The sequence below is a fragment of the Salinicola sp. RZ23 genome (assembly GCF_003206675.1).
In the GTDB taxonomy this organism is placed as follows: domain Bacteria; phylum Pseudomonadota; class Gammaproteobacteria; order Pseudomonadales; family Halomonadaceae; genus Salinicola; species Salinicola endophyticus.
On sequence record NZ_PZJK01000006.1, the window covers coordinates 239 to 115,581 of the forward strand.

General features: G+C 67.8%; 99 protein-coding genes (1 of these 99 cut by a window edge). 50 read left to right on the forward strand and 49 right to left on the reverse strand.

Going from position 1 to position 115,343, the window contains the following annotated elements; all coding sequences use genetic code 11:
* On the reverse strand, positions 1-1,566 hold a 1,566-nt coding region (locus DOM67_RS04885; protein ID WP_198651732.1), incomplete at its 3' end, for a retention module-containing protein.
* Between the two features lie 268 nt (positions 1,567-1,834).
* Here DOM67_RS04885 and DOM67_RS04890 point away from each other — a divergent pair.
* Both DOM67_RS04890 and DOM67_RS04895 read left to right on the forward strand, forming a co-directional pair.
* Complete coding sequence (locus DOM67_RS04890) at positions 1,835-3,055, forward strand: pyridoxal phosphate-dependent aminotransferase (RefSeq protein WP_110674540.1); 1,221 nt, start codon at positions 1,835-1,837, stop codon at positions 3,053-3,055.
* A gap of 32 nt (positions 3,056-3,087) precedes the next feature.
* Positions 3,088-4,206 (forward strand): aminotransferase class V-fold PLP-dependent enzyme, encoded by a 1,119-nt coding sequence (locus DOM67_RS04895; protein ID WP_110674541.1) that lies wholly within the window; start codon positions 3,088-3,090, stop codon positions 4,204-4,206.
* 103 nt (positions 4,207-4,309) lie between these two features.
* On the opposite strand, the gene DOM67_RS04900 is transcribed toward DOM67_RS04895, so the two are convergent.
* Complete coding sequence (locus DOM67_RS04900; RefSeq protein ID WP_110674542.1) at positions 4,310-5,302, reverse strand: adenosine deaminase; 993 nt, start codon at positions 5,300-5,302, stop codon at positions 4,310-4,312.
* A gap of 146 nt (positions 5,303-5,448) precedes the next feature.
* A complete protein-coding gene (locus DOM67_RS04905) occupies positions 5,449-6,090 on the reverse strand; it encodes a LysE family transporter (protein WP_110674543.1) in 642 nt (213 codons plus the stop codon).
* Between the two features lie 46 nt (positions 6,091-6,136).
* On the opposite strand from DOM67_RS04905, the gene DOM67_RS04910 reads away from it, so the two are divergent.
* Positions 6,137-6,703, forward strand: a complete 567-nt coding sequence (locus tag DOM67_RS04910) for a DinB family protein (RefSeq protein ID WP_110674544.1) — start codon at positions 6,137-6,139, stop codon at positions 6,701-6,703.
* 210 nt (positions 6,704-6,913) lie between these two features.
* Here the strand turns inward: DOM67_RS04910 and DOM67_RS04915 are convergent, their stop codons facing one another.
* The 5 genes from DOM67_RS04915 to DOM67_RS04935 form a co-directional block, all read right to left on the reverse strand.
* A complete protein-coding gene (locus DOM67_RS04915; protein ID WP_110674545.1) occupies positions 6,914-7,636 on the reverse strand; it encodes a haloacid dehalogenase type II in 723 nt (240 codons plus the stop codon).
* Positions 7,637-7,689: 53 nt separating this feature from the next.
* Positions 7,690-9,270, reverse strand: coding sequence for a PucR family transcriptional regulator (locus DOM67_RS04920; protein ID WP_110674546.1), 1,581 nt, complete (start codon positions 9,268-9,270; stop codon positions 7,690-7,692).
* Positions 9,270-10,721, reverse strand: a complete 1,452-nt coding sequence (locus DOM67_RS04925) for an NAD-dependent succinate-semialdehyde dehydrogenase (RefSeq protein WP_110674547.1) — start codon at positions 10,719-10,721, stop codon at positions 9,270-9,272. The genes DOM67_RS04920 and DOM67_RS04925 overlap by 1 nt, the downstream gene beginning before the upstream one ends.
* 250 nt (positions 10,722-10,971) lie before the next feature.
* A complete protein-coding gene (locus tag DOM67_RS04930) occupies positions 10,972-11,748 on the reverse strand; it encodes a DeoR/GlpR family DNA-binding transcription regulator (RefSeq protein WP_110674548.1) in 777 nt (258 codons plus the stop codon).
* 230 nt (positions 11,749-11,978) lie between these two features.
* The gene (locus DOM67_RS04935; protein ID WP_232825140.1) at positions 11,979-12,941 is read right to left on the reverse strand and encodes a nucleoside-specific channel-forming protein Tsx; all 963 of its coding nucleotides are present in this window, start codon (positions 12,939-12,941) and stop codon (positions 11,979-11,981) included.
* Between the two features lie 480 nt (positions 12,942-13,421).
* Between DOM67_RS04935 and DOM67_RS04940 the strand changes: the two genes are divergently transcribed.
* From DOM67_RS04940 to DOM67_RS04975, 8 genes are all read left to right on the forward strand, one after another.
* Positions 13,422-14,693 (forward strand): NupC/NupG family nucleoside CNT transporter, encoded by a 1,272-nt coding sequence (locus DOM67_RS04940; protein ID WP_110674549.1) that lies wholly within the window; start codon positions 13,422-13,424, stop codon positions 14,691-14,693.
* Positions 14,694-14,793: 100 nt separating this feature from the next.
* The gene (deoC, locus tag DOM67_RS04945) at positions 14,794-15,567 is read left to right on the forward strand and encodes a deoxyribose-phosphate aldolase (protein ID WP_110674550.1); all 774 of its coding nucleotides are present in this window, start codon (positions 14,794-14,796) and stop codon (positions 15,565-15,567) included.
* Between the two features lie 60 nt (positions 15,568-15,627).
* Positions 15,628-16,959: a thymidine phosphorylase gene (gene deoA / locus DOM67_RS04950; RefSeq protein ID WP_110674551.1), complete on the forward strand. Its 1,332-nt coding sequence runs from the start codon at positions 15,628-15,630 to the stop codon at positions 16,957-16,959.
* Entirely contained in the window at positions 16,956-18,197 is a 1,242-nt protein-coding gene (locus tag DOM67_RS04955) for a phosphopentomutase (RefSeq protein ID WP_110674552.1), read from the forward strand. The genes deoA and DOM67_RS04955 overlap by 4 nt, the downstream gene beginning before the upstream one ends.
* A gap of 1 nt (position 18,198) precedes the next feature.
* Positions 18,199-18,930, forward strand: coding sequence for a purine-nucleoside phosphorylase (deoD, locus tag DOM67_RS04960; protein ID WP_110674553.1), 732 nt, complete (start codon positions 18,199-18,201; stop codon positions 18,928-18,930).
* Positions 18,923-19,357, forward strand: a complete 435-nt coding sequence (locus DOM67_RS04965) for a cytidine deaminase (RefSeq protein WP_110674554.1) — start codon at positions 18,923-18,925, stop codon at positions 19,355-19,357. Before deoD ends, DOM67_RS04965 begins: the two co-directional genes overlap by 8 nt.
* Before the next feature lie 116 nt (positions 19,358-19,473).
* Positions 19,474-20,649 (forward strand): J domain-containing protein, encoded by a 1,176-nt coding sequence (locus DOM67_RS04970; RefSeq protein ID WP_110674555.1) that lies wholly within the window; start codon positions 19,474-19,476, stop codon positions 20,647-20,649.
* On the forward strand, positions 20,642-21,046 hold the full coding sequence (locus DOM67_RS04975; RefSeq protein WP_110674556.1) for a hypothetical protein: 405 nt from the start codon (positions 20,642-20,644) through the stop codon (positions 21,044-21,046). The genes DOM67_RS04970 and DOM67_RS04975 overlap by 8 nt, the downstream gene beginning before the upstream one ends.
* Here the strand turns inward: DOM67_RS04975 and DOM67_RS04980 are convergent.
* Positions 21,035-21,262 carry a DUF3820 family protein gene (locus DOM67_RS04980; RefSeq protein WP_110674557.1) on the reverse strand — a complete coding sequence of 76 codons (228 nt, stop codon included), beginning with the start codon at positions 21,260-21,262 and terminating at the stop codon, positions 21,035-21,037. The genes DOM67_RS04975 and DOM67_RS04980 overlap by 12 nt on opposite strands.
* Before the next feature lie 224 nt (positions 21,263-21,486).
* Here DOM67_RS04980 and DOM67_RS04985 point away from each other — a divergent pair, with 224 nt between their 5' ends.
* The 4 genes from DOM67_RS04985 (at position 21,487) to DOM67_RS05000 (ending at position 26,872) form a co-directional block, all read left to right on the forward strand.
* Positions 21,487-23,061: a BCCT family transporter gene (locus DOM67_RS04985; protein ID WP_110674558.1), complete on the forward strand. Its 1,575-nt coding sequence runs from the start codon at positions 21,487-21,489 to the stop codon at positions 23,059-23,061.
* Entirely contained in the window at positions 23,058-25,106 is a 2,049-nt protein-coding gene (locus tag DOM67_RS04990; RefSeq protein ID WP_110674559.1) for a CocE/NonD family hydrolase, read from the forward strand. Before DOM67_RS04985 ends, DOM67_RS04990 begins: the two co-directional genes overlap by 4 nt.
* A gap of 89 nt (positions 25,107-25,195) precedes the next feature.
* On the forward strand, positions 25,196-26,119 hold the full coding sequence (locus tag DOM67_RS04995; RefSeq protein ID WP_110674560.1) for a LysR substrate-binding domain-containing protein: 924 nt from the start codon (positions 25,196-25,198) through the stop codon (positions 26,117-26,119).
* 90 nt (positions 26,120-26,209) lie between these two features.
* Positions 26,210-26,872, forward strand: a complete 663-nt coding sequence (locus DOM67_RS05000) for a class I SAM-dependent methyltransferase (protein ID WP_110674561.1) — start codon at positions 26,210-26,212, stop codon at positions 26,870-26,872.
* A 195-nt stretch (positions 26,873-27,067) separates the two neighbouring features.
* Here the strand turns inward: DOM67_RS05000 and DOM67_RS19755 are convergent, their stop codons facing one another.
* Together DOM67_RS19755 and DOM67_RS05005 are read right to left on the reverse strand one after the other, a co-directional pair.
* Positions 27,068-27,226 (reverse strand): hypothetical protein, encoded by a 159-nt coding sequence (locus DOM67_RS19755; RefSeq protein WP_157958795.1) that lies wholly within the window; start codon positions 27,224-27,226, stop codon positions 27,068-27,070.
* A 241-nt stretch (positions 27,227-27,467) separates the two neighbouring features.
* Positions 27,468-29,675, reverse strand: a complete 2,208-nt coding sequence (locus DOM67_RS05005) for a mechanosensitive ion channel domain-containing protein (protein WP_232825156.1) — start codon at positions 29,673-29,675, stop codon at positions 27,468-27,470.
* Between the two features lie 262 nt (positions 29,676-29,937).
* On the opposite strand from DOM67_RS05005, the gene DOM67_RS05010 reads away from it, so the two are divergent.
* Positions 29,938-30,702, forward strand: a complete 765-nt coding sequence (locus DOM67_RS05010; RefSeq protein WP_110674563.1) for a 3-oxoacyl-ACP reductase family protein — start codon at positions 29,938-29,940, stop codon at positions 30,700-30,702.
* 39 nt (positions 30,703-30,741) lie between these two features.
* On the forward strand, positions 30,742-32,301 hold the full coding sequence (gene treF, locus DOM67_RS05015; RefSeq protein WP_110674564.1) for an alpha,alpha-trehalase TreF: 1,560 nt from the start codon (positions 30,742-30,744) through the stop codon (positions 32,299-32,301).
* Between the two features lie 206 nt (positions 32,302-32,507).
* Here treF and glgB read toward each other — a convergent pair whose 3' ends face one another.
* The 10 genes from glgB to DOM67_RS05070 form a co-directional block, all read right to left on the reverse strand.
* The gene (gene glgB, locus DOM67_RS05025; protein ID WP_110674566.1) at positions 32,508-34,730 is read right to left on the reverse strand and encodes a 1,4-alpha-glucan branching protein GlgB; all 2,223 of its coding nucleotides are present in this window, start codon (positions 34,728-34,730) and stop codon (positions 32,508-32,510) included.
* 42 nt (positions 34,731-34,772) lie between these two features.
* Positions 34,773-36,995 (reverse strand): glycogen debranching protein GlgX, encoded by a 2,223-nt coding sequence (glgX, locus tag DOM67_RS05030; RefSeq protein ID WP_110674567.1) that lies wholly within the window; start codon positions 36,993-36,995, stop codon positions 34,773-34,775.
* 117 nt (positions 36,996-37,112) lie between these two features.
* Positions 37,113-37,550: a DUF2934 domain-containing protein gene (locus DOM67_RS05035; RefSeq protein ID WP_110674568.1), complete on the reverse strand. Its 438-nt coding sequence runs from the start codon at positions 37,548-37,550 to the stop codon at positions 37,113-37,115.
* Between the two features lie 178 nt (positions 37,551-37,728).
* On the reverse strand, positions 37,729-40,401 hold the full coding sequence (treY, locus tag DOM67_RS05040; protein ID WP_110674569.1) for a malto-oligosyltrehalose synthase: 2,673 nt from the start codon (positions 40,399-40,401) through the stop codon (positions 37,729-37,731).
* On the reverse strand, positions 40,398-42,500 hold the full coding sequence (gene malQ, locus DOM67_RS05045; protein WP_110674570.1) for a 4-alpha-glucanotransferase: 2,103 nt from the start codon (positions 42,498-42,500) through the stop codon (positions 40,398-40,400). Before malQ ends, treY begins: the two co-directional genes overlap by 4 nt.
* Positions 42,497-44,323, reverse strand: a complete 1,827-nt coding sequence (treZ, locus tag DOM67_RS05050) for a malto-oligosyltrehalose trehalohydrolase (RefSeq protein ID WP_110674571.1) — start codon at positions 44,321-44,323, stop codon at positions 42,497-42,499. The genes malQ and treZ overlap by 4 nt, the downstream gene beginning before the upstream one ends.
* The gene (locus tag DOM67_RS05055; RefSeq protein WP_110674572.1) at positions 44,320-45,609 is read right to left on the reverse strand and encodes an alpha amylase C-terminal domain-containing protein; all 1,290 of its coding nucleotides are present in this window, start codon (positions 45,607-45,609) and stop codon (positions 44,320-44,322) included. Before DOM67_RS05055 ends, treZ begins: the two co-directional genes overlap by 4 nt.
* Complete coding sequence (glgA, locus tag DOM67_RS05060; RefSeq protein WP_232825141.1) at positions 45,606-47,099, reverse strand: glycogen synthase GlgA; 1,494 nt, start codon at positions 47,097-47,099, stop codon at positions 45,606-45,608. Before glgA ends, DOM67_RS05055 begins: the two co-directional genes overlap by 4 nt.
* Before the next feature lie 484 nt (positions 47,100-47,583).
* Positions 47,584-50,763, reverse strand: a complete 3,180-nt coding sequence (locus DOM67_RS05065; protein ID WP_110674574.1) for a multidrug efflux RND transporter permease subunit — start codon at positions 50,761-50,763, stop codon at positions 47,584-47,586.
* Positions 50,763-52,046 carry an efflux RND transporter periplasmic adaptor subunit gene (locus DOM67_RS05070; RefSeq protein WP_232825142.1) on the reverse strand — a complete coding sequence of 428 codons (1,284 nt, stop codon included), beginning with the start codon at positions 52,044-52,046 and terminating at the stop codon, positions 50,763-50,765. Before DOM67_RS05070 ends, DOM67_RS05065 begins: the two co-directional genes overlap by 1 nt.
* Positions 52,047-52,214: 168 nt before the next feature.
* On the opposite strand from DOM67_RS05070, the gene DOM67_RS05075 reads away from it, so the two are divergent.
* Positions 52,215-52,841, forward strand: coding sequence for a TetR family transcriptional regulator (locus tag DOM67_RS05075; RefSeq protein WP_110674576.1), 627 nt, complete (start codon positions 52,215-52,217; stop codon positions 52,839-52,841).
* A 165-nt stretch (positions 52,842-53,006) separates the two neighbouring features.
* On the opposite strand, the gene DOM67_RS05080 is transcribed toward DOM67_RS05075, so the two are convergent.
* The 3 genes from DOM67_RS05080 to DOM67_RS05090 are packed head-to-tail and all read right to left on the reverse strand — an operon-like array spanning position 53,007 to position 56,901.
* Positions 53,007-53,846 (reverse strand): fructosamine kinase family protein, encoded by an 840-nt coding sequence (locus DOM67_RS05080; RefSeq protein WP_110674577.1) that lies wholly within the window; start codon positions 53,844-53,846, stop codon positions 53,007-53,009.
* On the reverse strand, positions 53,815-55,659 hold the full coding sequence (locus tag DOM67_RS05085; RefSeq protein WP_110674578.1) for a monovalent cation:proton antiporter-2 (CPA2) family protein: 1,845 nt from the start codon (positions 55,657-55,659) through the stop codon (positions 53,815-53,817). Before DOM67_RS05085 ends, DOM67_RS05080 begins: the two co-directional genes overlap by 32 nt.
* A 33-nt stretch (positions 55,660-55,692) precedes the next feature.
* A complete protein-coding gene (locus DOM67_RS05090; protein WP_110674579.1) occupies positions 55,693-56,901 on the reverse strand; it encodes a GNAT family N-acetyltransferase in 1,209 nt (402 codons plus the stop codon).
* Between the two features lie 179 nt (positions 56,902-57,080).
* Here DOM67_RS05090 and DOM67_RS05095 point away from each other — a divergent pair, with 179 nt between their 5' ends.
* The gene (locus DOM67_RS05095; protein WP_232825143.1) at positions 57,081-57,374 is read left to right on the forward strand and encodes a DUF4190 domain-containing protein; all 294 of its coding nucleotides are present in this window, start codon (positions 57,081-57,083) and stop codon (positions 57,372-57,374) included.
* A 63-nt stretch (positions 57,375-57,437) separates the two neighbouring features.
* A complete protein-coding gene (gene pncB / locus DOM67_RS05100; protein WP_110674580.1) occupies positions 57,438-58,610 on the forward strand; it encodes a nicotinate phosphoribosyltransferase in 1,173 nt (390 codons plus the stop codon).
* Between the two features lie 60 nt (positions 58,611-58,670).
* On the opposite strand, the gene DOM67_RS05105 is transcribed toward pncB, so the two are convergent.
* The 4 genes from DOM67_RS05105 to gap form a co-directional block, all read right to left on the reverse strand.
* Positions 58,671-59,474: a dienelactone hydrolase family protein gene (locus tag DOM67_RS05105; RefSeq protein WP_232825144.1), complete on the reverse strand. Its 804-nt coding sequence runs from the start codon at positions 59,472-59,474 to the stop codon at positions 58,671-58,673.
* Between the two features lie 221 nt (positions 59,475-59,695).
* Positions 59,696-60,976 (reverse strand): PAS domain-containing protein, encoded by a 1,281-nt coding sequence (locus tag DOM67_RS05110; protein WP_110674582.1) that lies wholly within the window; start codon positions 60,974-60,976, stop codon positions 59,696-59,698.
* 55 nt (positions 60,977-61,031) lie between these two features.
* Positions 61,032-61,340 carry a hypothetical protein gene (locus DOM67_RS05115; RefSeq protein WP_110674583.1) on the reverse strand — a complete coding sequence of 103 codons (309 nt, stop codon included), beginning with the start codon at positions 61,338-61,340 and terminating at the stop codon, positions 61,032-61,034.
* 499 nt (positions 61,341-61,839) lie between these two features.
* Positions 61,840-62,841, reverse strand: a complete 1,002-nt coding sequence (gap, locus tag DOM67_RS05120) for a type I glyceraldehyde-3-phosphate dehydrogenase (RefSeq protein ID WP_110674584.1) — start codon at positions 62,839-62,841, stop codon at positions 61,840-61,842.
* Between the two features lie 244 nt (positions 62,842-63,085).
* Here gap and edd point away from each other — a divergent pair, with 244 nt between their 5' ends.
* The 5 genes from edd (at position 63,086) to DOM67_RS05145 (ending at position 68,871) form a co-directional block, all read left to right on the forward strand.
* Positions 63,086-64,948, forward strand: coding sequence for a phosphogluconate dehydratase (gene edd / locus DOM67_RS05125; RefSeq protein WP_110674585.1), 1,863 nt, complete (start codon positions 63,086-63,088; stop codon positions 64,946-64,948).
* Complete coding sequence (glk, locus tag DOM67_RS05130; protein WP_110674586.1) at positions 64,945-65,904, forward strand: glucokinase; 960 nt, start codon at positions 64,945-64,947, stop codon at positions 65,902-65,904. The genes edd and glk overlap by 4 nt, the downstream gene beginning before the upstream one ends.
* Positions 65,901-66,809, forward strand: a complete 909-nt coding sequence (locus DOM67_RS05135; protein ID WP_110674587.1) for a D-hexose-6-phosphate mutarotase — start codon at positions 65,901-65,903, stop codon at positions 66,807-66,809. The genes glk and DOM67_RS05135 overlap by 4 nt, the downstream gene beginning before the upstream one ends.
* Positions 66,802-67,677 (forward strand): aldo/keto reductase, encoded by an 876-nt coding sequence (locus DOM67_RS05140; RefSeq protein ID WP_110674588.1) that lies wholly within the window; start codon positions 66,802-66,804, stop codon positions 67,675-67,677. The genes DOM67_RS05135 and DOM67_RS05140 overlap by 8 nt, the downstream gene beginning before the upstream one ends.
* Positions 67,678-67,902: 225 nt before the next feature.
* Positions 67,903-68,871: a carbohydrate kinase gene (locus DOM67_RS05145; protein ID WP_110674589.1), complete on the forward strand. Its 969-nt coding sequence runs from the start codon at positions 67,903-67,905 to the stop codon at positions 68,869-68,871.
* On the opposite strand, the gene DOM67_RS05150 is transcribed toward DOM67_RS05145, so the two are convergent.
* Entirely contained in the window at positions 68,845-69,741 is an 897-nt protein-coding gene (locus DOM67_RS05150; RefSeq protein ID WP_110674590.1) for a LysR family transcriptional regulator, read from the reverse strand. The genes DOM67_RS05145 and DOM67_RS05150 overlap by 27 nt on opposite strands.
* Before the next feature lie 143 nt (positions 69,742-69,884).
* Here DOM67_RS05150 and DOM67_RS05155 point away from each other — a divergent pair, with 143 nt between their 5' ends.
* Genes DOM67_RS05155 through DOM67_RS05165 form a run of 3 tightly spaced genes read left to right on the forward strand, consistent with a single transcriptional unit; the run spans position 69,885 to position 72,457 of the window.
* Positions 69,885-70,622, forward strand: a complete 738-nt coding sequence (locus DOM67_RS05155) for a CoA transferase subunit A (protein ID WP_110674591.1) — start codon at positions 69,885-69,887, stop codon at positions 70,620-70,622.
* 1 nt (position 70,623) lies between these two features.
* Complete coding sequence (locus DOM67_RS05160; RefSeq protein ID WP_110674592.1) at positions 70,624-71,271, forward strand: CoA transferase subunit B; 648 nt, start codon at positions 70,624-70,626, stop codon at positions 71,269-71,271.
* On the forward strand, positions 71,264-72,457 hold the full coding sequence (locus tag DOM67_RS05165) for an acetyl-CoA C-acetyltransferase (RefSeq protein WP_110674593.1): 1,194 nt from the start codon (positions 71,264-71,266) through the stop codon (positions 72,455-72,457). The genes DOM67_RS05160 and DOM67_RS05165 overlap by 8 nt, the downstream gene beginning before the upstream one ends.
* Positions 72,458-72,491: 34 nt before the next feature.
* Here DOM67_RS05165 and DOM67_RS05170 read toward each other — a convergent pair whose 3' ends face one another.
* The 4 genes from DOM67_RS05170 to zwf form a co-directional block, all read right to left on the reverse strand.
* The gene (locus DOM67_RS05170) at positions 72,492-73,268 is read right to left on the reverse strand and encodes a 3-hydroxybutyrate dehydrogenase (RefSeq protein ID WP_110674594.1); all 777 of its coding nucleotides are present in this window, start codon (positions 73,266-73,268) and stop codon (positions 72,492-72,494) included.
* A gap of 121 nt (positions 73,269-73,389) precedes the next feature.
* Entirely contained in the window at positions 73,390-74,055 is a 666-nt protein-coding gene (locus DOM67_RS05175; protein ID WP_110674595.1) for a bifunctional 4-hydroxy-2-oxoglutarate aldolase/2-dehydro-3-deoxy-phosphogluconate aldolase, read from the reverse strand.
* Positions 74,056-74,144: 89 nt separating this feature from the next.
* Complete coding sequence (pgl, locus tag DOM67_RS05180) at positions 74,145-74,819, reverse strand: 6-phosphogluconolactonase (protein WP_110674596.1); 675 nt, start codon at positions 74,817-74,819, stop codon at positions 74,145-74,147.
* 34 nt (positions 74,820-74,853) lie between these two features.
* Entirely contained in the window at positions 74,854-76,338 is a 1,485-nt protein-coding gene (gene zwf / locus DOM67_RS05185) for a glucose-6-phosphate dehydrogenase (protein ID WP_110674597.1), read from the reverse strand.
* A gap of 235 nt (positions 76,339-76,573) precedes the next feature.
* Between zwf and hexR the strand changes: the two genes are divergently transcribed.
* From hexR to DOM67_RS05275, 18 genes are all read left to right on the forward strand, one after another.
* Positions 76,574-77,434 (forward strand): transcriptional regulator HexR, encoded by an 861-nt coding sequence (gene hexR / locus DOM67_RS05190; protein ID WP_110674598.1) that lies wholly within the window; start codon positions 76,574-76,576, stop codon positions 77,432-77,434.
* Between the two features lie 126 nt (positions 77,435-77,560).
* The gene (locus DOM67_RS05195) at positions 77,561-78,412 is read left to right on the forward strand and encodes a putative selenate ABC transporter substrate-binding protein (RefSeq protein WP_110674599.1); all 852 of its coding nucleotides are present in this window, start codon (positions 77,561-77,563) and stop codon (positions 78,410-78,412) included.
* Between the two features lie 6 nt (positions 78,413-78,418).
* Positions 78,419-79,105 (forward strand): ATP-binding cassette domain-containing protein, encoded by a 687-nt coding sequence (locus DOM67_RS05200; protein ID WP_110674600.1) that lies wholly within the window; start codon positions 78,419-78,421, stop codon positions 79,103-79,105.
* Positions 79,102-80,598 (forward strand): ABC transporter permease, encoded by a 1,497-nt coding sequence (locus DOM67_RS05205; protein WP_110674601.1) that lies wholly within the window; start codon positions 79,102-79,104, stop codon positions 80,596-80,598. Before DOM67_RS05200 ends, DOM67_RS05205 begins: the two co-directional genes overlap by 4 nt.
* Positions 80,599-81,198: 600 nt before the next feature.
* On the forward strand, positions 81,199-81,888 hold the full coding sequence (locus DOM67_RS05210; protein ID WP_110674602.1) for a beta-ketoacyl synthase chain length factor: 690 nt from the start codon (positions 81,199-81,201) through the stop codon (positions 81,886-81,888).
* 163 nt (positions 81,889-82,051) lie between these two features.
* Positions 82,052-82,318, forward strand: coding sequence for a phosphopantetheine-binding protein (locus tag DOM67_RS05215; RefSeq protein WP_110674603.1), 267 nt, complete (start codon positions 82,052-82,054; stop codon positions 82,316-82,318).
* Positions 82,319-82,328: 10 nt separating this feature from the next.
* The gene (locus DOM67_RS05220; protein WP_232825145.1) at positions 82,329-82,916 is read left to right on the forward strand and encodes a hypothetical protein; all 588 of its coding nucleotides are present in this window, start codon (positions 82,329-82,331) and stop codon (positions 82,914-82,916) included.
* On the forward strand, positions 82,903-84,633 hold the full coding sequence (locus DOM67_RS05225; protein WP_232825146.1) for an AMP-binding protein: 1,731 nt from the start codon (positions 82,903-82,905) through the stop codon (positions 84,631-84,633). The genes DOM67_RS05220 and DOM67_RS05225 overlap by 14 nt, the downstream gene beginning before the upstream one ends.
* Positions 84,623-85,387, forward strand: coding sequence for a glycosyltransferase family 2 protein (locus tag DOM67_RS05230; RefSeq protein ID WP_110674604.1), 765 nt, complete (start codon positions 84,623-84,625; stop codon positions 85,385-85,387). Before DOM67_RS05225 ends, DOM67_RS05230 begins: the two co-directional genes overlap by 11 nt.
* Positions 85,384-86,391 (forward strand): glycosyl transferase, encoded by a 1,008-nt coding sequence (locus tag DOM67_RS05235; protein ID WP_110674605.1) that lies wholly within the window; start codon positions 85,384-85,386, stop codon positions 86,389-86,391. The genes DOM67_RS05230 and DOM67_RS05235 overlap by 4 nt, the downstream gene beginning before the upstream one ends.
* A gap of 66 nt (positions 86,392-86,457) precedes the next feature.
* Positions 86,458-87,048 (forward strand): outer membrane lipoprotein carrier protein LolA, encoded by a 591-nt coding sequence (locus tag DOM67_RS05240; protein ID WP_110674606.1) that lies wholly within the window; start codon positions 86,458-86,460, stop codon positions 87,046-87,048.
* Positions 87,045-89,393 carry a hypothetical protein gene (locus tag DOM67_RS05245; protein WP_110674607.1) on the forward strand — a complete coding sequence of 783 codons (2,349 nt, stop codon included), beginning with the start codon at positions 87,045-87,047 and terminating at the stop codon, positions 89,391-89,393. The genes DOM67_RS05240 and DOM67_RS05245 overlap by 4 nt, the downstream gene beginning before the upstream one ends.
* Complete coding sequence (locus tag DOM67_RS05250) at positions 89,386-90,642, forward strand: NAD(P)/FAD-dependent oxidoreductase (protein WP_110674608.1); 1,257 nt, start codon at positions 89,386-89,388, stop codon at positions 90,640-90,642. The genes DOM67_RS05245 and DOM67_RS05250 overlap by 8 nt, the downstream gene beginning before the upstream one ends.
* On the forward strand, positions 90,639-91,223 hold the full coding sequence (locus tag DOM67_RS05255) for a DUF3261 domain-containing protein (RefSeq protein ID WP_110674609.1): 585 nt from the start codon (positions 90,639-90,641) through the stop codon (positions 91,221-91,223). The genes DOM67_RS05250 and DOM67_RS05255 overlap by 4 nt, the downstream gene beginning before the upstream one ends.
* Entirely contained in the window at positions 91,220-92,404 is a 1,185-nt protein-coding gene (locus DOM67_RS05260) for a beta-ketoacyl-ACP synthase (RefSeq protein WP_110674610.1), read from the forward strand. Before DOM67_RS05255 ends, DOM67_RS05260 begins: the two co-directional genes overlap by 4 nt.
* A gap of 66 nt (positions 92,405-92,470) precedes the next feature.
* Positions 92,471-92,947, forward strand: a complete 477-nt coding sequence (locus DOM67_RS05265; protein ID WP_110674611.1) for a hypothetical protein — start codon at positions 92,471-92,473, stop codon at positions 92,945-92,947.
* A gap of 72 nt (positions 92,948-93,019) precedes the next feature.
* Positions 93,020-93,796, forward strand: a complete 777-nt coding sequence (gene fabG, locus DOM67_RS05270) for a 3-oxoacyl-ACP reductase FabG (RefSeq protein WP_110674612.1) — start codon at positions 93,020-93,022, stop codon at positions 93,794-93,796.
* A gap of 115 nt (positions 93,797-93,911) precedes the next feature.
* A complete protein-coding gene (locus DOM67_RS05275) occupies positions 93,912-94,517 on the forward strand; it encodes a hypothetical protein (RefSeq protein ID WP_110674613.1) in 606 nt (201 codons plus the stop codon).
* Between the two features lie 93 nt (positions 94,518-94,610).
* On the opposite strand, the gene DOM67_RS05280 is transcribed toward DOM67_RS05275, so the two are convergent.
* The 9 genes from DOM67_RS05280 to DOM67_RS05320 form a co-directional block, all read right to left on the reverse strand.
* Complete coding sequence (locus DOM67_RS05280; RefSeq protein ID WP_110674614.1) at positions 94,611-94,967, reverse strand: RidA family protein; 357 nt, start codon at positions 94,965-94,967, stop codon at positions 94,611-94,613.
* A gap of 70 nt (positions 94,968-95,037) precedes the next feature.
* Entirely contained in the window at positions 95,038-95,895 is an 858-nt protein-coding gene (locus DOM67_RS05285) for a universal stress protein (protein ID WP_110674615.1), read from the reverse strand.
* A 105-nt stretch (positions 95,896-96,000) separates the two neighbouring features.
* Complete coding sequence (locus tag DOM67_RS05290; RefSeq protein ID WP_110674616.1) at positions 96,001-97,488, reverse strand: SulP family inorganic anion transporter; 1,488 nt, start codon at positions 97,486-97,488, stop codon at positions 96,001-96,003.
* A gap of 482 nt (positions 97,489-97,970) precedes the next feature.
* Positions 97,971-98,399 (reverse strand): manganese-binding transcriptional regulator MntR, encoded by a 429-nt coding sequence (mntR, locus tag DOM67_RS05295; RefSeq protein WP_110674617.1) that lies wholly within the window; start codon positions 98,397-98,399, stop codon positions 97,971-97,973.
* 75 nt (positions 98,400-98,474) lie between these two features.
* On the reverse strand, positions 98,475-99,752 hold the full coding sequence (locus DOM67_RS05300) for an Nramp family divalent metal transporter (RefSeq protein WP_110674618.1): 1,278 nt from the start codon (positions 99,750-99,752) through the stop codon (positions 98,475-98,477).
* A gap of 210 nt (positions 99,753-99,962) precedes the next feature.
* Positions 99,963-100,667, reverse strand: coding sequence for an HAD family phosphatase (locus tag DOM67_RS05305; protein WP_110674619.1), 705 nt, complete (start codon positions 100,665-100,667; stop codon positions 99,963-99,965).
* Positions 100,668-100,796: 129 nt separating this feature from the next.
* The gene (locus tag DOM67_RS05310) at positions 100,797-101,582 is read right to left on the reverse strand and encodes a slipin family protein (RefSeq protein WP_110674620.1); all 786 of its coding nucleotides are present in this window, start codon (positions 101,580-101,582) and stop codon (positions 100,797-100,799) included.
* Between the two features lie 86 nt (positions 101,583-101,668).
* Complete coding sequence (locus DOM67_RS05315) at positions 101,669-103,033, reverse strand: nodulation protein NfeD (RefSeq protein ID WP_110674621.1); 1,365 nt, start codon at positions 103,031-103,033, stop codon at positions 101,669-101,671.
* A 192-nt stretch (positions 103,034-103,225) separates the two neighbouring features.
* Entirely contained in the window at positions 103,226-103,927 is a 702-nt protein-coding gene (locus DOM67_RS05320) for an HAD-IA family hydrolase (protein WP_110674622.1), read from the reverse strand.
* Positions 103,928-104,073: 146 nt separating this feature from the next.
* Between DOM67_RS05320 and DOM67_RS05325 the strand changes: the two genes are divergently transcribed.
* Positions 104,074-105,108 (forward strand): GlxA family transcriptional regulator, encoded by a 1,035-nt coding sequence (locus DOM67_RS05325; RefSeq protein WP_110674623.1) that lies wholly within the window; start codon positions 104,074-104,076, stop codon positions 105,106-105,108.
* Here DOM67_RS05325 and DOM67_RS05330 read toward each other — a convergent pair.
* From DOM67_RS05330 to DOM67_RS05340, 3 genes are all read right to left on the reverse strand, one after another.
* Positions 105,092-105,562 carry a thioesterase family protein gene (locus tag DOM67_RS05330; protein WP_110674624.1) on the reverse strand — a complete coding sequence of 157 codons (471 nt, stop codon included), beginning with the start codon at positions 105,560-105,562 and terminating at the stop codon, positions 105,092-105,094. The genes DOM67_RS05325 and DOM67_RS05330 overlap by 17 nt on opposite strands.
* Positions 105,562-106,533 (reverse strand): L-carnitine dehydrogenase, encoded by a 972-nt coding sequence (locus DOM67_RS05335; protein WP_110674625.1) that lies wholly within the window; start codon positions 106,531-106,533, stop codon positions 105,562-105,564. The genes DOM67_RS05330 and DOM67_RS05335 overlap by 1 nt, the downstream gene beginning before the upstream one ends.
* 104 nt (positions 106,534-106,637) lie before the next feature.
* Positions 106,638-107,519 (reverse strand): 3-keto-5-aminohexanoate cleavage protein, encoded by an 882-nt coding sequence (locus tag DOM67_RS05340; protein ID WP_110674626.1) that lies wholly within the window; start codon positions 107,517-107,519, stop codon positions 106,638-106,640.
* 305 nt (positions 107,520-107,824) lie between these two features.
* Between DOM67_RS05340 and argC the strand changes: the two genes are divergently transcribed.
* Positions 107,825-108,769, forward strand: a complete 945-nt coding sequence (gene argC, locus DOM67_RS05345) for an N-acetyl-gamma-glutamyl-phosphate reductase (protein ID WP_110674627.1) — start codon at positions 107,825-107,827, stop codon at positions 108,767-108,769.
* Positions 108,770-108,784: 15 nt separating this feature from the next.
* Here the strand turns inward: argC and DOM67_RS05350 are convergent, their stop codons facing one another.
* The 4 genes from DOM67_RS05350 to DOM67_RS05365 all read right to left on the reverse strand — a co-directional run bounded on the left by DOM67_RS05350 (position 108,785) and on the right by DOM67_RS05365 (position 112,384).
* Positions 108,785-109,279: a cupin domain-containing protein gene (locus tag DOM67_RS05350; protein WP_110674628.1), complete on the reverse strand. Its 495-nt coding sequence runs from the start codon at positions 109,277-109,279 to the stop codon at positions 108,785-108,787.
* 12 nt (positions 109,280-109,291) lie between these two features.
* A complete protein-coding gene (locus DOM67_RS05355; RefSeq protein ID WP_110674629.1) occupies positions 109,292-110,149 on the reverse strand; it encodes an oxidoreductase in 858 nt (285 codons plus the stop codon).
* A gap of 184 nt (positions 110,150-110,333) precedes the next feature.
* Positions 110,334-111,548: an MFS transporter gene (locus tag DOM67_RS05360; RefSeq protein ID WP_110674630.1), complete on the reverse strand. Its 1,215-nt coding sequence runs from the start codon at positions 111,546-111,548 to the stop codon at positions 110,334-110,336.
* Between the two features lie 101 nt (positions 111,549-111,649).
* On the reverse strand, positions 111,650-112,384 hold the full coding sequence (locus DOM67_RS05365; RefSeq protein ID WP_110674631.1) for a DUF4396 domain-containing protein: 735 nt from the start codon (positions 112,382-112,384) through the stop codon (positions 111,650-111,652).
* A gap of 285 nt (positions 112,385-112,669) precedes the next feature.
* On the opposite strand from DOM67_RS05365, the gene fucP reads away from it, so the two are divergent.
* Positions 112,670-113,956: an L-fucose:H+ symporter permease gene (gene fucP, locus DOM67_RS05375; protein WP_110674633.1), complete on the forward strand. Its 1,287-nt coding sequence runs from the start codon at positions 112,670-112,672 to the stop codon at positions 113,954-113,956.
* A gap of 299 nt (positions 113,957-114,255) precedes the next feature.
* On the forward strand, positions 114,256-115,343 hold the 5' portion of the coding sequence (locus DOM67_RS05380; RefSeq protein WP_110674634.1) for a DHA2 family efflux MFS transporter permease subunit. The gene runs 460 nt beyond the window's last position; the window shows 1,088 of its 1,548 coding nt (coding positions 1-1,088); its start codon is at positions 114,256-114,258; its stop codon lies off the right edge, out of view.

Sequence of the window (115,343 nt, forward strand, 5' to 3'; positions counted from 1 at the left end):
CTGACCCACGCCAGATGAGAGCTGATAGCCCTCCACCGTGCCATCGACATCGGTCGCCGCTGGCACTTGGGCGTTCAGCGTGGCGTTCTCACCCGTGGTCTGGGTATCGGCCTTGATCACCGGCAGATCGTTGGTGCCGGTAACCGTGATAGTGACCGTCTGCGGGGCACTGACACCGCCGTCGTTATCGGTGGCGGTGTAGCTGAAGCTGACGTCACGACTCTGGCCAGCGGCCAGGCTGTCGAAGTCAGTCCCCGGCGTGAAGGTGTAGCTGCCATCGCTGTTGAAACTCAGCGCGCCATTGCCCTGACCCACGCCAGATGCGAGCTGATAGCTCTCCACCGTGCCATCGACATCGGTGGCCGCTGGCACCTGGGCGTTCAGCGTGGTGTTCTCACCCGTGGTCTGGGTATCGGCCTTGATCACCGGCAGATCGTTGGTGCCGGTGACGGTAATGGTCACCGTCTGCGGGGCGCTGACACCACCGTCGTTATCGGTGGCGGTGTAGGTGAAGGTGACATTGCGGCTCTCACCCGCGGCCAGACCGTCGAAGTCGGTGCCCGGGTTAAAGGTATAGCTGCCATCGCTGTTGAAGCTCAGCGAGCCATTATTGTCACCAACACTATTAACCAGTTGGTAGCTCTCGACCGTACCGTCAACGTCGGTGGCCGCCGGCACCTGGGCGTTCAGCGTGGCGTTCTCACCCGTCGTTTCGGTATTGGCCTCGGCCACCGGCACGTCATTGGTGCCGGTGACGGTAATGGTCACCGTCTGCGGGGCGCTGACCCCACCGTTGTTATCGGTGGCGGTGTAGGTGAAAGTGACGTCACGACTCTGGCCGGCGGCCAGGCCGTCGAATTCGGCACCCGGATCGAAGGTGTAAGAGCCATCGCTATTGAAGCTGAGGCTGCCGTTGCCCTGGCCCACGCCGGTCGCGAGCTGGTAACTGGCGATAGTGCCATCGACATCGGTGGCCGCCGGCACCTGGCCATTCAACGTCGCGTTCTCGCCAGTGGTTTGGGTACCGGCGCTCGCTACCGGATTCTGATTGGTTGCCGCAGCATCAGTCCCGCCGGTGGCGTCGGCGGCAGGAGGCGAGAAGCTCGCCGGGGTGACGGTCGGTGACCCTAGCGCCGCAAAGGTGGCGTCATAGCGGTAGCTGCTGCTCTCTTCGCGACCCACTCGGGCGATGTCGAACGGTGTGGAAAAACCGCCCTCACCCGAGAGGCTGCCGCCGCCACCGCCAGCATTACCCGCGGCCGGCGCCTGTTGAACCGTTGTGGGGTCGACGCCCGCTGCAATGGCCGCCTGCAGCGCGGCGACGTCGCTGTCGGCGCTGCCAGAATCGGCCACCAGCAGTGTGGGAACGTCGTCGACGACCTCGAGCACCAGCGGCTGCCCAGCATTGAGCGGCAAGACAGTACCGTCCGCCAGAATCAGTCGGCCGCCATCCGGCGCCACCAAGGTCGCGCCCTCGGGAATCGCCATGCCCGGGATCAGCAGCTTGCGCGGATCCAGCACAAAGACATCGCCATCAACCCGGACCACGGTGAGCAGAGCGGCCATTGAACTTCCCCCAATTGTAACCAGATGCGAGCGCGCAACACGAGGTTTACGCTATTTTGGCGAAATGTAACCCTTTCGTGCACGCAATCAAGACTAATTTATTAATCATTTGCCATGTTTTCCTCAATCTTAGCCTAGCATTTGTAAAAATTAGGAAAACCAATTTGTTATGAATCATTAGCGGGCGAACGCCGGCGGCGATTGGTTAGCCAGCTCGCGACTTCCTCGATATGATCGAGCCAGCAGACCCCACAAGGCGACCACCCCCATGCCCGACGTGATTCCCGCTGCCCTGCAGCCGTTCAGCTCTTCCCGGGTACGCGAGATGCCCGACAATCAGATCGTGACCGTGGCGGACCTGGCGCGGCATGACGACAGCGTGGTCCGCCTCTGGATCGGCGAGGGGGATCTGCCCACGCCGGCTCCCATCCGCGATGCCGCCATCGCAGCGCTCGAGGCGGGCGATACCCGCTATGGCTACTCCCAGGGCACGCCAGACCTGCGCCAGGCGCTGGCGGACTATCACCGGCGCCACTGGGATGTGGAGGTGGCCCCCGAACGCTTCTGCGTCTCGATCGGCGGTATGAACGCGGTGGTCATGGCCATGCAGGCCATACTCGACGAAGGTGATGAGGTGATCATGCCCTCGCCTGCCTGGCCCAACGCCAAGCAGGTGGTCGCGATCTGTGGTGGCGTCAATGTCGCGGTCGCCTTCGACTTCCATGACGATGGCGCCATCACGCTCGACCTCGACGCCCTCTTCGCCGCAGTGACCGAGCGCACCCGGGCGATTTTCATCAACTCGCCCTCCAACCCCACCGGCTGGCGCATGCCGCTGGCAGATATGCGCCGGCTGCGCGACTTCTGCCGCGAGCGCGGGCTCTGGATCATCGCCGACGAGGTCTACAACCACTTCGTCTACGACGGCCAGGGGCCGGCCCCCTCTTTTCTGCAACTATGTGAGGCGACCGACCGCCTGCTGGTGACCAACACCTTCTCGAAGAACTGGTGCATGACCGGCTGGCGTGCCGGCTGGGTCGTCTGCCCCCTGGGCATGGAGACCCTCTTCGCCAGGCTATGTCAGTACAACACCACCGGGGTAGCCCCCTTCGTGCAGCGCGCCTGCCAGGTGGCGCTCGAGACCGGCGATGAGTTCATCGCCCATCAGATCGCCCGCTGCCAGGTATCGCGGGATATCCTGGTGCAAGGGCTGGAGGCCCTGGACAACGTCACCGTGTTCACGCCCCAGGGCACCTTCTATCTCTTCTTCAAGGTGCACGGGCTGCCAGGCACCAGCCTCGAGCGCGCGGTGCAGCTGCTGCGAGAGACCAAGGTCGGCGTAGCCCCCGGCAGCGCCTTCGGCCCCGAAGGAGAGGATTACCTGCGCATCTGCTTCGCCATCGCCCCCACACTGGCCGAGGAGGCGCTGGCGCGTCTGGTGCCTTATCTGCGCACGCTGTCCGCTGTCGCGCCGTCCGCCCCGCGCTGATTTCCCTTCATTCCACCTCAAGGAGCCCGCCCATGCCGGCACTTCGCCCAGACGTCGACCCCGACGGCCTGCTGGAATACTCGGTCGTCTATACCGATCGCTCGCTCAACCACATGTCGCAGAACTTTCAGCAGGTCATGCGCGAACTCTCGCGCCTGCTGAAGCGGACCTACCATGCCCATAGCAGCATCATCGTGCCCGGCAGCGGGACGTTCGGCATGGAGGCCGTGGCCCGTCAGTTCGCCACCGATGCCCGCTGCTTGATCGTGCGCAACGGCTGGTTCAGCTACCGCTGGACCCAGATTCTCGACCAGGGCCGCATCGCCGCCGCCACCCAGGTGCTCAAGGCCCGGCGTCAGGGCAGCGACGCCCACTCGCCGTTCGCCCCGGCACCGATCGACGAAGTGGTCGCCGCCATCCAGGCGGAACGCCCGGCGGTGGTCTTCGCCCCGCACGTCGAGACCTCCGCTGGGGTGCTGCTGCCGGATGACTATCTGCGCCAGCTGGCCGAAGCGGTGCATGCCGTCGACGGCCTGCTGGTGCTCGACTGCATCGCCTCGGGCACCGCTTGGGTCGACATGCAGGCGACCGGCGTGGACGTGCTGATCAGCGCCCCGCAGAAGGGCTGGAGCGCCTCGCCCTGCTGCGCCATGGTGATGCTCAGCGAACGCGCGCGGGCGCATATCGAGCACACCAGCAGCAGCAGCTTTGCAGCGGATCTCAAGCGCTGGCTAGGGATCATGGAAGCCTACGAGAATGGCGGGCACGCCTATCACGCCACGCTGCCGACCGACGGCCTGACACGGCTCTATCACACCATCCAGGAGATGGAGCAGGACGGCTTCGACAAGCTCGAGAAGGCGCAGTGGGAGCTGGGTCAGCGTATTCGCTCGCTGCTGGCCGAACGCGGCTACCCCAGCGTCGCCGCGGCGGGGTTCGAAGCGCCAGGCGTGGTGGTCAGCTATACCCAGGAGCGCGATCTGGTCCAGCGCTTCGCCGCCCAAGGCGTGCAGATCGCCGCCGGCGTGCCGCTGATGTGCGACGAGGGCGATGACTTCCAGACCTTCCGTATCGGCCTTTTCGGGCTGGACAAGCTGGAAGATATCGAGGGCGCGGTGACCCGCTTCGCGCAGGCGCTGGATGCGCTCTGAGTCTACCGGATCGAGTCCAGCGCCATAACGCCAAGGGCGCGGTATCGATGATTCGATGCCGCGCCCTTGTCAGCCTTGCCAGCCTTATAAGGCCATCACGCCCTCAGCAGGCGTCGAGCCGAGTCAGCAGTGCCGCCCGCCGTGCGTCTGGCATGAAGGCGACATCGATGGCGTTGCCCGCCAGTTGCTTGAAGGTCTCGCGGTCCCAGGCGAAAGCCTGTGCGCAGGCGAGATAGTTCTCCAGCACGCCGCCACCGAAATAGGCCGGGTCGTCGGAGTTGAGCGTCACCTTCAGGCCCTGTTCGAGCATCTGCGGCAGCGGATGGTCGGTCATCTCCGCCACTACCTTGAGCCGCACATTGGAGAGCGGGCAGACGGTCAACGGCATCTGCATCTGGCGCAGACGCTCGACCAGTGCCGCGTCCTGCAGACAGGCCACGCCGTGGTCGATGCGGCAGACATCGAGTTCGTCCAGCGCTTCGCGGATATAGGCCGCCGGCCCCTCTTCACCGGCATGCGCCACCCGCGGGATGCCCAGCGCCTTGGCGCGCTCGAACACCGCGCTGAACTTGGTCGGCGGATTGCCCACCTCAGCGCTGTCCAATCCCACCGCATCGATCGTCTCGTAATAGGGAGCTGCCTTCTCCAGTACCGCCATCGCCTCGGCAGCATCGCGATCACGCAGGAAGCTCATGATCAGCGCACTGGTCATGCCCCACTCGCGCTCCGCCTGACGCCGGGCGCGATTGAGCCCCTCGAACGGCACCGCCAGCTCGACGCCGCGGTTCAGGTGCGCCTGTGGATCGAAGGAGAGCTCGACGTGTACTACGCCTTCCGCGTGGGCTTGTTCGAGGTAGGCCATCGCCAGGTCATAGAAGTCCTGTTCGGTGCACAGAACCCGCATGCCCTGATAATAGAGATCGAGAAACGACTGCAGATCGCTGAAGTCGTACGCCTCGCGGACTTCGTCCACCGTGGCGTAGGGCAGGCTCACCCCGTTGCGCGCCGCCAGCGAGAACATCAACTCCGGCTCCAGCGATCCCTCGATATGTAGATGCAGCTCGACCTTGGGTAGATCACGTAGCCAGGTTTTCACGCTTGCTCCTCGCCGTTTCGAAATGAGTGCCCACAGGATGCCGAAAAGCACCGACACTGGGAAGCGCATGCCGCACGGAGCTCGGTGAAAAGCCTCAGACACGGATCAAGCGGGAACGGCAGCGCCCGGCGCCAGCCCAGTCAGGTTCAGCTCGATACCCGCGTCATCAGCACCTTGATGCCCAGCGCGATCATCGCCGCGCCGAGCACACGGTCGATCCAGTGGCTGCCCCGCTGGAAGGCGCGCTGGATGCGCGGGGTCGACAGCAGCAGCGCCACTGCCGAGAACCAGCCCAGCTGCAGCAGCATGATCCAGACGCCGTAGATGGCGATCTGGTACAGCGGCATCGCCGGCGAGAGCACAATGGTGAACAGCGCGACGAAGTAGATCGGCGCCTTGGGATTGAGCGCATTGCACAGGAAACCGGCACCGACGGTGCGCCAGGCCGAACGTGGGAGGGCGGATACCGAGCCGGCAGCCACGCCGGCCTCGCTCAGCGCCGGGCGCGAGCGCAGCCCCTTGATGCCCAGATAGAGCAGATAGGCGCCGCCGAGGAGCTTGATCGCCCACAGCGCCTGGGCCGAATTGGCGATCACCGCGGCCAGCCCGAAGGCGGAATAGACGATATGAATGGAGAGGCCGAGCGCGATACCCAGGCTGCACAGCAGCCCTACCCGCCTGCCATGGCTCAACGTCTGCTGGGTGACGAGCACGAAATCCGGCCCCGGCGAAGCCGCCGCCAGCAGATGGACGAAGGTGATCACGATCAGACCGTGTAGCATTTCCATATCGACTCCAGCGCTACCGCAGCGACAAGCGTAAAGGTTTTCCGCCATGATCGAACACTTTCGTCACCAAGCCTACTGCAACCTTTGGTCCAATCACCGCCTCCTCACTGCCTGTGCCGGTCTGTCGCAGGAGGCGCTGTACGCCGAGCGCAGCGGTTTCTTCCCCTCGATCCATGCCACGCTCAACCATATCCTGATCGTCGACGCCTACTACATCGATGCCCTGGAAGGCGGCACGCTGGGGCTAGGCGCCTTCGACGACGAGCTACCCCACACCGCGATCGACACCCTGCAACCGGCCCAGGAGAGGCTCGACCGGCGTCTGGTCGCCCTGTGCGAGAGCGCCACGCCCGCGTGGCTGACGCGCGAGACCGTCCTGCCACGCAGCACCCACCAGCAGCACGAGCCCACCCATCGCGTGCTGGCGCATCTTTTCGTGCACCAGACCCACCATCGTGGTCAGGTCCACGCCATGCTCTCGTCCACGGAGGTCGCACCGCCCCAGCTCGACGAGTTCTTCCTGCGCGACGAAGCCCCGCTGCGCCAAGCCGAATTCAGCGACCTCGGTATCGACGAAGATCAGGTGTGGCGCTCGAACGACTCAGCCCACTAGGCGCTGTCTGAAAAGTCGACGAGCGAAGGCAAAGCCGGGGCGCGCAGCTAAGGCAAAAATCGACGAAGACGGACCGGGCTGGCGCTCCAGTTTACGCGTTGTAAATGAGCATGTGACTCGCTCCGCTCGCCCTTCGGGCCGTCCTACGGACGTTCTGAACGTTGTTCAGTGAGTCGATTTTTAACGCCGCGTGGGCTAGCGCAGTACTTTTCAGACGGTGACTAGTTTGCGGTGCGCGTCCGCCAGGGCCGCCATGCTGTCGAAGCGGAAGTCGATCCGCGGCATCCCGCCCGGGTCCATGGTCGCGCCGAAACCCTGCTGATCGTGGCGGCGATAGATCCAGCAGTTGGCCAGCCCATGCTGGTTGGCCGGCTGATGATCGTGGAACAGGCTCTCCGCGGTATGCAGGATGCGTGTCTTGTCGATGCCGCGCTCGCCGAGCTTCTCCAGCAGATAGTCGAAATTGCGCGGCGAGGGCTTGTAGGAGCCGATGTCCTCGGCGGTATAGACCGCATCGAACTCGACCTCCAGCTTGCGCTGGCTATAGGCGAAGCTCTCGTTGTCGACGTTGGAGAGCACCACCAGCTTGTAGTGCTGCTTGAGATAGCCGAGTGCCGCCGCGCTATCGGCGAACGCCGGCCACTGCTTGACGAAGTCGCCGTAGGCCAGGCACTCGTCGTGGGTCACCGTCACTCCCCACTCCTCGGCCAGCCGCTTGTAGACCACCGCCAGCAGCCAGCGATACTGCAGGTGCGGGGTATAGCGCTGCTGGCTCGACTCGTGACGCGCATGCGCCTCGAGCACCTGGTCGCGGCTCAGGCTCAGCTCAGTGCGCTTGAGCAGCGGCTGCAGCCCCGCCACCATGCCACTCTCCCAGTCGATCAGGGTGCCGTAGACATCGAAGGTCAGGGTATCGAAATCGGTCAATTGCATCGGTCCGCCTCTTGTCGGTAGCCGTCATGGGGCTCGCCAGGGATGGCGAGCACTCAGTCGTCCTTCAGTGCCCATAGGCGCATCGCCACCTGCAGCTGCAGGCGCACGTCGGTATCGTCCAGATCCATGCCCAGCGCCTCGCGCAGGCGCTCCAGGCGATAGCGCAGGGTGCTGATATGAATCTCCAGCGCACGCGCCGTCTGCGCCAGATGAAAACCGTGGTCGGTCAACGCCGCGAGGGTGAGACGCAGGCTGGTGCCCCGTTCGGCCGGATCGAGCGCCTCGATGATGCGCGTCAGAAACAGCCGACGGGCGTCGTCGTCGCCCTCCAGCACCCGGTTGAACAGCATCGATTCGAAGTCGCGCAGCTCCCCCGGCCGCAGCGCGGCAGCCAGCCGCGCCACGTCGTCGGCGCCCTTGGCGGTCTCCACGGCGCCACGCACCTGCCGGCTGACCGCCATGGCCGACTCACCATCGCCCAGCCGCCGCCACAGTGCCGTGGGGGACACGTCGCTACGCAGCAGAAACAATAGTTGGTTGAGCGAGACCGAGATCAGCGGCGGCTGCTCGATCCCTTGAAGGTAGCGGCTCAGGCGGCGCTCCCAGCGCTCGCGCCGTAAAAGCCCCTCGCGACTGAGCGGCACCGGCTCGTTGAGCAGGATGGCGCAGACCTGATACGCCGCCTGGGGCTCCCAGCCCTGCAGCGTGGCGCGCTCCAGCGCCGCCGGCGTGGCCTCGAAACGCCCCTCCAGCAGCGAGTCGACGAAGGCGTAACCGAGCCGCGACTCCTGGGCCTGGAGCGCACGCTGGTGCGACAGGTGCAGCGCCGAGATCAGCGCCGCCTGCTCCGCCGCCCGGCGCTCCAGTTCGCTCACCCGGGCGCCGGATTCATCGATCCACAGAAGCGCCGCCCGCACCTCCTGGATGTGCACCGGGCAGGCCAACCAGCGCTGGCCGTCGCCTGCCGGATCGTCCAGCGAGCACGCCTGGCTACCCGCCACCGCCTCCGCCGCCTGCTGCGCCGCCGGCGTCGGCAGGGGCCGAGCGTGACGCTCCCGGCTGCCACCCAGCCACTCGCCATCGAGACCCGTGAATAGCACGGCCCGCCCGAGCAGCTCGCTCAGGGCAGCGGCGATATCCCCCAGGCTGCCGGCGGTCAGCGCCGAGCGGGTGAGATCGCGATGAATGCGCTCGGCGCGAGCGATCAACTGCCCCTGACGAGCGATCAGCCAGGCGTGCACCTCCTCGGTGATCTGGCTGAAGGGCACGTCCCAGGGGATCTCCAGCAGCGGAAAGTCGAGCGACTCGGCGACCTCGCGACTGGTCGCCGGAAAGGCCGACAGAAAACGCGGCACGGCCAGCGCCACGCCGGCCAGCCCCTTCTCCGCCAGCGCCTCGACAAGCGCGCGCTCCGCCGCCGGTTCATCCGGCCAGTGGTAGCCGGTGGTCAGCAGCAACTGGCCCGGCTGGACCCAGTTGATGATATCGGGGTGGTCGACCATATGGACCCAGCGCAGCGGCCGCGAGAGCGAACGCTCCCCGGCCACCACGCAGGCGTGGCACAACTTGGTCTCGCGCAGCGCCGTGGCCAGATCCAGCTCGGCGGCCGGCGGCGCCTGGGGCGCTTCGTGCATCAACGATCCAGGCGAGTGGAGACGAACTTGCAGTCGAGGTACTCGTCGATGCCGTAGTGACCACCCTCGCGCCCGAGGCCGCTGTCCTTGACCCCGCCGAAGGGCGCATTCGGCACCGAAGGGGCGCCGTCGTTGACACCGACGATGCCGTAGTCGAGCGCCTCGGAGACACGCGCCGCGCGGCCCAGGCTGCGCGTCCACAGATAGGCCGCAAGGCCGAACGGGGTGTCGTTGGCAGCGGCGATCGCCTCCGCCTCGTCGTCGAAGACGATCAGCGGCGCCACCGGGCCGAAGGTCTCCTCCTGCATGATGCGCATCTCCGGCGTCACCCCAGTCAGGACCGTCGGCGCGACATAGAGTCCGTCGACGCTCAAGGCAGGCGTCAGCCGCTGCGCGCCCTTGGCCAGAGCATCGTCGATGTGCGCCTGGGCCTTGTCACGCCCCGCCTGGCTGACCAGCGGCCCGACCTGGGTCGCCTCGTCTTCGGGATCGCCGATCGCCAGCACCGCGGCCGCTGCGGCCAGACGCTCGGCAAAGGCGTCGAAGATACCGCGCTGGACATAGATACGGTTGGTGCAGACACAGGTCTGGCCACCGTTGCGGAACTTGCTTGCCATCACCTCGGTCACCGCGGCGTCGATATCGGCATCATCGAAGACCAGAAAGGGCGCGTGTCCGCCCAGCTCCAGCGACATGCGCTTCATGGTGGCGGCGGACTGGGCGTAGAGCCGCTTGCCCACCGGGGTGCTGCCGGTGAAGGTGAGCTTGCGAATGCGCGCATCGGCCATCAACACCTCGCTGATCGCGGCCGGACGCTCGGCAGTGATCACCTGGAACACCTCGGCCGGGCCACCCACCTGACGCCACAGCTCAGCCAGCATCAGCGCCGTGATCGGGGTCTGCTCGGCGGGCTTGACGATCACCGAGCAGCCGGCCGCCAACCCTGGCGCCACCTTGCGCGTGATCATCGCCGCCGGGAAGTTCCACGGCGTGATCGCGAACACCGGCCCCACCGGCTGGCGCAGCACCGTCAGACGCTTCTCCGGATGCGGGCTGGGCAGGATATCGCCATCGATACGCTTGGCCTGCTCGGCGAACCACTCGATGAAGCCAGCCGCATAGTCGACCTCGCCGCGGGCTTCGCGAATCGGCTTGCCCATCTCCCGGGCCATGGTCAACGCCAGCGTCTCCTTGGCTTCGAGCATGGCGCCGTGCCACGCCTTCAACAGCGCCGCACGCTCGAATGGTGTGGTCTGGCGCCACTGCTCGAAGCCGCGCTGGGCACTGTCCGCTGCCACCTGCGCGACCTCGGCACCACAGTCGGCGACTTCGGCGATGGGCTCGCCGGTGGCCGGCGAGCGCACCGTATAGCGTGCGCCGGCCTCGCTGTCATGGCCGGCAATGGCGGCGGGATAGAAAGGTGCACTGGCGGAGGGAACGGGCAGTGACATGATGCAACTCCTGCAGCAGACAACGGACGGATATCCCGGCGGCACCCCGCGGAACACCGGCCCGAAGACAGTAAAGGGAAACGGTTACCCGGATGGTAAGTGCCCAGCCGGCCGAAATCTTCCTATGAAAAACAGGAATATCTCAAAACCTTGCCATACAAGAGAAAGGAATTCGAGGGCAGGCAAAAGCGTGGCATGCGCACAGCGGACAACGTTCATACCCTGCGTTCACACCCTGCGTTCAGGCGCTTCAGACCACGCTCACCGGTGGCCCATCTGACGCAGCGACCCGCGTCTGCCAGGCATGCCCCGGCGCGCCGCTGGTGATCACCGCATCGAAATCGGACAACTCGGCGAAGAACGCCGGGCGCATCACCTCGAGCTTGCTCTCGTCGGCGACCAGAATGCTGCGTTCGGCATGCTCGATCGCCGCCTGCTTCGGCGCCACCTCATGGAAGTGGAAGCAGCTGGCCCCCTTGTCGATCTGCACGCCGGCCGCCGAGATGAACGCCTTGTTGATGCCCAGGCGCCGGATCGCCGTGGTGACATCCTGCCCCCCGAAGGATTGCGACGCCGGATAGTAGAGCCCGCCCAGCACCACCAGGCGCATGTTGGGCATATCGCGCTGGCAGAAGGCATTGGCTACGTTGAGCGCATAGGTGACCACGGTCACGGTCAACTGACGCGGCAGCTCTGCGCACAGCGCCACCAGCGTGGTGCCGCAGTCGATGAACAGCGTATCGCCCTCCTCGACACGTGCTGCGGCCTCCCGGCACAGCCGCTGCTTGGCCGCCGCGAAGTGATCCTTCTGGGTATCGAGATGGTAGGCGGCGGCGAACTGCGGATTGTCGGCCATCACCAGATGACCGCCGAACGAGGCGATGGTCCCGCTGCTGGCAGCGATATCACGCCGGATGGTCATCTCCGAGACCCCGCACAGCGCCGCCGCCTCGGCGAGCGGCAGGGTACCGGCGCGCTTGAGCGCCTCGCTCAGCCGCTCGAGACGCTGCGCACTACGTCCATTCATAGGTTCGTGCTCCGCCACCCCATCGCCATCATCGCTGATCCCCGCTCGAAGCCAAGCCGCTGCCGCCATTGTTGTGTCATGCCAACCTCCGTGTCATGCCAACCTCCGTGTCATGCCAAAAGCGTCGCGCCAGGCGCCCATTTGGGCGGATGGCGTGTACTGCCTCCGCCCAGACACATCGGGGAGCCTGCTGGCTCCCCGATGACATGACGGATCGACGACTCTACCGATCAGAACTGCCAGCCGACCCCCAGATAATACCCCCAGCCGGTGGAGCGCAGCTCGAAGCTTTCACCACTGGCATTGGGGAAGGGCGCGGTGACGCCGTCGTTCCACTGCCCGCCGTTATGGAAGTAGCGCGCCACCGCCATGAAGCGCAGGTGAGTGAACTGGTACAGCAGCACGTTGGTGGCCACCGTCGACTCGTTGGTACGTACCGAGTTGCCATCACCCAGGTCCGAGCCGAAGTCGTGGTTGGTGAAGCCGACGTAGACCAGCGAAGCACCGTTGTCGAAAGTGCCCAGCGGATAGGAGTAGTTGAGCTGGGCGCGATAACCGTCCCAGGAGTTCTCGTTGGCGGCGCCGTAGTTCTCCCACTGGCGACGCTTGTAGAAGTTGAACGAGAGCCCCAGCGGCGAGCCGGTATCGATATCGGTCCCCAGACCTGCATAGAGCGTGTTCTGGCGATTGTCGCTGTTGTGACCCCAGTCGAAGATGTAGTCGAAGGCGACGAACCACTCCTTGAACGGCCCGAAGCTGAGATCCTGCCCGGTCATGTCATCGATCGACAGTCGCGGCTCCAGCTCCATGAAGACCGGCGAGCCCTTGTCGAAGATGCCGCGGTCGGGGCGATTGCCGATGCCGAAGAATTTGGGAAAGTCGATATAGCCGTAGAGATCCAGCGGTCCCTTGCGGCCGAAGAATTCGTACTCGAGATAGATATCGTCGATCTGCTGCGGGCCGAAGCGAATGTTCTTGCTGCCGATGACGGTCAGGTTCTGGTGGTACCAGTCGGACAGATAGGGCCCATCCGCGGTCTCATCCACCGCCTGCGGCCCCTCGGCCGGTGTTTCCTGCTCGATCACCGGCGCACTGCCCTGCTCGCTCGCATCGCCGGCCGCCCATGCCGGCGTGACCGCCAGCCCCCACAGCGCCAGCAGGACGCTGGCCTTGCTCATGCCGTTCCCGTTCATGCCCTCTCCCATGCCTCATTGTTGTCGTGGCGTCATTGGGAACCACTGCATAAATGCCTGCACGTGCGAATGACTGCGTTGCGCGGTGCTGGGGCGCCAGCCCGGTCGAAGGCTCGCCTAACCCCATGTTATGCCTCGCGTGACGCGTTGCTTCGAGTCTGCGCTCCGAGCGCCCTGTCCTTCATCTCGTTCGGCGATTTATTCAGCGCTTCCCTTGTTATCGCGCCAGGATTGTTGTCGCGGCGTCACTGCCGGTGCGCCTCAGCGCCAGTTTCATCCCCGCCCTGCCAGTGCCTAACGCAGGCTGCCCTGCTCGGCGCGCAGCCGGAGCGCGACCCGCAGAAAGGGGGCGGTGACGCCGATCACTCTATGGCGTTGTCAGAATAAAAACAATAAGTGACTAGACAAACATAAAAATGTTAAAAAGCGCACACAGAACCGCAATCCCCCCTCTCCAAGACCAACACCAAGGACAACAACATGACACTCATCATGGGTCTGGTCGGCGTCGTCGTTCTGCTGCTGATCGCGCTCGCCTTCTCGAGCGACCGCAAGGCGATCCGCCTGCGCACCGTGGCCGGCGCCTTTCTCATTCAGGCCGGCATCGGCGCCTTCGTGCTCTACGTGCCGGTGGGCAAGAGCGTGCTGGGCGCCATCTCCGGGGCGGTCAGTCAGGTCATCGGCTACGCCAACGACGGCATCGGCTTTCTCTTCGGCAATCTCGCCGACCCCAGCAACATCGGCTTCGTCTTCGCCATCAAGGTGCTGCCGATCATCATCTTCTTCTCCTCACTGACCGCCGTGCTCTACTACCTGGGCATCATGCAGTGGGTGGTGCGCATCCTCGGTGGCGCGCTGCAGAAGGTACTCGGCACCTCGCGCACCGAGTCACTCTCGGCCACCGCCAACGTCTTCGTCGGCCAGACCGAAGCGCCGCTGGTGGTGCGGCCGTTCCTCGCCAACATGACCAAGTCCGAGCTGTTCGCGGTGATGTGCGGCGGGCTCGCCTCGGTGGCCGGCTCGGTGCTGGCCGGGTATGCCGAGCTCGGCATCCCGATGGAGTACCTGATCGCGGCGTCGTTCATGGCCGCCCCCGGCGGGCTGCTGTTCGCCAAGATCCTGATGCCCGAGACCGAGACTCCGGACGACCACACCGGCAAGGCCAAGGAAGTCCTCGACGCCGAGGACAAGCCGGCCAACGTACTCGACGCCGCTGCCACCGGGGCCTCCTCGGGGCTGATGCTGGCCGCCAACGTGGGCGCCATGCTGCTCGCATTCATCGGCCTGATCGCGCTGATCGACGGTATTCTCGGCGGTGTCGGCGGCTGGTTCGGCGTCGATTCGCTGAGCCTGTCGATGATCCTCGGCTGGCTCTTCTCGCCGCTCGCCTTTGTGCTCGGCATCCCGTGGCACGAGGCCACCCTGGCCGGTTCCTTCATCGGCCAGAAGCTGGTGGTCAACGAGTTCGTCGCCTATATCAATCTGGCGCCCTACATCAGCGGCGACACTCTGGTGGCGGAGACCGGCAAGGCGATGTCGGCGCACACCGCGGCGATCCTGTCGTTCGCCCTGTGCGGCTTCGCCAACCTCTCCTCGATCGCGATCCTGCTCGGCGGCCTCGGCACGCTGGCGCCCAATCGCCGCCACGAGATCGCCCGCTACGGGCTCAAGGCGGTCCTCGCCGGCACCCTCTCCAACCTGATGTCGGCGACCCTGGCGGGGATCTTCCTGGCCCTGGCCGGTACTGCCTGAGCCCGCGGGCCCGACACGAACCGGGGCGGCAGGGACAGACGCCGCCCCACTCGCCCGGGGCCGCCCTCTTTTCCTCTCTGCGCTTCAAGGAGATAGCCGGATGAAGACGCTCCAACAGGCCGCCAGCCAGGCGCTGGCGATGATGGATCTGACCTCGCTCAATGCCGACGACGATGCCGCGCGCATCGAGGCGCTGTGCCGGCGCACAGCGACCGACTTCGGCTCACCGGCGGCGGTGTGCGTCTATCCCGCCTTCATCGATGCCGCTGATCGCCAGCTGCGCGAACTGGGGCTGCGCGACCGGGTACGTATCGCCACGGTGACCAATTTCCCCGATGGCAGCGTCAACGCCGAGCGCGCCGCGCGCGAGACCCGGGCGGCCGTGGTCGCCGGGGCCGACGAGGTCGATGTGGTGTTCCCCTATAAGGCGCTGATCAATGGCGACACTGCCTCCGGCCGGGCGCTGGTCAGCGCCTGCCGCGAGGCCTGTGGCGACCAGCGGCTCAAGGTGATTCTCGAGACCGGCGAGCTCAAGCGCCCCGAGCTGATCCGTCAGGCTGCCGAGGTTGCCCTCGATGCCGGCGCCGACTTCCTCAAGACTTCCACCGGCAAGGTCGCCACCAACGCCACCCTCGAGGCCGCCGAGATCCTGCTCACCGCCATCCGCGACAGCGGCCGCGATGTCGGCTTCAAGGCCGCCGGCGGTATTCGCACCAGCGAAGAGGCCCAGACCTACCTGGCGCTGGCCGAGCGCCTGATGGGCACGGCCTGGCTGACCCCGGAGCACTTCCGTTTCGGCGCCTCCGGGCTGCTCGACGCCCTGCTCGCTACCCTCTCGGGCAAGGCCGCGACGCCGGCGGGCAGCGGCTACTGAGTCGAGCGGAAAGAACGAGCGGAGAACACGAGCGCTGACAACCGCCCACGAGGAGCGAAGATGCTGATTCAGGAGATCATCCGGCGCAAGCGCGACGGCCAGACCCTCGACCGACAAATGCTCGATCTGGTCATGCGCGGGATCGCCGATGACACGGTCGGAGACGCCCAGATCGGCGCCTTCGCCATGGCGGTCTATCTCAACGGCATGCACGAGGCGGAGGCGACCGCGCTGACCGAGGCGATTCGCGACTCCGGCCAAGTGCTGAGTTGGGACGATCTCGACCTCGCAGGACCGGTGCTCGACAAGCACTCCACCGGCGGCGTCGGCGATCTCGTCTCGCTGGTCCTGGGTCCCTGGATCGCGGCCTGCGGCGGCCACGTGCCAATGATCTCCGGCCGTGGCCTGGGCCATACCGGGGGCACCCTGGACAAGCTGGAGTCGATCCCCGGCTACGATATCACTCCCAGTGAGGCCACCTTCCGTCGTCTGGTGCAGGAGGTCGGGGTCGCCATCATCGGCCAGACCGGCGCGCTCGCCCCTGCCGACAAGCGCCTCTACGGCGTGCGCGACGTCACCGCGACGGTGGAGTCGCTGCCGTTGATCGTGGCCTCGATCCTGGGCAAGAAGCTCGCCTGCGGGCTGGGCAGCCTGGTGATGGACGTCAAGGTGGGCAGCGGCGCCTTCATGCCGACCCCGGAAGCCTCGCGCGAGCTGGCAGAGGCGATCGTCGCCACCGGCTGCGCCGCCGGCACCCGCACCAGCGTACTGCTCACCGACATGAACCAGCCGCTGGCGCGCTGCGCCGGCAACGCCCTGGAGGTGGCGGCAGCGCTCGAGGTGCTGCGCGGCGACGATCGCCACAGCCGTCTCTATCGGGTGACCCAGGCGCTGGCCAGCGAGATGCTGATCCAGTCGGGGCTGGCCAGGGATGCCCAGGACGCCGAGCGGCGCCTGGCACAGACGCTCGACAACGGCGCCGCGCTCGAGCGTTTCGGGCGTATGGTCCACGGTCTCGGCGGGCCTGCCGACTTCACCCAGCGCGCCGCGCACTACCTGCCCACGGCACCGGTCGTGCACGAGGTCGCCGCCCCCCGCGACGGCGTCGTGCACGCCATCGACACCCGCGTGCTGGGGCTCGCGGTGGTCGAGCTGGGCGGCGGGAGGCGCAATGCCGGTGACGCCATCGACCCTCGCGTGGGGTTGTCGCATATCGCCGAACTGGGCCAGACGCTCAGCGCCGGCGAGCCGCTGCTGCGGGTTCACGCCGCCGATCGCGAGGCAGCCGAGGCCCTGAGCGCGCGTCTGAGCGACGCCTTTCATCTGGAGGCGGGCGCCGCCGATATCCCCCCGCTCGTCCACGCCACCCTGCGCCAGGAGGATCTGCCATGACCACGTCCGTCACGCCCCGCCGCGCCGTGCTGCTGGTGCTCGACTCCTTCGGTATCGGCAATGCCCCCGATGCCGACGCCTTCGGCGATGCCGGTGCCGACACCCTGGGGCATATCGCCCGCTATCGCGCCGACGCCGGACGCCCGCTCGACTTGCCCAACCTGGCGCGGCTCGGTCTCTATCACGCCCATCACCGCGCCACCGGCAGCTGGGCCGCCGGGGTGACGCCCCCGGCCGAGCCGACCGGAGGCTGGGCCTGCGCCCGCGAGATCTCCTCCGGCAAGGACACCCCCTCCGGCCACTGGGAGATCGCCGGCGTGCCGGCACTGTTCGAATGGGGCTATTTCCCCGAGCATGAGGAGAGCTTTCCGCCGGAGCTGCTGGCGGCGCTGATCGCGCAGGCCGAGCTGCCCGGCGTGCTCGGCAACTGCCACGCCTCCGGGGTGCCGGTGATCGAGGCCCTCGGCGCGGAACACATCGCCAGCGGCAAGCCGATCGTCTACACCTCGGCGGACTCGGTGTTCCAGATCGCCGCCCACGAGCAGCACTTCGGCCTCGACCGCCTCTATCGGCTGTGCGAGATCGCACGTGAACTGCTGATGCCCTACAACATCGGCCGCGTCATCGCGCGCCCCTTTGTCGGCGAGACACCATCGAGTTTCGAGCGTACCGGCAACCGCCGCGACTACGCCCTCGAACCGCCCAAGCCCACAGTGCTGCAAAAGCTCCACGATGGCGGCGGCCAGGTGCTCGGCGTAGGCAAGATCGGCGATATCTACGCCCACTGCGGCATCAGCGAGGTGCGCAAGGCGCACGGTTTCGAGGCCCTGTTCGCGGCGACCCTGACGGCGATCGACGACGCCCGAAAGGCCGACGTGGACACGCTGGTGATGACCAATTTCGTCGACTTCGACACCCTCTACGGCCACCGCCGGGACCCGGAGGGATACGCCAGCGCACTGGAAGCCTTCGACCGCCGCCTGCCCGAACTGCTGGCCAGGCTGGCCCCCGAAGACCTGCTGATCCTCACCGCCGACCACGGCAACGACCCGACCTGGCGCGGCACCGACCACACCCGCGAGCAGGTGCCGGTACTGCTCGCCAGCGGTGGCCCCAGCGGCGACCTCGGCGCCCGCGACACCTACGCCGATATCGGCCAGACCCTGGCCGAGTTCTTCGACCTGGACGCCATGGACTACGGCACCTCACTACTGGCCGCGCGATCTTCAGGAGACTGACATGCCAACCCCGCATATCGAAGCCCGCGAGGGCGATTTTGCCGACACCGTGCTGATGCCGGGCGATCCGCTACGCGCCCAGTTCATCGCCGAGACCTTTCTCGACGACGTCGTCTGCGTCAACCGCGTGCGCAACATGCTCGGCTTCACCGGCACCTACCGCGGCCGCCGCATCTCGGTGATGGGCAGCGGCATGGGCATCCCCTCGCTCTCCATCTACGCCAAGGAGCTGATCACCGAGTACGGCGCCCAGCGTCTGGTGCGCGTGGGCTCCTGCGGCGCGGTGCGCGACGATGTCGGCGTCAACGATATCGTCATCGGCATGGGCGCCTGCACCGACTCCGGAGTCAACCGCACCCGCTTCGGCGGCCACGACTTCGCCGCCATCGCCGATTTCGCCCTGACCCGCCACACGGTGGACGCCGCCCGCGAGCGTGGCACCCGGGTCAAGGTGGGGAACCTGTTCTCGGCGGACCTGTTCTACACCCCGGACGATGCCTTCTTCCACACCCTGCAGCGCCACGGCATCCTCGGCGTGGAGATGGAAGCCGCCGGCCTCTACGGCGTCTGCGCCGAGTTCGGCGCCCGCGCGCTGACCGTGTGCACCGTCTCCGACCATATCCTCAAGCACGAAGCGCTCGACGCCCAGACCCGCCAGACCGGGTTCGCCGAGATGATGGCGATCACCCTGGAAGGGCTGCTGCGCGACGACCAGGAACCGAGCCATGACTGAACCCAGCGACATCACGGTCCCCGAGAGCATCCGCCAGGCCGCACTCGCCGTGCGTGCCAACGCCTACGTGCCCTACTCCGCCCACCCGGTGGGGGCGGTCCTGATCGGCGCCAGCGGCCAGACCTACGTCGGCTGCAACGTCGAGAGTGCCAACTACAAGGGGCTGTGTGCCGAGGCCAGCGCCATCGCCGCACTGGTCTCCAACGGCGAGCAGCGTATCCGCGAGATCTACGTGATCGGCCCCGGCGAGCACCTGTGCACGCCCTGTGGCGACTGCCGTCAGCGCATCCGCGAATTCGCCACCCCCGAGACCACGATCGTGGTGCTCGACGGCGACGGCCAGCCGCTCAAGCGCTACACCATGGACACACTGCTGCCCGACTCCTTCGGCCCGGAGAATCTCGCCAAGCGCTCGGGCATGAGCTGAGGCGCAGCGTCGATCGACCGCGGCTTTAGAGGCTGACGTCGGGGTGGTCGATTTGGGTATACTCGGCGACAAACAACAGCTAACCGATGCCCCGCATCGGCTCATGCGGAACGCCCATGGTCGCCACCGGCTTCTCAGCCTTCGAGTCGCTGCTCGTGAAGAGCCCCCATCAGCGTGAGAGCGCCGAGCTCTTGCTGCTGTGCTGGGTCTTTGCCAACAAGCACGTCCCGCTCGATGAAGACCGCCGCTATCTCGAACGTCTGGCCGCGCGCGCGCATCACCGCCGCGATCTGGAGACGCTGCTGGCGGCGGCCAGGCGACAGGATCTGGGCGACGTCCAGCTCGCCGCCGAGGTGCTGACGAAGGAACAGACCGGGCCGATCATCGCCTTTCTGCGCCAGGCGGTGGTTCTCGCCACCAGCGACGGCGCGCTGAGTCTGCGCAATCACCATATCCTGCGTTTCCTGGCCGATCTCTCCGGGGTTTCGCCGGACGCCCTGCGCGCGCTCTACCGTGAGGTCACCGGCCGGACCCTGGCCGCGCCCGAGGATCTCAGCCACCGCAGCCACTGGCAGCCCGTCGAACCGGAGGCCGAGGACACCGCGGAAGTCGAGGAAGGTGATACCGGCTCGACCCAGGCCAACGCCGGCGAGTATCGCGCCTCCTGGCGGGACCGGGTCCGGCGCCTGGCCGAGAACCAGTGGCGCGAACACAAGCAACAGCAGCAGTGGCGCCGCCAGCAGGCCCAGCAGGCCCGCGAACGCGAACAGCAGCGAGAGGCGGCGGCGCAGGCCGAGCGCGAACGCCGTGCCCAGGCCCACGCCAAGCGCCAGGCCGAGGCACAAGCTCAGCAGCGTGAACAGGCGCGGCGCCAGGCCGAGGCGGAAGCCCTGCGCCGCGAACAGGCCCAGCGCCAGCGCGAAGAAGCCGCACAGCGTCAACGCCAGGAGCAGCAGCAGCGCCAGTACCAGGAACGCCAGCGCCGAGAGCGAAAGCGCCAGGAGCAGGAAAGTCAGCACCAAGAGCAACAGCGCCAGTGGCAGCGCGAGCAGAGCCGGCAGCGCCAGCGCGCCGGTTTCGACGCGCCCTCCTACCCCATCCGCCGCGCGCTGATCGAACTGGAGCTGGACACCAGCGCCTCACCGCGGGATATCAAACTCGCCTATCGGCGCCTGGCCCAACGCCACCACCCCGACCGTTTCCACGGTCAGAGCGAGTGGCGGATCAACCTCGCCTCGCAGCGCTTCCAGCGCATCAAGAACGCCTACGACCTGTTGATGCAGCATGCGTGATCTCTATCTACGACTCGGCATCCCACCCACCGCCACCGCGGAGGAGATCGAACACGCCATCCGCCACTGTGCCAATCAATCGCTCAAGGCGGATGCCCAGGCCGCACTGGGCTCCCCCGAACGCCGCGCCGAATACGACGACATGCACCAGCTGCTGGGCGATATCGGCCGCCTGCGCGCCGGCCTGGGACTGACCCATGCGCCGCACTGGCACGGCGACGCCGCCAACGACTTCTCGCCGCCCGGCGCGCCCACCACCCGCCAGGCGCAGTTGACCCGCAAGCTCGATGTCGCCCTGCAGCACTATCAGCAGCGCAGACCCCGCCGCCTGTGGCTCACTGCCGCGATCACCGTGGGCCTGGTGGTGGCCCATCTACTCGGCCGGCTACTGGCCTGAGGAAACGCGGCGGCGCAGCGGCTCGAGCAGATCGCTGAGGCCGTTGTGGTCGATCTCGTGCATCAGCGCCAGAAGCTGGCCGATCTCCCCGCGGGGAAAGCCCTCGCGGGCGAACCAGGCCAGATAGGGGCCAGGCAGATCGGCGATCAGGCGGCCTTCGTACTTGCCGAACGGCATGCGCACACTCACCAGCTTGTTCAGATCCTCGGGTTCCATCGTCGCTCCTGTCGCGCCTCTTGCGTCTCGTCCGGGGCCCATCTTAGCCGATCGTCGCGCCGGGGCCTGCCGCCCTCTTGCCGGCCAGGTATGCGCTGAGCGCATACCCCCATTCCCAGCCGCCGCTTGAATGATGCCCCGCAGCAGCGGTTAGGGTATATCGCCATGACGACAGCGCATGCTGCGCGCCTGCCGACACACGATAACGATAACCGGAGATGGGTATGCAAACCTCGCTGCGGCCGCTGGTATTCTGGCCGACCTTCCTGATCCTGCTGGGCGCCGTGGTCGCCAGCTATGTCGATCTCGACGCCTTCCTCGCCACCGCCAGCGCGCTCAACGCCGCGGTGCTCGACAACTTCTCGTGGCTGTTCAGCCTGGGCAGTCTCTATCTGCTGATCATGGCGCTGATCATCTATGTCTCGCCCCTCGGCCGTGTACGCATCGGTGGCGCCGAGGCCACCCCGCTGCTCTCGCCGCTGCGCTGGTTCTCGATCACCCTGTGCACCACCCTGGCCGTGGGGGTGCTGTTCTGGACCACCGCCGAGCCGCTCTACCACTACATGGGGCCGCCGGCCTCCAGCGGACTGGAAGCGGGGTCGAGCGACGCCATGCTGTTCGCCATGTCGACCATGTTCCTGCACTGGTCGTTCACGCCCTACGCGATCTACGCCGTGCCGGCGTTGATCTTTGCCCTGGCCTTCTACAATCTGCGCCTGCGCTTCTCGATCTCGAGCATGCTGGAGCCGCTGTTCGGACCGCGGGTGAAGCGCTTCGCCGGGCTGATCGATGCGGTATCGCTCTATGCCCTGGTCGCCGGCATGGCGTCGTCGCTGGGCACCGGCGCCCTGACCCTGGCCGGCGGCGTGGGCCAGTATCTGGGCGGCGAGACCAGCCCACTGCGTCTGGGCGTGATCATCGCCATCATCGTGGTCACCTTCGTGCTCTCCGCCGCCAGCGGCCTGCAGAAGGGCATTGCCCGGCTGTCGTCGCTCAACGCACTGCTGCTGCTGATCCTCGGTATCTTCGTGTTCGTGGTCGGCCCCACGGTCTTCTGTCTGGCCCTGGGGGTGGAATCGTTCGGCATCTATCTGGACAACTTCTTCACCAAGAGCCTGTTCACCGGCGCTGCGGGAAGTGATCAGTGGCCGCAGTGGTGGTCGATCTTCTACTGGGCGGTTTGGTTCGCCTGGGCGCCAGTGGCAGCGCTGTTTCTGGGCAAGATCTCGCGCGGCTACACGGTACGCGAATTCCTGCGCGTGAACCTGCTCTATCCGGCGCTGTTCGCCTGTGTCTGGATCCTGATCTTCTCGGGCACCGCACTCTACTTCCAGTCGCATCTGGGAGCCGGCGAGAGCGGCACCGATCTCTACGCCATCCTCGATCAGCGCGGGGTGGAGAACGTGCTCTACGAACTCTTCCGCCACCTGCCGCTCTCCCAGGTGTGGGTGCCGCTGCTGCTGTTCATCGCCTACATCTCCTACGTCACCGCCGCCGACTCGCAGACCGACGCCATCGGCAATCTCTGCACCCGCGGCCTGACCGCGGACTCCGATCTCAACGCCGGCGTCACGATGAAGGTGATCTGGGGCGTGATCGTCGGCCTGGTCTCCTGGGTCATGGTCAGTTTCGTCGGTATCGACGGCATCAAGATGCTCTCCAACCTCGGCGGGCTGCCGTCGATGCTGATCGTGCTGCTGGCCTCGGGTTCGCTGTGGGTCTGGCTCAAGCATCCCGAGCGGCTCGACGTCGTACCGACACCGTCGACTCCTTCCCACGCAGCCAAGGACAAGGCATGAAGATCAAACAGGACTTCCCACACCGCGTACGCGAAATCGAGAACCAGTGGATCGTGCTGGCCGACGGCACGCGCCTGGCCGCCCGCATCTGGTTACCCGAAGGAGCCATCGGCACAACGGACGAAAACGCCGAAGCGGCGCCGGTGCCGGCGATCCTCGAGTACCTGCCCTACCGCAAGCGCGATGGCACCGCGGTGCGCGATGAACTCACCCACCCCTGGCTCGCCGGCCACGGCTACGCCTGTGTGCGTGTCGACATGCGCGGCAACGGCGAGTCCGATGGTCTGATGGAGGATGAGTACGCGCCCCAGGAGCAGGCCGACGCGCTGGAAGTGATCGACTGGATCGCCGCGCAGCCGTGGTGCGATGGCAACCTCGGCATGATGGGTATCTCCTGGGGCGGCTTCAACAGCCTGCAGCTGGCCGCGCTCAGACCCAAACCCCTCAAGGCGATCATCACCCTCTGCTCCACCGACGACCGCTACGCCGACGATATCCACTACAAGGGCGGCAACATGCTGCTGGAGAACCTGGGCTGGGCGGCGACCATGCTGAGCTTCTCCGCGGCCGTACCCGACCCGGCACTGGTCGGAGAACGCTGGCGAGAGCTGTGGAAGCAGCGCCTCGACAACATGCCGCTACTGGCCGAGCCCTGGCTGCGTCATCAGCAGCGCGACGCCTATTGGCAGCATGGCTCGATCTGCGAGCGCTACGCCGACATCGAAGCTGCGGTCTACATGATCAGCGGCTGGGCGGACTCCTACGTCAACACCATTCCACGGATGATGGAGCACCTCTCCTGCCCGAAGAAGGCGCTGCTCGGCCCCTGGATGCACAAGTACCCCCACTTTGCGATTCCCGACCCGGCCATCGGCTTTCTGCAGGAGGCGCTGCGCTGGTGGGACTACTGGCTCAAGGGGATCGACACCGGGATCATGGACGAGCCGCCCTGCACCTTCTATCTGCAGGATGGCGTGCCGCCGGCACCCAAGTATCTCGAGCGTCCGGGCCGATGGGTGCAGACCCGTGCCTGGCCCGCCCCGGCCGAGGAGATCGCGTGGCAGCCGCTCACCCTCGGCGATGCCGGCCTGGTGCCGCAAGGACGTCTGAGCGAGGACCGCGCGATCGCTTCGCCGCTGACCGCCGGCGCGCTGCAGGGCGAGTATATCCCGCTGTGGTTCGGCGCCGACTTCCCGCCGGATCAGCGCCGCGACGACGGCCTGGCGCTGACCTTCGACTCCGCGCCCTACGCCGAAGGGCTCGACCTGCTCGGCCAGCCCAGGCTGCGCGCCAGCCTGAGCAGCACCGAGCGCTGTGGCCAGCTGCACGTGCGCCTGTGCGATGTCGCCCCCAGCGGGGAGAGCGCGCTGATCAGCTACGCCACGCTCAATCTGTCCCTGCGCGACGACCCGGCCACACTCACCCCACCGGTCCCCGGCGAGCGCATGGAGATCGACCTGGCGCTGGACCTGATCGGCTACCGGCTGCCCCCCGGGCATCGTCTACGCCTGGCGCTCTCCAGCGCCAGCTTTCCGCTGGTGTGGTCGCCGCCGCGACGTGCGGATCTCACCCTCGAGGCCGGCACGCCGACGCTGTCACTGCCGATCTGCCAGGCGCCCTACGTGCCGATGCCATTCGAACCGCCGGAGAGCGCGCCGCCGTGTCGGATCGAGACGCTGCGCCCGGGCCATCCAAGGCGCACCCTCAGCGAGGATGTCGGCAGCGGCGAAGTGACGGTGACGGTGGAGGACGACATGGGCGATATCCGCTTCGAGGATCACGGCCTGCGCGTCGAGCAGAAGGCCCGCGAGGTCTATGTCAGCCACCCCAGCGACGCGACCCGCACCCGGGCCGACATCGAGTGGACCTACCGCGCCGGGCGCGAGTCGGGCGAGGCACGCTTCGGCGTCGAGGTGGTCAGCCGCTATCACCTGCACTGCGACGAGACCACCTTCTACCTGAGCGCCGAGCAGATCGCCCATGAGGGCGAGACGCTGGTCAGCGAGAAGCGCTGGGCCCGCGAGATCCCGCGTCGCGCCATCTGAGTGTCCCGCTCCAGGACGTCGCGACCGAAGGTGGCGTGCACCACTCGTGCTATGCTCCGGGACCGAGAGAACTCGGTTCCGGACGCCCCATGCCCATTCGCGACGTGCTCCCCCCACTGGCCTGCCTGCGCACCTTCGAGGCGGCCGCCCGCCATTCGAGCTTCACCCAGGCCGGCAGTGAGCTGAGCCTGACCCAGAGCGCGGTCAGCCGCCAGATCAAGCGCCTCGAGACGGATCTCGGCCGGCCGCTGTTCGAACGCCAGCATGACGGCCTGCGCCTGACCCCGGCCGGCGCGCACTACTTCCGCGTGGTGCAGCGGCTGCTGCGGGAACTGCGTGACGAGACTGCGCGTCTGCGCCGGCGCGGCGACGACCGCCAGCTGACCCTGGCCTCGAGCCCGACCATCGCCTCGATCTGGCTCGCCCGTCAGCTGCCCGATTTCCAGCAGGCGCATCCCGACATCGAGATTCGAGTCCTCACCGTCGAGGACCCCTATCGGCTCGATCTGGCCGAATTCGATCTCGGCATCTACTACCACATCCCCCACGAGGTCGATCCCCCCGGACTCGAAGCCAGCCCGATCTTCGCCGAGGAGCGCGTCGCCGCGGTGTGCAGCCCGGTCTATCTGGCTCGTCACGGTGCGGTCGCCGACCCCGCCGACCTGCTCGCCCGCCACACCCTGATGGTGGTGGAGGATCACTACCGCGACTGGCTGACCTGGGAGCACTGGTATCGCTCCCTCGGCTTCGACTGGCAGCCGCCGCTGCACACCCTGCGTGCCAACAGCTTCCAGCTGCTGATGAACGCCACCCTCGCGGGCCAGGGGGTCACCCTCGGCTGGATGCGTCTGCTCGCCGCCGAGCTCGATCAGGGCAACCTGGTCCGGGCGCTGCCCGATAGCCTGCCCAGCCGTGGACGGCTGGCGCTGCTGACCCCGACCCATCGCCACCTGACCGAACCGATGCGCGCCTTTCGCGACTGGGTGCTGGAGAGTGCCGGTCCGCCCCGCTAGCGGACGCCCTTGCCAACAGCGTCACGGCCCGAACCCTGTCCTCCCCCACAGACGCCAGCCAACAAACGCACGCCCACAGAGACAACGTCAATGCCCACCCCTGTCGATTCGTCCCACGCCGGCCAGGCGGTCTATACCCGCCGCAACCTGGCGCTCTACGATCTGATCGTGCTGCGACTCTCCAATCGCGGCATCTGGCGCTGCCCGACCTCGCGCCTGCTGGAGCACTATGCGCGCCACCTGAGCGCCAATCATCTCGACGTGGGCGTGGGTACCGGATTTTTCCTCGACCGTAGCCGCTTTCCGAGTCACCAGCCGCGGCTGACGCTGTTCGACCTCAACGCCGACTCCCTGGCCCATACCGCAGCGCGGGTGAAGCGCCTGCAGCCGCAAACGCGCCAACTCGACATTCTCGCCCCGATCGAAGACCCGCCGGCACCGTTCGACTCCATCGGCATCAACTACCTGCTGCACTGCCTACCCGGGCCGATGACGCACAAGGCACACGCCTTCGATCACCTCGCGCCACTGCTGGCGCCGGGGGCAACACTGTTCGGCGCCACCATCCTGGGGGACGGCGTCACACGCTCACCGTTGACGCGCCGGTTGATGGCGTTCTACAACGCCAAGGGGATCTTCTCCAATACGACGGATACACCGCAGGCGCTGGAGCACGCGCTCGCCGAGCGTTTCGACCATCACCAGATCGAGATCGTCGGCTGCGTGGCGCTGTTCTCCGCCAGGCGCGAGTGATCGCCAGGCAGACGCAGCGCACGCGCGCGTATCGCGATCATGCTGCCAGCGGGCAGATCCTGCCGGGCGTGGGTCGTTAAAGCATCAGGGACAAGAGCGGCAGTTGCCGCAGCAACGTGACCTGTCGAAGCGCGACTGGCCCGAGGGAGGCGCCGGGAGGTGTCACACTATGGGGAAGGGGGGATTGCGCTGGGATCAGGCGCGCTGGCGCGAGGCGCTCGGCGTGTCGTCGTTGGCGCCAACGCGCCCTCTCGCCACCGGCGTGCTCTTGTCGCTGCGACACAGGCGCAGCGCGACGAAGAGCCCGAAGGCACCGAAACCGATGGCGATCGCGAAGATGCTGAGAAGAGTCATGGTGTGCCCTGCCTGTCGGCCCGTTGCCTGGTGGCCACCGGACGCGCTCGCGCCGGCGACGATCGTTACCCTGCGTTATCGCCCGGATACAAAAAACCTTGAATCCTGACGCAGCGTAGCAAGTTGTCAGCGATTATTTACCTTTCACTCCATGACCGCAACACGACTTTGGCCAAACCACATCGCGCCATCCCGCGTCGCGACGGGCCGGCCCGGGTGAGCGCCTCGCCCTGGCCGGCGCTCACGGCGGATCGGGCACGCCAGGATTGGTGATCGCCTCCGGCTGCCGGGCGTCGGGCTGCGTGTCGTCCCGCGCCGCGCGGCTCTCCTCCATCACCACGCTCATGCGCGGCATGCCGAGGTCGATTCCCTGCTCGTCGAAGCGCTGCTTGAGGCGCAGATTGAACGCCCGCGCCACATCCCACTGCATGACCGGCGCAGTGCGCATGCGTATGCGCAGAATGGCGGCGCCGGCGTCGAAGCTCTCGATCCCCTGCACCTCCAGCGGCGACCAGATGTGGTGGCGCATCATCGGATCGTTGCGCAGCTCGTCGGCGATGCTGCGCACGGTCTCGATCGCTTCGTCGATCTTCATGTGGTGACCGATACGGATACGCAGCAGCGCAATGCCGAACTCGCGCGAGTAGTTCTGGATGCCCTGGATCTGGCTGAACGGGATGATGTGCACGATCCCGTCCAGGTCACGCAGCTTCACCGTACGAATGCTCAGCGCCTCGACCGTACCCAGGTGATTGCCGAGGTTGACGAAGTCGTCGATCGCCAGCGAATCCTCGATCAGGATGAACAGCCCGGTGATCAGGTCCTGCACCAGGGTCTGGGCACCGAAGCCCACCGCCAGGCCGATCACCCCGGCCCCCGCCAGCAGGGGGGTCACGTTCACGCCGAGATTGGCCAGGGCAATGATGGCGGCGATCACCGCGATGGTGATGAAGATGGTATTGCGCAGCAGCGGCGTGATGGTCTGCGCCCGGGCGCTGGCGTTGGCGCGGCGGCCGTGGCGCCGGCTGCTCTTGCGCAGGGCGTGCTGGACTGCGGTGTCGGCCAGGATCCAGACCAGCCAGGCAACCAGGAAGGTCAGTCCCAGCCCCAGCAGGCTGCGGGCGATCTGCTGGCCGATACCGGCACTGCCGCCCACCGCCCACAGCGAAGTTCCCCAGACGCGCATCGCCAGCTCGAGGAAGATCATCCAGGCCAGCAGGTGGGCCAGGGTGAAGCCGAAGCGGACCAGCCGCGCGGTATATTCGGAGACCCGCTTCTCCTGGGTCTTCTCACGCTGACGGTGGATCAGCCCGGAGACCACCAACGTGGCGATCATCATGCCCGCGGTCACCAGAGCGCGGAAAAAGGCGCTACGCGAATCCTCCGCCGAGGTCACCATGGCAATCAGCGACACCGCCACCATGACCAGGATGGGAATGTGCCAGACGCGGCTGAATAGGCGCAGCATCTCCGTGGTGGCGCGGCGCTCCTGTCGCTGCGTATAGGGCCGGTTGCGCATCAGATGCCGGAACGGCCGCCGGAACACCAGCACGAAGGCGGCCAGCAGCAGCGCCGCACAGACGTTGGCGAGCAGTGACACGAAGGCCATCAGTCCACGCCCCAACGGCTCCACTACGGCGGCCGAGTTGGAGGCATCGCCCAGCGCCACCAGGGCGCCAAGGGCGAACAGCCAGGGAGCTCCACGCTGGCGCAGGATGCGCAGCGCGGTATGGCGATGCCCACTGCCGAACAGCGAGAAGACGATCTCGCAGACCGCCGCGAAGACCGCGCCGCACAGGGTGACGTAGGCCATCACCATGGCCAGGGTGACACCGATGGTATCCGAGGTCGCCTGATGCACCGCCACCAGCGCCACCCCGAACCCCAGCGCCAGTGGCACCACTCGCCGCGCCAGATGCCGCACCAGCATCCAGGTGGTAGGCTCCTGCGGCAACGCCCAGGGCAGCCCCAATCGCCTGACCAGGGCGCGCCACAACGCCGACACCACCAGCGTCACGCCGACCCACAGCGCCGTGACCCAGAGCAGATCGAGCAGTGCCATGGGGACACGCCTGCCGTCGCCCCACAGGCGGCTCAGATCGTTGCCGGCCTGATCGACCCGATAGCCCCAGTAGTTGATCGGGTTGTTCAGACCGTCACGCTCGAGCACCGAGAAAGACTGTGCTAGCGCCCCCAACAAGCCACCGCTGGCAGGTTCGGTCTGGGCCTCGGCGGCGGTCGCCTGGCGCAGCTGCTTGAGGCTCGCCAGCAGGGCCTGGCGCTGCTCGCTGTTCTCCAGCGTGGCGATGATCTGATCCAGCGAACTCTCCAGCTCCTGGGGGCTGGGCGCCTGCGGCGTTGCCGCGCGCTTCTCTTCCGCCCCGACCAGCGAGGCCAGGGATTGCGCCATGACCGGCTGACTCAGCGCCACCAGCAGCGCGATCAGCACACCCAAGCCCCCTCGTATCCATGCTCTCACGGTGACTCCTGTGGTCATCTCTTCCGGCCCACATCATGCTATCCGCGCGCCGCGCGGACAACGCCGCCAGCCCGTCGCGGCGCCACACCGGGGCACCGCGTCATCGGCACGGATGCTCTATCTTCAAATCCAGGCAACACGCCATCACAGCGGCGAGGCGGCGCAGACAGGCTCCGCGCGACATCTCACGCCCCCGCACCACACTCGATCCCCCCAATAGCAGGAGCAGCACATGCGTCTCGCAGGCAAGGTAGCACTGGTCACCGGCAGCACCCAGGGCATCGGCCGCGCCATCGCCGAACGCCTGGCCCAGGAGGGCGCCGACATCGTAGTCAGCGGTAGCAGCCCCTCCGAGCGTGCCGAGGAGACCGCCGAGCGCGTGCGCCGGCACGGCCGCCGCGCTGCCATCGTCACCGGCGATATCTCCCAGGTGGAGACCAACCGCCGACTGATCGACGACAGCGTAGCGGCCCTGGGGCGGCTCGACATTCTGGTCAACAACGCGGGACTGGAGATCGAAGCCCCCTTCTGGGAGGTGACCGAAGCGGACTACGACAAGGTGCTGGACACCAATCTCAAGGGCGTGTTCTTCACTACCCAGGCGTTCGTGCGCTATCTGCGCGGCGTCGACCGTGGCGGGCGGGTGATCAATCTCGGCTCGGTACACGAGGATCTCCCCTTCCCCGGCTTCACCAGCTACTGCCTGGCCAAGGGCGGCATGCGCATGCTCACGCGCAATCTGGCGATCGAGCTGGCGCCGCTGGGGATCACCGTCAACGGCGTCGCTCCCGGGGCGATCAAGACCCCCATCAACAGCGCCCTCGAGGAGGACCCCGACAAGCTCAAGCATCTGCTCGGCAATATCCCCCTCAACCGCCTCGGACGCCCGGAGGATGTCGCCGGCGTGGTCGCATTTCTCGCCTCCGAGGATGCCGATTACATGACCGGTGCCTCCTTGCCGGTAGACGGGGGGCTACTTTGGCAGTATGAAGAGTAGAATCACTTCTACCGTTCAGCGTGCCGCAGAGGACCGATGATGCCGACAAGCCTCCAGGCCACCACCGACAGGGATACGTACCACGATGCCGCTGTCACCCCCCACGACCGCTTCGGCGAGCTGTTCGAAGCGGTCGCGCTGGCGCATCTGTTCGAGGATTCGAAGACCTTCGCCGACAGCGTGCCGCGTGTGCCGCCGCAGCAGATCATGCAGGCCTACGAAGCCGAACGCGACAACCCCGATTTCGATCTGCGCGCCTTCGTCGACGCCCATTTCGAGGAGGACCCGATCGCCTGCAGCGGCTACGAGGCGGATACCAGCGACGACATGGTGACCCATATCGACCGCCTGTGGCCGGTGCTCACGCGTAACTCCCGCGAGCATCCGTTGTGGTCGTCGCTACTGTCGCTCTCCCACGATTACGTGGTACCCGGCGGGCGCTTTCGCGAGTTCTACTACTGGGACTCCTACTTCACCATGCTGGGGCTCGCCGCCAGCGGTGAGGATCACCTGCTGTGCGCGGTGGCCGACAACTGCGCCGACCTGATCGCGCGCTACGGCCACATGCCCAACGGCAATCGCAGCTACTACCTGAGCCGTTCGCAACCGCCGCTGTTCTCGATGATGGTGTCGCTACTCGAGCAGCGCGGCCAGCGCCGCGCCGTGGACTACCTGCCGCAGCTCAAGCGCGAGTATGCCTTCTGGATGCATGGCGAGGCCCAGCTCAAGCCCGGCGAGACCCACCGCCGCTGCGTGCGCCTGGACGACGAGTGCTGGCTCAACCGCCACTGGGACGACCGCGCCACCCCGCGCGAGGAGTCCTATCGTGAGGACTACGAGCTGGCCCAGGCCTCGCCGCGCCCGGCGGAGCAGGTCTACCGTGATCTGCGCGCCGGCGCCGAGAGCGGCTGGGACTTCAGCGGCCGCTGGCTCGACGATACCCGCGAGCTGCACACCATCCGCACCACCGCCTTCCTTCCGGTCGAGCTCAACTCGCTGCTCTACCATCTCGAGTATCTGCTCGGGCAGCTGTGCGCCGATGTCGGCGAGGAGTCCGAGGCCGGCCACTACCGCGAGCGTGCCGAGCGCCGGCGCATGGCGATAGACCGCTATCTGTGGTGCGAGGAGCGTGGCGCCTACTACGACTACGACTGGCAGCGCGGCTGCCGCAGCATTCACCTCACCGCGGCCTGCGTGGTGCCGCTCTACCTGCAGCTCGCCTCGCCTGGCCAGGCCGAACGCGTGGTCAACGTGGTGGCCCAGCGCCTGCTCGCCCCCGGCGGACTGGTCACCACCGAGATCAACGACAGCAGCCAGCAGTGGGACCACCCCAACGGCTGGGCGCCGCTGCAGTGGATGGCGATCGAGGGCTTTCGCCACTACGGTTTCCACGAAGTGGCTGAGGATCTGACCGAGCGCTGGCTGTCACTGGTCTACGATCTTTATCAGCGGGAACACAAGCTGGTGGAGAAGTACGTGCTCTACCCCGGTGCGGAGTTCGCCTGCGGCGGCGAGTACCCGCTACAGGATGGCTTCGGCTGGACCAACGGCGTCACCCGGGCGCTGCTGGCGCAGCGCGACGGCATGGTCGTCGGCTAGGCCCTTACGAAAACTACCTGCGCTCGGCAATACGGCGTTAAAAATCGGCTCAAAATGCTCATTTACACCGCGTAAACTCCGCGTTTTCGCCGATTTTTGCCTTGTCTTGCCTTCGCTCGCTGACTTTTCGTACAAAACCTAGGATCTATGACGAACCGCGGAGCGCGGTAGCGCTCACCCGGGCCGGGGAACGGCCCGGGTCAACTTCACGCCGGTGGCAGCAGTGCGATCACCGCCAGCGGTGGCAGCGTCAGCACCAGCGACTGCACCTCGCCGTGGCAGGCGGTCGCTTCGCTTTCGAGGCCGCCGGCGTTGCCGACATTGCTGCCGCCATAGTGCCCGGCATCGGAATTGAAGCGCTCGGTCCAGTGCCCCGCCGTGGGTACGCCGATGCGGTAGCCGGTCAGCGTCCGTGGGGTCATGTTGGCCACCGCCAGCACCCGCCGCCCTTCGCCGTCCAGACGCCACCAGGCGAACACGCTGTTGACGTTATCGTCGCCGATCACCCAGCGAAACCCCGACGCCTCGGTATCACGGGCGTGCAGCGCCGGGCGCTCGCGGTAGAGGGTGTTGAGATCGCGCACCAGACGCTGAATACCGGCATGGCTGGGGTACCGCAGCAGCCACCAGTCCAGTTCGCGGTCATGGCTCCACTCCCGCCCCTGGGCGAACTCGCAGCCCATGAACAGTAGCTTCTTGCCGGGATGCAGCCACATGAAGCCGAGGTAGGCGCGCAGGTTGGCGAAGCGCTGCCAATCGTCGCCGGGCATCTTGTCGATCAGCGAGCCCTTTCCGTGCACCACCTCGTCATGCGAGATCGGCAGCACGAAGCGCTCATTGAAGGCGTAGACCAGACCGAAGGTGAGCTGGTCGTGATGGTAGCGGCGATAGAGCGGGTCGTGGCTCATGTAGCTCAGGGTGTCGTGCATCCAGCCCATGTTCCACTTGTAGCTGAAGCCCAGCCCTTCCTGCGCCACCGATGTGGTGACCCCGGGCCAGGCGGTCGACTCCTCGGCGATCACCACGCCACCGGGTACCTCCTCGGCAACCACCTGATTGAGATGCTGCAGGAAGCCCATCGCCTCCAGATTCTCCGCACCGCCGTGGTGATTGGGAATCCACTCGCCCTCGCGCCGTGAGTAGTTGCGATAGAGCATCGAAGCGACCGCATCCACGCGCAGCCCGTCGAGATGGAAATGCCGCAGCCAGTGCAGGGCCGAGGCGAGCATGAAGCCATGCACCTCGCGCCGGCCCAGGTTGTAGATATAGGTGTTCCAGTCCTGGTGATAGCCCTCGAACGGATGGGCATACTCGTACAGCGCGGTACCGTCGAAGCGCGCAAGCCCATGCGGGTCGGAGGGGAAGTGACCGGGCACCCAGTCGAGCAGCACGCCAATGCCGGCGCGGTGACAGGCATCGATGAAGGCCGCGAACTCGGCCGGCGTGCCGAACCGCCCGCTGGGCGCGAATAGCGACAGCGGCTGGTAGCCCCAGGAGCCGCCGAACGGATACTCCATGATCGGCATCAACTCGATATGGGTGAAGCCCATCTCCACCACGTAGGGGATCAGGGTGTCGATCAGATCGGGCCAGCGGTAGATCTCGCCCTCTTCACCGCCGTGCTTGCGCCACGAGCTCACATGCAGCTCGTAGATCGAGATCGGGGCGTCGGCCGCCTGACGCTCGCCGCGGCTTGCCAGCCAGGCGTCGTCACCCCAGTCGAACGGCGTGGCGTCCGCCACCACCGAAGCGGTCAGCGGCGGCGCCTCGGTGGAGAGCGCCACCGGGTCGGCCTTGAGCAGTGGCTCGCCATTGACGTCGATCAGCGCGAACTTGTAGCGCTCGCCGGCACCGATGGCAGGAATGAAGATCTCCCACACCCCCGCCGGGTAGCGGCAGCGCATGCCATGACGGCGCGTATCCCAGCCGTTGAAATCGCCCACCACCGCCACGCGCTGGGCGTTGGGTGCCCATACCGCGAAACGTACCCCGAGGACGCCGTCGCAGGTCATCACCTGGGCCCCCAGACACTCGCCCAGGCGCCGATGATTCCCCTCGCCGAGCAGGTGCAGATCGATATCGCCCAGCAGCAGCGGGAAGGCGTAGGGGTCGGCGGTGACCTGCTCACCGTCGGGCCAGCGAATGCGCAGGCGGTAGTCGCTCGGCGCCGCCAGCTCGCCCACGAACAGCCCCTCGATGGGGCCCTCTCGGCACGCCCCCAGTGAGTGATCACTGTCACTGCAGACCAGTGTGACCGACTCGGCGCCGGGCAAGTAAGCACGCACGTCGACCTGGCCATCGTCCCGCGCGTGCGGCCCCAGCAGCGCAAACGGATTGGCCAGGGTGCCACGCGCCAGCGCCTCCAGATCGGCGGCAGCGAGGCCCGCAGCATGCGCTGCCCGGGCATGACTCTCTTCGCGACGGCTCATGCAGACTCCTCGTCGATTCGCGCCCTAGAGCACCTTAGCGGATCAGGTCGCAGCATCGTCGCTCTCCTGCAGCTCGAACAACGACAGGCTGCGCGTGGCGACCCGATATTCGCTACCGACATCACAACGCACGTCCGCCGCCGCCGGGTCGAAGGTATCGATGCGCCGCACCCAGGCACTGCCACCCGGCACCGCCGGCAGCACGAAATCACAGTCTTCGTCGCCGGCATTGAGCGCCAGCAGCACCGTGATGTCGTTGCCGAGCCGGCAGATCCCGGTGGGCTGGGCGTGACCGTTGAGGATCACCCCGATCGCCTTGGCGTCGGCGTCGTGCCAGTTATCGACCGTCATCTCCTCCGCCGCCGGGGTGAGCCAGGTGACGTCCTTGATGTCGAGCGACTCGTTGCGCTTGCCGTTCATGAAACGGCCTCGCTGCAGGATCGGATACTGCCGGCGCAGGCGGATCAACTGACGGGTGAAGTCGAGCAGTTCGCGCCCCTCGTCCGAGAGATTCCAGTCGACCCAGCCGATCTCGCTATCCTGGCAGTAGGCGTTGTTGTTACCGCCCTGGGTCCGCGCGAACTCGTCGCCGGCCAGCAGCATCGGGGTACCCTGGGAGAGAATCAGCGTCGCCAGCAGGTTGCGCATCTGACGCATGCGCAGCGCGCGGATCTCGGGGTCATCGGTCTCGCCCTCGACGCCGTGGTTCCACGACACATTGTCGTCGTGGCCGTCGCGATTCTCCTCGCCGTTGGCTTCGTTGTGCTTGTCGTTGTAGCTGACCAGATCGCGCAGGGTGAAACCGTCGTGGGCGGTGATGAAGTTGATCGACGAAAACGCCTTGCGCCCGCGGTGATCGAACAGATCGGCCGACGCGGTAAGACGGTTGGCGAAGGCCGCCAGACGTCCTTCGTCGCCGCGCCAGAAGGCGCGCATGTCATCGCGGAAGCGGTCGTTCCACTCCGCCCAGCCCGGCGGGAACTTGCCCACCTGATAGCCGCCGGGGCCGCAATCCCAGGGCTCGGCGATCAGCTTGCACTGCGACAACACTGGGTCCTGGCGGCAGGCGTCGAGGAAGCCGCCACCCTCGTCGAAACCGTGGGTTTCGCGCCCCAGAATGGTCGCCAGATCGAAGCGGAAGCCGTCGACCCGCATCTCCTGGGCCCAGTAGCGCAGCGAGTCGGTGACCAGTTGCAGCACCCGCGGGTGGGACAGATTGAGGGTGTTGCCGGTCCCGGTATCGTTGATGTAGTGGCGCAGCTCGTCGGGCATCAGGCGGTAGTAGGAGGCGTTGTCGATGCCGCGCAGCGAGAGCGTCGGCCCCATCTCGTTGCCCTCGGCGGTGTGGTTGTAGACCACGTCGAGCAGCACCTCGATATCAGCGGCGTGGTAACGCGCCACCATCTGCTTGAACTCGCTGATGCGATGGGTCGCCATGTAGCGCGGGTGCGGCACGAAGAAAGCCAGGCTGTTGTAGCCCCAGTAGTTGTGCAGCCCGTTCTCCTGCAGGTGGCGATCATCGGCGAAGGCGTGGATCGGCATCAGCTCCAGCGACGAGATGCCCAGCGACTTCAGATAGTCGATCACCTCCGGCACCGCCAGCCCCGAGAAAGTCCCACGCAGCTCCTCGGGCACCGCCGGATGGCGCATGGTATAGCCGCGCACGTGGGTCTCGTAGATCAGGGTATCGCTCCACGGCACCAGGATCTCGGTCGAGCGGCCCCAGGTGAAGGCGGGGTCGATCACCCGACAGCGTGGCATGAAGGGCGCGCTGTCACGCTCGTCGAAACTCAGATCGCCCTCCTCGTGCCCGATGGTGTAGCCGTAGAGGGCATCGTCCCACACCAGCTCGCCCACCAGCTGCTTGGCGTAGGGGTCGATCAGCAGCTTGTTCGGGTTGAAACGATGCCCGGCCTGCGGGTCATACGGGCCATGCACGCGATAGCCGTAGAGCTGGCCTGGCCGCGCGTCGGGCAGATAGCCGTGCCACACCTCGTCGGTGTACTCGGGCAGCGAGATGCGCTCGACCTCGTGCTCGCCGCGCTCGTCGAACAAGCACAGTTCGACCCGGGTCGCGTGGGCCGAGAACAGGGCAAAGTTGACGCCCAGCCCATCCCAGTTCGCCCCCAGCGGATACGGTAGCCCCTCCTGAATACGCGAACTCTGCACCACACCGCCCTGGATCGCGATGCCACTGCTCTCTGCCTCTCCGCCGCGCAGGTCGACCTCGAACCGGGCGCCATTCTCGTACTCATCCTGTCTCATGCATGACTCTCCGGGAGAACCGTGGGCGTTGTCTTGATACTGCCTGCGCTCGTCGACTCGACTGCCAGCGTTGTCGCGATCGGATGTGCCTCGATCTCAGCGTACGTGTCGCCGGCCTCAAGCGCCGTCGCCGGGCTTGCGCGGCTTGCGTGAGCGCGGCGTCTTGGGTTTGGCCGCCGCATCGGCGTCGGCCGCCGGCTTGGTGGCGGGCTTCTTGGCGCTACGCTTGCGCGGCGCGGGCTTCGCCGGCGGCTCGGCCGGGTGTACCTCGACGCCGGTATCCTCCTCCTTCAGCGCTTCGGTCTCGGGGTCGTCCAACGGCAGTCGCTGCTCGTCGATGCCCTGCTCGTCAGCCTCCAGCGGCAGCTCCTCACCCTCGAAGATGGGCGACTCATCGTGCGCCGGCTCCCACTCCTGCTCCTCTTCGCGCGCGTTCTCGGCTTCGACGATACGCTCTGCCATGGCCCAGTGGCGCTCCCCCTGCCCCTCCGGTCGTCCTTCCGACTCCCAGATCCGGTAGGCCAGCATTCTGACTCTCTGCTCCCGATTGCTCATGACGATGTCTCCTTAGAGGGTGCTCACAAAATGCCTTCGCTCGTCGACTTTCTGAACACCCTCTATATGCGGATTGACGAAAAATGAGGCGATCCCTGCCTCTCGGTGGACATGGGTCGGTGGCCTGGCGCGGCCACCCGCTTTATCAGCTTAGCGGGTCTGGCGCGGGAGGCCGCCCTCATGGCGTTCCGGATGTCGGCGCGTCACGCCACAGCCAGGCACCACAGGGAAAGTCGGTCAGGTGGGTCGCCAGCGTCAGGCCATCGGCCGGCGCGGATGTCGCGGTCAGACACGCCGTGCCGGGCCCATCGAGCCCCAGCGCGGCGAGCTCGACCCGAGTATCGTCCCAGGCCAGTTCCATGCCATCGTCCGCAGCCAGCAGCGCTCGCGGCAGGCGCGGCACCACCAGCACCAGGGTGGCGTCAGCGTTACGGCGGGCCAGTGCGATGACATGATCGGCACGCCGGCCAGTGACCCCGAGGGGCACATAGTCGCCGTCGAGGAACAGCGCCGGCCACTCGGCGCGCAGCGCCAGCAGGCGCCGGATCAGCGCCTGCTTGACCGCACCATCACGCCACTGTGCCCAGGACACCACCGGCGTGGCGTCGGCGCTCAGCGCCGTCCGCCGTGCGGGCATGTCCACCGGGCGACGATTGTCCGGATCGACCAGCGACTGGTCCCAGAACTCGGTGCCCTGATAGAGATCCGGCACCCCCGGGGCACACAGCTTGAGCGCAGTCTGGGCCAGGCCGTTGATCGCGCCGGGCAGGTCGAGCGCCGCCGCCAGCGCCGCCACATCCCGCGTCAGTTGCCCGCCATCCAGGGCACGTTGCACCGCTGCTGCCGCGGCTTCCTCGTAGGCGGCGTCAGGGGCCAACCAGTGGCTATGCAGCTTGGCTTCGCGCAGCGCCTTCTGCTGCCACGCCGCCACCCGCTCGGCAAACGCCGCCAGACCGTCATCGTCATCGGCAGCCAGGCCCAGGGGCCAGGCCGCAAGCAGAATCTGCAACAGCATCAGACGATCACCGCCGCTGACACCCACAGCGCCCGCGCCCAGACGCGGATCATCGGCGAGTTCACGCAGCCGAGGGATCAGGTCCTGGCACTCGCTCAGCGCGGCCAGGCGCGCGCGCACGTCCTCGCCGCGCTTGTGATCGTGGGTCGCGGTCGCCAGCAGGCTGTGCGGGAAGCGTGCCAATCGCACGCGGTTGGCCGCATGCAGCTGTGATACCGGGTAAGCAAAGTGGGCTCCCTCGCAGCCGACGTCGTTACGCGACAAGAGCACCGCACTGCGATAGCCGGCGGTATCCTCCACCGCCTTGGCCGCCAGCGGCGAGGTGAGCTGCTGGAAGGTGGCGATAGCGCGCAGGCGCAGCGCCTGGCTGGGCGCCTCGAGCGTCGCCGGTGCCACCCCGCCGAGCCAGTCGTCGAACGTCAGCAGCCAGGCGGCATCGGCCGCGTCGAGCCGGGCGCGGGCTCCCTCGAGAGCGTGGGCGAAGTCGGCAGCGTCGGCCTGCGGGCGGCCATGGCGATCGGCGTAGCTGCGATAGACCGGATAGCAGATCGCCAGCGCCTGGAGGACGCGGCGCAGTGCCGGTGTGCTCAGCTCGCGGGTCGCCGGCTGCTGGCGCGCGAGGATGTCGAGGGCGGCGACACAGCGCTCGAACTCGGCGCACAGGGGGCCGGCGAGCATCTCGCCGCGGGCCGCGGCGACCTCGGCGGCGAAATCACCGCTGCGTCCGCTCACCTCGCGCCACAGGGCGCCGAACGGCGCCGCGCCCGCAGGGTCGTGCTGCACCCCGGAGACCGTGTCGAGAAACTCATAGCCGGTGGTGCCGTCGACGCCCCAGTCGGCGTGCAGCGCCTCGTGGCCGGCGAGGATCTTCTCCACATAAAGCGGAATGCGCGCCTCACCGCGCTGAGTGGCAATGGCATCCAGACACTCGCGCAGGCGCAGTCCATAGCCGCGGGGATCGACCAGACCATCGATATGATCGACACGCAGGCCATCGATCCAGCCCCGCGTCACCAGCCCCAGCACAGTGTCGTGGCACAGTGCGAAGACCCGTGAATCCTCGACCCGCACCCCGGCCAGCTCGGTGATATCGAAAAAGCGCCGCCAGTTGAGCGCATCGTTACCGCTGCGCCAGTAGGCCAGCCGATAGGCCTGGCGTTCGAGCAGCGCATGCAGTCGCGCGCGGCCGCTCTCGTGGCGACTGTCGAAGGCCGCCAGCGCCGCCTGGATCGCTTCGGGTTCGAACACATCCGCCGCGCGGAGATCGGGATCGGGCGCCTCGGCCCCACCCAGTGCGATCAGCGCCGCGCTGTGGGCCGGATCGATGGGAAAGCGGTGCTCGTGATAGCGCACCTCGAAGCGCTGCGCCGCCTCCGCCCAGCCGAGCGTCAGCTCCCCCGCGGCGAGCACGTCCACATAGCGCTCGCCCAGCAGCGGCAGCAGCAGCTTGCCGTCGAGATCCGCGCGGCCCCAGTCGACGTCGAAGCAGTCCGCGAACTCACTGGCGCGGCCGCGGGCGAGCATATCCTGCCACCAGGGGTTGTCCACGCCGATCGCCAGATGGTTGGGCACGATGTCGGCGACGATGCCCATGCCGCGAGCGTGCAGCGCCTCGACCAGTGTCGCCAGCCCCGCCTCGCCGCCCAGCTCGGGATCGATGCGGGTCGGGTCGACGCCATCGTAGCCGTGGGTCGAGCCGGGGCGTGAGGCGAGAATCGGCGACAGGTAATAGTGGCTGACGCCGAGCGCGGCATAATAGTCGACCTGGGCGCGCGCGGCGGCGAAGTCGAACCCGGCGTGCAGCTGTAGCCGCACCGTGGCCCGGATCGGTCTCATGATGACACTCCTTGTCGGGACCCGGCGTGACCGCGCAGGTCGTGGATCTGCGCCAGGCGGCGCCGCAGCGCCTCCTGCGTCACCAGTTGCGCCACCGGCAGCGGTAGCCGGCGGCGCCAGTTGGGGTGTTCATCGAGGGTCCCGGGCAGATTGGGCTGCTCGGTCAGTGCCAGCAGGTCCTCCAGCGGCAGCAGTGTCAGCGGGGTCGGGGTGGCGGCGATGTGACCGAGCGCGGCATCCACCACCGTCGCCGGCGCGGAAGTGTCGGCGACGCCACAGACCGCGGCCAGCCGCGCCCGGTCACGTGCGCGCTCGGCGTCGAGTGCCGCCCGGGTTTCGCCATCAGCGAACAGCCCCAGTCGCTCGCGCCAGTCGAGATCGCGCCCCTGCCACCACCCCGCCACCGTCGGCAGGTCGTGGGTGGTGGTGGTGGCCAGCACGCCCTGGCGCCAGGCCGAGGCGGGCGGGAAGTCGTCGCCATCGCGCTCGAACCAGAGCACGCCGATACCCAGCACCCCGCGGCTGGCAAGCTTGTCGCGCAGACCCGCCTCCACCGTGCCCAGATCCTCACCGATCACGATCGCCTGGTGGCGCCAGGATTCGAGGGCCACCAGACGCAGCAGGTCGTCGAGGGGAAAACGCAGATAGGCGCCGTGGTCGGCGGACTCGCCCTGGGGGATCAGCCACAGCCGCGACAGTCCCAGGATATGGTCGATACGCAACCCGCCGGCGTGGGCGAAACCGGCCCGCAGCATGGCGATGAAGCCTTGGTAGCCGGAGCTCGCCAGTCCCGCCGGCGAAAAAGCCGCCACACCCCAATCCTGGCCGCGGGCATTGAACGCATCCGGCGGCGCGCCGACACTGAACTCGGTCAGCAGCTCGCCGGGAAAGCTCCACGCCTGACTGCCGCAGGGATCGACCCCCACCGCCAGATCGGCGATCAGCCCGATTCCCATGCCGGCATCGCGTGCGCGCTGCTGCACCCGCTCGAGCCCGGCCGCCATCAACCACTGCAGAAAGGCGGCAAAGCGCACCGCCTCAACATGGCGATCGGCGAAGGCCTCCACCTCGGCGCTAAGCGGATCACGCCACGCCGGCGGCCAGCGGCGCCAGTCACGCTCCTTGGCTTCGGCCTGCAGCACCTCGAAACGACAGTGGCGCTCCAGCGCCTCCCCGCCACGCTCGCAGAAAGCCTCGAACTGCGCATGCCAGTGTTGGGCTTCCTCCGCTACCATCACGTGATGGTAGAGGCGCTCGAGCTGGGCCTGCTTGAGCGCGACGCTGGCCGGCCAGTCGATCAGCGCGGCCTGCGAGCGCTGGGCCAAAGACTCGCGCTCGGGCGCCGCCGCCCAGGCCACGGTGGCGGCATCGAAGACGCACTCGGGGGCGGCGTGCCAGACGTTGTAGAACAACCGGCTGGAGGGGGCATAGGGGCTGTAACGCTGGGGATCGGCGGCGAACAGCGCATGGATCGGACTCACCGCCACCGCATCCGCGCCCTGTCCGGCGAGACCGATGCACAACTCGTCGAGCGCCTTTAGATCGCCGATCCCGGTATCGCCTTCACGTCTGAGCGAGTAGAGCTGCACCGCCACCCCCCAGAGCCGGGCCGCAGCCCCCTCGGCGCGCACGTCGGCGGGCGTGAAACAGCGCGCGGGCGCCACCGCCAGGGTCCGTGTCAGCCGCTCCCCGTCGCGGCCGAACAGGGTCAGGCGGTGATAGCCGCAGGCATCGATGGGCGGCAGACAGCCTGTCGCATCGAGTTCGCCGCTGAGCGTCTCGCCACTCTCCAGGCGCAGGCTGAAGCCGAACCCCGCGGCCTGCGTGAGCGGCATCGGGAAAGCCACATCGGCATCGGCGATCAGCAGCGGCGGCAGCGCGGGCCAGGCGTAGGGCGCACTCTGCTCGCGCCAGCGGGCGAGGCTTGCGTTCACCTCGACCGCATCTGCCGCCGGCCAACCCAGCCGTGCCAGCATCTGGCGTTGACGCTCGGCATCGAGCGTGCAGTGGCTGCCGTCGCTGGCCTCCCACGCGAGGATCAATCCGACCGCCTCGGCCAACGTCTCGAGCGCCGCCGCTTCCGCGCCGTGCGCGCTCATGCCGTGGTCTCCCGAGCATCCAACCACACCGCGCAGCGCCGGGACGGCAGTTGCTCCGCACGAAGCGCCGCGGCCACGTCGGCGTGCGAAGCGACCAGCAGCGGCACCGGCGCGGCGAGGTTCACCGCGGCCGGCCCCAGGTTGATGGCGATACGCAGGGTACTGCCATCCCCCAGCTGCCAGCAGGCATCCACCGCGGCGTCACCGATCACCTCGCTGCGCAGCGCCCGGGCACCGGCCAGACGCGGCACCACCCAGGCGTGGCGCAGCGCCAGCCAGGCTGTGAGGCGCTCACACTGGTCGCGATGCTCGGGGCGCTCGGCCTCGGCCGTGTCGAGACAGGCGTCGGCGAAGGTGGTCTGAGCATTGGGGTCGGGAATACGCTCGCGCTGGGCCGGGTCCTCGAAGGCACCGAACTCGGCGAACTCCCGCCGCCGCCCCTCACGCACCGCATCGGCCAGCGTATCGTGATAGTCGGTGAAGAACAGAAAAGGGCGCCGCGACCCCCACTCCTCACCCATGAACAGCAACGGAATCTTGGGCGACAGCAGCAGCAGCAGCGTGGCGGCGGCGAGCGCATCGGCATCGGCCAGCTGGCTCAGGCGCTCACCGAGGGCGCGGTTGCCGATCTGGTCATGATTCTGCAGAAAGTCGATGAAGGCCGTCGGCGGCAACCAGGCGCTGGGCTCACCGCGCGCTTCACTCTTGCGCGTGGCCTGTCCCTGGAAGACGAAACCCTCGCCCATCGCAGTGGCGAGCTTGGCCGTGGCGTCGGTGACGAAATCGGCATAGTAGCCCTCCGCCTCGCCAGTCAGCAGCACATGCATCACGTTGTGCCAGTCATCGGCCCACTGGGCGGTGTAGCCCTCCCCACCGAGCAGGCTCGCCTGGTTGTGCTCGTTCTCCAGCATCAGATGAACATGGCGCTCACCGCCGACCCGGGTGCGCAGGGTCGTGGCCATCTCGAGCAGGAAGTCGCGATCGCCGATGGCGTGCACCGCATCGAAGCGCAGGCCGTCGACGCGATAGTCGAGCAGCCACATCAGCGCATTATCGATGAAGAAACGGCGCACCTGAGGACGACGGAAATCGATCGCCGCGCCCCAGGGCGTGGCCACATCGTCACGGAAGAATGCCTTGGCATAGTGGGGTAGAAAGTTGCCATCGGGCCCGAAGTGGTTGTAGACCACATCGACGAACACCATCAGGCCGTGATCGTGAATGGCGTCCACCAGCGCCTGGAATGCCTGCGGGGTGCCGTAGTAGGAGGCCACGGCGTAGGGCTGCACGCCGTCGTAGCCCCAGTTGCGGGTACCCGGACACTCGGCCAGCGGCATCAGCTCGATCGCCGTGACCCCGAGTTCGACCAGCTGCGGCAGTCGCCGTACCAGCCCGGCCATGCCGCCGATGGCGCCGAGGTGCACCTCGTAGATCACACACGCTTCCCAGGGCCGGCCGCGCCACGCCGGGTGCTGCCAGGTGTAGGCGCTGGGGTCGGTCACCAGCGACCAGCCGTCGACCCCATCGCGCAGCGCCCGCGAGGCGGGATCGGGCACCGCCAGCCCGGTGTCGTCGTCGCCGACGAAGACCCGGTAGCGGTAGGCGCTGCCCACCGGGCAGTCGAGCCGGGCGACGAACTCCCCCGCCTCGGCCGACGTCATCGCGACCGGCACCTGTCCCTCGCACTCCAGCAGCACCCGATCGGCGCTCGGCGCCCAGAGCCGGAAAGAGACGCCGCCCGCGGCATCGGGATGGGCGCCGTAGCGCGGCACGAAGGTATCGACACGGGCGTCCGGCGGAGGCACGGCGGAGGGCGTACTCATGGGGTGTCTCCATGCCAGACTTCATGGCGCAGAAAGAGCGTGGCCATCGGCGGCACCGTCAGCGTGAGCGACTGCGCCTGACCATGGCTGGGCTCGGGAAGGGCCTTGAGGCTGCGCCCGTTGCCCACGTTGCTGCCGGCGTAGAAGACGCTGTCGCTGTTGAAGATCTCGCGCCAGCGCCCGCCGGCCGGGACACCGAAGCGATAGGTCTGGTGCACGCAGGCCTGAAAGTTGCTGACGCAGATCAGCGTCGCATGGCCGCTGTCGGCCTGCCGCGCGAACACCACCACGCTGTTGTGGCCATCGTCGGGCACCAGCCACTCGAAACCGTTGTCGCCGTCGTCGCGGATCTGCAACGCCGGCTCGTTGACGTAGAGGCGGTTGAGGTCGGCCACCAGCCGCAGCATGCCGGCGTGCCGGCTCTCGAACAGCAGCGGCCAGTGGATCGCCTCGGGGAAGCGCTCGGCCAGCACCTGACCCAGCTCGACGCCCATCCCCAGCCACTTCTCGCCGGGCAGCGCCCACATCATGCCGAGCGCCGCCCGCAGGTTGGCGAAACGCTGCCAGGCGTCACCGTGCACGCGCTGGCGCCACGCCCCCAGGGGCACCTCCGGGGCGGGCATTTGTGCCAGCAGGCCACGCCCCCTGGAAGAAGGCGTCAGCGCCGCGATCCACTCGGCGTGATGGCGGCAGCGCGCCAGTGGCGGACGCGCCAGATAGTCGCTCAGTGCCGCCTGCCAGGCGGGCTGGAAAACGAGAGTGACATCCGCCCGACCGTCATCGACGAATAGCCGGCAGTGGCCGGCCTCCGTGCCATCCGTCGGGGTATGCACGCCATCGACGTGCAGCCGACGGCAGCGCTCGAGGCTCTGAGACGTGGTGACAGGCTGGCTCACCACCACCCCGACACCCGCGATATGACAGGTTTCGACCACTCTGCGAATGACCGCATCACGCTCGGCCAATAGCGCCGCGTCGAAGGCGACATGGGTAAAGCCGAGATCCGCCACGTAGGGCACCAGTTCCTGGATCAGCGCGTCCCAGCGCAGCGGCGGCGAGAAACGCGAGGCGTACCACTCGGCGGCATCGAGACAGTAGAAAGCGAGCGGCAGATCCCCATGGTGTCGCGCTCCGCGCACCCGCATCCAGTCGCCGTCGTCCCAGCGCCAGTCGGTGTCGTCGGGCACCCCCGGCGGCGGCGCCATCGACGCCATCAGCCACCAGCGCAGGGCGCCGAAGTCGTAGGCCGCGGCGGTGGACGCCGCACCGCTCCCGACGCCGCTCATCGGGCGCTGCCGTGGTCGCTGCTGCTGGCGGGAGAGGTCTCCGCCAGCAGCTCGGCGTAGAGCCGGCGATAAGGCACCACGGCCTGGCGCCAGTGCAGGCGCCCGGCCATGGCCGCGCGGCGCATGGCGTAGAACAGATCGGTGGCGTGGAACAGGTCGAAGGCGCGGCGCAGTGTGGCGCGATAGGCCTCCAGCGTCATCTCGTCGAACAGCAGCCCGTTGATGCCATCCTGGATGGTGTCGGCAAGGCCGCCGGTGCGGTGGGCGATCGGCAGCGACCCGAAGCGCTGGGCATAGAGCTGGCTCAAGCCGCAGGGTTCGAAGCGCGACGGCATCAGCAGGAAGTCGCTGCCGGCGTAGATCTGGCGCGCCTCGCCCTCGTCGAAACCGATATTGACCCCGATCTGGCCGGGGTGGCGCCCCGCCAGCGCCACCAGTGACTGCTCGATGGCATATTCGCCGCGCCCGATCACTACCAGCTGGCCGCCGGCAGCGACCAGGGTATCGGCGATCTCGCAGGTGAGGTCGAGCCCCTTCTGCGACACCAGCCGGGAGACCACCGCGAACAGCGGGCCGCCGCTCGGGTCGAGCCCGAACATGCGCCGCACGCGTTGGGTGTTGGCGCGCTTGCCGTGCCAGTCGTTGATGCCGAAGTTAGGTGCCAGGTGAGTATCGTGGCGCGGGTCCCAGCGATCATCGATCCCGTTGAGCAGGCCGCTGAGCCGCCCCTCCAGCGCGCGCTTGGCGAGCAGCCCCTCCAGCCCGCAGCCGAACTCGGGGGTGGTGATCTCCCGGGCATAGTTGTTGCTGACGGTGGTGACATGGGATGCGTAGGAGAGCCCCGTCTTCATGAACGAGAGCTGGCCGTAATACTCGACGCCATCGATATGGAAGGCGCTCGGCGGGATGCCCAGCGGCTCCAGGCGATCGGCCCCGAACACACCCTGGTAGGCAAGGTTGTGGATGGTGTAGACCGAAGGTACGTAGCGCCGCCCCAGCCAGCGCACATAGCCGGCGGTGAGCCCGGTGGCCCAATCGTTGAGATGCAGAAGATCCACCTGCCACTCGAGCAGTGACGGATCATTGACGATCGCGGCGGCGGCCAGCGCCAGACGCGCGAAGCGGATGTCGTTGTCGGCCCAGCCGACGCCGAAGTCGTCGCCATAGGCGTTGCCGTCACGATCGTAGAGCGATGGGCAAAGCACCAGATAGATGATCAGCCCGTCGTCGCACACCAGACGCCCGATATCGCAGGCCGGCAGTGCGTGGCTGGCGGGCAGCTGGGCCACCCGCACGATGGGCTTGCCGGCGCTCAGAATCTGCCGGTAGCCGGGCATCAGCACGCGCACGTCGTACCCCGGCTTGAGCGCACGCGGCAGCGCGGCGGAGACGTCGCCGAGTCCGCCGGCCTTGATGAAATCGGCAATCTCGGTGGTGACGAACAGAACACGCCGGTCGCGTCCGGGGGCGACCGGCCGCAATCGCGGCAAGGGGGTCTGCGTACCTGGCCCGCGCGGCACTAGATCGCGGGGGTGTGGCCGCTCGCTCGGCTCATCGTTTTGGGCTCTCCTTCCCTGAACCGCGGCCTTTACCATGTAAAGCCTCCCGAACACCTGCGTCAGCCTGCATTGACGACCTGGGCCGCACCTTGATCCTGCGGGCCCGCGCACGGCTGTCGCGATAACCGACGTTAGCCCACCCACCGCGACGTGCTAGCCAGACCAATAGCGCATTGACGTGACACCCTGACGATGTCCGCGTGACGGCGGTCCCTACTAGGTATAAGGCAGCACCGGGGGGAGCGTCAAAACGTCTTTTTTGCCTGCGTCATCGGCGCCCGTGGCACGCGCAAGAAAAAAGGCAACCTCCATGGGAGGTTGCCTCTATTTCAGCGTAGCCGATTTGGCGTTCGGCGCAGGTACGGATACGTCATCGAGTGCACCGGGCGCGTCAGCGACCCCGCCCGGCGCTGTCTCACGAGCGCTGTCCGTCGGCGTCAGCGCCCTCGTGCCGGCGCTTGAGCTTGGCACTGAGCCACAGCGTCACGCGCATGATCAGCACATAGGCCGCCGGCACGAACACGGTCGCCAGCACGGTGATCGAGATCATCCCGCCGACCACCGGTGTGCCGATCTGCTGCCGGCTCGCCGCGCTGGCCCCGGAGGCGAGCGCCAGCGGCAGGGTACCGCCGATGAACGCCAGCGAGGTCATCACGATGGGCCGGAAACGCTGGCGTGCCGCCACCTTGGCCGCCTCGATCACCGAGAGCCCGGCGTGCTTGCGCTGCTGCTCGGCGAACTCGACGATCAGGATGGCGTTCTTGGCCGCCAGCCCCACCACCACGAGTAGCCCCACCTGCAGGTAGACGCTGGTGCTGAGCCCCGCGAGCTGCACCGCCAGGATGGCGCCGATGAAGGCGAACGGCACCGCCGAGACCACCGCCAGCGGCAGCGTCCAGCTCTCGTACTGGGCGGCCAGGATCAAGAACATCATGACCACGCCGAAGGAGAGCGCCAGGGTCGCCGCGGTGCCCACGTTGGCCTGCTGATAGGCCTCCCCGGACCAGCCCATGGCGTAGTCGGAGCCCAGTGTCTGTTCCACCACCTCCTGCATCGCCTGGACCGCCTGGCCCGAGCTGTAGCCCGGCGCCGGCCCGCCGGCGAACTGCGCCGCAGGGTAGACGTTGTAGCGCTGGAGCACCGTGGGCGCATTCTCACGGGTCAGCGTGACCAGCTCGGAGAGCGGGATCCGCTGGCCGTCGCCGCCGCGCACATAGACCTTGCTAATGTCTTCCGGGTTGCGCCGGAAGTCGTCTTCCGACTGCAGATAGACCTGGAAGTTACGGCTGGATCGCGTGAAGTAGTTGACGAAGGCGCTACCGAAGGTGCTCGCCAGGGTGGTGTTGAGATCGGAGATATCCACACCCAGACTGCGCACCTTGTCGGTATCCACGGTGGCGCGATAGACCGGCACGTTGACATCCAGGGTCGAGAACGCCTGGCCGATCTCGGGGCGCTGATTGGCCGCCTGCATGATCTTGCCGGCCGCCGCCGCCAGCTGCTGCGGCGAGTCGCCGCCGTAGGACTGCAGGTAACCGGTGAAGCCACCGGTGGGCGACAGCCCCTGGATCGGCGGCATGTTGAAGGCCATCGTCTGGCCGCCCTGGATCTGGGCCCCGATCTGCATGATCTTGCCGATCAGTTGGTCCGCGGTCACGCTGCGCTGCGACCACGGCTTCATGGTCACGAAGACCGTACCCTTGGCGGTGTTGGCCGAGCTCGACAGGATGTCGAAACCGGGGATGCCGACCACGTAGTTGATCCCCGGCACCTCCTCACGCAGGCGAGTGCTCAGCTCCTGGATGTAGGCGTCGGTGCGCGACACCGAGGCGCCCGCCGGCAGCGACACCGAGGCCAGCGCCACCCCCTGGTCTTCGGTGGGCAGCAGGCCGCTGGGCAACTGGGCGTAGATCATCCATGACAGCACGCCGACCCCGACCAGCCCCACCACCACCAGCCACAGCTGATGAATGAGGAAGTTGGTGATCGCCATGAACAGGTCAGTGACCTTCTCGAAGCCCTTGTTGAACCACGCGAAGGGCTTCTTGATCGCACGGATGAGCTTGGATTCACGGATACGCTGATGGTTCTGCAGGAAGATCGCACTGATCGCCGGCGTGAACGACAGTGCCACCAGCGCCGAGATCGCCACCGAGATGGCGATGGTGATCGCGAACTGCTGATACATCTGTCCGGTGAGACCGCCCATGAAGCCGACCGGCACGAACACCGCGGTCATGATGAACGAGGTCGCGATGACGGCGCCCGAGACCTCTTTCATCGCCTCCAACGCGGCGCTGAAGGGCGTGGCCTCCTCGTCCTCCTGCATGATGCGCTCGACGTTCTCGATCACCACGATGGCATCGTCGACCACGATCCCGATCGCCAGGATCATCCCGAACAGCGACAGCAGGTTGATCGAGAAGTCGAGCAGATACATCCCGGCGAAGGTGCCCACCACCGAGATCGGCACCACCGACATCGCCACCAGCGTCGAACGCCAGCTCTGCAGGAACACGAACACGATCACCGCAACCAGCAGCAGCGCCTCGATGAAGGTGTGCTCCACCGACTGCACCGAGGCGTCGATGAACAGCGTGGTGTCGTAGGGGATCTCGTAGTCCAGCCCCGGCGGGAACCGCTTCTTGAGCGTCGCCATCTCGCTCTTGACCTCACGCGCCACGTCGAGGGCATTGGCCCCGGGCTGGAGGTAGATGGCGATGGGCGCGATCGGCTTGTTGTTGACGTAGCCCTGGATGCCGTAGGTGTTCTTGCCCAGCTCGACCCGGGCGACGTCACTCAGGCGCAGCGAAGAGCCGTCGGGATTGGTGCGCAGCAGAATGTTGCGGAACTGAGCGGCGCTGCTGAAGCGCCCTTCCGTGGTGATGGTGTAGGTGTAGGGCGAGGGGTCGCTCTGCGGCTCGGCGCCGATCTTGCCCGCGGCCACCACCGCGTTCTGGGCGCGGATCGCCGCCGACACCTCGGCCGGCGTCAGGTCGTACTGCGCCAGCTTGTCCGGATCGAGCCAGATGCGCATGGCGAACTCTTGGCTGCCCAGCACCTCAGCCTGCCCCACCCCCGGCAGCTGCTTGAGCGCATCGGTGATGTTGATGTTGGCGTAGTTGGTCAGATAGAGCGAGTCATAGGCGTCGCTGGACGACGTCACGGCGACGAACATCAGCACGCTGGAAGCGCGCTGCTCCACCGTCACGCCCTGGGCCTGCACCTCGCTGGGCAGCTTGGAGAGCGCCTGCTGCACCCGGTTGTTGACGTTGATCTGCGCCGTCTGCGGGTTGGTCCCGATCTTGAAGTAGACGCTCATCGACATCTGACCGCTGTCGGAACTCGACGAGGTCAGATAGATCATGTTCTCGGTACCGTTGATCTCCTGTGCCAGGGTCGACGCCACCGTATCGGAGACCGTTTGCGCGCTGGCCCCGGGATAGGTCGCCGAGACGCTGATCGTCGGCGGCACCACCTGCGGGTACTGCTCGATCGGCAGGGTCCGCATCGCCATCAGACCGATCAGGATGATGATGACCGAGATGACCGTGGCGAAGATCGGCCGCCTGATGAATACGCTGGAGAAATTCATCAGTTGGCTCCGTTCTGGCCGCCATCGGTCTGGGCCTTGTCCTGACTCCCTTCGGCCCCCTCGCCACCCTTGGCATCAGCCTTCTGCGAGGGGTTCTCGCCGGCCTTGTCCTGGGGGTCCTCGGCGCTGCCGGAGAACGGCTGCGGGTCGATCTTGTCACCCGGCGAGATGCTGCCGATGCCCGACACCACCACCCGGTCGCCGCTGTCGAGCCCCTGGGTGATGATCTGCCAGTCGCCAGCGACCTCGCCCAGCGAGACGAAGCGCGCCTCGGCCTTGCCGTCGGCATTGACGATGTACACCTGTGGCCCCTTGAGCCCCTCGGTCACCGCCACCGCAGGCACCGCGAAGACGCCGTAGCGCTTGACGTTGGGCAGGGTGACGCGCACGAACTGTCCGGGCAGGAACAGGCCATCCTGATTGCGGAAGGTGGCTTCGGCCTGGACCGTGCTGGTGTTCTCGTCGACCCGCGAGCCGAGGAAGTCGAGCTCGCCCGAGAGCTTGAGCGGCTCGCGCGTGGCCGAGCCGGTGGACGGCGCGGTGAGCACCGCGGCGTCAGCCTCCTTGGCGCCGCGCTGACGCTGGCGGCGCAGGGCGAAGGCGTCGTCGGCGGGCAGCGAGAAGCGAACCTCGATGGGGTTGAGCGGGGTGATCGTGGCCAGTTGCTGGGGCGGTCGCACCAGATTGCCCACGTTGACCTCGCTCAAGCTGATCATGCCGCTGACCGGAGCATTGACCTGGGTATAGCTCAGATTGATCTGGGCGCTGTCCAGCGCCGCCTTGGCCTGAGCCACCGACGCCTGGGCCGTGCGCAGATCGGCCTGGGACTGATCCCGCTGCTGCTGGCTGACCGAGTTCTGCTTGTAGAGGCGCGCGTAGCGCTCGGCATCACGCTGCGCCCGGTAGAGCTCGGCCTGGGCACTCTGCACATCGGCCTGGCGCTGCTCGACGGTCGCCTCGTAGGGCGCGGGCTCGATGGTGAAGAGCTTGTCGCCCTTCTCGACCAGACTGCCCTCGCGGTAGTGACGCGCCTCGAGAATGCCCTCGACCCGCCCCATCACCGTGACCTCCTGGTCGCTGCGAATCATGCCCGGATAGGTCTTGGACAGCCCGATGTCGCGCGCCTTGACATCCAGCACCTGGGCCTGGGTCGGCGGCTTCTGCTGCCCCTGCTGCTTGTCGCTGGCACTGGATGACTCGTCGCCGCCGCAGGCGGACAGTACGAGCGAGAGCAATATCGCGCCACCGATACCGATGGGGCGATTCATGAGTGTAGGGCGCATGAGTCTCCGTCCTGGAAAGAGTGCCTAAGGGAATGTGGCGAGCTTACAGGCATACATACATGAATGTAAACTTGCCAATGAATGGGGTATTCTCGCGCCAGGGACTCGACACCACCGAGAAAGATCGAGCCACACGCCGCCTTTATCAACGCTCATGACGACACCACCATGCCGAAACGCACCAAGGCCGAGGCCGAAGCCACCCGCGAGGCGCTGCTCGACGCCGCCGAGATCGTTTTTCTGGAGCGCGGTGTTTCGCGCGCATCGCTCGAGCAGATCGCGCGCCAGGCCGGCATGACCCGCGGCGCCGTCTACTGGCACTTCAAGAACAAGTCCGACCTGTTCCACGCCATGCTCGACCGGGTCAAGATGCCGCTGCGCCAGCTGCTCGACGATGTCGAGGACCCCGAGCGCCCCCACGCGCCGCTGACCAGCCTGCGCCTGGCCTGCCTGCACGCCCTCGAGCGCCTGCAGCGCCCGCGCTCCCAGCGGGTACACACCATTCTCTTCCACCGCTGCGAATCCTCCGGCGACATCGACATGCTGGGGCTGCAGAGCCACTTGGCCCAGGAGTGCTACGACACCATGGTCGAACGCCTCGAACAGGCCCAGCGCGACGGGGCTCTGGGCAAGGACGTCGACCCCGAGATCGCCTGCCGCATGCTGATGTCGATGTTCGGCGGCCTGATGCACGACTGGCTGCGAGACCCGACCCAGTACGCGCTGGACGAGACCGGGCCGCGCATGATCGAGACCTTCTTTACGCGTATCGCCCATCTGCCCGGCGAACGCTGAGCATACTGCGGTGTGGGGCCAGGTGACTCGACTCCCCTGACTGGGCGCCACTCATAGGTTAATAGCTACTGATGTAATTCTGGCTACTTTAGCCGACTCCGACACCATGCGCTGGTCCGCGAGCCTGATTCGACCGCGCATGGCACGCCTCTCGCTCCTGCCGGCTCAGGCCGCCAGCACCCGGTCGACGGCCCGCGACACCCCGCCGCGATAGCCGGCGCCGAAGAGATAGAGGTGATTGAGCAGCGGATAGAGCTGAAACAGCGCCTCACGGCGTGACCAGTCGGCCGGGCGCCGGCCATCCCAATAGGCCTCGTGGAAGGCCGCGCCCGGGTCGCCGAACAGACTCAGCATGGCCACGTCCACGTCGGGATAGTGACGATAGACCGCCGGATCGATGATCGCCGGCCCGCGCGGCGTGAACAGCACGTTGCCCGACCACAGATCGCCATGCACCAGTGACGGCGGCTGGTCCGCAAGCCAGCTCTCCAGCGTCGCGGCGACCCGCTCGATCCTTGCCGCCAGTGGCGCGTCCAGCAGGCCTCGGTCGCAGCAGGCGCGCACCAGCGGCAGCAGCCGGCGCTCGCGCTGGAAGGCGCGGCCATCGGCCAGCATGGCATTGGGCTGCGGGGTGAGCCCGCAGGCATTGTCGCGCCCCCAGCCATGCTCGGCTACGGGGTCACGGGTGACGGCGTGCAGCTGCCTTAGCCCCTCGCCGAGCCGAGCGCCATCGCGCGGACCGCCGGCGTCCAGCGCCTCCATCACCAGCAGATCCCCGGCCAGTGCCACAACCCGCGGCACCACCAGGGTATCGGTCGTCGCCAGCGCGGCCAGCCCGTCGGCTTCACCGGCGAGGCGTTCGGGCTGGTCACACTTGACGATCAGCGGCGTCGCCGCCTCCAAGCGCCAAACGCCAGCGCCGCTGTCGCCACCGGAAAGCGGCGTCAGGCTGCCGCGGAAGGTGTCATCGAGTTCAGCGAGACGTTGCGCCAGCCTCTGCATCATCGGTGCTCTCCTCACTCTCGTCGTCGGCTTGATCGGACTCGCCGCCCTTGCCGCGGCCGCGGTCGAGCTCCTGCTGGAACAGCGACTTGAACTCCTCCATGGCGGCCTTCTCGGTCGCCATCAGTTGCTCGGTGTCGTTGCGATGGGTGTAGGTATCCTTGAGCAGCTGATTGTCGAAATCGCGGAAGGTACGCACCGCATTGATCGCATTGGAGCTGGGGTAGCCCATGCCCTTGAGCACCTCGACACTCATTTCCATGCTCGAGGCGAAGGTCTCACGCACCACCCCATCCACCCCCTGCTCCATCAGTTTCCAGGCGTGATGGCGATTGCGCGCACGGGCATACACCTTGAGCTGAGGAAAGTGCGTCTTGGCCAGACGTGCGATGGTCAGCGCCGCGTTCTCGCCGTCGACCGCGATCACCAGCAGCTGCGCCTTGTCGATACCCGCCGCGCGCAGCAGATCGAGCCGCGTGGCATCGGCATAGAAGATGCGCGACCCGAAACGGCGGATGAACTCGACCTGGGTGATGTTGGGGTCGAGGGCGGTGAAGGCGATGCCCTGCATCTTGAGCATACGCCCCACCATCTGGCCAAAGCGTCCAAGGCCGGCGATCACCACCGGCGGGGTCTCGTCACCGAAGTCGGTGTCGTAGGGGCGCGTCTCCTTGAGCCGGTTGCCCAGCGTCTCGCCCAGCTGATAGAGAAATGGCGTCGCCGCCATACTCAGCGTGACCGCCGCGATGCACAGGCTGGCAATGCGCTGATCGATCACCCCGGCGGCGACGGCGGCAGTGAGCAGCACGAAGTCGAACTCGCCGCCCTGGGCGATCACCGTGGCCAGCCGCGGAATCTCGGTGCGCGGCAGCTTTGCCAGCCACCCGATCGCGGCCAGCACCAGCATCTTGGCCAGGGTCATCGCCAGCGCCAGGCCGATCACCAGCAGCACGTTGTCGAGCACCAGGGCGAGATTCACCGACATCCCCACGGCGATGAAGAACAGCCCCAGCAGCAGCCCCTTGAACGGCTCGATGTTGGCCTCGAGCTCATGGCGATAGGGCGTATCCGCCAGCATCACGCCGCCGAGAAAGGCCCCCAACGCCATCGACAGCCCTGCCCACTCCATCGCCAGCGCCATGCCGAGGACCAGAAAGAGCGCGGCGGCGGTGAAGATCTCATGGATATCGCTGCGCGCAATCAGGGCCAGCACCCGCGGGAACACCAGCCGCCCGAACACGATCGCGGCGACCACGATGGCGACGCTGCGCGCCATGATCCAGATATCATCAGGGGCAGCATCCGCACGCCCGGCGAGAAACGGCAGCAACGCCAGCAGCGGAATCACCGCCAGATCCTGGAACAGAAGCATGGCGAAGGCGCTCTGGCCGTGGGGCGTGGCCAACCGGCGCCGCTCGTTTAGCACCTGCAGTGCGAAGGCGGTCGACGACAATGCCAGCGTCAGACCGAGAAAGATCGCGATGCTCGGCGCCAGTCCCAGCAGCAGACCGATCGGTGTCAGCAGCGCCGCACAGCCGGCGAGCTGCAGCGACCCCAGCCCGAACAGGCGCTTGCGCATCGACCACAAGCGTTTGGGCTCCAGCTCTAGACCGATGATGAACAGGAGCATCACCACGCCGAACTCGGAGAAGTGCAGCACCGTCTCGGGCTCGGAGATGAAACCGCTCACCGAGGGGCCAGCGATCAGCCCGATGCACAGATAGCCCAGAATCGAGCCCAGCCCCAGGCGCTTGAACAGCGGTACCGCGATGATCGCGGCGCCCAGCAGCACGGCGGCTTCAGTGAGAAAATCCATCGCTTGTCGGTCCTCGTCACGGCGTGCGCGCCGTCAATCATCGTTGTCCGCCGCGGCCCCATGGCCCGCCGGTGTCTGGCGGAACGGCAGTCGCCCGCGGCACTGCTCGAGATATCTCTCGACATAAGCGCGCTCCTCGCGGCAGAACTGCGCCACCGCCTCGCGGAAGCCATCGTGTTCCAGATAGTGCAGCGACCGGCTCAGTACCGGGGCGAAGCCGCGGGTGAGCTTGTGCTCGCCTTGGGTGCCCGGATCGAAGCGCGACAGCCCGCGCGCCAGACAGTGCTCGATGCCCTGGTAGTAGCAGGTCTCGAAGTGCAGGAAATCCGCTGCCACTTCGCTGCCCCAGTAGCGTCCGTAGAGGGTGTCGTCGCCCTCGAAGCAGAGCGCGGCGGCCACCGCACGGCCATCGATGCTGGCCCTGACCAGCATCATCGCATCGCCCAGGGCGTCACGCAGCAGGGTGAAGAAGTCGAGGTTGAGATAGGGGTGCTGGCCGCGCTCGAGATAGGTCATGCAGTAGCAGCGGTAGAACTGCTCCAGCGCGGCATCGTCGATCGCCGCCCCGGTGAGGCGCTCGAACACGAAGCCCTGCTCGGCCAGCCGCCGGCGCTCACGCCGGATCTCCTTGCGCTTGCGCGAGCTCATGTCGGCGAGAAAGCCCTCGAAGTCGCCATAGCTGGCGTCGCACCAGGCGAACTGCACCGCGCAGCGTTCGAGCAGCGGCGCGCCGAAGTCCGCCTGCCACGCCGCCACCTCGTCATCACTGGCGAACAGCAGATGCCAGCTCTGCATGCCGCTGTCGCGCAGTACCGGGCCCAGCGCCGAGATCACCGCAGCGCGCGACTCGTCGGCGACCACGCCCAGCCGCGGACCGCTCGCCGGGGTGAACGGGATCGCGGACAGCGACTTGGGGTAGTAGTCGCCGCCGGCGCGCTCCCAGGCATCCGCCCAGGCCCAGTCGAACACGTACTCGCCGCGCGAGTGACCCTTGGCATAGCGCGGCAGCACCGCCACCAGCCGCGCGCCGCGATAGACCAGTAGATGATCCGGCGCCCAGCCGGTCTCGGCGCAGGCGCAGCCGCACGCCTCGAGGGCGGCGAGAAACTCGTGGCGTAGAAACGGATAGCCCGTGCCCACCACCGCGTTCCAGCTGGCCGCATCCAGCGCCGCCAGGCTATCGATCCGCGCAACCCGCAGCGCGCCCTGCGGCGCTCCCTGACGCTCTTCCTGCTGTGCCATGCCACTTCTCTCCTCCCGGTTGAACGCGTCCCTGTTGAGCGCGCGTGCCGCTCATGCCGCCGGGCCGCGCTGACAGCCTAGTCGATAGCCCGCAGGGCGCGGCACCGAAAACGTCGAGAGCGTCCGGCAAGCGTGCGATACTCTGGGGCATCGCCAGCGACATCACGACGACCGATACCATGAACGACCTTCACCCCACCCCGCCGCCGTCACCGCCAGGTCCCACCAACGTGATGGCGCTGGTCGCCTTCGCACTCAGTGTGCTCGGCACCCTGGTGCCGCCGGCCGCGCTGGGCGGTGTGGTGTGCGGTCATCTCGCCCGCCACCAGATCCGCGCGAGCCGGGAGTCCGGCGACAGCTGGGCGCTGGCGGGTCTGATCCTGGGCTACCTGCTGATTCTGCTGTCGCTGGCCGGGCTTTTGCTGTTCGGCGGCTTCGTCGCGACAATGTTCGGTATCATGGCCTTCATGTAATCGCCTCCGGGCACCCCGGAGAGCCCCGGCTCAGCGACTCGACCACGCCGTAGACGAGACTTCATGCTAACTTCGCTTCTGGACAACGACTTCTACAAGATCACGATGCAGAACGCCGTGATCAAGCGCTTCCCCTACGCGCAGGCGCGCTACGCCTTCATCAACCGCGGCGAGCACGCCTTCCCGGAGGGCTTCGGCGATGCCCTGCGTGGCGCGGTCGACGCCATGGCCGATCTCACCCTCGGCGAGGACGAGAAGCGCTACCTCGAGCAGACCTGTCCCTACCTCGACCCCACCTATCTCGATTTTCTCGCCGGCTTCCGCTACAACCCCGACGAGGTCAGCATCGTGCAGCGCGGCAGCGAGCTGTCGGTGACCATGGAGGGGCTGTGGTATCGCACCATCCTGTGGGAAGTGCCGCTGATGGCGCTGATCAGCGAGCTCTGGTATCGCCTGCGCCAGGTGCCCCGCGACGATGACGCCACGGTCGAGACGCGTACCCGGGACAAGATCGAGCAGTACCAGCGCCTGGGGCTCAAGATCGCCGAGTTCGGTACCCGACGGCGCTTCTCCTTCGACGTTCAGGATCGCGTGGTGGGTGCCCTGCGCCACCATGGCGGCAGCGCCTTCAGCGGCACCAGCAACGTGATGCTGGCGATGCGCCACGGGGTCAAGCCGATCGGCACCCATGCCCACGAGTGGTTCATGTTCCACGGCGCCCGTTTCGGCTTCAAGATGGCCAACAGTCTGGCGCTGGAGCACTGGGTCGACGTCTATCGCGGCGATCTGGGCATCGCGCTGACCGACACCTTCACCTCGAAGGCGTTCTTCGAGAGTTTCGACAAGAAGTTCGCCAAGCTCTTCGACGGCGTGCGCCATGACAGCGCCGACCCGATCGATTTCGCCTCCCAGACCATCGCCCACTACGAGCGCCTGGGCATCGACCCGCGCAGCAAGACCATCATCTTCTCCGACGCCTTGACGCCGGAACGGGTCGAACGGATCCACACCTTCTGCAAGGACCGCATCGGCATGGCCTTCGGGATCGGCACCAACTTCACCAACGACGTCGGCGCGACGCCGATGAACATGGTGATCAAGATGGTCGAGGCGCGCCCGGAGGGGCAGCACTGGCTGCCGGTGGTCAAGCTCTCGGACGTGCCCGACAAGCACACCGGCGACCCGGAGATGATCGCCCTAGCCCAGCGCGTGCTGGCGCTCAACCATCGCGACTGAGCGCGCGGCGCCGACGCATGGCTGACACCGCCCGCGGTCACTGACCGCGGGCGGTGGCGGTTACTGGTTGAGCGCCTTGTCCAGTGTCAGCAGCGCAGCCTGCCAGGAGGCCGCGTCCGCCGCGGCGTTGTAGCCCAGCGGCAGGTCGAACTCCTTGGCCAGGGCGTCGGCTTCGGGATTGGTGAAGGCGTGCGTCGCCCCCGGGTACTCCACCACGCGCACCTTGGCACCGTCCTTCTCCAGGGTCGCGGCCATGTCGGCCAGCGCCTGCTTGTCGACCAGCGGATCGTCCTGACCGTTGTAGATCCGCACCAGGCCGTCGAACGGCTGTGGCTGGCTCACCGCCTGGGTGGGGCTGCCGTGAAAGCTGATCGCGGCGTCGATCGGCATGCCTGCCAGGGCCATGTTCATCACCACGCCGCCGCCGAAGCAGTAGCCCATGGCGGCGATATGATCGCCATCCACCGCCGGATGCTGACGCAGCGCCGCCAGCGCCGCATCGAGCCGCGCCCGCGCCGCCGGCCAGTCCTGCATCACCTGACTGGAGAACGCTTTGGCGTCGTCGGGATGCTGCGCGACCTTGCCATCGCCGTACATGTCGACCGCCAGGGCGACGAAGCCCAGTGCCGCGAGCTGGTCGGCGCGGTGCTTGATGTAGTCGTTCAGGCCCCACCACTCATGCACCAGCAGCACCCCGGGGCGTGGCTGGTCGTCGCTGGCGTTGTAGGCCAGGTAGCCCTTGTAGGTCTGGCCCCCGGTGGTGTACTCGAAGGTCTCGCCCTGCACATGGGGGCCCACTACCTCGTCGGCCCACAGCGGCAGGCTCATCAGGCTGACGAACATGGCCAGCAGCAGTCGTCCCATCATCGTTCTCCTTGCGTTGACTGCGGGTCGGCGGCGCCAGGGCGTCGTCGTGACGCGCCGCTCCCGTTGACTCTTGTGTTCCAGTGGCTCCCGAAACCCCGTTGCTCTCGTGTCCTGCTGGCTCTCGGTCCCGATCGCGGTATTTACCGGCGGCTCGCGCATGTCGGTTCCGCGCGTCTCCGCCACCTCTGATCGACCAGACTCAACCCTCGAGGCGGCGCTCAGGGCGCCTGCTGAACGCGGTTACCGCCATGGGTCATCGCCACCTCGAGCCCGCTGTGGGCGCGTGCCAGGAACCTCTCTGGCGGCTCGCCCTGGCGACGCTCGGCCACGCCCAGACTAACCGAGAACGCCAACCAGTGGCCATGGAACTCGACCCGTGTGGTACCGAAACGCGCGCGCAGCCGCTCGGCGATGGCGGAGGTCTCCTGCAGCGACTTGCCGCTCAGCAGCAGTGCGAAGCCGCGCGCGTCGAGGCGACCGAAGCTGAACCGTTCGCGCAGGGTGGCGCGACACATCTCGCCGATGCAGGCGAGGACCAGGTCCCCCCCTTCACGCCCCCAGCGGGTGACGATATCGCTGAAGCCGTCGACCTCGAACACGATCAGCGACAGCCGCCCATGGACGTCGCCCATCGCCACCGCCTGGCGCAGGAGTCCCAGGAAGGCGCGCTCATTGAGGGCCGAGGTGAGCTCATCGGTGGCGTCATAGGCATCCCACTGCAGCGCCTGACGGCGGCGCTCGGTGATGTCCCTGGCCACCGCGACCCAGCCGGGGGAGACGCTGCAGACAGCATCGCAGTCGGCGGCGAAGTGGATCTCGCACCAGCGGTAGTTGCCGTCACGGTGGCGCAGGCGCAGCTCGAGCAGCACCGCTCCCGCGGTCACCGCCTGCTCATCGAGAGCGCGCTGTACCCGTGGCGCATCTTCGGGCGCCATCAACTCGAACAGCGAGCGCCCGACCAGCGCTTCGGCGCTGGCCCCCAGCACCCGCGCCGCCGCCCCGGCAGCCGCACGGCAGGCGAGGTCGGCATCCAGCACCAGCAGTAGATCAGGATTGTGCTCGAGCAGGGCACGCGAGGCGGCATCACCGGCGCCCGCGGTGGCCACCCGCTCGAGCACACCGACCAGCGCCACGACCTGGCCCTCGGCATCGCGCTGAATGTTGAGGGTGTCGGCGATGCGAGACGAGGAGCCGTCGACGTGGCTCAGCGTGTAGGTAAGAGTCACCTGCGTGTCGCCGGCGTCGAGCGCTGCCTGCAGCCGCTCGAGCGCCTGCAGCCGACTGGTTTCACCGATCGCGGTCAGCCAGCGCTGGGGATGGTCGAGGTAGTCGGTGGCGGAGCGTCCGCCCAGATCGGCGACCGCATCGGCAACGAAGCGGACTTCTCCCAGCCACCAGCCGGCGTCCGTCACATAGACGGCAGCCGGTATGGCTCGCAGCCACTGCTGCGCCTCGTCGCTCGGCTCGCTCGCGCCAACCAGGGCATCGGATCGATTCATGCTCCAATCTCATGTTGCCGCAGCGACTGGCGGCGCAGTGGGTAAAGACGGGTTGTCAGCGCAAGCCGGCACGTCGCCGCGGCGCGACCTCGGCGTCCCGAGAGGTGTCGCTCGTCGCCGATCCTGCCGCATCGGTCGCGGGATTGGCAGTGGCATAACGCCGCTCGCAGGAAGCGACCAGCTGGCGCAGATCATCGACACTCAGCTCGATGCGCTGGATGCCCTGCTGGCCCTGCCAGAGCACGAAGACCAGCGGCACACGGCGCGCCTGGTCCACCCCTACGATGCGTCCGAGCCGCTCTCGGCCGGGTTCGCGAAGCGTCTCGCCGATCAAGCGATGAGCGTTGAGGATCGTCTGCTGCATGGCACTGCCAACCTCGGCACGGCGTTGAATGATAATGAATTAGAGAATTAGAGCCGTCTTACCTTAGAGGAGAGAGTCGCGTCAGGCCAAGTCTCAAGCGCATATCTAAGTATAATTCAAACTTTCAGACTCTATCGGCAGCAGCTAAAAGAACTTGAATCGATATTTCCCGGGTCACCGATCGACCCTGTCAGGCGCCCTGTACGGATGGCTTCCCGAGAATCGCCGCCATGGTACCAGCCCCGGCGCCCACTGCCAGTCTCGTTGGATCGCCCCTCGTCATACCAGGGCGCATGCCTTGGGAGGCCTATCAGCGACGCCGGACAACTCATGAGCGCGTTGGGCCATGATGTCGTCCCGCTGACAACCAGGATGTCGGCCTGCTGAACATCGGGCCAAAAAAATGGCGCTCTAGAGAGCGCCATGGGGAGGAGTACCTCGCGCGGCCGTCAGCATGGCGTGGCGCAGCGCGCCCACGCCATTCGGCGACCCAGTAGGATCAGGCGGCAGCCTGCATCGCCAGCGCGGTATCCAGCATGCGGTTGGAGAAGCCCCACTCATTGTCGTACCAGGCCATGACCTTGACCAGCCGACCGTTGACGCGGGTGTGGTTGGCGTCGAAGGTCGAGGAGTTGGGGTCGTGGTTGAAGTCGATCGAGACCAGCGGCTGGGCGTTGACCGCCAGCACCGGCGAGGCGGCAGCGGCCTTCTCGACGATCTGGTTGATCTCCTCCTTGGTGGTGTCACGGCCCGCGGTGAAGGTCAGGTCGACCAGCGAGACGTTGATCACCGGCACACGCACCGCCAGACCGTCCAGCTTGCCATTGAGCTCAGGCAGCACCAGGCCCACTGCCGCGGCGGCACCGGTCTTGGTCGGAATCATCGACTGGGTGGCGCTACGCGCGCGGTACGGGTCCTTGTGATAGACGTCGGAAAGATTCTGGTCGTTGGTGTAGGCGTGGACCGTGGTCATCAGACCATTCTCGATACCCACGGCATCCTGCAGCGCCTTGGCCACCGGTGCCAGACAGTTGGTGGTGCAGGAAGCATTGGAGACCACACGGTGCTCGGCCTTCAGCACCTGCTCGTTGACGCCGAACACGATGGTGGCGTCGGCATCGGGGCTGGGCGCCGAGATCAGCACGCGGGCGGCGCCAGCCTCGATGTGCTTGGCGGCCGCGTCACGCTTGGTGAACAACCCGGTGCACTCCATCACCAGATCGACGTTCAGCGACTGCCACGGCAGCTGGGCTGGGTCGCGCTCCGAGAGGATGCGGATACTGTCACCGTCTACGCTCAGAGTCTCGCTGTCGTGACCGACCTCGAAGCCGAAGCGGCCATGCACGCTGTCGTGACGCAGCAGGTGGGCGTTCAGCGCCGGGTCACCCAGGTCGTTGATGGCGACGACCTGGATGCGATCGCGGTAGCCGTTCTCGTAGAGCGCGCGGAGTACGTTGCGACCGATACGGCCGAATCCGTTGATGGCGACACGCAAAGTCATGGTGCTCTCTCCTCTCAGATGGCGAAACCCCGAGCGGGACGGGGCGATCGATGGGTCACGAGGCCGGGGCACTGCGGCAACCCGGGGCAGTCTCGAAGCCTGAACTGACGATAGTCCTTGACTGCTGACAGTCTAGAACATCGCGCCATGAAAAAATATTACCCCGAAAGACTAATACCAACGCCGCATTCACGGCTACCGGGCATTTTTTTTGGTAAGTTTACCAAACAACCACGACAGCTCGATGAGGCAGACCCTGATGCTCAACCCCACGATCGACCGCGTGACTCGACGTATCGAAGACCGTTCCGCCGACCGTCGTCGCCTCTATGAGGAACGCATGGCGCGCCAGCACCGGCGTGGCGTGCATCGCGGCGAGCTCTCCTGCGGCAACCTGGCCCACGGCTTCGCCGCCTGCGGCGCCGGCGACAAGAACAGTCTCAAGCTGATGAACAGCGCCAACATCGGCATCGTCTCCTCCTACAATGACATGCTCTCGGCGCACCAACCCCTCGAACACTTCCCCGAGCTGATCAAGCAGGCCGCCCGCGGCATGGGCTGCACCGCCCAGTTCGCCGGTGGCGTGCCGGCGATGTGCGACGGTGTCACCCAGGGCCAGCCCGGCATGGAGCTGTCACTCTTCTCCCGTGACGTGATCGCCATGGCCACCGCCGTGGCGCTGTCGCACAACATGTTCGACGGCGCCCTCTACCTCGGTGTATGCGACAAGATCGTGCCGGGACTGTTCATCGGCGCGGCCCGCTTCGGCCATCTGCCGGCGCTGTTCGTCCCCGCCGGCCCCATGCCCAGCGGTCTGCCCAACAACGAGAAATCGCGCATCCGCCAGCTCTATGCCGAAGGCAAGGTCGGCCGCGATGCGCTGCTCGAGGCGGAGTCGGAGTCCTATCACAGCCCCGGCACCTGCACCTTCTACGGTACCGCCAACTCCAACCAGCTGATGCTGGAGATGATGGGGCTGCACCTGCCGGGCACCTCCTTCGTCAATCCCGGCACCCCGCTGCGCGACGCCATCACCCGCTACGGCACCGAGCAGGTGATTCGCAACAGCGAACAGGGCGGCGACTACCACCCCTTCTATCGCCAGATCACTGCCAAGGCGATCGTCAACGCGATGATCGGCCTGCTCGCCTCCGGCGGCTCGACCAACCACACCCTCCACCTGGTGGCGATGGCCGCGGCGGTCGGCATCACCATCACCTGGGACGACTTCGCCGAGCTGTCGACGGTGATCCCCAGCCTGACCCGGATCTATCCCAACGGCCAGGCCGACGTGAACCACTTCCATGCCGCCGGCGGGGTCAGCCTGCTGGTGCGCGAGCTGCTCGGGGCGGGGCTGATGCACGCCGACGTCAAGAGCGCCTTCGGTACCGACATGCACGCCTACACCCAGGAGCCGTTCCTCGACGGCGACCAGCTGGTGTGGCGCGAAGGGACCCGCGAGAGCCTCGACGAAGAGGTGGTGCGTCCGGTGGCCCGGGCCTTCTCCCCCACCGGCGGCCTGGCGGTACTCGACGGCAACCTGGGCCGCGGCGTGATCAAGGTCTCCGCGGTCAAGCCGGAACAGCGTCGCGTCGAGGCGCCGGTGCGCATCTTCGACGACCAGAGCCAGGTCAAGGCGGCGTTCGAAGGCGGCGAACTCGACCGCGACGTGATCGTGGTGGTGCGCTTCCAGGGGCCGCGGGCCAATGGCATGCCCGAGCTGCATCAGTTGACGCCCTTCCTGGGGGTGCTGCAGGATCGCGGCCACCGCGTCGCCCTGGTCACCGACGGGCGCATGTCGGGCGCCTCGGGCAAGGTCCCGGCGGCCATCCATGTCACCCCGGAAGCGGTCGACGCCGGCCCGCTGGCCTATCTGCGCGACGGCGACGTGGTCAGCCTCGATCCGGACAACGGTGAACTCCGCGCGTTGGTCGACGCCGCCGAATGGGCCAGTCGCGAACCTGCAATCTGCGACCTGGATCATTATCATCACGGCATGGGCCGCGAACTCTTCGCCGGCTTCAGACAACTGGTCGGCGGCGCCGAAGAAGGGGCCGCCGTCTTCGGTGGCTTCGACGCCGCCGATCTGCCCGGAGGGCACTCATGACGACACTCGCCTTGATCGGCGATATCGGCGGGACCAACGCCCGCTTCGCCCTGGTCGCCCCCGGCAGCGTCGAGCTGCAGGCGATCGAGACCCTGCCCTGCAATCATTACGCAGGGCTGGTCGAAGCGATCCAGGCCTACCTCGAGAAGGTCGGCGCTGAGCCCCCCAGCGAGGCGTGCCTGGCCTTCGCCTGCCCGGTGCACGAAGACTGGGTCAAGATGACCAACAACGACTGGGCGTTCTCCAAGAAGGCGGTCGCAGAAACGCTGGGCCTGGGTACCTTCAAGGTCATCAACGACTTCACCGCCCAGGCCCTGGGCATCCCCCATATCGATGCCAAGGACCTGACGCCGGTGGGTGACGGCGAGGCCGAGCCGCGCCGCCCGCGGCTGGTGATCGGCCCGGGGACCGGCCTGGGCATGGCCGGCCTGGTGCCGAGCCAGCGCCACTGGATCCCGTTGACCACCGAGGGCGGCCACGCCACCTTCGCCCCCACCGACGAGCGCGAGCGTCAGATCCTGGACTTCTTCCGCGCACGCTATGGCCGGGTCTCGATCGAGCGCCTGCTGTGCGGCCAGGGACTGCTCGATCTCTATCTCGCCCACGCCGCGCTGCTGGGCGTCACTCCCGGCTACAACTCCCCCGCCGAGGTCACCGGTGCGGCGCGGGCCGGCGATCGGGTCGCGCGCGAGACGCTGATGCGCTTTCTCAAGATTCTGGGCAGCGTCTGCGGCGACGCCGCACTCACCCTGGGCGCGCTGGGCGGGGTCTATCTCTGTGGCGGCATCACGCCGCGCCTGATCGAGTGGCTGCCGCGCAGCGATTTCCGCCGCGCCTTTGCCGACAAGGGACGGCTGAGCGCTTACACTGCCGGCATCCCCACCTGGGTGGTGACGGCGCCGTGGACCGGCCTGCTGGGCGCGGCGGAAGCTCTGCATAACGAGGAAGTGACATGATTCCCGATACGCTCGCCGATCTGATCGCGGCGACCGACGGCCAGCGCGAGACGACCTGGGAAGGCCGCCGAGTGCTGCTGATCAATGCCGACTGGGGCCAACTCGCGCTCTCGCTGCAGGGCGCGCAGCTCCTGCACTTTTTGCCTTTCCCGCCCGATGCCGCAGGCGACCGGCCGGTGCCCGACCCGCAGGATGGTTGGCTCTGGGTGACGCCCACGCCACAGGCGCTGCCGGGGGCGATTCGCGGCGGTATTCCGCTGTGCTGGCCGTGGTTCGCCGATGAGTCGCCTGACGGCAAGGGGCCGATGCACGGCCCGGCGCGCACCGCCGAGTGGCGCCTGGACGCGGTCGACGAGGATATCTCCGGCAGCGGGGTCGAGATCCATCTCTCGCCGCAGGAACGCCTGCACGACGAGCTGACACCCAATGTGGTGGTCCACGCCAACGCGCACAAGCTCAGCGTCGAGCTGTTCACCCGCCACACCGGCACCACGCCGGTCAAGCTGACCGGCGCGCTGCACACCTACTTCGCGGTCGCCGATACGCATCGCTGCCGCGTCGAGGGACTGGCAGGCGCGCGCTATCTGGACAAGCTCGAGCGCTTCGCCGAGAAGCAACAGCAGGGCGAGCTGGGTATCCGCGGCGCGCTGGATCGCATCTACCAGTCCAACCGCCCGGTGGTGCTGGACGACGGCCAGCGGCGCCTGCTGATCACCAAGCAGGGCAGCGACTCCACCGTGGTGTGGCATCCGGGCGAGGGCCTGCCGGGAGATACCCCTGCCGAGGTCGGCCAACGCTTCCTCTGCGTCGAGGCCGCCTGCACCCGGGTCGACCCTGTCTGGCTGGTCCCCGACGGGCAGCACCTGCTGGCCACCACCATCGTCAAGGCATCCGATCATGACTGAGACGCCGGTATTCGACGTCCCCTTCATCCTAGGCACGATGCGTCTTCACGAGCGCCCCGAGTTCGCCGATCCCGAAACGCTCGGCGACTGGCTGCAACGCCGCGTCGACCAGGGGCTCAACTGGTTCGACCACGCCGATATCTACGCCGACCAGCAGTGCGAGCAACGCTTCGGCGACGCCCTGCGGCGGCGCCCGGCACTCAGGGCACAGATCCATCTCGTCACCAAGGGCGGCATCGTGCTGCCCAGGCGCGATCGCTCCGCGTTCGGGGTCAAGCACTACGACACCTCAGCGGACTATCTCGGCGCCAGCATCGACGGCTCCCTCGCCCGCCTCGGGGTCGAGCGGCTCGACCACTATCTGCTTCACCGGCCGGATCCGCTGATGGACGCCGAGGCCACCGGCCGCGCCCTCGACGCCGCCATCGACGCCGGCAAGGTGGGCACAGTGGGGGTCTCCAACTTCCTTCCCGAGCAGTGGCGGCGCCTGCAGGCGGCGATGCACCACCGCCTGGGGGCGCACCAGTTGAAGCTCTCGCTGGCCCATCCGGATGCCCTGTTCGACGGCTTCTACGACGCCATCGTCGCCGATGGCCTCGCGCCCATGGCGTGGTCGCCGCTGGGCGGCGGCTCGGTGTTCGAGGACGTGCTCGGCAGCGCGCTCTCCCAGCTCGCCGAGCGTCTCGACTCGACCACCGCCGGGCTCGCGCTGGCCTGGCTGCGGCGCCTGCCGGGGCGGCCGATCCCGGTCATCGGCACCTTGAACGAAAAACGTATCGAAAGTCTGCTGGCGAACGGTAATCTCGAACTCGACCGCCCGACCTGGTTTGCCCTGCTCGAGGAAGCACGCAGCCACCGGGTGCCCTGAGTACCGCCGGCGCTGATTGGCCACCACCTGGATCCGGGGAAACGCTGAATTAATCGCTGAGCGAGAGGGTACGCGCGGCGCACGGCACGCAGAACACGAGTCATGAGATCGGATCAGACGAGTGTTCGACCGCGCTGGCACCCCCGTATCACGCCACAAAGCGACTCGCTCGCGCAGGCATTGAGGCAGCGTGTCCACAAGACCGCCATGGAGATCGCTAACACCATGACCCCCATCATCGCCTTCGGCGAAGCCCTCGTCGATATGCTCTCCAGCCGCCTGGGCGACGACACCGGGCCCGAGACATTCACCCCCTATGCAGGCGGCGCGCCCGCCAATGCGGCCGTGGCCTGCGCTCGTCAGGGCCTGCCCAGCGTGTTCCTGGGCATGATCGGCGACGACCGCTTCGGCGACTTCATCGTCGAGGCACTCGACGCCCACGGTGTCGATACCCAGCACGTGGTGCGCACCCGCGCGGCGCGCACTGCCCTCGCCTTCGTCTCTCGCGATAGCGAGGGCGAACGCCAGTTCGACTTCTACCGGCCGCCGGCGGCAGATCTGCTCTACCGCCGCGAACACCTGCCCTCGGGCATCTTCGCCGAGCCGGCACTGGTGCACCTGTGCAGCAACAGCCTCACCGATACCGAGATCGCCCGCACCACCCTGGATCTGGCCAGTATCGCCCGCCGTGGCGGCTGTCTGATCAGCGTCGACGCCAACCTGCGCCCGCTGCTATGGCCCCAGGGCCGGGTCGACGTGGCGCTGGTCGAGCAGCTGCTCGAGCGCGCCCACCTGATCAAGCTCTCCCGGGAGGAGCTCGACCAACTACGCGGCGACCGGGGCGTCGACGAGTGGATCAGCGCCAGGCTGGCCCGCGGCACGCGCATGATCGTGATCACCGATGGCCCCGGTCCGGTGGTGGCACATCTCGCCGAGCGCCGGCTGCAGGTGTCACCGCCCCAGGTCAAGGCGGTCGACACCACCGCCGCGGGGGACGCCTTCATCGGCGGCCTGCTGGCGTCCCTGTCCCGCGCCGACGTCACCTGCGAGACACTCACCGACTGGCTCGCCGACGACACCCAACTGGAAGCGGCGCTCACCTTCGCCACCCGCTGCGGCGCCTTCACCGCCACGCGGGCCGGCGCCTTCGCCGCGCTGCCGGGCAGCTCAGACCTCGACGACCTCCCCACCTGATCCCACCAGTAGCGCGTGAAAGGCGCTCGCGGTGGAGGAGAGCTGCTGGTCGGCGCGGGTAACGACGCCGACCGGCCGCTCGATCACCGGGTCACGAAGCGCCAGACAGCGCACCCCCAGGGCCTCCATCTGCTCGCGACACAGCGCCGGCACCGCGCTCACGCCCAGTCCTTTGTCGACCAGCTGGCCCACGGTAGCCAGTTGGTGGCTCTCGAACGCCACCGGCAGGCTCACCCCGTGCCGCGCCAGCTGGCGTTCCAGCGCCACGCGCACCTGTGACGGCCGCTGCAGGGTGATGAACGGGTGATCGAGCAGCGTCGCCCACGAGACCTCGCTCGCCACCGCCAACGCCGAATCCGGCGGCACCGCGGCGACGAAGCGGTCGAGATAGAGCGGCGTGAAGGCCAGCGCCTGCTGCGCCGGCGGCGCGAAGGCGATCCCGAACTCGACCCGCTGGGTCAGCACCATCTCCACCACCTGCTCGTTGATCACGTCATGGATGGTCACACCGATGCTCGGGTGGCGCTGACGGAAGGCGGCGATCAGCGGCGGCAGGCGGTTGGAGGCGAACGACGGCATGGCGGCGATCGCCAGATGCCCCTGCTGCAGGTGGAAGCGCCGACGCATGGCGTCCTCGACGTCGTCCCACTCCGCCAGCAGACGCCGCGCCAGCGGCAGCAGCGTCTCCCCCTCCGGTGTCAGCCGCACCTGGCGGGTGGTGCGCGAGAAGAGTGCCCCGCCGAGCTGAGACTCCAGCGATTTGACCGCCAGGCTGAGCGCCGACTGGGTCACATGCAGCCGCTCACAGGCCTTGGCGAAACTCAGGGTCTGGGCCACCGCGAGAAAGGCACGGAGCTGTTTGACGGTCATCAAAACGCCTCATTAATGAGAAAACCTCGATAATTATCGGCGAAAATAAATTTAATAACAGCGCGAGGAGCGGTCATAGTCATAGACACCGAGGTCGTCATGACCCGCACAGTACAACGCCAACGCTCACACCGAGGCCCACCATGACCCAAACCGCCGAGACGCAAGAGAGCCGCCAGCGCGGCAAATGCTACCCCAGTGCGCAGGCCGCGCTCGATGGCCTGATCGAGGATGGCATGACCCTGGCCGTCGGCGGCTTCGGCCTGTGCGGTATCCCCGAAGCGCTGATTCAGGCCCTGCGCGACAGCGGCAAGCGCGACCTGACCGTGGCCAGCAACAACGCCGGCGTCGACGGCTTCGGCCTGGGACTGCTGCTCGAATCCCGTCAGATCAAGAAGATGCTCTCCTCCTACGTGGGCGAGAACAAGGAGTTCGAACGCCAGTACCTCTCCGGCGAACTGGAACTCGAGTTCTGCCCCCAGGGCACCCTGGCCGAGCGCCTGCGCGCCGGCGGGGCCGGGATCGCCGCTTTCTACACCCGCACCGGCTACGGCACCAAGATCGCCGAAGGCAAGGAGGTGCGGGAGTTCGACGGCGAGCACTATGTGATGGAGCGCGGCCTGCCGGTGGACGTGGCGCTGGTCAAGGCGCAGGTCGCCGACCGCGCCGGCAATCTGCGTTTCAACAAGACCGCGCGCAACTTCAACCCGCTCGCCGCCATGGCTGGCCGGGTGTGCGTCGCCGAGGTCGAGGAGATCGTCGAGACCGGCGCCCTCGACCCCGACGACATCCACCTGCCGGGTATCTTCGTCCATCGTCTGGTGCACAACCCGACCCCGGAGAAACGCATCGAGAAACGCACCCTGAGGGAGGGCAACTGAGATGGCCTGGAACAAGGAAGAGATGGCGCAACGCGCCGCCGGCGAACTGCGCGACGGCTTCTACGTCAATCTGGGGATCGGCCAGCCGACGCTGGTGGCCAACTATATCCCCGAGGGCATGGAGGTGTGGCTGCAGTCGGAGAACGGCCTGCTCGGTATCGGCCCCTTCCCCACCGCGGAGACCGTCGACCCGGATCTGATCAACGCCGGCAAGCAGACCGTCACCGCCCTGCCCGGCTCGAGCTACTTCGACAACGCGGAGTCCTTCGCCATGATCCGCGGCGGCAAGATCAATCTGGCGATCCTCGGCGCGATGCAGGTCTCGGCCAAGGGGGATCTGGCCAACTGGATGATCCCGGGCAAGATGGTCAAGGGCATGGGCGGCGCCATGGATCTGGTCGCCGGGGTCCAGCGCGTGGTGGTGCTGATGACCCACACCGCCAAGGGCGAACACAAGATTCTCGATGAGTGCAGCCTGCCGCTGACCGGCGTCGGCGTGGTCGACCGCATCATCACCGATCTCGGCGTGATGGACGTCACCGACCAGGGCCTGGCGTTGGTCGAGCTGGCCCCCGAGGTGACCTTCGAGGAGATCCGAGAGGCCACCGGCTGCGAGCTGATCGACCAGCGGGAGACACAGCATGCCTGATACCCACCACGACCGCGACGCGGTCATCGTCGCCGCCACGCGGACCCCCATCGGCACCTTCCAGGGTGCACTTTCCAGCGTGCCCGCCGTCACCCTGGGGGCCACGGTGATCCGTCGGGTGCTCGACGGCATCGACCCGGCGAGCGTCGACGAAGTGATCATGGGCCATGTGCTGCGCGCCGGCCTGGGCCAGAACACCGCGCGCCAGGCAGCGATCGAAGCCGGCCTGCCCGACGGCGTGCCGGCGATGACCATCGACAAGGTGTGCGGCTCCGGGCTCAAGGCAGTGCATCTGGCGGCCCAGGCGATCCGCTGCGGCGATGCCGAGATCGTCGTCGCCGGTGGCATGGAGAACATGAGCCTGGCGCCCTATGTGCTGCCCAAGGCGCGCACCGGCCTGCGCATGGGGCACGCCGAACTGCTCGACAGCATGATTCAGGACGGCCTGTGGGACGTCTTCAACGACTACCACATGGGCATCACCGCGGAGAACCTGGCCGAGCAGTACGCGATCTCGCGCCAGGCCCAGGACGCCTACGCTGCCGAGTCCCAGCGCCGCGCGGTGGCCGCCCGCGACGCCGGGCGCTTCGACGCCGAGATCACCCCGGTCGCGGTACCCCAGCGGCGCGGCGACGCCATCATCGTCGAGCGTGACGAGCAGCCGCGCGAGGGCGTCAGTGCCGAATCGCTGGCCAAGCTCAAGCCGGCCTTTCGCAAGGAGGGAACGGTCACCGCCGGCAACGCCTCAGCGATCAACGACGGCGCCAGCGCGCTGTTGATCATGAGCGCGGCACGCGCCCGCGAGCTGGGCCTGCCGGTGCTGGCGACCCTCCGCGCCAGCGCCAACGCCGCGGTCGACCCCGCCACCATGGGCATCGGCCCGGTACCGGCGACCCGGCGCTGTCTGGAACGGGCCGGCTGGACGCTCGCGCAGCTCGATCTGGTCGAGGCCAACGAAGCCTTCGCCGCCCAGACCCTGGCGGTGGCCAAGGAGCTCGGCTGGTCGGCCGACAAGGTCAACGTCAACGGCGGCGCCATTGCGCTGGGCCATCCGATCGGCGCCTCAGGGGCCCGCGTGCTGGTCACGCTGCTCTACGAGATGCAGCGCCGCGACGTCGCACGCGGGCTGGCCACGCTGTGCATCGGCGGCGGCCAGGGTGTCGCCACCGCGATCGAACGCAGCTGATCCCGACCCACGGCGGCCCGCGAGGCTCTCGCGCTTAGCGGGCCGTCCACCCCAGATCGATCCCCCAATCCGCCCCGGTCACCGCCGCGGCGCCATCGGAGACCAGGTAGGCCACCAGCTCGGCGACCTCGGCGGGTTCGATCAGGCGCTTGACCGCGGCCCCGGCGAGCATGATCTTCTCCACCACCTCGGCCTCGTCCATGGCGTTCAGACGCGCCTGGTCGGCGATCTGCTTCTCCACCAGCGGCGTGCGCACGTAGGCCGGGCAGATGGCGTTGGCGGTGATACCGTGCTCGCCGCCTTCCAGTGCCGCGGTGCGGGTCAGGCCGATCAAGCCATGCTTGGCGCTGACGTAGGCCGCCTTGCCCGGCGAGGCCACCTTGGCGTGGATCGAGGCGACATTGACGATCCGCCCCCAACCGCCACGCTGCATATGGGGCCACGCCGCCTGAGTGAGCAGAAAGGGCGCGGTGAGCATCAGATCGAGAATCTGGCGCCACTTCTCCTCGGGGAAGTGGGCGATATCGGCAACATGCTGGATACCGGCATTGTTGACCAGAATATCGACGCCGCCGAACGCCTCAAGCGCAGTGTCGATGGCACCGCGGCACTGAGCGCCGTCGGTCAGATCCGCCTCGAAAAAGTGCGCACCGGCAGACTCGGCCACCGCCCTGCCCTCGGGGTTGAAATCCACCGCCAGCACGCGCTGGCCACGGGCGGCCAGCGTCTCGACCACGGCACGCCCGATCCCGCTGGAGCTACCGGTAACGACCGCCACGCGTGGCGCTTCAGAGTGCGACGTAGAAGTCATGGGCAACCCTCTCTCGATGTTCGATGCATCCAGCGCGTGACGGCAGGCCACCTGGTAAAGCCGCGAGCGCAGTACTTTTCAGCAACAGGACGTGTCAGAAGCCATCCGTTTCAGACGGTACCTAGCGCGGATAGCGCTGCGTCGCTTCACGGGTCAAGCGTGTGATCTCGGCCCACGCCTCCTGATCGACCAGCGCCTTCGGCGCCATCCACGAGCCGCCCACACACATTACGTTGGGCAGTGCCAGATAGTCGGCGGCGTTGTCGACGGTCACCCCGCCGGTGGGGCAGAACAGTGCCTCGGGCAGTGGCCCGCCGAACGACTTGAGCGCCTTGGCACCGCCGTTGGCCTCGGCGGGGAAGAACTTGAAGCGGCGATAGCCGCGCTCCCAGCCGGTGACGACCTCGGAGACCGTGGCCACCCCCGGCAGCAGCGGTACCTCGCTGGCGATGCCGTGCTCGAACAGCGCCGGCGTGGTGCCCGGAGTGACCACGAAGTCGACCCCGAGCTCCTCGCAGATCCGGTACTGCTCGACACCGAGCACGGTGCCGGCGCCCAGGGTGACCTCAGGCAGCGCCTCACGGATGCGCTGCATCGCCTCCACCGCGCAGTCGGTGCGCAAGGTGATCTCGAGAACGTCGAGGCCACCGTCGACCAGCGCCTGCGCCAGCGGCACGGCGTGGTCGAGACGCTCGATGACCAGCACCGGGATGATCGAGGTGGCACGGCAGATGGCGTCGAGACGATCGATCTGCGCCTGCGGCAGGAGACGGGTGGTGGATGACATGACAAGGTTCCTCGTTGAATGATCGGTGACGGGCCCCGCTAGCCGGTGAGCCCAGAGCGTCGGCGCCCTAACCCCCGTGGCCGCCCTGCTCAGGGTGCCCAGTAGATCGCCAGCGGGCAGCTCAGAAAGGCCCGGATCGGCAGTTCGCGCACGTCGTCCCCCGCCAGCGCCCGGGCCAGCACCGTGCGCTTGGCGTCGCCGACGATATGCAGCGCATGCCGCCGGGCGGCGTGCAGACGCGCGGCGCTCAGGGTGATTCGGGGGTGGTTGGCGCTGGGCGCACGCGCCGCCACCACCGCCTCGTCGCTGCACAACGCCAGCCCCAGTTCGAGGCTGTCGGGGAACAGCGAAGCGGTGTGGCCATCGCCGCCCATTCCCAGTACCACCAGGCTGGCCGGCCATGGCAGCGTATCGAGACGCTCGGCCACGCTCGCCACGCCCTCCTCCGGCGTGGCGTGGGCACTGGTCAGCGGGTGCAGGGTCGCCGCTGCCGCCGGCCCGGTCAGCAGCGTCTCACGCAGCAGGCGCGCATTGCTGTCGGGGTGATCGGCGTCGACCCAGCGCTCATCGGCCAGAGTGACATCGACCCGCGACCAGTCGAGCGGCTGCGCGGCGAGGCGGCGCAAGAACGGCGCCGGGGTCGTGCCGCCGGAGAGCACCAGCAGCACCCGCGGCTGGCTCGCGAGATCGGCGGCAAGCGCCGCGGCGGCGGCCTCGGCGAGCTGCGCGCCGAGGCGCTCACGGCCGCTGTCAGCAGTTTTCATACTCAGCCGTCTTCATACTCAGTAGTCTTCATACTCAATAGTCTTCATACCAGGAGCGCCCGTCCTGGGTGATCATGGCGATCGACGCCACCGGCCCCCAGGAGCCCGCGGGATAGCGCCGCGGCGGGATATCGCGCTTCTCCCAGCCGTCGATCAGCTGGTCGACCCACTTCCAGGCATACTCGACCTCATCGCGGCGTACGAACAGGTACTGCTGCCCCTTCATCACTTCCAGCAGCAGGCGCTCGTAGGCGTCGGGGATACGCGCCTTGGGGAAGGCGTGGTTGAAGTCGAGGTGCAGCGGGCCGGGGCGCAGACGCATGCCCTTGTCGAGCCCGCCATCCTTGGTCAGCACCTGCAGCGCGATGCCCTCTTCCGGCTGCAGCCGGATCACCAGCTTGTTGGCGGCGAGGTTGCGCTGGTCGGGATCGAAGATGTAGTGCGGCTGCTGACGGAAGTGGATGACGATCTGCGACAGTTTCTCCGGCATGCGCTTGCCGGTGCGCAGGTAGAAAGGCACGCCGGCCCAGCGCCAGTTGGCGACCTCGAGGCGCATGGCGACGAAGGTCTCGGTGGTGCTGGCAGTATTGGCGTCCTCTTCCTCCAGATAGCCGGGCACGTTCTCGCCGTCGATGGCGCCGGCGACGTACTGGCCGCGCACCACGTGGCGATTGAGCGCCTCGCCCTCGATCGGCTTGAGCGCCTTGAGCACCTTGACCTTCTCGTCGCGGATGGCGTCGGCGTCGAGGTTGGCCGGCGGGTCCATGGCCAGCATGGTGAGCAGCTGGAGCAGATGGTTCTGGACCATGTCGCGCAGCTGACCCGCCTTGTCGAAGTAGCCCCAGCGCCCCTCGATGCCGACCTGCTCGGCCACGGTGATCTCGACGTGGGAGATCTGGCTCTGGTTCCACTGGTTGCCGAACATCGGGTTGGCGAAGCGCAGCGCGATCAGGTTCTGCACCGTCTCCTTGCCCAGGTAGTGGTCGATGCGATAGATCCGCGACTCGGGGAAGACCGCGCCGATGGCGTCGTTGATTTCGTGGGAGGAGGCGAGGTCGTAACCGATCGGCTTCTCGACCACCACGCGCGAGGCGTCGTCGAGACTGCCGCTGCGCTCCAGGTTGGCGCAGATGGCGCCGTAGATGCTCGCCGGCACCGCCAGATAGACGGTCAGCGGGCACTGGTCATCGGCGCTGCGGGCGTGCCAGTCACGGATCTGCTCATAGCCGTCGACGGTATCGAAGTCGAGCTGGCAGTAGTCCAGGCGCGCCAGGAAGCGGTCGATGCAGGCTTGATCCTGCTCCTTCGGCTTGACCCGCTTCTTGAGCATGCCCAGCACCGTCTCACGGAAGCTGTCGGCGTCTTTCTCGCGTCGGGCCAGGCCGAGAATGCGCGTCTGCTCGCCCAGCAGACCATCCCGGTCGAGATGGTAGAGTGCCGGGTAGAGCTTGCGTAGCGCCAGATCACCCAGCGCCCCGAACAGCGCCAGATCCACATTGGGCGTTGCCTCTCGAGACATTGCCTCCCTCCGCTTGAGTGGTTAATTTACGAATAAAATACGCCATTCCGGGCCGAGTTGACACGCGACTTGCGCATCACATGCCCACGACGACGCTCGATTCGGTCACTAACTTACCGTTTGCGGTCGAGCGCTCGTCCAGCATCGCTTGGCGCCACCGGCGCCGCGGGCTAGGATGCAGGGTTTGTGTCAAACAGTGATGGCACGCCCCGCTGCCAGGAGACTCACCGCTAGCATGGCCAACCACGATCTCATCGCCCGGATCCGAACGCGGATCGACGAGCTGAACCGATCGGAACGCAAGGTCGCCGACGTGATTCTGCGCGACCCCAATGCCGCGATTGGCATGAGCATAGCCACTCTGGCACAGGCTGCCACGGTGAGCGAACCGACCGTCAACCGATTCTGCCGCAACTTCGACACCAAGGGTTATCCCGACTTCAAGATCCAGCTGGCGCAGAGTCTGGCCGGCGGTACGCCCTATGTCAGCCGCAGCGTGGAGAGCGACGACGACGCCAGCGCCTACACCGACAAGATCATCGGTGCGACCATCGCCGCCCTCGACGAAGCGCGGCGCACGGTCGACCCCAAACGCATCGAGCGTGTGGTCGATCATCTCTCGCAGGCGCGTCAGATCAACTTCTTCGCCCTCGGCGCCTCGGCCCCCGCCGCCTTCGACGCCCACAACAAGTTCTTCCGCTTCAATCTGCCGGTCTCGGCGCACAACGACGTGCTGACCCAGCGCATGATCGCCGCCGCTGCGCATACCGGCGACGTCATCGTGGTGATCTCCTATACCGGGCGCACCCGCGAGTTGGTCGAGGTGGCCCAGCTCGCCAGCGAGAGCGGTGCCACCGTGATCGGCATCACCCGCGAGGGCTCGCCGCTGGCCGACGTGTGCACCGATCTGCTGCCGGTCGATCTGGCCGAGGACACCGAGGTCTACATGCCGATGGCCTCACGCATGATCCACATGGCGCTGATCGACGTGCTCGCCACCGGCGTCACGCTGCGCCGCGGCAAGTCGTTCCTGCCGCATCTGCGCAAGATCAAGGAGAGCTTGCGCCCGACCAAGTTCCCGCCTACTGGGCGCTGAAGCGCACCACGAGACACCTTAAAGATCATAGGCAAAAGCGGTTACCATAGGCGCCCGAGGCGCGCACCCGAGCCGTTGGCTCGCGACTGCGCCTTCCCGATGACACACCTTTCTCGAGGTCACGCCATGCGCTGGTTGTTCGCTCTGGCTCTGATGCTGGTCGGCAGCGTCTCGCAAGCCGACACTTTCCGCTTCACCGCGATTCCGGACGAAGATCAGTCGCGCCTGGTCGAGCGCTTCTCCAAGGTCGCCGACTATCTCTCGGACAAGCTCGGGGTCGAGGTCGAATACGTGCCGGTGACCTCCTACGGCGCGGCGGTGACCGCCTTCCGCAACGACCAGGTGCAGCTGGCCTGGTTCGGCGGCCTCTCCGGGGTGCAGGCGCGCCGCCTGGTACCCGGCTCCCAGGCGATCGCCCAGGGCCAGGAGGACGCCGAGTTCCGCAGCTACTTCATCGCCAATCGGCAAGCCGACATCGCTCCTTCCGAGACGGCGCTGCCCGAGGCGGTGCGCGGCCACAGCTTCACCTTCGGTGCCAAGACCTCGACCTCGGGGCGGCTGATGCCCGAGCACTTCATCCGCCAGCGCTTCGATGCGGCCCCCGAGCAGGTATTCTCGCGGGTCGGCTTCTCCGGCGACCACTCGCGCACCATCGCCCTGGTCGAGTCCGGCACCTATGACGTCGGCGCGGTCAACTTCACCGTGTGGCAGGCGGCGGTCGCCGATGGCCGGGTGGATACCGACAAGGTGGCAGTGATCTGGAAGTCGCCCACCTATCCCGACTATCAGTGGACCCTGCGCGGCGATGTCGACGCACGCTACGGCGAGGGCTTCAGCGCCAAGGTACGCAAGGCGCTGCTCGACATGACCGACCCCGCCCTGCTCGAGAGCTTCCCGCGCTCCGGTTTCATCCCAGCCAGCAACGCCGACTATGCGCCGATCGAGGAGGTCGGTGAGTCGATCGGCGTGCTGCGCTGAGCGCGCGTGACACTCCTTCACTTCGACGGTGACGACCTGGGGCATGCCGACCGGGTCGTACTGCCAGGACTGTCGCTGACCCTGGCGCGCGGCCAGCAGGTAGCCCTGCTGGGCCAGAGCGGCGCCGGCAAGTCGACGCTGCTGGGGGCCATCCGCGCCCGGCTGGACCCGCTCGCCGCCTGGTGCCCACAGAGCCACGGCCTGGTGCCGCTGCTCTCGGTCTACCACAACGTCTATATGGGCCGGCTGGAGCGCCAAGGCGCCCTGGCCAACCTGCTCAACCTGCTGCGGCCGAACCGTGAAGCCTGGCAGGCGGTGGAGTCGCTGTGCGCCGAGCTCGGCCTCGACGGCCTGCTGCGCCGACCGGTGGAGCGCCTCTCCGGCGGCCAGCGTCAGCGCGTGGCGATCGCCCGCGCCCTCTATCAGCAGCGCGAGATCTTCCTCGGTGACGAGCCGCTGGCCAGCGTCGACCCGCACCAGGCCCTGCGCCTGCTGCAGCGGATCCAGCGCCAGCACGCCACCAGCGTCATCGCGCTGCACCAGCACCGCCTGGCGCTGAGCCACTTCGACCGGGTGATCGGGCTGCGCGACGGCCAGGTCCAGCTGGATGCCGCCAGCCGTGAACTCACCCTGGCCGATCTCGATGCGCTCTACCCCGACGCCTCGACCAGCGCCGCCGCAACGTCCGCATGAGCACCGCCCCCGGCTGGCTGCGTGGCGACAGCCCCGGCCTTACCCTCGCCCGGCGCTCGCTGGCGCTGGTAATCCTGTGTCTGCTGCTGCTGCCGCTGGCCGACCTCGAAGTCACCGCCGCCGACCCCTGGGCGGAGCTGTGGCGCATGGCCCGCGGCCTGGCCTGGCCCGACTGGCTGGCCCTGGAGAACCCGCTCCACGCCATCGCCCTCACCGTCAGCGTGGCGCTGTGGGGCACCTTCCTCGGCGCGCTGCTGGGGTTCCCGCTGGCGCTGCTGTTTCCGCGTTCGCGCACGCTGCGCGCGCTGTGTGCCTTCGTCCGCGCGATCCACGAACTGTTCTGGGCCCTGCTGTTCCTGCAGGTGTTCGGGCTCTCGGCGGTCACCGCACTGGCCGCGCTGGCGATCCCCTATGCCGGGATCTTCGCCAAGGTCTATGCCGAGATCCTTGAGCTGACACCGCGCGCACCCTCAGCCGCCCTGCCCGCCGGCGTCGACCGTCTGTCACGCTTCATCTATGCCGAGCTGCCGCTGGTGTGGGAGCGCCTGGCGAGCTATACCCGCTACCGCTTCGAGTGCGCCATGCGCGCCAGCGTGCTGCTCGGCTTCGTCGGCCTGCCGACGCTGGGGTTCTATCTCGAGAGTGCCTTCCGCGAGGGCCGCTTCGGCGAAGCCGGGGCCCTGCTGTGGATCTTCTATCTGATGATCGCGACGCTGCACTGGTGGGGGCATCGCCGCCTGTTGCCGCTGCTGCTGGTCGCCGGGCTCTACTGGCTCGGGCCCTGGCCCCAGGTCGACGGCGCGCTGCTGTGGCGCTTCGTCAGCCACGACCTGTGGCCGGCACCGCTGCTCGCCGGTGACCCGGCAGGGCTGGTGGCCTGGGTGCGCGACATGCCGGACCTGCTGCCGGCGATCGGCAACACCCTGCTGCTGGCGCTGATGGGGATGGTGGGGAGTCTGGTGCTGGCGCTGCTGCTGTGGCCGCTGGCCAGCCGCCATTTCGGCAACCGAGCCAGCCGGGGGCTGGGCCGGCTGACCCTGGTGGTGGCGCGTTCGACTCCGGAGCTGATGCTGGCGTTCGTCTTGCTGCTGCTGCTGGGGCCATCGATGCTGCCGGCGTGGCTGGCACTGGCGCTGCACAACGGCGCGCTGATCGCCTTCCTGGTGGCGCGCCACGCCGATGGCCTCACGCCGGGCATGTCCGGGCTGCCGGCGTCGGGGCGCTACGCCTATGAGCTGCTGCCGCGGCTCTACCCCAATCTGCTGGCACTGTTGTGCTACCGCGCCGAAGTGATCCTGCGCGAGACCGCGCTGCTGGGCATGCTCGGCGTCGCCACGCTGGGGTTCTACATCGACTCCAGCTTCGAGTATCTGATGTTCGATCAGGCACTCTTTCTGCTGCTGATCACCGCCGGGCTCAACATCGCGGTCGACGCCGCCGCCCGCCGCTTCCGCCCGCGCGAGGTGCCGGTCGACGATCCGTGCAGCCGCTGAGCCGGGGCGAAGGAAGCGAGTGATCCCCCGCGACGACCCCACAAAAAACAATGCCCAGCGGGCAGCCGGGCATCAAAGAGAACCTATCGGGTCGAATCCATCTACATGACGGCATCGCAACCTGCCGTCTCGCCGCGCGTCCCTGCGGCGGCACGCCATCCGTGGCGTGTGCGCGTCCTGCGCCTGGGATCTTCCTGATCCCTAACTTTACCTTGGAGAGAATAGCACCCTGCAAAAGTCTTGTACAACATTTTTCGAGCCCGGGTTGGCAAGCGTTATCGGCATGCGTAGGCTTGGCGCATCCGTGAGCGGGGCCACGGCATGGCCCCGTGATCAGCGCCGCGGCCGCGAAAGTTAATCCAGATCAAGTCGGCGCGGGGTGAGTGGGGGTAGGCTTGCCGAGCCCGTGGAATCGTCCTTCCCGGGCGCGCCGGGTCCAGGCCCGGCGCTTTACGCCCCGCTTGACCCCCGCACGCTGCACAAATGCATAAACCTTGCACGGAGCCTGACGCGTTTTCCGTTATGATGCGTCAATCTGTGACACTCACGTGACACTTGTTTTCACGCTCGCTTTCACGATCAGGATTGTCGGTACCCCGCATGACGGAGCTATTCGTTCAGGAGTGGCGAGGCTGGACCCCGCACCGCGATGCCGCCGGCGAGGCGCGTCTGGAAACCAGCGCCAAGCCCGCCGGCACGGCGATTCCGTCGATGCTGCGCCGCCGCCTCAATCTGATCGGCCGCGCCGTGTGCGACATGCTGATCGCGCTCGACCCGGCGGCCGAGCTCGATGTCCTGCACGCCTCGCGCCACGGCGACGGCGAGCGCACGCTGGAGATGCTCTACGCCATCGACGCCGGCGAACCGCTGTCGCCGGCGCGCTTCGGCCTGTCGGTGCACAACGCCATCATCGGCGTCTACTCGATCGCCAGCGGCAATCGCCGCAGCCAGCAGGCGGTGGCTGCCAGCGGTGCGGAGTGGGCGGCACTGATGGCCGAGGCACAGGGTTATCTCAGCGATGGCACCGAGCGTCTGCTGGTGGTGTTCGGCGACCAGCCGGTGCCGGCACGCTTCGCCGACTTCGCGCCGCATACGCCGGCGGCAGCGGTGGCCCTGGTGCTGGGCACGACGCCCGCGCCGGGGGCGCGCCGTCTCGCGCTCTCGGCAGCCCCCGAGGCCGACGGCGCGGCGCTGCAGCCGCTCGATGTGATCGACTGGCTGATGCAGCGGCGCGGGCCGCTGAGCTGCCCGCTGGCCGGGCGTAGCTGGACCCTCGCGCCGGGCGCCTGAAGGCGCCCGGCGCTAGTGTTGATGAGTTGATGAGCAGTAACGCGCGTCGCCCACCGACGCGCGCAGGCCGGCATAGCACCGGCAGCAGGGCGAGGCCGCGATCCGATCGCGGCCCCGCGATGATGATGGTGGCAAGGACAATGGTGACAAGGAAAGTAAGCCCATGACCACGACAGCGCTGGAACACGAACTCAAAGAGATGATCATCGAGACCCTGGAGCTCGAGGACGTCACCCCTGCGGATATCGATCCCGACGAGCCGCTGTTCGTCGAGGGGCTGGGGCTGGATTCGATCGATGCCCTGGAGCTCGGCCTGGCCCTGCAAAAGCGCTACGGCATCACCCTGGAGTCGGATGCCGAGTCATCACGTCAGCACTTCGCCAACCTGAGGAGCCTGGCCGCGCTGGTCGAAGCGCGCCGCGCCAACTGAGACGGTGGCCGTGATCGCCCCCTCCGACGGTCGCGCCGGGCCGCGGCGCCTGCTCTGGTGCCTGGTGGCACTGCTCGGCCTGGCCTGGCCCTTCGTGGTTCACGCCCTGCTGCCGCGCCTCGGCGCCTGGCCGCTGCTGCTCGCGCTCGCCGCGGTGGCATGGTGGCGGCTGCCTGCCGCCCACCGCCGCTGGGGTTTCTGCCTGCTGCCGCTGCTGGCGCTGGTGCTGTTCACCGGTAGCGCCGAGCTGGGCCTGCGGCTGTGGCCGTTCGCGCTCAATCTGGCACTGCTGATGCTGTTCGCCCACGGCCTGCGCCACCCACCGCCGCTGATCGAACGTCTGGCCCGACGTCAGGAACCGGACCTGCCGCCCCATGCGGTGCGCTACACCCGCTGGGTGACCCAGGCCTGGTGCGTATTCTTCGCCGTCAATGGGGCGCTGGCCCTGGCCACCGCGCTCTACGCCGACATGACCCTGTGGACCTGGTACAACGGCGGCATCGCCTATGCGCTGATGCTGGTGATGTTCGCCGGCGAATGGGCCATCCGCCAGCGGGTCAAGAAACGCCACGCCGAGGAGCCGCATGCGTCACCTTGAACTCCAGGCGCGCCCCTGGCGCGAGCGCGACGCCGATGCGCGGGTCGCCTGGCGGCCGCCCGCCGACGCGACCGACGGCTGGGTCAGCATGGGTGCCTGGCGTCAGCGCATCGGCGCCTGGCAGGCGCTGCTTGCGAGCCATGCCGACGGCAGCGGCCATTGGCTGCTGTTCGACCCCGACCCGCTGGAGTTCAGCGCCGCGCTGGTGGCGATCTGGGAGCGCGGCGAGCAGGCGATCCTGCCCGCCGATGATCAACCCGCCACCCTGGCCGCGCTGCGCGACTCGGGCCAGCCGCTGGGCACGCTGGCCGGCGGACTGCGCGCCGGGGGCGATCGCGACCCGGTGTGGTCGCACCGGCCGCTGCCGACGGTGGCGGTGACGCTCTATACCTCCGGTTCCACCGGCGAGCCGCAGCGCCTCGACAAGCGCTTCGCCCAGCTCGATGCCGAACTCACCACCCAGCGTGCGCTGTGGCCCTACGCCGAAGACCTGGTGATCGGTCAGGTCAGCCACCAGCACATCTACGGGCTGCTGTTCCTGATCCTGCGGCCGCTGGCCGAGGGGGTGCCCTTCGCCACCCGCCCCTGCCCTTACCCGGAAACCCTGCACGCCTGGCTCGCCGCCTGCGCCGGGGCCGGGCTACAGGCAGCGCTGGTCAGCGCGCCGCCGGCGCTGTCACGGCTGCCCGCCACGATCGACTGGCCCGCGGTGCGTCACGCCCAGGGGCGCATCTACAGCTCCGGGGCCCCGCTTTCGCGGGCGGCCAGCGATCTCGCCCAGGCGCTGCTGGGCAGCCCGGTGCACGAGGTCTACGGCAGTTCCGAGACCGGCGGTATCGCCTGGCGCGTGCAGCAGCAGGGCGAGACCTGGCGCACCTTCCCAGGGCTCGCCATCGAGAGCGATGCCGAACAGCGCCTGTGGCTGCGCTCGCCGCACCTGGCCGACCCGCAGAGCTGGCAGCGCCAGGCCGACCGTGTCGTCCTCGACCCGGACGGCGGCTTTCGCCTGCTCGGGCGCGCCGATCGCATCGTCAAGATCGGCGGCAAGCGTCTCTCGCTCACCGCCATGGATCGCGCCCTGGGCGAGCTCGAGGGCGTGCGCCGGGCCCAGACCGTCACTCTGAACCGGCGCGAGCTGCGGCTGGGGGCGATCGTCGAGCTCGACCCGGCCCATCTCCCCCACGACCACGCCAGCCACCGCGCCACCGTCAAGCGCCTGCGCCGCGATCTGGCACGCCGTTTCGAGACGCCGGCCCTGCCGCGCTACTGGCGCTTTGTCGACGCCTGGCCGACCAACGCCCAGGGCAAGCTCTCCGCCACGCTGCGCGAGCGCCTGTTCGCCGACCTCGACGACCGCCGCGCGCCGCGCTGGCTGGGCGAGCGGACGCTGGCGGAGGGCATCGAGGTGACGCTGGAAGTCCCCGAACACTGCCGCTATGTCGATGGCCACTTCGACGCCCAGCCGGTGGTACCCGGCGTCACCCTGGTCCACTGGGCAATGCAGCTGGCGCGGCGCCTGTTCGCGCTCGAGGCCGACTTCGCCGGCCTCGAGCGGCTGCGCTTTCCCCAGCCGCTGCTGCCGGGAGACCGCTTCCGCCTGACGCTGGCCCGGCGGCGGATCAAGGAGAGCGAGAGCCTGATGATCACCTGCGAGAGCGCGCGGGGTCTGCACGCCAGCGGCCGCCTCACGCTCACGGAGCGCCACCATGTCGCTTGATGTCCACGCCACGCCGGCACGCGTCGGCGTGCTGATTCCGGTCTACAACCACGCCGGCGCGATCGGTCAGACCTTCGCCCGTCTCCAGACGCTGGGGCTACCGATCATCCTGGTCGACGACGGCAGCGACGCCGAGTGCGCTGCGCTGCTCGACGAGCTGGCACGGGCCGAGCAGACCACCCTGGTGCGCCTGCCGCACAACCGTGGCAAGGGCGCCGCGGTACGCGCCGGGCTCGCCCATGCCCAGACGCTGGGGCTCACCCATGCCTTGCAGGTGGATGCCGACGGCCAGCACGAAGCCGCCGACCTGCCGCCCTTCGTCGCCGGCCTCGACGCCAGCGACGAGATCCTGCGCATCGGCTATCCCCGGTTCGACGAGAGCGTGCCCAAGCACCGCTTCTATTCGCGCTATCTCACCCACGTTCTGGTGTGGCTGGCGACCCTGTCGCTGGCGCTGCGCGACACCATGTGCGGGGTCAAGCTCTACCCGGTCGCCGCGGTCAACCGCCTGGTCGCGCGCCACCCCTGCGGCGACCGCATGCAGTTCGACAGCGAGCTGCCGGTGCGCTGGTACTGGCAGGGCGGTCGGGTCGAGAACCTGCCGGTACGGGTCAGCTATCCGCTGGACGGCGTCTCGCACTTCGCCCTGTGGCGCGACAATCTGCTGCTCGCCGGCATGCATGCACGCCTGCTGCTGGGCATGCTGATCCGCCTGCCCGTTCTGCTTCGCCGCCGCCTGGGAGAGCTTTCATGACGCCCACCAGCAGCAATCCCAACCACTGGTCGCGGATTCGCGAATCCGGCAGCGCCGCCGGGGTGCGCACCATGGTCTGGATTCGCCGCCACCTCGGCCGGCTGCCGTTCCAGTTCATGCTGACCCTGGTGATCGGCTACTTCTATGTCGCCCACGGCCTGCACCGGCGCGCCTCGCACACTTATCTGGTACGGCTCTGGCGCCATCTTCACGGGGCCCCGCCCCGCCGGCTCACCTGGCTCAGCCTGCGTCACTTCCGCAGCTTCGGGCAGAGCCTGATGGACAAGATCGACGCCTGGAGCGGCATTCCGCCCCGGGTCGAATTCGCCGAGGGTGCGCGCCAGCGCTTTCTCGATGCGGTCTCCAGCGGCCGCGGCGGGCTGATGTTCGTCTCCCATGTCGGCAACATGGAGATCTGCACCGCGATGAGCGATATGCGCGAGGACTTCCGCGCCACCCTGCTGATGCATACCCGCAACGCGCAGGAGTTCGACGCCGTGCTGGCGCGTTCGACCCATCGCGACAATCCGCCGGAGATCATCGAGGTCAGCGAGATCACACCCTCGACGGCGATGCAGCTCGGCCAGCGCATCGCCGACGGTGGCTTCGTGGTGATCGCCGCCGACCGGGTGCCGATCAGTGACAGCGGGCGGGCGCGCACGCTGTCCTTTCTGGGCCACCCGGCGCGCTTCCCCGAGGGGCCGTTCTGGCTCGCCAGCCTGCTGCGCTGCCCGGTCTACACCATCGGCTGCTTCCGCCATCACGACGGCTACCGGGTCGAGTTCGATACCTTCGACGACACCCAGAGCCTCGGCCGGCGCCAGCGTGAGGCCTGGATCGGCGACGCCATGCAGCGCTACGTCACCTGGCTCACGCGCCAGTGCGAGAACACCCCGCTGCAGTGGTTCAACTTCTTCCCGTTCTGGCTCGACTGCGCCGACGCGCACCCGGACGCCGGGGATGACACCTCGACCGACACCCAGGCCGACGCCCAGCGCGACTGATCTTGTACGACTCATCTTGCGCGACTGACCCTGCGCCCGCCACCGCTTGCCGAAGGAGTGCCCCTCATGTCCCAGCCAACCCTCGCACACCGCGCCCGTCGCCTGCTCTCGCTGATGCTCGCCTGTGTCTGCCTGGCCGCGCCGCTCAGCGCCTACGCCTTCGATCTCGCCACGCTGCAGCAGCGCCTGGCGCAGACGCCGTCGCTGGCCGGCAAGTTCACCCAGCAGCGCCGACTGGCGGATCTCGGCAGCAGCCTGGATAGCAGCGGCAACTTCCGCTTCGTGCGCGGCCAGCGCGTGGTGTGGCAGCTCGAACGTCCGGTCGAGGAGCGTATCGAGCTGACCCCGGAGGCGATCGTCAACGGCAGTGGCGACCGCACTCCGCCCGGCGGCGAGCAGGTCGCCCGGCTGTTCCTGCAGCTGCTCGAGGGCGACTGGCAGGCGCTGGCCTCGCGCTTCGAGATCGCCCTCGCCGGCAACGCCGAGGCGTGGCAGGTGACGCTGACACCCAAGGCCAAGGCGCTGCGCGAGCGGATCTCGAGCATCGCCCTGGATGGCGGCCGCTACATCGACCATCTGACCCTGCATACGCCCGGCGGTGACACCCTGGCGGTGCGCCTGTTCGATCAGCATCCGCTGTCCGGCGACGCGCCATGAGTTCCCCCGTCGAGCGCCCACCAAGCGGCACTGCCTGGCGCTGGCTCGGCTGGCTCTGGCTGGGCGTGATCACGCTGTGCGCGGTGTGGCTGGCCTGGATGCTGCGCCACGGCCTGCCGGCGGACACCGACCTCACTGCGCTGCTGCCGGCGGACCGCCAGGTGCCGCTGATCGAGGCCGCCGACCGCCAGCTGGGCGAGGGCTTCGAGGATCGCTTCCTGATCCTGTTGCACGCCGACGACCGGGTGGCGGCGACCCAGGCGCTGGGCGATGCGCTGGAGACGCTGGTCGACGATGGGCAACTGGCGCGGGTCGACTGGCGCGAGCTGGATCTGGCCGACGCCGACCCGCACGACTGGATGGGCGCCTGGCGCTACCGGCTGCTGACCCCCGCCTGGCAGCAGGCGATCGCGCGCGACGGCGGCGAATCACTGGTCGAGCCGGCGCTGCGCCGGCTGTTCTCGCCGGCCGCGCGCCCCGATCCGGTGGCCGATCCGTTCGGCCTGCTCGATGCATGGCTGGCGCGCCAGCCGCAGAGTCCGATCGATGCCGCCGACGGCCTGCTGACCCTGGACGCCCAGGGCCAGCGCTACAGCGTGCTGATCGGCCGGCTCGCCGGCTCACCCTACGCCCTGCCCATGCAGCAGGCGCTGCACGCGACCCTGGAACGTTTCCAGCAGGCGCACCCCGAGGCCCAGCTGCTGCGCTCCGGGCTGGTGTTCCACGCCGCCGCCGGGGCGCGTCAGGCACGCCACGAGATGTCCACCATCGGCGCCGCCTCGCTACTCGGGGTACTGCTGATCATCGGCTTCGTATTCCGCTCGCCGCGGGTGCTGGCACAACTGCTGGTGCCGCTGGTGACCGGCTCGCTGTTCGCGCTGGCACTCACCCTCGGGCTGTTCGGGCGTCTGCACCTGTTGACGCTGGCCTTCGGCGCCAGCCTGATCGGCATCGCCATCGACTACGTGCTGCATCTGCAGTGCGACCGCGCCATCCACGGCCGCGCCTTTCGTCTGCGGCGGCTACTACCGAGCCTGACCCTGGGGCTGATCTCGAGCGTGATCGCCTATGTCGCCCAGGCGCTGACGCCCATGCCCGGGCTACGCCAGATGGCCGCCTTCGCCGCCTTCGGGCTGATCGGCGCCTGGCTCACCGTGGTGCTGTGGCTGCCCCGCTTCAAGCTCCACGCCAACCCCTTCACCGCACGCCTGGCCGAACGCTGGTGGCGGCTGTGCCAGCCGCGCCGGGGGCTGCCACCGTGGCTGGCACTCGTGCTGGCACTGGGGCTGATCGCGTTGTGCACGCTGCGCCTCACCAGCGACGACAGTCTCGCCCTGCTAAACCCCTCGCCGGCGGCGCTGATGCACGACGAGGCCCAGGTCCAGCAGTTGCTCGACCGCGACACCGGCAGCCGCTACTTCCTGGTCCGCGCCGCCGATACCCAGGCGCTGCTGACGCGACTCGCGGCACTCGACAAGCGCCTCGACCAGGCCATCGCCGCCGGGCTGGCGATCGACTACCAGTCGCTGGGGCGCAGCGTGCCCAGCGCCGCCGAGCAGGACGCCAACCTGGCCCGGGTACGCACCCTCTACGGCGCCCCGCTGGAGAGCCTGATCCAGCGCGCCGGACTGCCGGACGATCTCGCCCAGGCCGCCCGCGCGCGGCTCGACGATGCCCCACGCCTGACGCTCACCGACTGGCTCGCGACGCCGCTGGGTCAGCTCCAGCAGCGGCTGTGGCTGGGCCAGACCGAATCCGGCGAGGTCGCCGCCAGCGTGGTCCTGAGCGGGGCCCGCAGCGCCGCCATCGCCGACCAGCTCTCAGCCATCGCCGAGGCTCGGCCGGGGGTCGTCTACGTCGACCGGGTGGCGCGTATCGGCACTCTGCTGGGTGAGCTGCGCCGCCACACCGCCGCCTGGATCGCCGCGGCCATGGCGCTGATGACCCTGGCGCTGATCTGGCGCTACCGCGGTCGCGCCTGGCGCGTGATAGCACCGCCCTTCGGCGCCACCCTGATCGTGCTGGCGGTGTTCGCACTGACCGGGGTGCCGCTCAATATCTTCAATCAACTGGGGCTGCTACTGGTGTTGGGGATCGGCCTGGATGCCGGTATCTTCAACGTGGAGTACGCCAGACAGCCCTCCGCCTGGCTGGCGATCACCCTGTCGACCCTGACCAGCCTGCTGGCCTTCGGCATGCTGGCGTTCAGCGCCACCCCGGCGCTGCACTACCTGGGGCTGACCTGCCTGATCGGGCTGGCCAGCGTGTGGCTGCTGGTGCCCTGGGTGCGCCCGCGGGAACCCACCACCAGCCATCCCCAACCCGAGGAGAGCCCGCATGCGTGAGTGCGATCACGATGTCATCGTCATCGGTGCCGGCCCGGCCGGCGCCACTGCTGCCGCCCTGCTGGCCCGGCGCGGCTACCGCGTGCACGTGGTCGAGCGCGAGCACTTTCCGCGCTTCTCGATTGGCGAGAGCCTGCTGCCCCAGTGCATGGGTGACCTCGAAGCGGCCGGGCTGCTGGAGACGGTGCTCACCGCCGACTATCAGCCCAAGAATGGCGCCGCCTTCACCCGCAACGGACAAGCCACCGCTATCGATTTCCGCGACAAGTACTCGCCCGGCTGGGGGACGACCTTTCAGGTCGAGCGCACCGATTTCGACCAGCGCCTGATCGAGGCCGCCCGCGGCCATGGTGCCACCCTCGAGTTCGGGGTCAGCGTCAGCGCTTTCCATTCCGACCCACAGCGCCCCGGGGTCACCCTGCGCGACGCCACCGGCGAGTCGCGTGAACTGCGCGCCGGCTTCGTGCTCGACGCCAGCGGCTACGGCCGCGTGCTGGCACGGCTGGAAGGGCTCTCCCGCGAGCCGCGCCTGGCGCCGCGCATGGCGCTTTACACCCATGTCGACGAGCAGATCGACGATCCCGACTACGACCGCGAGAAGATCCTGATCGGAGTTCACCCGCAGGACGCGTCGATCTGGTACTGGCTGATTCCGTTCCGCGATCATCGCGCCTCGGTCGGCGTGGTCGGCGATATCGCCAGCCTGAGCGCCTACGGCGACACTCCCGAGGCACGCTGGCAGGCGCTGATCGCCGAAGAACCCCGCTTCAGTGCCCTGCTCGCAGGCGCCAGACCGCGACGTGAGGTCGGCGAGCTCAAGGGCTATGCCGCCGATGTCGAGCGCCTGCACGGCCCCGGCTATGCGCTGCTCGGCAACGCCGGCGAGTTTCTCGACCCGGTGTTCTCCTCCGGGGTCACCATCGCCCTGCGTTCGGCGAGCCTGGCCGCGCCGCTGGTGGCGCGTCAGCTCGACGGCGACACGCCCGACTGGGACGCCGAGTTCGAACGCCCGCTGCGCGAGGGCATCGCCACCTTTCGCGACTTCGTCGACGGCTGGTACGACACCCGCCTGCAGACGATCATCTTCCACGATCAGGCTCCGCCCGAGATCCGCGCGCGCATCAGCGCCATCCTCGCCGGCTACGCCTGGGATCGCAGCAACCCTTTCGCCAGCGCCTCTCGCCGCCACCTCGACACCCTCTCGGCGCTGTGCCGCCTGCAGGCCGAGCGTAGCGAGGAGACGCCATGAATCGCATGCCGTGTGTCCGCCGCCCGCTCGTGTTGATGCTGATCAGCGCGCTGATGTTCGGTCTCAACGCCTGCAGCCTGTCGCCGCCGGTCTCGCCCTCCCCGCCGCTGGCGGCGGCGGTGACCCCGGAGACCCTGGCCAGCCGACTCACCTTCGCGCCCGAGGAGGGCGAGTCGCGCACCCTGATCGCCTTCATCCGGATCACCCCAGACGCGCTGCGTGCGGTGCTGGTGACCCCCTACGGCCAGCGTCTCACCACCCTGGTGCGCGACGCCCAGGGCGCGCGCTTCGAGGCCGGCGACGCCCCGGGCGAACCGCCGCTGCCGATCCCGCCGGCCTGGCTCGCTTCACGCCTGGAGTGGAGCCTGTGGCCGCGCGCCGCGCTGGCCCGAGCCTTCGCCGGCAGCGCCTGGCAGGTGGCAGAGCATGACGACCAGCGTGATATCCGTTACCACGGCCGTCTCGCCGCCAGCATCACGCCGCGACCCGATCCCGCGCATCCCCAGACCCTGACGCTCGACGACCGCCAGGGCGGCTACCGCCTGACCATCACCCCGCTCGACCAGGAGGGTGACGCATGAGCGCTTCCTTCGCCTGCCGCCTCTCCCGGCCCGGGGTGGTGTGTTCACTGGGCAGCGACCTCGACACCATCGCCGCGTCGCTGTTCGCCGGCCAGCGCCAGCTCGCCGTCAGCGACGACTTCACCCCCGGGCGAGCGCTGCCGCTCGGCCGCGTCAGCGCTCCGCTGCCCGACGCCAGCAGCTGGGAGACCGGCCAGCGTAGCCGCAACAACCGCCTGCTGGCCCTCGCGCTGGCCGGCCTCGTCGAGACCCTCGACGCGCTGCTGGCGCAGGTGGCACCAGAACGTATCGGGGTGGTGATCGGCACCAGTACCTCGGGGATCGGGGAGACCGAAAAGGCCATCGCCGAGAGCGGCCATGACGGCCCGCTGCCGGCGAGTTTCGCCTACTCGCGCCAGGAACTCGGCGCCCCGGCACGTTTCGTCGCCGAGCGTCTCGGCCTGGGCGGGCCCTGCTATGCGCTGTCGACCGCCTGCAGCTCCAGCGCGCGGGCCCTGGCCAGCGCCCGGCGCCTGCTCAAGAGCGGCCAGTGCGACGCGGTGATCGCCGGCGGCGCCGACAGCCTGTGCCGGCTCACCGTCAACGGCTTCGCTAGCCTCGATGCGGTCAGCGATGCCCCCTGCCTGCCGTTCTCGCGCCAGCGCCGCGGCATCAATCTGGGCGAGGCTGCGGCGCTGTTCGTGGTCACCCCGGAACGCGGCGGCATCCAGCTGGGCGGAGTCGGCGAGAGTGCCGACGCCCACCATATCTCGGCGCCGCGACCCGACGGCAGCGGCGCCGTGGCAGCCATGCGCCAGGCGCTGACGATGGCCGGGCTGGCGCCGGAGGCGATCGACTATCTCAATCTCCACGGCACCGGCACCGCACTCAACGACCAGATGGAAGCCACCGCGGTCAACGACCTCTTCACGCAGCCGCCGGCGTGCAGCTCGACCAAGGCGCTGACCGGCCACACCCTGGGTGCCGCCGGCGCGCTGGAAGCCGCCTTCTGCTGGCTGGCGCTGACCTACGGCCGGCTGCCACGGCACGTCTACGACGGCGACTACGACCCGACACTGCCGCCGCTGCCGCTGGTGGGCCATGCACCCGCGCCGAGCGCACCGCTGCGCCATGCACTGAGCAACAGCTTCGCCTTCGGCGGCAACAACGCCAGCCTGCTGCTGAGTCGTGACGATGTCTGAATGCCAATCCCGACAGGCGCTGCCGCGCACCCTATCGACCCATTGCCGGTCTGCGGAGGGTCACCCGTGACATCGACCACCGAACCTCTGCCCTGCCCCATCGCCCCGCTGGTGCCCCACGCCCGCGGCATGTGCCTGCTGACGCGCCTGCTCGAGGCCGACGCCGAGGGTGCCATCGCCGAGGGCGAAACCAGACCCGACGATCTGTTCGCCGAGGCCGCGGGGCTGCCCGCCTGGGTCGGCATCGAGTGGATCGCCCAGGGCGTGGCCGCCTGGGCCGGCTACCATGCCCAACGCCGCGGCGAGTCGCCGGCGCCGGGACTCTTGCTGGGCAGCCGCCGCTACCGCGCCGCGCAGCCTTACTGGCCGTTTGGCCGGCGCATCCATGTCGCCATCAGTATCGACTTCGTCGCCGACAACGGCGTGACCCAGGTCAATGGCGAGCTGCGCTGGGCCGATGGCTCGGCCAGTCTGGCCAGCGGCAGCCTGACCCTCTACCGCCCCACCGGGTTGAACCTGCCCGGCCAGCCGCCGGCCTCCTGAACGGTCGCCGGCCCGACTCTCTTTCGTTTTGACACTCTCTTTCGTTTCGACACCTTATCGCCTGGAGCGCGCATGGATCGCCCGAGTACCCCCCAAGAGACCGCTTCCCCCACAGGCGAGCGTGGCGCCGACACCATCCTGGTGACCGGTGCCAACCGCGGCATCGGCGCGGCGATCGCCCGGCGCCTGGCCCAGGACGGCTTCGACCTGGTGCTGCACAGCCGCCGCGATGGCGACGATATCGCCCAGGTGGCGGCGGATGCCCGTGCCGCCGGCGCCCAGGTGCGTCTGCTCCAGTTCGATGTCACCCAGCGCGCACGGGTCAAGACGCTGCTGGAGGCGGATATCGCCGCCCACGGCTGCTACTACGGGGTGGTGTGCAACGCCGGCATCGCCGTCGACAAGCCCTTCCCGGCGCTGGAGGACGAGGACTGGGACAGCGTGCTCAAGACCAACCTGGATGGCTTCTACAACGTGCTGCGGCCGCTGGTGATGCCAATGATCCAGCGCCGCCGTCCGGGGCGCATCGTTACCCTGTCGTCGCTCTCGGGGGTGATCGGCAATCGCGGCCAGGTCAACTATAGTGCGGCCAAGGCAGGCATCATCGGCGCCACCAAGGCGCTCGCGGTGGAGCTGGCCAAGCGCCGCATCACGGTCAACTGTGTCGCCCCCGGCTGGATCGAGACCAGCATGACCGAGGCGCTGTCGCGGGAGGAGATTCGCAAGCTGGTGCCGATGCAGCGCCCCGGCGAGCCGCACGAAGTGGCGGCCACGGTCAGCTTCCTGTGCTCCCGTGATGCCGGCTATATCACCCGGCAGGTGATCGCCATCAACGGCGGCATGTGCTGAGAGCGCTGAGACCGGCGCCATGTTCAAGCGCCGGAGCCGCCGGCCGATAATGCCTCGTTGGGCGAGAGTCAGCGGCCCTCACCCATAGAGACCACCCCGTAGAGTCGGAGTCGAGATGAAAGCCGGCGTTTCCATCGCATTGATCGTCATCGTCATGCTGGCCCTGTGCGGCTTGGGCCTTTACGCCAGCGACCTGCACTGGCCGCTGCCGCCCGCTGCGTTGGCGCCACTGGGGCTATTCCTGCTCAGCGTGGTACTGGCCGGTTGGCTGTGCCTGACCCTGGTGCTGGTGGCGCGCGGGCAGCTGCAGCAGCAGCGCGCCCTGCACGAGAGCCAGCAGGCGGTCCAGCGCCAGCTCGAGGCGGCCGAGCTGACCCAACTGATGAGTCAGTTCAGCCGTCACGCCGAGGCGCTACTGGACAAGGAGAGTCTCGATCCCAACAAGCGCAGCGTGATGCGCTGTCTGGCGGTGGATGCCCTGCGTGGCAACAGCGGCCGCGGTGATACCACTTACACCCGCCTGGCAAGGCTGTTCGAATGGTTGGACACAGAAGCCGCCCGCCAGGCCCAGGATCCGCATCGTCAGCGGCTGATGCTGCCGACCCTGATGCAGTACGCCGAGATTGCCGGCCAGCTGTGCCGGGTCGGTGAGAGCCAGCCGGAAAAGCTGGCCCACTTCCTCGCCCACCAGCCGCCCGCCCCCAGCCGCGAGACGGAGTGAAGGCGAGCCGACATCCGAACTCGCCACCCGGTCCCGGCGTGGGCCAGACCGAGAGACGAAGAGCGCACAGCGTGGATCGAAGGGAGGCGCGGGTTACTTGATCGCCGCGGTGACGGTGATCTCCACCTTCAGCTCGGGCGCCGGCATCGGCGCGGTGATGCAGGTACGTGCCGGCGCGTGGCCTGCCGGCACCCAGGCGTCCCACACCGTATTCATGGCGGCGAAGTCGGCGCCATCGGCGAGATAGATCGTCGCCGCGAGCAGATGCTCACGGTCGGAGCCGATCTCCTCCAGTAGCGCATCCAGCCGCGACAGCATGCTGATCGTCTGGGCGGTGATATCGCCCTCGCGGGCCTCCGGGCCGCTGACCTGACCGCACAGATAAGCGGTGCCGTTATGGATCACGGCGCGGCTCATGCGGGTCTGGGTGTCGTGGCGTTGGATGGTCATGGCTCTTCTCGCTCCTTTAGCTCGCCGCGCCTCGGGCGCGGCGTGATGGGTTCCACGGCAACCGCCGGGGTCAGCGCAGTATAAGGGTGGCGCTGCGCGAATGCCTGAGCATCGCCGTGGTGGTGCTGCCCACCAGCAGCTGGCGGATACGCGAGTGGCCGTAGGCACCCATGATCATCAGGTCGATATGCTCGCGCTCGGCGTAGTGGCCCAGCACGTCATCGACGTCGCCGGCGAGGATCTCGCCCTCGGCCTCGACCTGCCCCTCGCGCAGCCGCGCCAGCGCCCAGTCGAGCTGGGCCCGCTGATCGTCGGTACCGGCGCCGACCATCACCACGTGGCACACCAGGCCATTGAGCAGCGGGCTCTCGGCGATCATCTCGACCCCCTTGCGGGTGGTCTGGCCGCCATCGAAGGCGAGCAGCAGCCGCTGCGGCGCCTGGAACTCGGGCGGCGTGACCAGGATCGGCGTGTGCAGTGCGCGCACCACCCGCTCCAGATTGCTGCCCAGGTGATCCTGCGCCTCGGCCACGGACTCGCCGCGCTTGCCCAGCACCACCAGCCGGGTCTGCGCCTCGCGCTCGCTCAGCGCCTCGAGCAGATCACCATGGCGCAGCGCAGTGGCCACCGTCAGCGAGCTGGACGCCTCGGCCTGGGCCTTGGCTGCCGCCAGCAGCTCGCGTCCGTGCTGCTGCGCGAGCTTGGCGCGCTCCTCGTCGAGCCGGGTCAGCTGCTCGCGCAGATGTTCGCGACTGCCCAGACCGATATGGCCGCTGGTGTCGCGCTCGGCGCCGCCCTGCCCGCGACTCAGCACGTGCAGCAGTTCGAGCGGCGCGCCGATCCGCGCCGCGGCCCACGCCGCGGCGGCGCATACCGCCGGCGCGTGGCTGGAGTCGTCGATACAGCCGAGAACCTGACGTTCACTCATGGCATTCTCCTGTTGCCTGGCACCCGCCACCCGAGCCTATCACGCCCCTGGGCGGCGGGGTTGTCATCGCGACGCGCTTGCGCCGCCTGCATCCTGCGAGGGCACTCAATGGCCCATGAGTTTCTCCACCGCGTCCGGCTTGTCGTGCACGGCAAAGCGGTCGACCAGGGTGGCGCTGGCCTCGTTGAGTCCGATCACCTCGACCTCGGCGCCCTCGCGGCGGAACTTGATCACCACGTTGTCCAGCGCGCCGACGCCGGTGATGTCCCAGAAGTGGGCGCGAGAGAGATCGATACGCACCCGCGGCACCGCCTCCTTGAAGTCGAAGCTGTCGGTGAAGCGAGTCGAAGAGGCGAAGAACACCTGTCCGATCACTTCATACTCGCGGGTCTCGCCGTCCGCGTCCATGCGGCTACCGACATAGAGAATCTGCCCCACCTTGTTGGCGAAGAACAGCGACGCCAGCAGCACCCCGACCAGCACACCAATCGCCAGATTGTGGGTCGCCACCACCACGATCACCGTGGACACCATGACGATATTGGTCGACAGCGGATGGCGCCGCAGATCGCGGATCGACTCCCAGCTGAAGGTGCCGATCGAGACCATGATCATCACCGCCACCAGCGCGGCCATCGGGATCTGCGAGACCCAGTCACCCAGGAACACCACCAGGATCAGCAGGAAGACCCCGGCGACCAGGGTCGAGAGGCGGTTGCGGCCGCCGGACTTCACGTTGATCACCGACTGCCCGATCATCGCGCAGCCGGCCATGCCACCGAGGAAGCCGGTGGCGAGGTTGGCCAGCCCCTGCCCCTTGCACTCCCGGTTCTTGTCACTGGGGGTATCGGTCAGCTCGTCGACGATGGTCGCGGTCATCATCGATTCGAGCAGGCCGACCACGGCGATCGCCAGCGAGTAGGGCAGGATGATCCACAGCGTCTCCAGATTGAGCGGCACGTCCGGCAGCAGGAATACCGGCAGCGAATCGGGCAGCTGGCCCATGTCGCCCACGGTGCGGATATCCATGCCACTGAACATGTAGACCCCGGTGAGCACCACGATGCAGACCAGCGGCGACGGCAGCGTCTTGCCCACCACCGGCACATAGGGGAACAGATAGATGATGCCGAGCCCGGCGGCGGTCATGGCGTAGACGTGCCAGGTGACCCCGGTCAGCTCCGGCAGCTGGGCCATGAAGATCAGGATCGCCAACGCGTTGACGAAACCGGTGACCACCGAGCGCGAGACGAAGCGCATCAGCGCGCCGAGCTTGAGATAGCCGAACAGGATCTGGATCACCCCGGTCAGCAGGGTCGCGGCGAGCAGGTACTGCAGCCCGTGGTCGCGTACCAGGGTCACCATCAACAGCGCCGTGGCGCCAGTGGCGGCGGAGATCATCCCCGGACGGCCGCCGGCGAAGGCGATCACCACCGCCATCGAGAACGAGGCATAGAGGCCGACCTTGGGGTCGACACCGGCGATGATCGAGAATGCGATCGCCTCCGGAATCAGCGCCATCGCCACCACGGCGCCGGCCAGCACGTCCGCGCGGACGTTGGAGAACCAGTGTTGTCTTATCGTGTCGAGCATTGCAGGGTCCACTCAGGGTCATGCCGCGGGGCCGATAGCGGATGCTGGCGACGCCGGCCAGCACACGCAGCGCTGGCGAACGTCGACGCGTCTTGCCCGCCCGGCCGCAGTCGCAACGCGGCTTGGCTAGTGTTCAAAACGCTTGGCTTCGAAGCGCTTGGGTTCAAACGAGAATCGGTAATACGAACGAAAACGGACCTGATCGGCCCGGCCGTACGGCGGGTCGACAAGTCGAACGCGAGCGTGGCTCACGCGGAGGGAGTCGACGCTAGGGTGGCGTCATGCTAACGGTGGCGCGTGTCATCGATACGTGCATGTCGGTGCCATGTCTCGAGCGAGGGGCGTAAGACGCCTCGCGGTCCCGGGAGTGTCGCACCACCGCTGGGGAGCCAGGCGGCTACCGGAGGGGTCGATGACCCGGGGCGGGGCGACAGCGCTGGCGCAGTCTAACACCAACGTAGTAATCAGCCCAGCCGCGAGAGTCAGCGTGATGCCGGCCGCGACTCCAGAAAGCGCTGCATTGCCTCGACGGTGGCATCGCTGCAGTGGTGTTCGATCCCCTCGGAGTCCGCCTCGGCGACGTGCGCCGGGACGCCGAGGGCGAGCAGCGTGGCCAGCACCAGCTGGTGGCGCGCCTCGACCTTCTCCGCCAGCGCCCGCCCCTGTTCGGTCAAGAAGACCCCGCGGTAGGGGCGCGCTTCGGCCAGGCCGTCGCGCTTGAGTCGTGAGATCACCTTGGAGACCGCCGCGGCACTGACACCGAAACGCTCCGCCAGATCGCTGGCACGTGCCTCGCCATGATCGCGATGCAGCTGCGCGATCTCTTCCACGTAATCTTCCACCAGCTCCTGCTGATGATCGAGACGAGTGCGCTCGAAGCGGGCATAACGTGGTCGGGGTGTTCCTGGCATGGCGTTCTCATCGACATCGAATGGGGTAAACGGCCACGCGCGAGCGGCGCCGCCCGTTCACGACACGTAGAGAGCCTACAGCAACTCGAAGGCCAACACATAACCATTCAACAGGATGATCACCGCGGCCACCACGCAACCCAGCAGCGTGACCCAGCGCCGGCTGACCAGATTGCCCATCAAGCCGCGGCGCGCGGTGAACTGGATCAGCGGCACCAGGGCGAAGGGAATGCCGAAGCTGAGCACCACCTGGCTCGCCACCAGCACCTGCTGCTCGGGCAGGCCGAGCATGATCACCGCGATCGCCGGCAGCATGGTCAGCAGCCGGCGCAGCCAGATGGGAATGGTGAAGCCGACGAAGCCCTGCATCACCACCTGCCCCGCCATGGTGCCGACGATCGACGACGACAGCCCCGCCAGCAGCAGGGTGAACCCGAACAGCGTGCTCGCCAGCTCGCGGTTCATCAGTGGCGACAGCAGCTGATAGCTCTGCTCGATCGAGGCCACGCCGGTACGTCCGTTGTCGAAGAACACCGCCGCTGCCAGCGCCAGCATCGAGAGATTGATGATCCCGGCGACCCCCATGCCGATGATCACGTCCCAGCGATAGAAGCGCATCGCGCGCTTGCGCTCGTCGTCAGTGGTGGCCGGAATGCGCCGCTGCGACAGCGACGAGTGCAGATAGATGACGTGGGGCATCACCGTGGCACCCAGAATCCCCGCGGCCAGAAAGACCGCGTAGCCGTCAGGGAACTGCGGTACCAGCATCCCGGTGAGCGCCGGCCCGGCGTAGGGCCGGCCCATCAGGATCTGAGTGACGAAGCCCGCCGCCACCGCCAGCAGCATGCTGCCGATGATCACCTCGAGCAGGCGAAACCCGTAGCGCTGCATGGTCAATGCCGCGTAGGTGACCGCGCCGGTGAGCAGCGCCCCCTCCAGCATCGAGAGCCCGAACAGGAGGTGGAACGCCAGCGCCGCACCGAGGAACTCGGCCAGATCGGTGGCGATCGCCACCAGCTCGGCCTGGACCCAGTAGAACCAGACCAGCGGCCGCGGATAGCGCTCGCGGATCATCTCCGCCAGATTGCGCCCGGTGGCCAGCCCCAGGCGCACCGACAGCGTCTGGATCAGCATCGCCATGAGATTGGCCCACAGTACCACCCACAGCAGGGTATAGCCGTAGCGCGAGCCGGCCTCGATGTTGGTGGCGAAGTTACCGGGATCGATATAGGCGACCGCGGCGATCAGCGCCGGGCCGAAGAAAGGCAGAAAACGCGCCAGCAGCGAACGCTGTCGTGCCGGCACCGACGGGTCCGCGCGTGCCGCGCGGGCGTCACTCACACTGTTGGACACGCTGACCTCGGAATGTCGACGGCCGGGCGAGCCCACGTCATCCGCGAAGTGTCGCCCGGGTTATCAAGTTAAACCATGGTTGACAAGATATACCCGAGTTACCAAAAGCGCAACGCGGCCTCGCGATGAGTTATCTCAATCGTGGTGATAGACGCTGGCCGCCGGCGACCAGCGTGGACGGCCGACCTGGGCCCCGTCTGATGAAACCGCCTAACGCCACTCGAGGATCGGCCAACCACGCGCCTCGGCAGTCGCCCGCAGGCGGGCATCCGGCTGGGTGGCGTGGGGGTGGTCGACGAACTCGAGCAGCGGCAGGTCGTTGTAGGAGTCGCTGTAGCCCCAGGTCTCCCAGCCCTCGGCAAAGCCGGTGTCGTGGGCCCTGAGCCATTCGGCGAAGGCGTCGAGCTTGCCCTGCTGATAGGTGTGGATGCCGGTGGGCTCACCGGTGAAACGCCCCTCGGCATCCAGCTCCGGCAGCGTGGCGAGCGCGCCGTCGGCACCCACGAAACGCGCGATCGGCTCGACCAGATGGTGCATCGAGGCCGAGATCACCAGGGTCGCGTGGCCGCGCTCGCGGTGCTGCTGAAGCCGCTCGACTCCGCCCTGCATCAGCCGCGGCGCCACCGAACGCTGGACGAACGCCTCGACCTGTTCACGCACCGTATCGCGCTGGCGGCCGATCAGCGGGCCGAGGGTGAAGCGCAGGTGCTCGGTCATGTCCAGGGTGCCGGCGTGATACTGCAGATCCTGCTCACGCATGCGCGCCAGCAGCGCCTCGCTCTCCTCGACCCAGCCGCAGGCGATCACCCATTCGAGCCAGAGGTGGGTGCAGTCGCCGTCGAGCAGGGTGTCGTCGAGATCGAAGATGGCCAGCGCGCTGGGCTGCTGCGCCGGAGAAGAGGGTGAAGTGGCCAAGCGGAACTCCCGTAGCGGTCGCGGAAAAGGGCCCGCTCAGGATACACGCTCGCGCTCCGATGCCAACGCCCTCGCGCACCGATCTCGGTGCCAGCCCTGGCACCGCATGTCGCCCGGTGCGCAGCGGCGTCAACGCGGCGGTGTCTGAGTCCCGCTGCCGGAGCCGCCGTGCACCCCGCGCATCGCCTTGAACGCCTCCATCACATCCATCGGCAGCGGGAAGACGATGGTCGAGGCGTTCTTGTTGCTCATGTCGCTCATCGTCTGCAGATAGCGCAACTGCAGCGCGGCCGGGTTCTGCGACATGATGTTGGCCGCCTCGACCAGCTTCTCCGCCGCCTGCTGTTCGCCCTCGGCGTGGATCACCTTGGCGCGCCGCTCGCGCTCGGCCTCGGCCTGGCGCGCGATGGCGCGAATCATGCTCTCGTCGAGATCGACATGCTTGATCTCGACGTTGGCCACCTTGATGCCCCACGCCTCGGTCTGGCCATCGATGATCTCCTGGATGTCGTCGTTGAGCTTGTCGCGCTCGGAGAGCATCTCGTCGAGATCGTGCTTGCCCAGCACCGAGCGCAGTGTGGTCTGGGCGAGCTGACTGGTGGCGTTGACGTAGTTCTCCACCTGGATGATCGCCTTCTGCGGATCGACCACGCGGAAATAGAGCACCGCATTGACCCTGACGGTGACGTTGTCCTGCGAGATGACGTCCTGCTCCGGCACGTCCATGGTGATCACGCGCAGATCCACCACCTGCATCTTCTGCACCACCGGAATCAGCAGGAATAGCCCCGGGCCCTTGACCGCCTGGAAACGCCCGAGGAAGAAGACCACCCCGCGCCGGTACTCGGGCAGAATCCGGATCGAGGCGAACAGCAGCAGCACCAGCAGCACGCTGGGTACGAGATAGGCGAACATCGGCAAGTCTCCTGTCGTCGGCTGGCGCGAATCGCCGCGCCGGATGGCCGCCGCGAATCGTCATGTCTTCGAGGCAGACCCTGATCTCATGCCGCGGGCGGCGGGTGGTGCGGCTCGACCGTGACCACCAGACCCTCTACCCGGGTGATGCGCAGCTTGTCGCCACGTCGAATGGGCACGCCGCTACGCGCCTGCCAGCGCTCGCCGCGCACCTGAACCTTGCCGCGGCCAGCGCTGAAGTCGGTCAGCGCCAGCGCCTCGGCCCCCAGCATCTCGTCACTTCCGGCCTGGGGCAGGCGTCGGCGCACCGCGACCAGACGCAGCACCGCCCACAGCAGAAACCCGCCGGCGACCAGTGCGGTGCCGCCGACCAGCGGCCAGGCCAGATCGCTGTGGGCGCCATCCATCAGCATGATCGAACCCAGCACGAAGGCGACGATGCCCCCCAGCCCCAGCACGCCAAAGCTGGGCAGGAACGCCTCGCCCACGATCAGCGCCAGACCCAGCAGAACCAGCGCCAGCGCGGCAACGTCGAGGGCGAGCAGCTGAAAGGCGAACAGCCCCAGCAGCAGCGCGATGCCACCGGCCACGCCGGGCAGACCGATGCCCGGACTCGCCAGTTCGAACACCAGGCCGTAGAAGCCGAGCAGCAACAGCCCATAGGCGATGGTCGGCGTTGCGATCAGGGAGAGCAGCTGGGTGCGCCAGCCAGGCGGCTCGCGCACCTGAACGAGGTCGGCGGTGGCCAGACGACGCTCGCCGCTGGCCAGCAGTACCTGCCGACCGTCGAGCTGGGTCATCAGGCCATTCAGATCGTCGGCGACGACATCCACCACCCCAAGCTCGAGCGCGCGTTCGGCGCTCAGGTTGGCCGCCTCGCGCACCGCCCGTTCGGCCCACTCGGCGTTGCGGCCGTAGTGCTCGGCATAGCCACGCAGCATGGCCACCGCGTCCTCGACGATCTTGCGCCGCATGGGGGAGTCTTCGGCATCATCGCCCCCCGCCGCCACCGGGGTCGCCGAGCCCAGATGGGTGCCGGGGGTCATCGCCGCCACCTGGCTGGCGTAGAGTAGATAGGTGCCGGCACTGGCGGCGCGCGCACCGCTGGGGGTGACGTAGGTCACCACCGGTACGCGGGAGGCCAGGATGGTCTGCGCCAGCCGACGCAGCGACTCGAACTGCCCGCCCGGGGTATCGAGTTCGATCACCACCAGTGCGGCCTGGCGCCGCTCGGCCTCGGCAATCCCGCGTTCGAGATAGTCGCGGGTAGCCGGATTGAGGCTGTCGTCGAGCGTCAGGATCAGCGCGGTCGCCGGGCCCGGCGGCTGGGCCAGCGCCGCCAGCGCCAGCCAGCTGCCGAGCAGCAGACAAGCCAGCCACAGGCCGCGCCGCACTACCTCGCGGCGGCGGTAGCGGAAAGGGTTCAGGCGCGGAGAGCGGATGACACGCATGGGCGACCTGCGACTCGACGGGGAAAGGGTCGCCACGGGCCGGCGCACAGGCCAGACGCGTGCGACTCCTGTTCAGCGTAGCGCATCTCCGGCACCTGGCTTCCAGCCCTTTGGTCTCGAGCCCCGGGCGCCCCCCTGATCGAGAGCCCTGATCGGCGCGAAGCGTCGGTCATCCGGCCAGGGTTCATCCGGCTAGTGTGGGTGCTCCCGCGCGAACCACCCCGCACACTGGGTCGCCAGGGCGTCGAGGTCGGGCGCCATCAGATCCGGTGGATCACCCCAGGATTCGAACGCCCGCTGGGGGTCGCGCTGGAGCCAGGCGGCACGCAGCCCGGCGTAGCGTGCCCCGATGATCTCCGCGGGCTCCGCCGACACCAGCCAGGTGGCCTCCGGGCGCGAGTGGGTGCGCGCCCGCAGGTGCGCATAGAGGGCGGCATCCGGCTGGAAGCGCCGTACCTCTTCGGCGCTGATGACATCCTCGAGCAGAGGCGCCAGACCAGCATTGTCCAACAGCAGCTCGATGTCGTAGCGGCTGGCGTTGGCGAACGCCACGCAGCGCACCCCCAGCCCACGCAGACGGGTCAGCGCAGCGAAGGCATCGGCGAACGCCGGCAGCCGGCGGCAGTGCGCCAGCAGCGCCTGCTTGCTCTCCTCGCCCAGCCGCGTGCCGCGCTCGCGATCGACCGCCTCCAGCGCCTCGCGCTGCAGGCGGTGAAAATCGGCGTAGGCGCCCATCAGCCCGCGCCGATAGGCGAACTCCAACTGTTTCTCGCGCCAGCGCCGGGCGAATGCCGACGCTTCCGTTTCATCCAGGCGCAACGCCAGCGTCACCGCCACATCCTGGGTATCGACCAGGGTGTCGTGAAGCGAAAAGGCGAAGAGCGGTGTGTCCATGCGGAATCCTTGTTAACGTGACACCCCGTGGCCTCGCGGTATCCAGCCACGCCCCTTTTCGCTCCGAGACGTCATGCCCGGCGATAACCTGGAGCAAGTTCGTACCACCATCGGCGGCACATCACCCTGCTGAGTGGAGAGCCGTCATGCGTCCTGAGGAGCCCGTGGTGCATCTGGAGAAGAGACCTGCGCCGCCCGCCACCCTGGGATTCGTGCTGATTCCGCGCTTCTCGATGCTGGCGTTCTTCTCCGCCGTGGAGCCGCTGCGTATCGCCAACCGCCTCGCCGGGCGCGTCCTCTACCGCTGGGTGCTGATCAGCGAGGATGGCGGGCCGGTCACCGCCAGCAACGACATGACCCTGCTGGCGGACTGTGATCTGGCCAGCACACCGCCCCTGACGAGCGTGGCGGTGTGCGCCGGCTTCGAACCTGATCGCGGCCTGTCGCGACGCTTCTCCCAGTGGCTGCACCGCCGCGCCGGCGAAGGCATGCTGCTGGGCGGAATCGACACCGGCCCGCTGCTGCTCGCCGAGATGGGGCTGCTCGACGGCCATCGGGTGACGCTGCACTGGGAGAGTCTGCCCGCCTTCCGCGAACGCTTCCCCGCCCTGGAGGCGGTCGAGGCGCTCTACGAACTCGACCGCCAGCGCTTCACCTGCGCCGGCGGCGCCGCGGCCATGGACCTGGCACTGGAGCTGATCGCCCGCGACCACGGGCAAGCACTCGCCGACGACACCGCCGAGCAGTTGATCCATGCGCGTCTGCGCCCGCGGGAGGAGGCCCAGCGACTGCCCCTGGCCCGCCGCCTGGGCACCCACTGCCGCCCGCTGGTCGATGCCGTGGCGCTGATGGAGCGCCATCTCGAACAGCCGCTGACGATCGCCGCGCTGGCCGCGCGTATCGGACTCTCGCCGCGCCAGCTGCAGCGCCTGTTCGACGCCGAGCTGGGCCAGCGCCCGCGCGACTACTATCTGGGCCTGCGCCTGGATCGCGCGCGCCATCTGCTCGAAGAGACCGAGCGCGACATCCTCAGCATCGCCCTCGCCTGCGGCTTCAGTTCCGCCTCCAGCTTCGCGCGCGCCTACCGCCAGTGCTATGGGCATCCGCCACGGGCCGCCCGCCAGCCGCGGCTCGACGACCCCGACGCCGCCACCGCACCGCATCTCAGCCGCGGCGGATAGCGATTCGTCTCCCCGCGGCGCTGGGCCAGTCGCCCCCCGCCCCGCGCAGCGCCGCGACGGCCGCCGCCACCGCCTCGGGGAAGCCGGCGGGGCGACCACTGGCGACATCGATACCCATCAGCATCTGCTCGCTGGTCGCCAGGGTGTTGCCCTCGGCGTCATGCAGCGTGAAGAACACATGCAGACGCTTGGCGTCGCTATCGAGCAGGGTCAGCGCCACGCTCAACGCTTCGCCGCGATGGGCCTGCCGGCGATAGCAGAGGTGGGTCTCGAGGGTGTAGAGAGTGTAGCCGTACCTGGCACGGCCGGCCGCATCGAGACCGATGCGATCCATCAGCGCCTCCACCGCCAGCGAGAACACCCGCGCGTACTCGGCGTCGTTCATGTGACCGTTATAGTCGACCCAGGCGTCCGCCACCCGAGTCCGGTAGAGCGTCTCCGCCTGAGCCGCCATCAGATTCGCCCCTCGAGCCCTTCGGCTTCCGGCCAGTACTTCTGGGTCAGTGCGAGCAGCTCGGTGAGAAACGCATCGCGGCGTGTCTCCAGCTCGGCGACGCTGCGCCCGGCGGCCTGATGCTCGCAGCCATCCGCCACCTTATCGATCAGCGCTTCCGTCAGCTCGGGGGCCTCCAGCTTGGTCCACGGCAGCTTCAGCGCCGGGCCGAACTGATGCAGCATGTGGCGCATGCCGCCCTCGCCGCCGGCGAGATGGAAGGTCAGGAAGGTACCCATCAGCGACCAGCGCAGGCCGGCGCCGTAGACCACAGCGGCATCGATCTCCTCGGTGGTGGCGACACCGTCATTGACCAGATGCAGCGCTTCGCGCCACAGCGCCTCCATCAGCCGATCGGCCACATGGCCCTCGATCTCGCGACGTACCACCAGCGGCCGCATGCCCAGGGCGGCATAGTGCGCCCGGGCACGCTCGACCACCCTCGGCGGGGTGTGCTCGCCACCCACCAGCTCCACCAGCGGCAGCAGATAGACCGGATTGAACGGGTGCGCCACGACCACGCGGCCGGGCTCGCGGGTGCAGGCCGACTGCAGATCGCTCGGCTTGATCCCCGACGTGGAAGAGCCGATCACCACCCCGGGTGCGGCCACGGCATCGAGCTGGCGCAACACATCGTGCTTGAGCGCCAGCCGCTCGGGCACGTTCTCCTGAATCAGCTCGGCGCCCTCGACGGCAGCGTCGAGGGAATCGATGAAGGTCAGCGCCGCGGGGTCAGCGCCCTCGGCCAGCCCCAGCCGCTCGAGCGCCGGCCAGGCCCGCGCGACGAAAGCGCGAGTGCGGGCAGCCGCCGTGGTATCGGGATCGAAAGCGTTGACCCGGCAGCCGGCGGCCAGGGCACGGGCGATCCAGCCATTGCCGATGACGCCGGTGCCGATCACGGCGACAGTGCGGGGAAGTTCGGATGCGGTCATCCAGGCACTCCATGGACGGTGCAGATGGAAGAAGTCACGGCGAACGCGCAGGCGGCGAGCGGCACAGACACGTTCGCACAGGACGGATTGACGCCAGGCATCGCTCAGGGCTTACGCAGCCCCAGCGACTCGCGGGTCTGCGCCGGCGTCTGTACCTTGCCGCCGAGATTTTCGATGAGGGTGGCGGCACGCTCGACCAGCTGGGCGTTGGTGGCGAAGACGCCCTTGCGCAGATAGAGGTTGTCCTCCAGGCCGATCCGCACGTGACCGTCGAGCAGCACCGACTGCGCCACCATGGGAAACTGCTGGCGGCCGATGCCGAAGGCGGACCAGATCGCATTTTTCGGCAGCTTGTTGCGCATCGCCAGCATGGTTTCGGTATCGGCCTCGGCGCCCCACGGAATCCCCAGGCAGAGCTGGAACAGCGGGTCGCCATCGATCAGCCCCTCGTCGATCAGCTGGCGGGCGAACCAGACATGCCCCAAGTCGAAGCACTCGAGTTCCGGCTTGACGCCGGCCTGCTGGATCAGCCGCGCGTGCTCACGCAGCCAGTCGGCGCTATTGAGATAGATCATCTCGCCGAAGTTGAGACTGCCGCAGTCGAGGGTGCACAGCTCCGGCAGCAGTGCGCCCACCGGCGCGTGGCGCTGGGCCGGCGTCTGCAGGTCGGTGCCGGCGCGGCCGTGAATGGCACCATCGCGAATCTCGGGGTAGAGATCGCCACCACCACCGGCGGTGATGTTGATCACCGCATCGACGTCGGACTCGCGAATGCGCTCGACCACCTCACGGAAGTGATCGGTCGAGTGGCTGACGCCACCGGTCTCCGGGTCGCGCACGTGGAGATGGACGATGCTGGCACCAGCGCGAGCCGCATCCAGGGCGCTATCGGCGATCTGGCGCGGGGTGATCGGCAGATCCGGGTGCTTGCCGGCGGTATCGCCGGCGCCGGTGACGGCGCAGGTCAGAATGACGTCTCGGTTCATGCGGGCTCTCCCTGGCGTGGCTCGGCCGAGTGTGACCGGGCGACGGGTGTTCGAGGGCGCAGCCATGCCGGCTCGCCCCACAAGAGCCCCATTGTGGCGACGACCCAACGCCCGAAGTTGACACCAGACGACACCAAGTCGACGCCACGCGACGTTCTCACGCCTCCCCCGCCGCCGGGCGCCCGCGCCCCCACGCCCGCCTGCTCCGCCGCCTGCCCCGAAGGCGGCGACGCGGCATGACACGACGGCGCGAAAACCGCACAATGGAGGCTGATACCGCGACTCGGACACGACAGGAAAACGACATGGCACACAGGGTCTACGTCGACGGACAGGAGGGCACCACAGGGCTGCGCCTGTTCGACTATCTCCAGGCACGCAGCGACATCGAGCTGCTGCGCATCGATAGCGACAAGCGCAAGGACCCGGCCGAACGTGCACGCCTGCTCAACGCCGCCGACGTCGCTTTCCTGTGTCTCCCCGACGCCGCCTCGCGCGACGCCGCGGCGATGGTCGAGAATCCGGACACCTGCCTGATCGACGCCAGCACCGCCTTCCGTACCGCCGACGACTGGGTCTATGGCCTGCCCGAGCTGGCCCCCGGCCAGCGCGAGCGGATTCGCGCCAGCAAGCGCATCGCCAACGTCGGCTGCCACGCCAGCGCCTTCGTGCTGCTGGTGCGGCCGCTGATCGACGCCGGCCTGCTGCCGCCCGACTACCCGTTCTCGGCCTTCTCACTGACCGGCTACAGCGGTGGCGGCAAGCAGATGATCGCCGCCTACGAGGCCGACCAGGACGGCCGCCTGCAGGCACCACGCCCCTACGCCATGGGACAGGGCCACAAGCACCTGCCGGAGATGCAGCTGCACGGCCGGCTGGCCGCGCCGCCGGTGTTCTCGCCGATCGTCGGCCCCTTCCTCAAGGGGCTGTCGGTGAGCGTACCGCTACAGCTTGGCGCCCTGCCCGGCATCGATGCCGAGCAGCTGCTCGACGCCTACCGCGCGCACTATGCCGACGAGCCCTTCGTGCGCATCCTGCCGTTCGCCGACGACGCCACGCTCGACGGCGGCGCCTTCGATATCCAGGCGTGCAACGACACCAACCGGGTCGATCTGGGCGTGTTCGGCAACGCCGAGCGGCTGACGCTGGTCTCGCGGCTGGACAATCTGGGCAAGGGTGCCGCCGGCTCGGCGGTCCAGAACATGAACGTGCATCTGGGGCTGGAGGATAGCGTCGGCCTCAGCGTCTGACGCCGGGGCAGCGCCTCAGACGCGCTGCCAGTGCGAAAGCGGCCCCCCGCCGACCGGATCGGCGGGAGGCAGCGGCACCGCTGCGACGCGGGCGCAGGCTGCGCCGAACTGTGCCGGATCGCCCCGCTCCACCGCCCAGCGCTGCCCGGGCGGGTAGGCACCCACCATGCAGAAATCATCGTCTGCCGACACGCAGGCATGGGCCACGCCCGCCGGCAGGATCAGCACATCCCCCGCCGCCAGGGTGAATCGCTCGCCCTGAGGCCCGCCCAGACGCGCCACCGCCTGGCCGCGAAACACCCCCAGCGCCTCGTGGGCCGTCGAGTGGAAGTGGTCGAAGGGGTAGAGCCCGTAGCGCCACTCAGGCACCCAGCCATGACGCGCGAACAGCGCCTCGAATGCCTCGGCGCTGGCAGGCGACATCACTTGCCGATAGATCAGCAGCGGCAGCGCCGAGTTGGGCGTGCCGCTGGCCTGATCGCCATCGAACCGCTGCGTCTCGGGTGACATGGTAAGCCGCGGTCAGTGCCGCTCTGACTCGGGGAAATCGGTCGCCTCGCCGACCTGGCGATACTCACGCACCTCGGCCAGACGCGTCTCGAATGCCTCGATCACCTTGCCTACGCCCCAGCTACCCAGCACCAGGTGACGCGGCGGCGCAGGATTGGCCACCAGATCGATCATGGCCTGGGCGGCGCGCTTCGGATCGCCCGGCTGCTGGCCACTGCCCTCGCTGGTTCCCTGCATGCGTGCCGCCACCGTATCGCGGTAGGCGTCGATTCGGGTCGTCGTCTGTGACAGCGAGCGTCCGGCCCAGTCGGTGCGAAAAGGCCCTGGCTCGACGCAGGTGACCGCGATGCCCAGCGGCGACACTTCCGCCTTGAGCGCATCCGACCAGCCTTCCACCGCGTGCTTGGTCGCGGCGTAGTAGCCCGAACCGGGGAAGCCGATCAGCCCGGCGACCGAGCTCAGGTTGATCACGTGGCCCTGGCCGCGCTCGCGCATGCCCGGCAGCACCGCCCGGGTCATGGCGAAGAGCCCGAAGACATTGGCCTCGAACTGATCGCGGATGGCCGCCTCCTCGCCCTCCTCGCAGGAGGCCTGGTAGCCATAGCCGGCGTTGTTGACCAGCACGTCGATGCGCCCGAACTCGGCCTCGGCCGCCGCCACGACCGCCGCGATCTGGGTGTCGTCGGTGACGTCCAGCGCCAGCGCCAGCCCGCGCCCTTCACTGTCCGCGACGAGATCGGCCACGCGCTCCCGGGTGCGCGCAGTCACCACCGCCCGATCTCCCTGGGCAAGCACGAGGCGGGCGAGTTCGCGGCCGAAACCGGTGGAGCAGCCGGTGATCAACCAAACGGGCGATGCGGGCATGGCCATGGGTCATCTCCTGAATTCATGAACGTGATACAGCCGGCGGCCAAGCGACCGCCTCTCTTCAGCGTAGCCGCTGAATCGCGCGAGCGGGTCGGCCGCCGGAGGACCCGACACGATGCCGACACGATCACGCAGCGGCCAGGACCCGCGACCACAACCTCACCTGGACCTGGGCCTGAGCCTGGACCTATGCCTGGGCCGGGGATAGAGGCGTCAGCGGCGCGTGCCGCAGCGCCCACAGGCTGGCCAGGGCGAACACCACCATTGGCCACAGTGACAGCTCGGCGTGACCGAAGACCTCGGCCAGCCAGCCGCCGATCAGCGGCATCACGAACGCCACGCTGTAACCGACGAAGGAGATCCCGGCGGTCAGCGAGGCCACACCCTCGCCGCGCTCGAGACAGGGTGGAAGCGCCATCAGCAGGGTCAGCTCCAGGGTGATGCAGAAGCCCGACAGTATCAGCGCCAGCAGCGCCGGCCAGCCATCGAGACCGAGAAAGCCGAGCATGCCGGCGACGCTGAGCACGCCGCAGACCAGCAGCGGTGTGCGCGTGGCGACCCAGCGCCGACCGCGCAGGATCATGCTCAGCGAGGCTGCCAGCGGGCTGGCGTTGTAGAGCAGCAGCGCCAGCGCCAGACGGTCACTCTCGCCGCGCGCGCCGAGCACCAGGCTCATATAGGCGTTGGTGGCCATGTAGAGGCCGATCGTCGCCGCCAGTGGCAGCCCCAGCAGCCATACTCTGGGCGAGCGCCAGCCGCGGGAGCGACGCCGCGTCGGCGTCGGGGCGAGCGTCGCCGGCCGCGGCCCGGCAAAGAGCCGCAGCCCCAGCAGCAGCACGATCACCAGCGCCGGCAGCGACCAGTAGAGCATCGCCAGCTGCCAGTCGCCGCCGGCCAGCACCAGCACCACCGGGCGGGTGCCGCCGGCACCGATCAGCTCGCCCACGGTCATGCCGTTGAGGTAGACCGCGCTGCCCAGCGCCAGGTGGTGCGGGGTCCAGTCGCGCAGCAGCGCCGGCAGCGTGACCTGCATCACCGCCAGCCCCAGTCCCATGACGATCGAGGCGCCGAACAACACCGGCGCCGACAGCGTCAGCCCGCGCGCGCCGGAGCCCAGCGCCACCACCGCCAGCGCCGCGATCAGCGCCGGCAGCCCCCCCAGACGACGGGTGACACGCACCGCCAGCATCATGCTCAGGGCGAGCACCACGTAGGGCACCGTGGTCAATGCACCGACCGCGGCACTGCCGAGATCGAGAGCACCCGCGATCTCGCCGGCCAGCGGTGGCGCAATCAGGATCGGCAGACGCAGATAGACGCCGACCAGCCACAGCAGGATCAGCGCCAGCCAGGGCAGGCGCGGGCGGGAGGTCGGCGTGGCGGTGGTATCGCTCGGCAGCATGGTGTGTCCGTCACGGGTCGCGGTGGCATCGAAAGGCCGACGATTCTGACCAACGGGGCGGCGCCCCGCAAATGCGCCCTACAGTCTGGCTCGCCGCCGGCTTACATGCCGTGCTTGATCCCGCGATTGATCAGTATCCAGTTGGCCGGGTAAGAGGTGGCGAAGCCGATCAGCATGGCGATCTGCATCATGAACCAGAATGGCGCGGTGAAGGCGTCGAGCTCTCCCATCCAGCCCTGAAGGGCGATCAGCATCCACGCGTACATGCCGATCTGGAAGGCGATCAGGGAGAGGGTATCGGCCTTGATCGCGTCCTTCAGCGCCTGTCCCGGGCCGGCATCGCCCATGGCCCGAATCGGCAGATACTGGAACAGCACCCCGAACAGATAGGCACCGACGAAAGCGAGCGCGAAGTGCCCCAGCACCGTCGAACCGAGCAGGGCAAAGCCGGTGGCCGTCGCGATCGGTGCGGTGACCACGTCGCCCAGGGTGCAACCGCCACCGCAGTGGGTCGCGGAGACGAATACGCTCTGCCACTTGGGTTTGTCACCATGGTGATGCCCATGGTCGTGGTCGTGCTGATCGGCGTGGGCGTGATGCCTCTGTGCGTGTTGATCGTGGCCTGCGTGGCCCTGCTGGGCCACCGCAGCCTTCGGCGCCGCACGCCCCATCTTGCAGTAGGCCCACCAACCGACGAGCGGCATGTACAGGCCGGTGATCGGCCAGGTGATGTTCATGATCGCCATGGGCTGAGGCCGGCGCGCGACATCGAACGCCATGGCCAGGGCGGTAAACACCCCCGATAGCAGAAAGATCCAGGACCACATGGTCAGCATGTTCAGTCACTCCCTGTCGACCGAAGAAAATAATGCAATGTCAAAGATATAGGAGCCGATAGCGTCGCCGGCAAGCGACACCCTGCACATAGGTTGGGCAATCGTTTGGCGGATGACGATAAGCCTAGTAATCTTCGCGCCCACCACCCTTGGCGATGACCGCGCCATGTCGTTCCGGCCACCGTTCGGCGGTTGCCGGTAGCCCAGCCACCGCTGCGCCGACCTGAAGATGAATCGATTCATCTACCAGCGTCGTCCTGCGCACACGCGATCCGGAAGCAGACCATGTCCGACCTGCAACGCCCCCACTACCGTGGCGCCCTGGTGATCGTCACCAGCATCTTCTTCATGTGGGGCTTTCTCACCTGCCTCAACGACATTCTCATCCCGCACCTCAAGGCGGTCTTCGCGCTCAACTACACCCAGACCATGCTGATCCAGTTCACCTTCTTCGGCGCCTACTTCGTGATGTCGCTGCCGATGGGCAAGCTGCTGGCTCGGGTCGGCTACAAGAGCGCGATCAGCCTGGGGCTGTCGATCGCCGCGGTGGGTGCCGTGATGTTCTATCCCGCCGCGCGGGCGCCCTCCTATCCCCTGTTTCTGGCTGCACTGTTCGTGCTGGCGAGCGGCATCACCCTGCTGCAGGTGGCCGCCAACCCCTATGTCAGTCTGCTCGGCCCGGAGTCCTCGGCCTCCAGCCGGCTCAACCTGGCCCAGGCGTTCAACTCCCTCGGCACCACCCTGGCGCCGCATATCGGCGGCGGCCTGATTCTGGGCGCCGCGGTGCTCGGCGCCGATCAACTCGCCAGCCTGGGTGAGGCCGAACGGCTCGCCTACCAGAGCCAGCAGGCGCACAGCGTGCAGCTTCCCTATCTGGTCCTCGCCGGCGTGCTCGCGCTGCTGGCACTCGTGGTCGCGGCGTGGAAACTGCCCCAGTTCAAGGAGCGCGCCCGCGACACCAGCGACAGCGGCAGCGCCGGTGCCCTCGAGGTGCTGCGTCACCGCCACGTGCGTCTGGGCGTGATCGGGATCTTCGTCTATGTCGGCGCCGAAGTAGCGATCGGCAGCTTCCTGATCAACTACCTGTCACTGCCGGAGATCGGCGGCATGCGCGAAAGCGACGCCGCCACCTATGTCTCCTACTACTGGGGCGGCGCCATGCTCGGCCGCTTCGTCGGCGCAGCACTGATGCGCAAGATCCGTCCCGGCCTGCTGCTGGGCCTGTTCGCACTGATCGCCGCCGGTCTGACCCTGACCACCATGCTGAGCCTCGGCCAGTTGGCGCTGTGGAGCGTGGTGCTCATCGGCCTGTTCAATTCGATCATGTTCCCGACCATCTTCACGCTCGGTATCGCCAAGCTCGGACCGCTCACCGGCAAGGCATCGAGCCTGTTGATCATGGCCATCGTCGGCGGGGCGATCATCCCGCTGGCGCAGGGGGCGATCGCCGACCGTGTCGGCCTCCACCACGCCTTCGTGCTGCCGCTGCTGTGCTACCTGTTCATTGCCTACTACGGCCTGCGCGGCTCCCGGGTGATCACGCCGCAGCCGGAGACGGCCACCCGCGCCTGACGCGCGCTGCCCCGAGACCTGCGACCTGCACGCCTAAGACGTTGGTCGCAGGTGTCTTGAAAGGGCATCAGCAGATCGGGACAATCCATTAGCCGGCGAAATGTAGACAGGTTATCGATTCGCCGGCTTCTTTTTTCGTGTCGCGACCGCCTCGCCACCGGCCTGCCGTGCCCAGCCCTCGGTCCATTGCGCCGGGCCTTCGCCATTCGCCGCCTCACGTCGCCAGCGCGACCGCCCGTTTCCGGTGCCGATCGCAGCCGGCGTTCGCGCGGTCGCCCACCACCAGGGAGCTGCCCGCGATGACGCAGGTCGACGAGATGTTCGCGCGCTACGGCCCACGCTACCGGCTGTGGGTCACGCTGACGGTGATGCTGGGGCTGGTCGCGCTGGGCATGTCGATCACTATCGTCAACGTGGCGATCCCCTACATCAAGGGCGCCTTCGGCATGAGCGACGCCCAGGTGCAGTGGCTATCGACCGGCTTTCTGGCCTCGACCACGGTGTCACTGCTGATCGCACCCTGGCTGGTGACCGCGGTGGGCCAGCGCGCCACCTTCATCGGCCTGCTGGTCGCCTTCATCGCCGCCTCGATCCTGGGCGGTCTGGGCCAGGGCATGGCGGCGCTGGTGGCGGCCAGGATCATCCAGGGCGGCATGACCGGGCTGATCCGTCCGGTGGCGATGCAGGCGCTGTTCGCCGCCTACCCGCCCGAGGGGCGCGGCATGGCTACTGCCATGTACGGCATGTGCCTGGGGCTGCCGCTGACACTGGCCACGGTGATCGGCGGCTGGCTGGTGGAGCACTTCACCTGGCGCTACGTCTTCTTCGTCACCCTGCCGATCTGTCTTGCAGCGATCGCCATGGGCGCGGTCTTCCTGCCCCGGCGCGAGCACCAGGGGCCGCCCCCGCCATTCGACTGGGCCGGCGTGGTGCTGCTGTTCGTGGCCGTATTCGCGCTGCTCGCGGCGCTCTCCAACGGCCAGCGCTGGGGCTGGTTCGACCCGCGCGTGCCGAGTCTGGTGGGGCTGGCCGCGGCCTGCGCCATCGCCTTCGTGAGCTGGCAGCGGCGCATCGCCCATCCGTTGCTCGACCTGGCGATCTTCACCCACCGGGCGTTCGTCGTCGGCACCCTGGCGATGTGCCTGTTCGGCGGCACCTTCTACGGCATCATGTATCTGCTGCCGCAGTTCGTGCAGTCGGTGCTGCACTACAGCCCGATCAGCGCCGGCCAGATCTTTCTGCCCTCGACCCTGGTGCTGGGCGTGCTGGTGCCACTGGTGGGGTGGCTCAGCGACCGCTATCCACCGCACTGGATCACCCTCCCCGGGCTCGCCTGCGCGCTGCTCTCGGTGTATTTGATGGCGGGCATGGACTGGAACACCTCCTT

Coding starts and splice junctions, on each gene's coding strand:
- DOM67_RS04890 (WP_110674540.1), top strand. CDS start 1,835: ATGCCCGACGTGATTCCCGCTGCCCTGCAGCCGTTCAGCTCTTCCCGG.
- DOM67_RS04895 (WP_110674541.1), top strand. CDS start 3,088: ATGCCGGCACTTCGCCCAGACGTCGACCCCGACGGCCTGCTGGAATAC.
- DOM67_RS04905 (WP_110674543.1), bottom strand. CDS start 6,090: ATGGAAATGCTACACGGTCTGATCGTGATCACCTTCGTCCATCTGCTG.
- DOM67_RS04910 (WP_110674544.1), top strand. CDS start 6,137: ATGATCGAACACTTTCGTCACCAAGCCTACTGCAACCTTTGGTCCAAT.
- DOM67_RS04915 (WP_110674545.1), bottom strand. CDS start 7,636: ATGCAATTGACCGATTTCGATACCCTGACCTTCGATGTCTACGGCACC.
- DOM67_RS04920 (WP_110674546.1), bottom strand. CDS start 9,270: ATGCACGAAGCGCCCCAGGCGCCGCCGGCCGCCGAGCTGGATCTGGCC.
- DOM67_RS04925 (WP_110674547.1), bottom strand. CDS start 10,721: ATGTCACTGCCCGTTCCCTCCGCCAGTGCACCTTTCTATCCCGCCGCC.
- DOM67_RS04930 (WP_110674548.1), bottom strand. CDS start 11,748: ATGAATGGACGTAGTGCGCAGCGTCTCGAGCGGCTGAGCGAGGCGCTC.
- DOM67_RS04935 (WP_232825140.1), bottom strand. CDS start 12,941: ATGAACGGGAACGGCATGAGCAAGGCCAGCGTCCTGCTGGCGCTGTGG.
- DOM67_RS04940 (WP_110674549.1), top strand. CDS start 13,422: ATGACACTCATCATGGGTCTGGTCGGCGTCGTCGTTCTGCTGCTGATC.
- deoC (WP_110674550.1), top strand. CDS start 14,794: ATGAAGACGCTCCAACAGGCCGCCAGCCAGGCGCTGGCGATGATGGAT.
- deoA (WP_110674551.1), top strand. CDS start 15,628: ATGCTGATTCAGGAGATCATCCGGCGCAAGCGCGACGGCCAGACCCTC.
- DOM67_RS04955 (WP_110674552.1), top strand. CDS start 16,956: ATGACCACGTCCGTCACGCCCCGCCGCGCCGTGCTGCTGGTGCTCGAC.
- deoD (WP_110674553.1), top strand. CDS start 18,199: ATGCCAACCCCGCATATCGAAGCCCGCGAGGGCGATTTTGCCGACACC.
- DOM67_RS04965 (WP_110674554.1), top strand. CDS start 18,923: ATGACTGAACCCAGCGACATCACGGTCCCCGAGAGCATCCGCCAGGCC.
- DOM67_RS04970 (WP_110674555.1), top strand. CDS start 19,474: ATGGTCGCCACCGGCTTCTCAGCCTTCGAGTCGCTGCTCGTGAAGAGC.
- DOM67_RS04975 (WP_110674556.1), top strand. CDS start 20,642: ATGCGTGATCTCTATCTACGACTCGGCATCCCACCCACCGCCACCGCG.
- DOM67_RS04980 (WP_110674557.1), bottom strand. CDS start 21,262: ATGGAACCCGAGGATCTGAACAAGCTGGTGAGTGTGCGCATGCCGTTC.
- DOM67_RS04985 (WP_110674558.1), top strand. CDS start 21,487: ATGCAAACCTCGCTGCGGCCGCTGGTATTCTGGCCGACCTTCCTGATC.
- DOM67_RS04990 (WP_110674559.1), top strand. CDS start 23,058: ATGAAGATCAAACAGGACTTCCCACACCGCGTACGCGAAATCGAGAAC.
- DOM67_RS04995 (WP_110674560.1), top strand. CDS start 25,196: ATGCCCATTCGCGACGTGCTCCCCCCACTGGCCTGCCTGCGCACCTTC.
- DOM67_RS05000 (WP_110674561.1), top strand. CDS start 26,210: ATGCCCACCCCTGTCGATTCGTCCCACGCCGGCCAGGCGGTCTATACC.
- DOM67_RS19755 (WP_157958795.1), bottom strand. CDS start 27,226: ATGACTCTTCTCAGCATCTTCGCGATCGCCATCGGTTTCGGTGCCTTC.
- DOM67_RS05010 (WP_110674563.1), top strand. CDS start 29,938: ATGCGTCTCGCAGGCAAGGTAGCACTGGTCACCGGCAGCACCCAGGGC.
- treF (WP_110674564.1), top strand. CDS start 30,742: ATGCCGACAAGCCTCCAGGCCACCACCGACAGGGATACGTACCACGAT.
- glgB (WP_110674566.1), bottom strand. CDS start 34,730: ATGAGCCGTCGCGAAGAGAGTCATGCCCGGGCAGCGCATGCTGCGGGC.
- glgX (WP_110674567.1), bottom strand. CDS start 36,995: ATGAGACAGGATGAGTACGAGAATGGCGCCCGGTTCGAGGTCGACCTG.
- DOM67_RS05035 (WP_110674568.1), bottom strand. CDS start 37,550: ATGAGCAATCGGGAGCAGAGAGTCAGAATGCTGGCCTACCGGATCTGG.
- treY (WP_110674569.1), bottom strand. CDS start 40,401: ATGAGACCGATCCGGGCCACGGTGCGGCTACAGCTGCACGCCGGGTTC.
- malQ (WP_110674570.1), bottom strand. CDS start 42,500: ATGAGCGCGCACGGCGCGGAAGCGGCGGCGCTCGAGACGTTGGCCGAG.
- treZ (WP_110674571.1), bottom strand. CDS start 44,323: ATGAGTACGCCCTCCGCCGTGCCTCCGCCGGACGCCCGTGTCGATACC.
- DOM67_RS05055 (WP_110674572.1), bottom strand. CDS start 45,609: ATGAGCGGCGTCGGGAGCGGTGCGGCGTCCACCGCCGCGGCCTACGAC.
- DOM67_RS05065 (WP_110674574.1), bottom strand. CDS start 50,763: ATGAATTTCTCCAGCGTATTCATCAGGCGGCCGATCTTCGCCACGGTC.
- DOM67_RS05070 (WP_232825142.1), bottom strand. CDS start 52,046: ATGCGCCCTACACTCATGAATCGCCCCATCGGTATCGGTGGCGCGATA.
- DOM67_RS05075 (WP_110674576.1), top strand. CDS start 52,215: ATGCCGAAACGCACCAAGGCCGAGGCCGAAGCCACCCGCGAGGCGCTG.
- DOM67_RS05080 (WP_110674577.1), bottom strand. CDS start 53,846: ATGATGCAGAGGCTGGCGCAACGTCTCGCTGAACTCGATGACACCTTC.
- DOM67_RS05085 (WP_110674578.1), bottom strand. CDS start 55,659: ATGGATTTTCTCACTGAAGCCGCCGTGCTGCTGGGCGCCGCGATCATC.
- DOM67_RS05090 (WP_110674579.1), bottom strand. CDS start 56,901: ATGGCACAGCAGGAAGAGCGTCAGGGAGCGCCGCAGGGCGCGCTGCGG.
- DOM67_RS05095 (WP_232825143.1), top strand. CDS start 57,081: ATGAACGACCTTCACCCCACCCCGCCGCCGTCACCGCCAGGTCCCACC.
- pncB (WP_110674580.1), top strand. CDS start 57,438: ATGCTAACTTCGCTTCTGGACAACGACTTCTACAAGATCACGATGCAG.
- DOM67_RS05105 (WP_232825144.1), bottom strand. CDS start 59,474: ATGGGACGACTGCTGCTGGCCATGTTCGTCAGCCTGATGAGCCTGCCG.
- DOM67_RS05110 (WP_110674582.1), bottom strand. CDS start 60,976: ATGAATCGATCCGATGCCCTGGTTGGCGCGAGCGAGCCGAGCGACGAG.
- DOM67_RS05115 (WP_110674583.1), bottom strand. CDS start 61,340: ATGCAGCAGACGATCCTCAACGCTCATCGCTTGATCGGCGAGACGCTT.
- gap (WP_110674584.1), bottom strand. CDS start 62,841: ATGACTTTGCGTGTCGCCATCAACGGATTCGGCCGTATCGGTCGCAAC.
- edd (WP_110674585.1), top strand. CDS start 63,086: ATGAGGCAGACCCTGATGCTCAACCCCACGATCGACCGCGTGACTCGA.
- glk (WP_110674586.1), top strand. CDS start 64,945: ATGACGACACTCGCCTTGATCGGCGATATCGGCGGGACCAACGCCCGC.
- DOM67_RS05135 (WP_110674587.1), top strand. CDS start 65,901: ATGATTCCCGATACGCTCGCCGATCTGATCGCGGCGACCGACGGCCAG.
- DOM67_RS05140 (WP_110674588.1), top strand. CDS start 66,802: ATGACTGAGACGCCGGTATTCGACGTCCCCTTCATCCTAGGCACGATG.
- DOM67_RS05145 (WP_110674589.1), top strand. CDS start 67,903: ATGACCCCCATCATCGCCTTCGGCGAAGCCCTCGTCGATATGCTCTCC.
- DOM67_RS05150 (WP_110674590.1), bottom strand. CDS start 69,741: ATGACCGTCAAACAGCTCCGTGCCTTTCTCGCGGTGGCCCAGACCCTG.
- DOM67_RS05155 (WP_110674591.1), top strand. CDS start 69,885: ATGACCCAAACCGCCGAGACGCAAGAGAGCCGCCAGCGCGGCAAATGC.
- DOM67_RS05160 (WP_110674592.1), top strand. CDS start 70,624: ATGGCCTGGAACAAGGAAGAGATGGCGCAACGCGCCGCCGGCGAACTG.
- DOM67_RS05165 (WP_110674593.1), top strand. CDS start 71,264: ATGCCTGATACCCACCACGACCGCGACGCGGTCATCGTCGCCGCCACG.
- DOM67_RS05170 (WP_110674594.1), bottom strand. CDS start 73,268: ATGACTTCTACGTCGCACTCTGAAGCGCCACGCGTGGCGGTCGTTACC.
- DOM67_RS05175 (WP_110674595.1), bottom strand. CDS start 74,055: ATGTCATCCACCACCCGTCTCCTGCCGCAGGCGCAGATCGATCGTCTC.
- pgl (WP_110674596.1), bottom strand. CDS start 74,819: ATGAAAACTGCTGACAGCGGCCGTGAGCGCCTCGGCGCGCAGCTCGCC.
- zwf (WP_110674597.1), bottom strand. CDS start 76,338: ATGTCTCGAGAGGCAACGCCCAATGTGGATCTGGCGCTGTTCGGGGCG.
- hexR (WP_110674598.1), top strand. CDS start 76,574: ATGGCCAACCACGATCTCATCGCCCGGATCCGAACGCGGATCGACGAG.
- DOM67_RS05195 (WP_110674599.1), top strand. CDS start 77,561: ATGCGCTGGTTGTTCGCTCTGGCTCTGATGCTGGTCGGCAGCGTCTCG.
- DOM67_RS05205 (WP_110674601.1), top strand. CDS start 79,102: ATGAGCACCGCCCCCGGCTGGCTGCGTGGCGACAGCCCCGGCCTTACC.
- DOM67_RS05210 (WP_110674602.1), top strand. CDS start 81,199: ATGACGGAGCTATTCGTTCAGGAGTGGCGAGGCTGGACCCCGCACCGC.
- DOM67_RS05215 (WP_110674603.1), top strand. CDS start 82,052: ATGACCACGACAGCGCTGGAACACGAACTCAAAGAGATGATCATCGAG.
- DOM67_RS05225 (WP_232825146.1), top strand. CDS start 82,903: ATGCGTCACCTTGAACTCCAGGCGCGCCCCTGGCGCGAGCGCGACGCC.
- DOM67_RS05230 (WP_110674604.1), top strand. CDS start 84,623: ATGTCGCTTGATGTCCACGCCACGCCGGCACGCGTCGGCGTGCTGATT.
- DOM67_RS05235 (WP_110674605.1), top strand. CDS start 85,384: ATGACGCCCACCAGCAGCAATCCCAACCACTGGTCGCGGATTCGCGAA.
- DOM67_RS05240 (WP_110674606.1), top strand. CDS start 86,458: ATGTCCCAGCCAACCCTCGCACACCGCGCCCGTCGCCTGCTCTCGCTG.
- DOM67_RS05245 (WP_110674607.1), top strand. CDS start 87,045: ATGAGTTCCCCCGTCGAGCGCCCACCAAGCGGCACTGCCTGGCGCTGG.
- DOM67_RS05250 (WP_110674608.1), top strand. CDS start 89,386: ATGCGTGAGTGCGATCACGATGTCATCGTCATCGGTGCCGGCCCGGCC.
- DOM67_RS05255 (WP_110674609.1), top strand. CDS start 90,639: ATGAATCGCATGCCGTGTGTCCGCCGCCCGCTCGTGTTGATGCTGATC.
- DOM67_RS05260 (WP_110674610.1), top strand. CDS start 91,220: ATGAGCGCTTCCTTCGCCTGCCGCCTCTCCCGGCCCGGGGTGGTGTGT.
- fabG (WP_110674612.1), top strand. CDS start 93,020: ATGGATCGCCCGAGTACCCCCCAAGAGACCGCTTCCCCCACAGGCGAG.
- DOM67_RS05275 (WP_110674613.1), top strand. CDS start 93,912: ATGAAAGCCGGCGTTTCCATCGCATTGATCGTCATCGTCATGCTGGCC.
- DOM67_RS05280 (WP_110674614.1), bottom strand. CDS start 94,967: ATGACCATCCAACGCCACGACACCCAGACCCGCATGAGCCGCGCCGTG.
- DOM67_RS05285 (WP_110674615.1), bottom strand. CDS start 95,895: ATGAGTGAACGTCAGGTTCTCGGCTGTATCGACGACTCCAGCCACGCG.
- DOM67_RS05290 (WP_110674616.1), bottom strand. CDS start 97,488: ATGCTCGACACGATAAGACAACACTGGTTCTCCAACGTCCGCGCGGAC.
- mntR (WP_110674617.1), bottom strand. CDS start 98,399: ATGCCAGGAACACCCCGACCACGTTATGCCCGCTTCGAGCGCACTCGT.
- DOM67_RS05310 (WP_110674620.1), bottom strand. CDS start 101,582: ATGTTCGCCTATCTCGTACCCAGCGTGCTGCTGGTGCTGCTGCTGTTC.
- DOM67_RS05315 (WP_110674621.1), bottom strand. CDS start 103,033: ATGCGTGTCATCCGCTCTCCGCGCCTGAACCCTTTCCGCTACCGCCGC.
- DOM67_RS05320 (WP_110674622.1), bottom strand. CDS start 103,927: ATGGACACACCGCTCTTCGCCTTTTCGCTTCACGACACCCTGGTCGAT.
- DOM67_RS05325 (WP_110674623.1), top strand. CDS start 104,074: ATGCGTCCTGAGGAGCCCGTGGTGCATCTGGAGAAGAGACCTGCGCCG.
- DOM67_RS05330 (WP_110674624.1), bottom strand. CDS start 105,562: ATGGCGGCTCAGGCGGAGACGCTCTACCGGACTCGGGTGGCGGACGCC.
- DOM67_RS05335 (WP_110674625.1), bottom strand. CDS start 106,533: ATGACCGCATCCGAACTTCCCCGCACTGTCGCCGTGATCGGCACCGGC.
- DOM67_RS05340 (WP_110674626.1), bottom strand. CDS start 107,519: ATGAACCGAGACGTCATTCTGACCTGCGCCGTCACCGGCGCCGGCGAT.
- argC (WP_110674627.1), top strand. CDS start 107,825: ATGGCACACAGGGTCTACGTCGACGGACAGGAGGGCACCACAGGGCTG.
- DOM67_RS05350 (WP_110674628.1), bottom strand. CDS start 109,279: ATGTCACCCGAGACGCAGCGGTTCGATGGCGATCAGGCCAGCGGCACG.
- DOM67_RS05355 (WP_110674629.1), bottom strand. CDS start 110,149: ATGGCCATGCCCGCATCGCCCGTTTGGTTGATCACCGGCTGCTCCACC.
- DOM67_RS05360 (WP_110674630.1), bottom strand. CDS start 111,548: ATGCTGCCGAGCGATACCACCGCCACGCCGACCTCCCGCCCGCGCCTG.
- DOM67_RS05365 (WP_110674631.1), bottom strand. CDS start 112,384: ATGCTGACCATGTGGTCCTGGATCTTTCTGCTATCGGGGGTGTTTACC.
- fucP (WP_110674633.1), top strand. CDS start 112,670: ATGTCCGACCTGCAACGCCCCCACTACCGTGGCGCCCTGGTGATCGTC.